Annotated in this window: 60 protein-coding genes and 3 pseudogenes; 33 read left to right on the top strand and 30 right to left on the bottom strand. The window is 56.2% G+C overall.

Annotated features, from left to right (window positions below; genetic code table 11):
* Positions 1-123 precede the first annotated feature (123 nt).
* From WX88_RS06590 to WX88_RS28605, 4 genes and pseudogenes are all read right to left on the bottom strand, one after another.
* Positions 124-1,371, bottom strand: a complete 1,248-nt coding sequence (locus WX88_RS06590) for a glycoside hydrolase family 5 protein (protein WP_046243496.1) — start codon at positions 1,369-1,371, stop codon at positions 124-126.
* A 387-nt stretch (positions 1,372-1,758) separates the two neighbouring features.
* Positions 1,759-3,045: a 3-keto-disaccharide hydrolase gene (locus WX88_RS06585; protein WP_316932311.1), complete on the bottom strand. Its 1,287-nt coding sequence runs from the start codon at positions 3,043-3,045 to the stop codon at positions 1,759-1,761.
* 241 nt (positions 3,046-3,286) lie between these two features.
* Positions 3,287-5,360 (bottom strand): annotated as a pseudogene (locus WX88_RS31330) (outer membrane protein assembly factor BamB family protein).
* Positions 5,361-5,556: 196 nt separating this feature from the next.
* Positions 5,557-6,891, bottom strand: coding sequence for an SDR family NAD(P)-dependent oxidoreductase (locus WX88_RS28605; protein WP_046243495.1), 1,335 nt, complete (start codon positions 6,889-6,891; stop codon positions 5,557-5,559).
* Between the two features lie 448 nt (positions 6,892-7,339).
* Between WX88_RS28605 and WX88_RS06570 the strand changes: the two are divergent.
* Both WX88_RS06570 and WX88_RS06565 read left to right on the top strand, forming a co-directional pair.
* Positions 7,340-8,373: pseudogene (locus tag WX88_RS06570) on the top strand (LacI family DNA-binding transcriptional regulator).
* 87 nt (positions 8,374-8,460) lie between these two features.
* Entirely contained in the window at positions 8,461-9,882 is a 1,422-nt protein-coding gene (locus tag WX88_RS06565; protein WP_046243494.1) for an FAD-binding oxidoreductase, read from the top strand.
* A 419-nt stretch (positions 9,883-10,301) separates the two neighbouring features.
* Here WX88_RS06565 and WX88_RS06560 read toward each other — a convergent pair whose 3' ends face one another.
* From WX88_RS06560 to WX88_RS06540, 4 genes and pseudogenes are all read right to left on the bottom strand, one after another.
* Positions 10,302-10,805 carry a hypothetical protein gene (locus tag WX88_RS06560; RefSeq protein ID WP_046243493.1) on the bottom strand — a complete coding sequence of 168 codons (504 nt, stop codon included), beginning with the start codon at positions 10,803-10,805 and terminating at the stop codon, positions 10,302-10,304.
* 58 nt (positions 10,806-10,863) lie between these two features.
* Complete coding sequence (locus WX88_RS06555; protein WP_046243492.1) at positions 10,864-11,346, bottom strand: DUF7738 domain-containing protein; 483 nt, start codon at positions 11,344-11,346, stop codon at positions 10,864-10,866.
* Between the two features lie 48 nt (positions 11,347-11,394).
* The gene (locus WX88_RS06550; protein WP_046243491.1) at positions 11,395-13,203 is read right to left on the bottom strand and encodes a polymorphic toxin-type HINT domain-containing protein; all 1,809 of its coding nucleotides are present in this window, start codon (positions 13,201-13,203) and stop codon (positions 11,395-11,397) included.
* 674 nt (positions 13,204-13,877) lie between these two features.
* Positions 13,878-14,973: pseudogene (locus WX88_RS06540) on the bottom strand (IS3 family transposase).
* Positions 14,974-15,165: 192 nt separating this feature from the next.
* Here WX88_RS06540 and WX88_RS06530 point away from each other — a divergent pair.
* Positions 15,166-15,822: a RagB/SusD family nutrient uptake outer membrane protein gene (locus tag WX88_RS06530; protein WP_082115877.1), complete on the top strand. Its 657-nt coding sequence runs from the start codon at positions 15,166-15,168 to the stop codon at positions 15,820-15,822.
* 255 nt (positions 15,823-16,077) lie between these two features.
* Here the strand turns inward: WX88_RS06530 and WX88_RS06525 are convergent, their stop codons facing one another.
* From WX88_RS06525 to WX88_RS06500, 6 genes are all read right to left on the bottom strand, one after another.
* The gene (locus WX88_RS06525) at positions 16,078-16,947 is read right to left on the bottom strand and encodes an AraC family transcriptional regulator (RefSeq protein WP_046243488.1); all 870 of its coding nucleotides are present in this window, start codon (positions 16,945-16,947) and stop codon (positions 16,078-16,080) included.
* 131 nt (positions 16,948-17,078) lie between these two features.
* Positions 17,079-18,491: a sugar porter family MFS transporter gene (locus tag WX88_RS06520; protein WP_046243487.1), complete on the bottom strand. Its 1,413-nt coding sequence runs from the start codon at positions 18,489-18,491 to the stop codon at positions 17,079-17,081.
* Positions 18,492-18,554: 63 nt separating this feature from the next.
* Positions 18,555-19,379: a phytanoyl-CoA dioxygenase family protein gene (locus WX88_RS06515; RefSeq protein WP_046243486.1), complete on the bottom strand. Its 825-nt coding sequence runs from the start codon at positions 19,377-19,379 to the stop codon at positions 18,555-18,557.
* Positions 19,380-19,718: 339 nt separating this feature from the next.
* Entirely contained in the window at positions 19,719-22,277 is a 2,559-nt protein-coding gene (locus WX88_RS06510; RefSeq protein WP_082115876.1) for an FG-GAP-like repeat-containing protein, read from the bottom strand.
* Positions 22,278-22,392: 115 nt separating this feature from the next.
* Positions 22,393-24,060: a T9SS type A sorting domain-containing protein gene (locus WX88_RS06505; RefSeq protein WP_046243484.1), complete on the bottom strand. Its 1,668-nt coding sequence runs from the start codon at positions 24,058-24,060 to the stop codon at positions 22,393-22,395.
* 220 nt (positions 24,061-24,280) lie between these two features.
* Positions 24,281-25,462: a helix-turn-helix transcriptional regulator gene (locus tag WX88_RS06500; RefSeq protein WP_231590650.1), complete on the bottom strand. Its 1,182-nt coding sequence runs from the start codon at positions 25,460-25,462 to the stop codon at positions 24,281-24,283.
* Positions 25,463-25,983: 521 nt separating this feature from the next.
* Between WX88_RS06500 and WX88_RS06495 the strand changes: the two genes are divergently transcribed.
* Complete coding sequence (locus WX88_RS06495; protein WP_046243482.1) at positions 25,984-26,580, top strand: helix-turn-helix domain-containing protein; 597 nt, start codon at positions 25,984-25,986, stop codon at positions 26,578-26,580.
* A gap of 163 nt (positions 26,581-26,743) precedes the next feature.
* On the opposite strand, the gene WX88_RS06490 is transcribed toward WX88_RS06495, so the two are convergent.
* Together WX88_RS06490 and WX88_RS06485 are read right to left on the bottom strand one after the other, a co-directional pair.
* Positions 26,744-27,292 carry a hypothetical protein gene (locus tag WX88_RS06490; RefSeq protein ID WP_046243481.1) on the bottom strand — a complete coding sequence of 183 codons (549 nt, stop codon included), beginning with the start codon at positions 27,290-27,292 and terminating at the stop codon, positions 26,744-26,746.
* A gap of 11 nt (positions 27,293-27,303) precedes the next feature.
* Positions 27,304-27,747, bottom strand: a complete 444-nt coding sequence (locus tag WX88_RS06485) for a hypothetical protein (RefSeq protein WP_046243480.1) — start codon at positions 27,745-27,747, stop codon at positions 27,304-27,306.
* Between the two features lie 294 nt (positions 27,748-28,041).
* Here WX88_RS06485 and WX88_RS06480 point away from each other — a divergent pair, with 294 nt between their 5' ends.
* The 4 genes from WX88_RS06480 to WX88_RS06465 all read left to right on the top strand — a co-directional run bounded on the left by WX88_RS06480 (position 28,042) and on the right by WX88_RS06465 (position 35,404).
* Positions 28,042-28,467: a hypothetical protein gene (locus tag WX88_RS06480; RefSeq protein WP_046243479.1), complete on the top strand. Its 426-nt coding sequence runs from the start codon at positions 28,042-28,044 to the stop codon at positions 28,465-28,467.
* A 1,804-nt stretch (positions 28,468-30,271) separates the two neighbouring features.
* A complete protein-coding gene (locus tag WX88_RS06475) occupies positions 30,272-31,903 on the top strand; it encodes a right-handed parallel beta-helix repeat-containing protein (RefSeq protein WP_052732412.1) in 1,632 nt (543 codons plus the stop codon).
* Between the two features lie 31 nt (positions 31,904-31,934).
* Positions 31,935-32,246, top strand: coding sequence for a transposase (locus WX88_RS06470; RefSeq protein WP_046243478.1), 312 nt, complete (start codon positions 31,935-31,937; stop codon positions 32,244-32,246).
* A gap of 302 nt (positions 32,247-32,548) precedes the next feature.
* On the top strand, positions 32,549-35,404 hold the full coding sequence (locus tag WX88_RS06465) for a hybrid sensor histidine kinase/response regulator transcription factor (protein WP_046243477.1): 2,856 nt from the start codon (positions 32,549-32,551) through the stop codon (positions 35,402-35,404).
* Positions 35,405-35,512: 108 nt separating this feature from the next.
* Here the strand turns inward: WX88_RS06465 and WX88_RS06460 are convergent, their stop codons facing one another.
* Positions 35,513-36,271 (bottom strand): DUF1565 domain-containing protein, encoded by a 759-nt coding sequence (locus WX88_RS06460; protein WP_052732410.1) that lies wholly within the window; start codon positions 36,269-36,271, stop codon positions 35,513-35,515.
* Positions 36,272-36,608: 337 nt separating this feature from the next.
* Here WX88_RS06460 and WX88_RS06455 point away from each other — a divergent pair, with 337 nt between their 5' ends.
* From WX88_RS06455 to WX88_RS06420, 8 genes are all read left to right on the top strand, one after another.
* Positions 36,609-37,796: a PfkB family carbohydrate kinase gene (locus tag WX88_RS06455; RefSeq protein WP_046243476.1), complete on the top strand. Its 1,188-nt coding sequence runs from the start codon at positions 36,609-36,611 to the stop codon at positions 37,794-37,796.
* A 77-nt stretch (positions 37,797-37,873) separates the two neighbouring features.
* Positions 37,874-39,064 (top strand): glycoside hydrolase family 88 protein, encoded by a 1,191-nt coding sequence (locus WX88_RS06450; RefSeq protein WP_046243568.1) that lies wholly within the window; start codon positions 37,874-37,876, stop codon positions 39,062-39,064.
* A gap of 122 nt (positions 39,065-39,186) precedes the next feature.
* Positions 39,187-42,456 (top strand): SusC/RagA family TonB-linked outer membrane protein, encoded by a 3,270-nt coding sequence (locus WX88_RS06445; protein WP_046243475.1) that lies wholly within the window; start codon positions 39,187-39,189, stop codon positions 42,454-42,456.
* A gap of 26 nt (positions 42,457-42,482) precedes the next feature.
* A complete protein-coding gene (locus WX88_RS06440) occupies positions 42,483-43,925 on the top strand; it encodes a RagB/SusD family nutrient uptake outer membrane protein (protein WP_046243474.1) in 1,443 nt (480 codons plus the stop codon).
* Between the two features lie 295 nt (positions 43,926-44,220).
* Positions 44,221-46,128 (top strand): heparinase II/III domain-containing protein, encoded by a 1,908-nt coding sequence (locus WX88_RS06435; RefSeq protein WP_046243473.1) that lies wholly within the window; start codon positions 44,221-44,223, stop codon positions 46,126-46,128.
* A gap of 146 nt (positions 46,129-46,274) precedes the next feature.
* On the top strand, positions 46,275-47,747 hold the full coding sequence (locus tag WX88_RS06430; protein WP_052732408.1) for a glycoside hydrolase family protein: 1,473 nt from the start codon (positions 46,275-46,277) through the stop codon (positions 47,745-47,747).
* A 10-nt stretch (positions 47,748-47,757) separates the two neighbouring features.
* Entirely contained in the window at positions 47,758-48,111 is a 354-nt protein-coding gene (locus WX88_RS06425; protein ID WP_046243472.1) for a hypothetical protein, read from the top strand.
* A 1,498-nt stretch (positions 48,112-49,609) separates the two neighbouring features.
* Positions 49,610-51,718 carry a PA14 domain-containing protein gene (locus WX88_RS06420; RefSeq protein ID WP_197076695.1) on the top strand — a complete coding sequence of 703 codons (2,109 nt, stop codon included), beginning with the start codon at positions 49,610-49,612 and terminating at the stop codon, positions 51,716-51,718.
* A gap of 77 nt (positions 51,719-51,795) precedes the next feature.
* Here the strand turns inward: WX88_RS06420 and WX88_RS06415 are convergent, their stop codons facing one another.
* Positions 51,796-52,551, bottom strand: coding sequence for a DUF4184 family protein (locus tag WX88_RS06415; protein WP_072052947.1), 756 nt, complete (start codon positions 52,549-52,551; stop codon positions 51,796-51,798).
* A gap of 298 nt (positions 52,552-52,849) precedes the next feature.
* Between WX88_RS06415 and WX88_RS27270 the strand changes: the two genes are divergently transcribed.
* The 15 genes from WX88_RS27270 (at position 52,850) to WX88_RS06340 (ending at position 72,484) form a co-directional block, all read left to right on the top strand.
* Positions 52,850-54,973 (top strand): ATP-binding protein, encoded by a 2,124-nt coding sequence (locus WX88_RS27270; RefSeq protein WP_052732407.1) that lies wholly within the window; start codon positions 52,850-52,852, stop codon positions 54,971-54,973.
* A 631-nt stretch (positions 54,974-55,604) separates the two neighbouring features.
* Positions 55,605-55,982 carry a response regulator transcription factor gene (locus WX88_RS06405; protein ID WP_046243565.1) on the top strand — a complete coding sequence of 126 codons (378 nt, stop codon included), beginning with the start codon at positions 55,605-55,607 and terminating at the stop codon, positions 55,980-55,982.
* Positions 55,979-57,169, top strand: coding sequence for a sugar transferase (locus WX88_RS31735; RefSeq protein WP_046243469.1), 1,191 nt, complete (start codon positions 55,979-55,981; stop codon positions 57,167-57,169). Before WX88_RS06405 ends, WX88_RS31735 begins: the two co-directional genes overlap by 4 nt.
* On the top strand, positions 57,166-57,912 hold the full coding sequence (locus WX88_RS06395; RefSeq protein WP_046243468.1) for a TolC family protein: 747 nt from the start codon (positions 57,166-57,168) through the stop codon (positions 57,910-57,912). The genes WX88_RS31735 and WX88_RS06395 overlap by 4 nt, the downstream gene beginning before the upstream one ends.
* On the top strand, positions 57,909-60,053 hold the full coding sequence (locus WX88_RS06390) for a GumC family protein (protein ID WP_046243467.1): 2,145 nt from the start codon (positions 57,909-57,911) through the stop codon (positions 60,051-60,053). Before WX88_RS06395 ends, WX88_RS06390 begins: the two co-directional genes overlap by 4 nt.
* A gap of 71 nt (positions 60,054-60,124) precedes the next feature.
* Positions 60,125-61,540 (top strand): O-antigen ligase family protein, encoded by a 1,416-nt coding sequence (locus tag WX88_RS06385; protein ID WP_197076693.1) that lies wholly within the window; start codon positions 60,125-60,127, stop codon positions 61,538-61,540.
* Complete coding sequence (locus tag WX88_RS06380) at positions 61,533-62,444, top strand: glycosyltransferase family 2 protein (protein ID WP_046243465.1); 912 nt, start codon at positions 61,533-61,535, stop codon at positions 62,442-62,444. The genes WX88_RS06385 and WX88_RS06380 overlap by 8 nt, the downstream gene beginning before the upstream one ends.
* A 137-nt stretch (positions 62,445-62,581) precedes the next feature.
* On the top strand, positions 62,582-63,619 hold the full coding sequence (locus WX88_RS06375) for an acyltransferase family protein (protein WP_046243464.1): 1,038 nt from the start codon (positions 62,582-62,584) through the stop codon (positions 63,617-63,619).
* Positions 63,620-63,758: 139 nt separating this feature from the next.
* The gene (locus WX88_RS06370; RefSeq protein ID WP_197076692.1) at positions 63,759-64,895 is read left to right on the top strand and encodes a glycosyltransferase; all 1,137 of its coding nucleotides are present in this window, start codon (positions 63,759-63,761) and stop codon (positions 64,893-64,895) included.
* A 530-nt stretch (positions 64,896-65,425) separates the two neighbouring features.
* Entirely contained in the window at positions 65,426-66,529 is a 1,104-nt protein-coding gene (locus WX88_RS06365) for a glycosyltransferase family 4 protein (protein WP_231590644.1), read from the top strand.
* Positions 66,530-67,113: 584 nt separating this feature from the next.
* Positions 67,114-68,325: a glycosyltransferase gene (locus WX88_RS06360; RefSeq protein ID WP_046243462.1), complete on the top strand. Its 1,212-nt coding sequence runs from the start codon at positions 67,114-67,116 to the stop codon at positions 68,323-68,325.
* A gap of 65 nt (positions 68,326-68,390) precedes the next feature.
* A complete protein-coding gene (locus WX88_RS06355) occupies positions 68,391-69,008 on the top strand; it encodes an acyltransferase (RefSeq protein ID WP_046243461.1) in 618 nt (205 codons plus the stop codon).
* Positions 69,009-69,095: 87 nt separating this feature from the next.
* Positions 69,096-70,256 (top strand): glycosyltransferase family 2 protein, encoded by a 1,161-nt coding sequence (locus WX88_RS06350; RefSeq protein WP_046243460.1) that lies wholly within the window; start codon positions 69,096-69,098, stop codon positions 70,254-70,256.
* A gap of 68 nt (positions 70,257-70,324) precedes the next feature.
* The gene (locus WX88_RS06345) at positions 70,325-71,728 is read left to right on the top strand and encodes a lipopolysaccharide biosynthesis protein (RefSeq protein WP_052732404.1); all 1,404 of its coding nucleotides are present in this window, start codon (positions 70,325-70,327) and stop codon (positions 71,726-71,728) included.
* 213 nt (positions 71,729-71,941) lie between these two features.
* Complete coding sequence (locus WX88_RS06340) at positions 71,942-72,484, top strand: 2'-5' RNA ligase family protein (RefSeq protein WP_052732403.1); 543 nt, start codon at positions 71,942-71,944, stop codon at positions 72,482-72,484.
* Positions 72,485-72,664: 180 nt separating this feature from the next.
* On the opposite strand, the gene WX88_RS06335 is transcribed toward WX88_RS06340, so the two are convergent.
* Positions 72,665-72,856, bottom strand: coding sequence for a hypothetical protein (locus WX88_RS06335; protein WP_046243459.1), 192 nt, complete (start codon positions 72,854-72,856; stop codon positions 72,665-72,667).
* Between the two features lie 831 nt (positions 72,857-73,687).
* Here WX88_RS06335 and WX88_RS06330 point away from each other — a divergent pair.
* Positions 73,688-74,887, top strand: coding sequence for a hypothetical protein (locus WX88_RS06330; protein ID WP_052732402.1), 1,200 nt, complete (start codon positions 73,688-73,690; stop codon positions 74,885-74,887).
* A 101-nt stretch (positions 74,888-74,988) separates the two neighbouring features.
* On the opposite strand, the gene WX88_RS06325 is transcribed toward WX88_RS06330, so the two are convergent.
* Both WX88_RS06325 and WX88_RS06320 read right to left on the bottom strand, forming a co-directional pair.
* On the bottom strand, positions 74,989-76,419 hold the full coding sequence (locus tag WX88_RS06325) for a TIGR04222 domain-containing membrane protein (protein ID WP_082115872.1): 1,431 nt from the start codon (positions 76,417-76,419) through the stop codon (positions 74,989-74,991).
* 242 nt (positions 76,420-76,661) lie between these two features.
* Positions 76,662-79,388, bottom strand: coding sequence for an MGH1-like glycoside hydrolase domain-containing protein (locus tag WX88_RS06320; protein WP_046243456.1), 2,727 nt, complete (start codon positions 79,386-79,388; stop codon positions 76,662-76,664).
* A gap of 121 nt (positions 79,389-79,509) precedes the next feature.
* Between WX88_RS06320 and WX88_RS06315 the strand changes: the two genes are divergently transcribed.
* Positions 79,510-79,995, top strand: a complete 486-nt coding sequence (locus WX88_RS06315; protein WP_046243455.1) for a DUF4174 domain-containing protein — start codon at positions 79,510-79,512, stop codon at positions 79,993-79,995.
* Positions 79,996-80,041: 46 nt separating this feature from the next.
* Here WX88_RS06315 and WX88_RS06310 read toward each other — a convergent pair whose 3' ends face one another.
* From WX88_RS06310 to WX88_RS06270, 9 genes are all read right to left on the bottom strand, one after another.
* Positions 80,042-81,952, bottom strand: a complete 1,911-nt coding sequence (locus WX88_RS06310; protein ID WP_046243454.1) for a DUF294 nucleotidyltransferase-like domain-containing protein — start codon at positions 81,950-81,952, stop codon at positions 80,042-80,044.
* 75 nt (positions 81,953-82,027) lie between these two features.
* Positions 82,028-82,750, bottom strand: a complete 723-nt coding sequence (locus WX88_RS06305) for a 3'-5' exonuclease (RefSeq protein ID WP_046243561.1) — start codon at positions 82,748-82,750, stop codon at positions 82,028-82,030.
* A 275-nt stretch (positions 82,751-83,025) separates the two neighbouring features.
* A complete protein-coding gene (locus WX88_RS06300) occupies positions 83,026-84,075 on the bottom strand; it encodes a UDP-glucose--hexose-1-phosphate uridylyltransferase (RefSeq protein ID WP_046243453.1) in 1,050 nt (349 codons plus the stop codon).
* 142 nt (positions 84,076-84,217) lie between these two features.
* Entirely contained in the window at positions 84,218-85,399 is a 1,182-nt protein-coding gene (gene galK, locus WX88_RS06295) for a galactokinase (RefSeq protein WP_046243452.1), read from the bottom strand.
* A 484-nt stretch (positions 85,400-85,883) separates the two neighbouring features.
* Entirely contained in the window at positions 85,884-86,099 is a 216-nt protein-coding gene (locus WX88_RS06290; protein WP_046243451.1) for a heavy-metal-associated domain-containing protein, read from the bottom strand.
* Between the two features lie 164 nt (positions 86,100-86,263).
* Positions 86,264-86,509 carry a heavy metal-binding domain-containing protein gene (locus WX88_RS06285; protein WP_046243450.1) on the bottom strand — a complete coding sequence of 82 codons (246 nt, stop codon included), beginning with the start codon at positions 86,507-86,509 and terminating at the stop codon, positions 86,264-86,266.
* Between the two features lie 184 nt (positions 86,510-86,693).
* The gene (locus WX88_RS06280) at positions 86,694-87,803 is read right to left on the bottom strand and encodes a cytochrome-c peroxidase (RefSeq protein WP_197076691.1); all 1,110 of its coding nucleotides are present in this window, start codon (positions 87,801-87,803) and stop codon (positions 86,694-86,696) included.
* A gap of 464 nt (positions 87,804-88,267) precedes the next feature.
* On the bottom strand, positions 88,268-91,009 hold the full coding sequence (locus WX88_RS06275; RefSeq protein WP_046243448.1) for a PAS domain S-box protein: 2,742 nt from the start codon (positions 91,007-91,009) through the stop codon (positions 88,268-88,270).
* A gap of 39 nt (positions 91,010-91,048) precedes the next feature.
* Entirely contained in the window at positions 91,049-91,408 is a 360-nt protein-coding gene (locus tag WX88_RS06270; RefSeq protein ID WP_046243447.1) for a hypothetical protein, read from the bottom strand.
* Positions 91,409-91,490: the final 82 nt, after the last annotated feature.

Genomic DNA, 91,490 nt, shown 5'->3' with positions numbered 1-91,490 from the left:
AATACGCTTCTCTCTACTTCTGACTGGCTCTCTGTTTAGGGAAGCATACACAGGAGCCAGGAGTCCAGATTGAGTTTTATTGTGTTAGCTTGTGTGTAGAAAAATTCTTGTTGATTATTTTCACTACGGCTTCATTCCTAATGCCTTAATGTAGCCAGCATTTATACCGCAATTTCTTTGCTGCATATTGCTGATTAACTCATCCATGGCTTCCTTTACCAATTGCTGCTTGGGCCTTTTCTCTTGTATGAACTTAAAAGACCTTCTGTCTGATTCAGTATAATCAAGGATTAACTTCCAGTTTTTAGGCTCTTTGATGTTGAGCATACTGGTTGGGTTTCCCATCTTTTTGTACGGCCAGTAAGTCCAGCCAATATTAACCCGCTCCAACATCCGGCAAAAACCAGCAATCCATTGGTCGGGCTCGTGGCCCGTTTCCCCCATGTAGAAAGGCCGGTTGAACTTGGTGCGATAATTTAGAAAATCCTTAATTCCGGTTTCCGTTGTATCACTATGATAACGATGGCAGGTGAACATCAGCTTATCATCGTAATTCCAATCTTTAAAAATAGAGTAATCCTGCCCCCAAAAAGAACCGCTTAGCATCACAATATGGTTGTTGTCTACCTCCCGGATTGCCTTGGTTCCCCGCCGCAATAGCGTATCCAGACGCGTATTGAGCATGGCGGTGTCTTGTGGGAAAGCAGAGGATGCAATAGGCTCGTTGAGTAAATCGTAGGCCAGTACAGTGGTGTTTTTGGCATACCGCTTGGCAACGTCCCGCCAGATTTGACAAAATTGCTGCTTATGCTTTTCGGTAACGAATAACCATGGATAGCCATAGCTGTCATCAATATTTGTCCCGGTTTGGCCGCCGGGGGCGTCGTGCATATCGAGTATTACATAAAGCCCCTCTTGTTGGCACCAGGCAACCACCGAGTCTAATACGGCATAGCCATGTTTTTTAGAAGAGTAGCCCATGTACGGCTCGTCGGTAAGTAGCTTATAATGAAAGGGCAATCGGACGGTGTTCATCCCCGTTTTGCGGATATATCGTATGTCCTGCCGGGTCACGTAGTTTTTTTGGAATGCCCGCCAAAAATCATCTGTGACGGCTTCCCCAACCATTTCTTTGAAAGCCTCATCAATTAACCGGTAAGAATTTGCTGAATTCTTGAGGAGAAGTAGATATCCTTCGGGATTAAGCCAGTTACCTAAATTTATTCCCTTTATAAAAAGCTTTTCGCCATTGGGTTTGATTAAGTCCTGACCGCTTACGCGAACAAATCCTTTCTTAGGCTTAACTGATTGAGCGTGAGAAATACAAGTGGATAACAAAAGGAGCATTGTGCATAGTATGGCCTTTTTCATTGACTGTCGAATTAAGGAAAAGTGTAGTTGAAGAAAGTTTGGACTGGCCGGGCATTATTGCGGCCGCGCCGAAAATTACTTCTAGTACACTGATTCTGGGAGCCGGGCCCGCGTGTATTGGTGCGGTGGTCAACTAAACCCATCACCCCAACGCGGGCATAATTGCTGGCTTGCAGAACCCTTTCGCGGCTACTGGGCCTACCAGTAGGCCGGCCCTTGACAAGTCCTATGGACTGAAAAAAGCACGACATGCGTTTGCTATCGAAGTAGACTGCAGCGTGGTAAGAGAGACTACTTTAACTCCTTAATTTTGAGGCTGCGGAAAGAAACCTGGTTGCCGTGGTCCTGCAACAGAATGTGCCCGGTTGGCGCCTCGCCGAAGCTTAGTCATATCTTATATTTACTAAGGGCTACCAGGTCTTTAAATTCTTGAGAGCCCCGTATGTATTCCAGTACCTTGGTCCCGTTCAGGTAGTGCTCCACCCGGTTGTCGGGGTACACAATTACGCGTCCGATGTTCCATTCCCCGATTTTGTGCACGAAGCGTGGGTCCTTTCCCGCCTTCTTCAAGTCATACAGCGAGGCCAGGGTGCGGTTGCCGTCGCGGCCGAGCTTGGCATCCGGGTGCAGTTCATCGTCGAGTATCTGATATTCCAGGCCGATGGCCGAACCTTCGCTCTTTTCAGCCAGGGTCACAAAATATTTCACGCCGCTGTTGGCGCCTGCCGACAGCTTGAACTCGAAAGACAAATCGAAGGCTTTGTACTTGTCTTTCGTAACAATGTCGCCGCCGTTGGCCGATTCTTTGCCCTCCGACGGCAGCACGCTCAGCATGCCATCGGCCACCTGCCAGCCTGCGGTGGGGAAGGCTGTGCCCTTTGCGCTGCGCCAGCCCGCCGTCGATTCCCCATCAAATAGCAGCTTCCACTTATACTGTTTCTCATGAGCGGTCAGTGCGTTGGGTGTAAGGTTGACCACGTAAACATCCGCAGAGAAAGCACTCGGCTTGAGGTCGGTTGTTTTAATCCGGATATTTTTGAAGTAGACCTTATGGCCCTCTTCCTCTTTGGTGCTGATGGCGTGCACCTGCAAGCCGATGAAGCCCTGGGCATCCATTGGGTCGACCACGTAAGCCACGGGCGTACCGTTCAGCCAAGTCTTCATTTCGTTGCCAATGCATTCAACTTTCAGGTGGTTGTACTGCCCTAGTTTGAAGAGTGGTTTGGCCTTCGGATTTAAATCGAGGGGGTAGAGCCACAGCCGGCGGGCTTCGTCGTACACGCCCCCCGACCAACTGCGGTCCGAAGGGTCAAGGTCTACTTGTCGGCCGTAGACTTTATTCTCGAAGCCCGGGGTGCCGAAATGGCTACGCGTCTGCACTCCCGAGTTGCTACCGCCTTTTTCCAGCATGACGTCCAGCTCCAGCTGAAAGTCGCCGTATTCCTTCTCTGTCACCAGAAAGGTGTTGTTCGTCCCCAACACCGTGGTCCCAACGATGGCGCCATTTTCCACTTTGTATTCGGCCGTGCCGGCCACGCGTTTCCAGCCCGTCAGCGTTTTGCCGTCAAACAGGTTCTGCCAGGCATCGGTCGTTTTTGCGGTGGCAGGTCGGGGTTGGAGGAGAGTCAGTGCGCCCAGGGCAGCACAGGCAGCTAAAGATGTAATCTTTTTCATTAGTGGAGATGCAAGGAGTTGCTAGCTAGCGTCTGTCAACGAGTGCTGATTACCAGGGAGTAATTGCGAGTAGGGGCGTAGTGAAGGTGAAATTTGGCATCTGCTTTTTATCCGATAACACGCGCAATTGGGGTGCACAGGAAAAGGGCAGATGACAACTGCTGGCTTCCAATCGGCTGCTGACGCCAGTTTGCTACTTCCCAACGCCATCAGCTGCGGCGAATCCAGGTGATGACGCGCCCTACTTTTCTAGACAGTAAGCCACATACTTGTCGCCGGATTTGGACTTGAGCTTGCCGCCCCCGCAAGCAATGACCACGTACTGTTTGCCTTTGATGTATACGAACTGGGCGAAGCATACCCGGCGGCGGGCAACTCGGTTTGCTACAATATTTTGCCGTTGACCTTGTCAAAAGCCCGGAATTTGGCATCGCGGCTGGCCGCAATAAAAATGAGCCCGCTGGAGGTCACCAAAGGCCCGCCGTAATTATCCGTGCCTGTGGGGGGAATCCCTTTTTTGGTCAGGCTTTCGTACTCGCCCAGCGGCACCTGCCACTTTTGTTCCCCCGAATTCAGGTCGATGGCCGTCAGCGTGCCCCACGGCGGGCTGCTCACCGGAAAGCCGTTGCGGTCGTACCAGCGGTTGTACCCCGTGTGCTGATAAGGTGATTTGTCCGGGTTTTCCTCTTGGGGTTCAGTGTTGTTGACCTGCGTGCTGGCACCAGTTTTATTCAGCACGTAGTTGACGATGGCCGTTTTTTCTTCGAGCGACACGTGCGAGAAAGAACGCATCATGCCCCGGCCTTTTTCGAGCAGTTGCAGCACCTGCGCTTGCGAATATTTTTTATCGATATTAGCCAACGAAGGGTACGAGCCGTCGTGGTTTCCCTTGCCATCAGCCCCGTGGCAAGGAGCGCAGCGGCTGATAAATAAGGCAGTGCTGGTCACGGGGGCATTGGTTGTTCTTTTTTCCACATCTACCAGCGTCGTGTACACCGGAATCTGTTTGGCCGGTACGTAAAGCGTGCCTTCTTCGTCGGTTGCCGCGCCACCCCACTGGGCGCCGCCGTCCGTGCCAGGGAAGAAAATAGTCATCTCCCGGCCCAGCGGGATGTAGGCGCTGCCGTGCCGCGCGGCGCGCAGCAGCTTAACCATAGAGTCCCGGTCGGCCACAAAGGGGTTGAAATCCTTTTCCGTAAAGGACTGACGCGTGAATGGCGTGGGCTTCGACGGTACTGGTTGAGTAGGACTCGGGTATTCGCCTTTTATGGCATCTTGACGCGTCTTTGTCTCAAGAATTTCGAATAACGGTTTACCGATAACTCTATCAAATACGAATACATACCCCTGTTTGGTGATTTGCGCCACGGCATCGGTTTTAACCCCTTTATTAATTACGGTCACCAGGTTGGGCGGCGCCGAAGGGTCGCGGTCCCAGATGTCGTGGTGCACCAATTGGTAATGCCACAACAGCTTGCCTGAGCTAGCATCCAGCGCCAGCAAGCAGTTTGCGTAGAGGTTGTCACCCTTGCGATTACCACCAAAAAAGTCATACGCGGCCGAGCCAGTGGGCACGTAAACGATGCCCCGTTTCCTATCAATGGCCATGCCGGCCCAGGAGTTCGCCCCTCCGATTCGCTCCCGAGGATTAGCGGGCGACCAGGTTTCGTAGCCCGGCTGGTTGGGCTCGGGTATCGTTTTAAAGGTCCATGCTAAATTGCCAGTGTACACATTAAATGCTCGTATATCTCCTAACAGCGCATTTTCTTCTTCTGCCACCCGCGTGCCGACAATAATGAGATTTTAAAAATCGTATTGGGCGTGTTGGACACGACGTAATCATCGGCATGGGGCCGGTTGATGCCGGCTTTTAAATCAATCTTACCCAGGTTGCCAAATGTCTGACTAAGTTCGCCCGTTTCGGCATTGATGGCGTACAGCCATTGGCCCGCGCCAAAAAAAATAATTTTTGCCTTGCCATCGGTGTAGTAAGTTACTCCCCGGCTGGTAGTGCCCCCGTTATCCACAATCTCGGTTTTCCACAGCTCTTTTCCGGTGGCGGCATCCAGCGCGAAAACCTGCGTTTTAGCCGATACCCCGTATAATATGCCGTCGACTATTATCGGGTTGCACTGCATTTGCGTGCCCTCCAGCACCGAATCCGCGCCAACGGATGAGTACGTCCAGGCCACCTTTAGCCGGCCCACATTTTCCCTGGTGATTTGACCCAACTTTGTGAAATGACTTCTCGCGCCATCGCCATTGTACTTGTCCCAATTCGTTGATGGCGTATTCCTGGTAATAGCTTCCTGAATTTTAGATGCTTTCCCGGCATTACAGCCCGTCAAATGAGCCGACAGAATAAGGGGGAATGACAGGGCAACAAAACCTTTCACAATAGCGAGAATTGCCCGATTTGAAGCTTTCATGGATGGCATGGTTGAAAATCTTACGGCTTGCTGGTTCCGAGCCCCATTTCTAAATGGCACCGCTTTGTAGTGCCAGCTGGCCCTACTCGCTGCTGATGCCCAGCGCGTCCATGAGGCCTTTCATGTAGCCGATGCCGAATAGGTGGCCCTTGGCTTCGTAGCCCGGTTGGGCGTTGCTTTCGCCGGCCATGGTGGGGGCGTGGTCCGAACGAATGGGCCCGGCGAAGCCCACTGCTTGGTAGGCCCGAAACACGGCGGCCATGTCGGTGGGGCCATTGTCGGGAAAAGTTTCGCGGAAGCTGTCGGCGTGGCCGACCACGTCGCGCACGTGCACGAAGTGGATGCGGCCCTGCGCCCCAAATTCCTGCACCAGGGCCGGCACGTCCTCGCCCATGGTGGTGTAGGTGCCCTGGCAAAAGGTGAGGCCGTGAGCCGCGCTATCGGCTAGGCTCAAGGCGCGCCGTATGGCCGCCGTCGAGGTGAAGATGCGCCCAATGCCGAGCAGGCTGGGCACGGGTGGGTCGTCGGGGTGCAGGGCCAGCCGCACGCCGGCCCGCTCGGCGTGCGGCAGCACCCGCGCCAGGAAGTAGGCATAGTTCGCCCAAATAGCTTCGGCCGGAATCACGCCGTGTTCGGTGAGCGGCAGGCGGTCGGCCACGGCCGTATCGAAACCACTGACCAGGGCGCCACGCTCCGGCACGGTGGTGGAAGTGCGGTACCAGCCCGTCGCCATGAAATTGTAGCACAGCAACCGGATGCCGAGCTGGCCCAGGCGGCCGAGCGGAATGCCTCCGCTCACGGTTTGCAGCCGTTCTGGGTCCTGCCAGACTTCGCGGGTCATGTCGGTTTCGATGGCACCCAGGGCCACCGTGTTTACGCGGATGCCGTGGGGGGCAAGGTCCAGGGCCACGCCCTTCATGAGCGTTTCCAGCGCGCTCTTGGTGGCGCCGTACAGGCTCAGGCCCAGCCCGGGCCGCAGGGCATTTACCGACGTGATGGTGTAGATGCTGCCGGCCGTGTTCGCCGCCACCATCCGGCGGGCCACGGCTTGCGTCAGAAACGTGGTGCCCCGGAAGTTGACGTCGGTGAAGATGTCATAGTCAGCTTCAGTGAGGTCGAGGAAATGCCGCTTGTACGACACCCCCGCGTTGTTAATCAGAATGCTGAGGCCACCGGTGAGCTCCCAGGCCTGCTGGCCGAGCTGCTGGCATTGGGCCAAGTCTTGCAAGTCAGCCTGTAGCACATGGGCCGTGCCACCGCCGGTGCGGATGGTGTCGGCCACGGCCTCGGCTTCGGGCTGGTTGAGGTGGTAGTGCACCACCACAGCGCAGCCCTCTTGGGCCAGCCGCAGGGCCAGAGCTTTGCCGAGGCCCCGGCTGGCGCCGGTAACGAGGGCGGATTGATTGAGAAAACGCAAAGAAGAAAACGTGGGTGGGAAAAACGTTTGGAAGCGGGAAGGGTGGCGGCGGGCTGCTTAATGAAAAAGGGGCGATAGGAATGGCCCATACCCGGCACCGTAGCAAGCGAGTATTGTTATCGAAAGCTCACCGTCTTGGTAGTGGTCTGTCGTGGGGGCTTTGTTAAAATAGTTCAACTCATGCCAAGGCTGACCGAGATGCTTGCCTGGCTTTAACGATGACCAATGTAGGCGAAATATTTAGCGGAAATCAATATTTGTAGCCAGTTTTTTTGTGCAATCGTTACCGGAAAGGTTTGCAAAGAGAAAAAAGGCAGCTAGCGTTTCTTAAAAAGATATAATTCGTGATGCGGTTGCCCGGAAAGAATCCCGATTTTTAGACGGCGGACACAGTAACCAGCCCCGTGGCAGTACCTATTATTGGTCAATTGGGCTTACTTTGTTGTGCATGAAAAATACCCCCGTCACCATCAAGGCCATTGCCGCGACGCTGAACGTTTCCATCTCTACTGTGTCGCGCGCCCTGCGCGATATGCCCGAGGTGCGGGCTGAGACGCGCGCGGCGGTGCAGCGGCTGGCTGCCGAGCTTGACTATCAGCCCAACCAGTTAGCCAAAAATCTGCTGTACAGCCGCACCCGCACCATTGGCGTGCTCATGCCCAATCTGAGCTACCACTTCTACACGGCCATGCTCGCCAGTATTGAAGAGGCCGCCCTTGCAGCTGGTTACAGCCTGCTCGTGTGCCAATCCAACGAGTCACACGAGCGCGAAATCATCAATATTCAGAACCTGTTGCGGGGGCAGGTGGAAGGCTTCCTGCTGTCGGTAGCCCGCGACTCCACCGACTATGAACACATTGCCCGCCTGACCCGCCGCAATTTTCCGCTGGTGCTCTTCGACCGCTATGCCGATGAAATCAACGCCTCGAAGGTAATTATCGACGATAAAGGCGCCGCTTATCGGGCTACCGAGCACCTGATTGAGCAAGGGTGTCGGCGCATTGGTTTTTTGGCGGGGCCTCCGAATCTACTCATCAGCAATCAGCGCCTGCTCGGCTACCGCGCCGCACTGGTCCAGTACGGACTGCCGCTAAATGATGCCTACATGTTGCACTGCGACCTGACCCCGGAAGACGCCCGCACCCAAACCAACCGCCTGATGAATTTGCCGGCTCCCCCGATGGCCTGCTTATGGCTAGCAACCGCATTGCCTACCCCGCCATGCTCACGTTGAAGCAGCAGGGCATTCGTATGCCTGAAGAGCTGGCTCTGGTCAGCTTCAACAATGAGCCCTCGGCTGCCTTGTTCTCACCCACGCTGACCAGCATGGCGCATCCTATTCCGGCGATGGCCCAGGAAACCGTTCGCTTGCTGCTCGCGCAGCTCGAAGGCGATTCGCCTACCGAGCCGGAAACCCGGATTTTTGACGCGGAGCTTATTGTTCGGGAGTCTTCTATGAAAAAGCAGCCGTCGGCAGTTTAGTTAAACAACTCCTAACTCAAGCACCTGAAGTCGGCTTAACTTGGTGCCCAATTACCAAAGTAAACTATTGTACTTGTTTTCCCGCTGATGAATTTCAACGCCCTTACCCCCGAATTACTTGTTGCGTTTGAAGCCATTGTAGGCCCGGCGCACGTGCTCACGGCGCAGCGCGCCGAAGCCGCGGCTATTGCTGACGCCTATGCCGACTACGGCCGCGACCACACCGAAGACCTGCACTTCGCGCCCGATGTGGTACTGCGCCCGGCCGATGCCGAAGAAATCAGCCAGATTATGCGCCTGTGTCACGAACACCACATTCCGGTGACGCCTCGCGGAGCCGGGACGGGGCTCAGCGGCGGAGCCCTTCCCCTGCACCACGGCGTGGTACTGAGCACCGAGCGGCTCAACCGCATTCTGGAGATTGACGAGCGCAACCTGCAAGCTACCGTGGAGCCGGGTGTGGTGAACGAAGCTTTTCAGAACGCTGTGAAGGAAGTGGGCCTGTTTTACCCGCCCGACCCAGCCAGCAAGGGCAGCTGCTCGCTGGGTGGCAACCTGGCCCACAGCAGTGGCGGCCCCAAAGCCGTGAAATATGGTACAACCCGCGACTACGTGCTGAACCTGCAAGTGGTGTTGCCCACCGGCGACATCATCTGGACGGCCGCCAATACACTGAAAAATTCCACTGGCTATAACCTGACCCAGCTGCTGGTGGGCTCGGAGGGCACGCTGGGCATTATTACGAAGGTGGTATTCCGCCTCTTACCCTTTCCCCAACAGAATATTCTGATGCTGGTGCCCTTCCGGCAGATAGAGCAGGCCGCCGAGGCGGTTTCGGCCGTGTTCCGGGCCGGCATCATTCCTTCGGGCATGGAATTTATGGAGCGCGAGGCCATTGCCTGGTCTTCGGACTACCTGAAAATCCCGCTCACGCTGCCCGAGGACATTCATGCCCACCTGCTCATTGAGCTCGACGGCCAGGATTTGGACCAGCTATACAAGGAAGCCGAGCAGGTGTACGGCGTGCTGGAGCGCTACGACGTGGGCGAAATCCTGCTGGCCGACACTGCGGGCCAGAAAGACGAGCTCTGGCGCATCCGCCGCAACATCGGCAATTCGGTGCGCTACAATTCCGTCTACAAGGAGGAGGATACCGTGGTGCCGCGGGCCGAACTGCCCACACTCTTGAAAGGCGTGAAGGAAATAGGTGCCCGCTACGGCTTCAAAAGCGTGTGCTACGGCCACGCCGGCGATGGCAACCTGCACGTCAACATCATCCGCGGCGACCTGGATAACGAGATGTGGAACGTGGGCCTGCGCCAGCCCATCACCGAAATATTCGAGCTGTGCGTGAAACTCGGCGGCACTATTTCCGGTGAGCACGGCATCGGGCTAGTGCAAAAAGGCTACATCGGCATTGCGCTGGCCGAAGCCAACCTGGAGTTGATGCGCGGCATCAAACAGGTATTTGACCCCCACGGTATCCTCAACCCTGGCAAGATTTTTTAAGATGTGGAGAAAGTGGTGCTGGCACGTATCTGCGCCGCGCTACGCCTTTATTAAGCCCCGTTGCGACCTAGCTGCAACGGGGCTTATTTGTTGGTTGAAGTAAGCTTGATGAGGATATTATTTGAGCTTTCTTCATCTAATATCGCATCTTATACCAGGGTCGGAAAACTGGGAGAAATTGCGCCGCACCTGAATTGCTTCCGGGAGCGGCAAATACACTAGCGTGCGCCGTCGAGGGCTGCCCACTGATACCGTGATGCCGAAAACAGCAGTGCAGCGCGGAGCGCGCGAGGCTAGCAGTGGGTGATAAGTAGTCATGCCACCGGGCTACGTTTGGGGTTGGCTGAATTGATTTTATTCCCGCTGCTGGCAGGAAGGCCAACCTTCGACCACTGTAGCAGCTTTATGAACCTTGCGTCCTATTCCGGTTCCTGATGGGATTCCGTTAGCGACTCTGGTTCATAGTAGGGAAGTTGATGGCGCTCTACAATTGTGCGCAGCCACTCCGGCGTGCTTGCTTCAGTACGCGAAAATTGCTGGAAATCGCGTACATATTCTTCTTCTGACGGTGCCGGATTTAGTGCAGGCGGATAATCATAATCGCACTGGAACTGGTATGCACCGTCCTTGTCAACCGTTATGAGAGCCGTATACCACGGGCTTTGAAAAGGAGCCTGCTCAGCGGTAAGAATCCGCAGCTGCGCAAATAGGTAGGCGAGCGTCTGCTCATAAGGCTTGTCCTCGTTATTAATGTGGAAAGGCTGCGGAATAGTACTGTGGGCCTCGTAAAACTTCGCACTCAGCATGTTTCTGTCTCCAACTGTATTGCACTCAAGTACAATCGATTGCCAGGCATTAGTAGGGGCACTCTTTGCTAGCAAGGTGCTGATATCCTCCAAGATGTCTTCAATATCGTCTGTCATGGCATGAGTATTTAAAATCGAGTTTGGCTAAAGCAGCAAACTGCTGAAAATTAAATTGTCATGACAACGATGGCATAAAGCTGGCGATGGAAATTGTTGTTACCTCGCCGGAGCTTTTATCCAAAGTAAATGTATAAACTACCTCGTCAGCAATGTGTTTATACATTAAAATCCCATATTGTAAACTATCCTCGTCTTGCACAAATTCATATTTATCAAGTAAATCTTTAAAATAAACTGGCAAAATAAATTTGCTGTCCATAAATGTAAAATCGCCTTTGAACGCGGCATTAGGGAAAACAGGTTTTCTTTCCTTATCCTCTACTTTAAAAAGAACCTGTATTTCCACGGGCTGGCCTTCATTAGCCCAAAACCGCACACCTAATTGGTCATGCACAAAAATATCGACCTCCTCGTCCAATGAAATTCTTCTAAAATTTTCAATTTCCTCCTTTATAACTAAAGAGAAGATGGACTCGGTAATTGTGATAGTACCGTCTTTGAGTGTAAAAGAACCAGGGTTAAGGCTGAGAGAGAGCATGCGATAGGATTTATAATTCTTACGGTGAAGAGAGGAGTAGCAGGAAGATTATCTGCTTATGATTTTTTCAAAACTACTGGTGGCCGGATTATATCGATATCCGTACCGTCGGGCCAAGCCAGGAACACTTTTGCCCGCCTTATCCACATAGCCTTCAATTTCACGTAACTCGCGGGCATAGAAACCAGTACGAGCAGCAACTGGGTCAGAAAGCAGCCGGATATCGTGGCCTCCTTTAAAAGCATTCTCAAGAAATGGTTTATTATAGCCTTGCCAGAATTTCTCCTGTCCAAGAGTTGGACCATACGTATCCAGCAGCTTTTGGTATTTATCGCCTGGAATATCCAGAATATTAATTCCTCCCGGATTCTTTCCTATCCTGGTGAAACTTCCTTCAGGAAGCTGAAGAATTACCTGTGTCCCCATTCCTTTTTTAATGGGGTCATCAAACTTGCCAATAACCGTGGTCGTGACCCCAGCTCGGGTGCGAATATTTCCTCCAAACCCTTTATAACGGATTACCTTCGCCACCCCGCTCGTGGCACCTACTCGCGTAGCGTCAATAATCCGGCCTGAGGCATCCGTCCGGAATTTGACACCATTCCGCACATAGGTGTGGTTTGGTTTCAGTGGCTTCTTCAATACCCCGCCTACATTAAGGGCATTGCACTCATTATGCACGAGCAGGCCAGTACTTCCCACAAAATAGGTGTGATAGTCGGCCACTTCCAAATTATAAACTGGGCTGGTAGCGGCTTGTAGCGTCACCTGGAGTACTGCTGTGACGGCACCATCAGCGCGGGAAAGTAAGTCGCCGGGCTGTAGGTCCTGCGCGGCCTTCCAGGCATTGTTTACAAAAAAAGCATGAGTTGGCGTGGCCTGCACCACATCGCCTACCACTGCTATCTCAACCAGTGCCAGGCTTTGCGTTTGATGCGTTTGCAGGACTTTCTTCCACGCAGTTTGCTCAGTATCTTCGTCATAAGCCCACACTTCGTCCCCGATTTTTAACGATTCGATGGGCTGGTTACCCAGGCGAGTGTGAACGGGAGTACCCGCTGGAAAACACGCTCGTACCGTTAAACCAGCCGCTTCTTTACGAATGGTAGCCAAGCCCTTGCGGAAGCTGGTTTTGATAGCTACTGACCGGGCCATAAGTGTTGTTAGCTTCTTTTTGGCCGCACCTATAACCACCTTCTTGCCGGCGCCCATTGCCGCACGCACGCCTGCTTTGCCAGCCATGCCTGCCGCTGTAGCACTACCAAAGCTTACCACACCGGCGGCCACAGAAACAATATCCCAGATTAGAAATCCCCCGTTAACGACTGCCTCGCCTGGTTTGAGAGTCTGAACGCTGTGTGCTAAGTCGCGCCCACTGCCCCATATCGGCACTAGGCTTTCCAGCAAGCCAGCTTCTCCCACCGACTTGCGCTCCCGGTCGGCCTGCAATAGGGCTTCCATCCCCTGTTTCCGTTCGGCCTGTAGATCCATCAGCATTTGTGCCGATAGTGGAATCTGCCCGGATGATAGAAATTCAACTAAGCCCTGGCCCGCGGAGCAACGGAGGCACGACATCATGACTAAGGCTTTGGCACCTCCCACTTTGGCCGGGTAGGTTTTCTGCCAGGGTTGTGGGGCTGGTACACACGGCACGGGGTTACCGCCGGCCTGTTGTGTCAGCTTTTTACATATTATGAAGGAGGGAACATTCTTGATAGACCCTCGATCAAGTTCGTTGCCCGCAACCTTACCCGAAATCTTAGTTTTTCGGGGCGTAGCCGTAAAAGCAGCTGGTACAAGGCCTTCGCTACAGGTCATCAAGGCTCCCGACACTATATACTCCAGACTGTCACTCATACTAACAGGGTTCTATTGAAAATTTCAACGCATGGCAAAGTTCAACACTAAAAGTGAAGTTCGTAAGCAAACGGCCATTATCCTGGGATGTTCCATAACTTCTGCCCTGTGTTAAGGCGGATTTAATAATTTTAAGGGTAACTTATAAGAATAAATGGTATTTACAGGAGCAGAAACATAATGTGTTAAGAACAGCAACTGAAGAAAAAAGCCCATCAACCGGTTGAGAGGCAACTCCCCTATTATAGCAAAATAACTGGCTGATGGCCAGCAAAAACCAGGCTCAAGAGCGTTTCTCCAAAGCAGATTATAGCCGCCGAAGTCATTGGTGATGGCGTGGAAAGATAAATTCTTATTGCTACACGGCTTACTTTTTAAGCAGTGGGCTAGGAAGGGGGCAGTTAGCTTATTCAATCTGACACTGGGTGGCATCATCACCGCCCTAGGCAACGTTCAAAATCACTCCTCGAAAAAAGGCCCCGAAAATGTGCGTTTTCGGGGCCTTTTGGCGGGTAACAAAAAGTGTTCAAAAAAGGAATCTAATTTGAACGAAGAGACATTACGAAAAACTTTTGCCAAAAGGCCTCACAAATGACCCTGAATTGAGTAGGTATCCGGTAGCTTTAAGTGGGTGTGTACGCTTCCCCATTTGTTAAGTCATTAGTAATCACAGATTAATCGGCTTGTTTAAATTCGATGGGGGTCATAAAATTCAAGGCCTGGTGGGGCCGTTGGGTATTGTAGTCAAGCATCCACTCGTCCACGAGTTGGCGCACATGGGACAGCGAGCGAAACAGGTGCGCGTCGAGCAGTTCGCGGCGAAACGAGCCATTGAAGCGTTCGATGTACGCGTTTTGCGTTGGTTTGCCGGGCTGAATCCAGCGCAGCATAATGCCTTGCTGTTCACCCCACTCGCTTAACCGAGCACTGATGAACTCGGGCCCATTATCGGTGCGTAGCTGCGCAGGCAGGCCATGGCACTCGACTAAGCGCGTCAGCACCTGCACCACACGGCTGGCGGGCAGCGAAAAATCGATTTCGACGCCCAGCAGCTGGCGGTTGTACTCGTCGAGCACGTTCAGGGTCCGGAAGCGTCGGCCATCGGTCAAGACGTCACTCGTGAAGTCGAGCGACCAGCATAGGTTGGCCGCCACGGGCACGACTAAAGGCTGCTTGACGCGAGCAGGTACGCGCTTTTTGAGCCGCCGAGGCAGGTTGAGTGCCAGCGCCCGATAAAGGCGTAACGTGCGCTTGTGGTTGATTACCAAGCCGTTTTTGCGCAAGCGGTGGTACAGCTTCCAGAAGCCCAACGTGCCGCCGCGGCACCAAAGCCGGGATGCCGACTGCTTAACACACGCAAGGCGTCCTGTAGCGGCTCGTCGTTGCGCCCTCGTACCACCGGGTGGTAGCGGCCACGTGCGAGCCCGAGCAAGGCACACGCCCGCCGCTGACTCCAGCCCTTACACACGAAGCCCTGCGCTGCCTGGTGCCGCGCCGCAGGGCGACTCACTTTTTTCGCAGTATCTCCTTGATAGCCTGATTCTCCAAGCTCAGGTCGGCAAACATCTGCTTTAGCTTTCGATTTTCTTCTTCCAGGTGTTTGAGCCGGGTGAGCTCGGCCACGCTCCCCCCAGCATATTTGCTTTTCCAGGCATAAAACGTGGCCTCGCTCAGGCCGTGCTCGCGCACGATTTGCCCGACGCTCTGGCCGCTAGCTTGCTGTTGTAAGATGGCCACAATCTGGGCCTCGCTGAATCGTTCCTTTTTCATTTCGCGGTTGTCAGGTAGTGAAAATACGTTTTTCTCTGCTCACAACTGGCTCCCTATTTAGGGAAGCGTACAAACTTGCCCGATGTGGCCCGGCAGGCGGGCCGGCCCACCAAATGGTCGGCCAAAACGGTGCTGGCCCAGGTGCTGATGCAGCGCGCCCGCTGGGCCGAGGCCCGGGACAAAGCCAACTAGGTGATTCGTTCCGGCAAGCATTCCCTGGTGCCGGTGGCCACCTCCGAGGACTTTCTCAAGCTGTACGGCGCCGATGTGAACCGCACCCCGGAGGAAATCTTTTACTTCAAGTTCACCCGAGTAGTCAACCAAGGGTTCAATTTTGTGACATTTTTGCACCACCCGGGCTCTCCTTACCTCAACGGTCGCGGCTTTTTTGCCCTTTACACCGACCCGACCCGCAACGCTACCATTCGGGGCTGGGACAACAACGACCTGCGCAAAACCTACAACCTTTACAACTGGAACATCGGCCTGGGCGCCACTTCCTTCTTAGACCGCAAGTTCCGCGACCTGGCTTCGGTCGACAACGCGGGCAACGCGAACGATTATCCGCTGTACCGCTACGCCGATGTGCTGCTCCTGTATGCCGAGGCCGAAAGCCGCGCGGCCGGGGCGCCAACCGCCGCCGCCGTGGAGGCCCTGAACCAGGTGCACCGCCGCGCCTACGGCCTGCCCGCCGCCACGCCCGCCCCGGCCGTGGACTTCCGCCTAGCCGACTACACCGCCCAGACGTTCCTGGACCTAGTGGTTCGGGAGCGCGGCTTCGAAACCTTGTGCGAGGGCAAGCGCTGGCTCGACCTCAAGCGCCTGGGGCAGACCACCCGCTACGTTTAAGCCGCCGAAGGCAGGACCGTGGCTGCCAACTTTCTGCTGTGGCCCATTCCCGCCTCCGAGATGAACAACAACTCGGCCCTGGACCCCACGCGCGACCAAAACCGGGCTATTAAACGGCGGCAGACTAAATCGCAGCGGCCGGAGTGCCAATGGTTCATTCTCACACCCCGGTACGGGGATGCGGAAATGAGCCATTGGCACTCCGGCCTTTTCCTTCTATTTGCTCGCCATTATTAATTATTATTTCCTACCTGACTATGCTACGGCTCGGTATATTTTGCGGTATTCCCGAGGATTCAGGTTAAATTTTTCCCGGAACTGCCGGTTAAAATTAGATAGGTTGCTGTAGCCACTATCGTACGCGGCCTGCATAACAGTCATATCCTTACTGATAAGCACATTGGAAGCATGATTGAGGCGCATTTCAATAAGGAAGCTATAGAAAGTACGCTTGGTGCATTCCAGAAAAAACCGACAGAATGAAGTACGGGTCATACATACCAAATCGGCCATTTCCTGAATGGTTATTTCCTTACGAAAATTTTCGGCGATGTAGCTGAATACTTTATCGAGCCGTTCAGCACCCAGCTTATTATTACCAACTATTAACGCATCAGAAATAAGCTGGTATTCTGAAGTTTCGGATAATATCTCTAGAATGTCCAGCAATAAAATCAATCTTCGCAAACTACTGACTGCCAACAGTCCGTGCATCTTATCAATTATAACCTCTCTGGTTTTACCGAAAAAATCTAGGCCGTGTCCGGACTTTTTTAAAAGGACTCTGACTTTTTTAAACTGCGGCAGCTGCAATAATCCTGGACCCAGAGATACATCGTTGAAATGAACGATTATCGACCTAGCACGAAGCGGAGAATCTTCGGTATAATATTCAATTGGGTTCTTATAAAGATGAGGCAGCCCCGAACCTAAGAGAGATAAGTCGCCATCCTGAAAATCGGAAACCGTATTACCAATAAACCGCTTACCATGACTCTGCTTTACCAGCACGAGTTCGTACTCGGGATGGTAGTGCCAGGGAGTGCCAAAATTTGGCAAATCAAAGGCTTTGGCGAAAAATGATTCGTCACCTTCCGGCAACAAATGCTCAAGCATCGGATTCATACCCGAATGTAGTGATGGTTAGCACTCGGGGACAACAATTCAGGCACTCTCGCCCGAGGCCGGAAATACGGCTCCGCCATCATTCCATCCACTGCCGAATCGGCGAGTATTTGTCTATAAATCAATGCTATTCAGGCGGATTTCCGAGCTTGTGGCACCACCTGAGCGGTAGTCAGCAGAGCTTCTATTTCTTCCAGCGACTTGCCTTTGGTTTCCGGGACCTTAGCTTTCACAAACAGGAAATACAGCAGGCAAATGGCGGCATGAATGGCAAAGGTGCCTGGCAGGCCCAGCCGCACCTGCATCACCGGGAACGATGCCGTGGCGACGAAGTTGGCCAACCACAGCGTGAGCGTGGCCGCGGCCATGGCGTTGCCGCGCACCCGGTTAGGGAATATCTCCGACAGGGCCACCCAGGTTACGGGGCCCAGCGTGGCCGCGTAGATGGCAATGAATCCCAACACAAAACTCAGCACCCAGCCGCCGGGCAGCCGGAAATAAAACGCCAGCGCCAGCGCCGCCGCATCGGCGCACAGCAGCGCAGAACCGTAGAGCAGCAGCTTGCGGCGGCCGATACGGTCGACGGTGCCGATGGCGACGAAGGTGAACACAAAGTTGATGAGTCCTAGAATCACCGATTGCAGAAAGGCGGTATCCTGGGGCATGCCGGCCTGCTGAAAAATCTCGGGAGCGTAGGAAAACAGCGAGTTCTGACCGTCGGCCTGCGAAAAAATGGCAATGGCCGCCCCGATGAGCAGGATGGGCACCATGTCCTTGCGGAACAAATCCCGGACGTGCTCCTTCACCTCGTGCGCAAAGCTTTGGGTGATGCTATCGGCCTCGGCCTGCGCGTAGTTGGGCCCCCCGATGCGCGTGAGCACGGCCAGCGCCGCAGCCCGCTGCCCTTTGCGAATAAGCCAGCGAGGGCTTTCGGCCACCGCGAAAAGTCCTCCGAAAAACAGCAGCGCCGGCACGGCCTGCGACGAAAACATCCAGCGCCAGTTGTCGGGGCCAATGTCCAGCAGGAAATAATTCGATACGTAAGCCAGCAGGATGCCCAGCGTGATGGCCAGCTGATAGCACGCCACCAGCCGGCCCCGCAGCGCCGGCACGGCCACCTCGGCAATGTACATGGGGCACACCAGCGCGGCCGTGCCCACGGCCACGCCACTCAGCATCCGGAACAGCACGAACCACGTGAAACTACTGGCCCAACCCGTGCCCACGCCTGATACCGCAAACAGCAGCGCACAAATCAGGAGGAGCTTCTTGCGGCCCAGACTATCGCTCAGCTTGCCCGCCAGCAGCGCCCCCACTGCCGAGCCAATATTGATGCAGCCCACTGCCCAACCCGTGCCGTACTCATCCAGCTGAAAATGCTGGCTGAAAAACCGGACGGTGCCGGAAATAATCGACAAATCGAAGCCAAACAACAAGCCTCCCAGGGCCACAACGGCGCTGACCAGGTAGATGTAGCCGAAATTGTAGTCGTAAGTAATACGTGGCTGGGAGGACGTGTTCGGCGATGGAACGAGGATGGGCATTGCGGGTGGGATGGGGTGGAGAAGAGCGAAAGTTGTACTGAGCGGAGCGGTCGGATGCGGCGCTTATTTCAGGCTGACATCCGTTTCCTTGCTCAGGAAATCGGCACCGGCCGCGATACCAGCGGCCTCCGCTTGCAACAGCCCCTCATCGGGAACTACTTCCAGGGGGGTAATGCAAGCGGTCGACTTCTCGTTGTAGGGCACGTTGGACTGGCGGTTATAGGCCGAAATCAGCGACCAGCGTGACTGTTCCGACTCGTTGGCTGCCGAGCGGTGCAGGAGGTTGCTGTGGAAAAACAGGGTGTCGCCGGGCTCTAGCTCGACGTACACCAGCTCCATGGTTTTCAGTGCTAAATCAACATAGCGCTGCGAGGCCCCGACCTGCTCGCCCGCCGTGCCGTGCTCGACCCGGCCCAAGCGGTGGGAGCCTTTAATCACCTGCAGACAGCCATTTTCCTGGGTAGCCTGCGTGATGGCTACCATCACAGAAATCATTTGGTCGGGCAGCAGAAATTCGTTTTTGTACCAGTAGCCGTAGTCCTGATGCCATTCCCAGGCCCCGCCCACGCGTGGTTCCTTTTGCATCAGTTTGGAGTGAAAATGACAGACCGGCGCGGTGCCATCGAGCAGCTGATTTACAGAGTTTACCATGCGCTCGCTGCGGGTTAGCAAGCCGTAGATATCGTCGCCGGGTGTAAACCACAGGGCCAGCTTGGTACGCTTGCCGGACTGGTCGTTCAAGTCGTAGGAATTCTTGCTGATGGCTGAGTCCTCCGTTGCGACGCTGTGTAAGCGGGTTATCTCCTCTTCATTGAAAAGGCTGCGGATAATGAGGTACCCGTCGCGGTGGTACGTGGCAATTTGCTCGGCTGATAGGGTTGGGAACATGATGATAGGGAAAGCGAGGTTGGAGGAGCCCAAATGTAGCGGCCTTGCTTTCCGACAATTGACAGCAAATTGCCGGGTATTGATACTATATTTCCCTATTAGTCGTCTGGCCTATTTATCAGCTTACCTCACCTTGGCCATCCTCCAATCGAGTAGCCAAGCATAAGTAAGTGCGTCAAAAGCCCGTCATGCTGAACGGACCACAATGAGCCGTACTATTAGGGTATAAGCGAACGAAAAACCCCATCGGAGCCCCCAGCTGATTGGGGTACTCCGATGGGGTTTTGCTTCGCAATTCTGGCCACCACCAGCTACGCTAGGGCATAAACCCTGCGGCTGTTAGTCCACCACAATTTTTCGGCGGATACGCTCTTTCGCATTGCGTAATTCGATGATGTAGAGGCCCGTGCTCAGGCCGTGTATTTCCGTTTTGCCGCTGATTGGCAACGTCCGGACTACCCCACCCAACAGGTTGTACAGCACCGCCGTGCCGGGTTCTTCGGTTTCGACGAAGAACCGACCCTCCTGGGCTGGGTTTGGATACAGCTTGAAGCCGGTGGCCAGACGGCCCGGGCCAGCGGTGGACGACACCAGGGGTTGCACGACCACGCCGGTGAACACCGCCGGAGCCGAATTGTAGCTCGCGTTGCCCGCCTGGTTAGCCGTGATACCCACGGAGCCCGGCGCAAGGAAAGTAATGACGTTGCCGCTGATGCTGGCTATTGTGGGGTCGGAGCTAGTAAAGAATACTGGGTTGCCCGACGCCCCACCCGTTACGCCCGTGATGGTATAGGTTGTGCCAACGGTTTGGTCTGGAATATAGCCCAGGCCGAGAATATTCTGGTAAGCCTTGGCTGGGTCAAAAGTTACCCGAAAGGTTCGGGTAACGGGGAGGGCATCCTGGAACGTGCTATTCCCCGCCTGGGTGGCCGTGATGGTTACGGACCCCGGGGCCAGGATCGTGACATCGCGGCCACTCACCGTGGCCACGGCCGGATTGGAGCTGGTGAACACTATCGGGTTGCCCGACGCCCCGCCCGTTGCGGCCGCGAAGGAGTAGGTGCGGCCCACCCGCTGCGTGGGAATGGGCAACGGAATTCCGGTGATGACCTGGGGCGTTTTGGCGGGGTCGGCTACGACCCGCAAAACAGCCGTTTCCGCGGTGGCCGCATCGTAATCATCATTACCCTCCTGTTCGGCCGTCACGATAACAACACCGGGGGCGAGGCCCGTTATCACGTTGCCGCTCACCGTAGCCCGCGTAAGGGCGCCAGTGTTGTTTACACTATACGTAATGGGTTTGCCCGATGCCCCGCCCGTCACCCCGGCAATGGTGTAGGTGCTGCCCACTACTAAGTTGGGGAACGGTCCCAGGCCGGTAATGACCTGGGGCAGGCGGGGCAGTCCGATGTCAAAGGTTTGGCTGACCGGGCCGGCCTCCGCATAGAACCGCGTGCCGGCCTGCGAGGCGGTGATGGTGACGGCCCCCCGTGATACCATCGTGACGACGTTACCGCTGACGGTGGCAAAGCCAGGGTTGGAACTAGTGAAGACCACCGGGTTGCCCGATGCCCCGCCTGTCACGCCCGTGATGGTATACGTGCCGCCGACAGCTGGTTGCAGGGGAATGGGGCCAAAGCCGGTAATCGTTTGGGCCGTTTTGCTGGGGTTATCGACTATGGTTAGCGGCTGGCTCACGTTGGTGGCCGAGGTATAAGCCGCGTTACCCGCCTGCGTGGCGATGATGGTGGCCGTACCCGGCGCCACGGGGATGAGCACCGTGCCACTCACCGTGGCTACGGCCGGGTTGGAGCTACTAAAAACTACTGGGTTGCCCGAGCTACCGCCGGTAACCCCCGTGATATCATAGCTCAGCGTGGCGGTCGTCAGCACCGGGAGGGACGTGAAGCCGGTGATGCTTTGCGGAAGCCGACCGGTAGGAGCAGGCACGGCCTCGTTCTCGTAATAAAAGAGTTTCTGATAATTTTCGGATATAAACGCGTCGACATCGCCATCGTGGTCAAAGTCGGTGAACCGGACCAAAGAGCGGATGACGACATTGCTCAACCCGAAAGGGCTGGTACCGGTGGCCGTGAAAGCGGGCGCGGTGGCCGAACCCGTATTCCGGTAATACCGCACTTCCCCAGCGAGGTTGCCGATAAACGCGTCGAGGTCACCGTCCCGGTCCAGGTCTGCGAAAGTGGGTGTGCTTTGCCGACCTACGTTTCCCAGACCAAAGGGATTGATGACAACGTTCGCAAAGGAAGGGGCCGTAGCCGTACCAATGTTTTGGAAGTAGTAGGTATCACCGTAGAACGCGCCCACGAACAAGTCGAGGTCACCATCCCGGTCGATGTCGGCAAATGCTGGATTGGCGCCGCTCTCATATTGGTCGACATCAAAAATAGAACTGTAGCCTTGGATGATGCGCGGAAACGCAAGCCGAAACGGACTGGCAACGCCAGCACCAAAGGCAGGAGCGGTAGCACTGCCCGTATTCTCATAAAAAATCAATCCGTTGCTGAGGTCGGTACTCAGCAGAATATCCTGGTCGCCGTCTCCATCCAAATCGGCAATAGCCATCCCCCCGTAGTCATCCGAGGCTCGTCCCAGTCCAAAGGGATTGTCTATAGAAGCCGCAAAAACGGCATTCGTAGGCGTCCCAATGTTTTCGGTGTAAGTCACCTTCTCAAGCTGGACACGAAAATTGTCCAAATCGCCGTCGTTATCCATGTCAGCGAAATAGGCGTTGTGTCCACTCGATTCGAGACTACTACTTGGAATCCCGAAGGGGTTAAGCACTGCGGGCTTAAAAGCAGTTGGTTGAGCCTGGGCCTGCATCCCGAAGGTCGAGCAGACAAGCAGGCTGAAGAGGAACCCGGAGCGGGTGGCTTTCATGAGAATGAGAAAAACTAGGTATGACTTCGCCGATGGGTAAAACGCGTTTGCTTATGCCACAGCCAGCTACTGAAAAGCTGTGGCTGCGGCATAAGTAAACGTCTGCGCTACTTCCTTATTCTACTACCAGCTTGTGGGTGGCCCAACGCTCGCCGGCTTGCACCCGCAGCGTGTATAGGGCCGGGGGCAGGTTGAGCAGCGACACGCTGGTGCTGGCCGGCAAGGCCACTACCTGGGTACGCAGCACCCGGCCCAGGGCATCGGTCAGCGTGAGGGTCGCGGCCGAGGTACCGGACACGGCCGGGATACGTACCAATGCTTGCTCCCGCGCCGGATTGGGCCACAGGCTGCTGCCGCTCAGCTCGGTGGCCGTCGCTGAGGACAGGGCCGCCCCATCCTGGATGGAGGCCAGAAAGCCGCCACCACTCCCACCCACACCACTGATGGGAGGGAGGCTTCCGAAGCTAACGGAACCATTGGTGAAGGTCCCGGCTACGTACACATTTGAGCCATTCACCGCCACGCCAAAGGCGCTGTCACTGCCATTGTTACCGGCACTTTGCGCCCAGGCAAAGCTCGCACTTGGCCCCGCGTCCGTGAGCTTGGTTACGTACAGGTCTATGTTACTGCCAGGGCCAGTAGTAGTCAGGGTGGTAGTGCCGAAGTTGGCCGTACCAGTAAACTGCCCAGCCACATACACGTTCGACCCGCTCACCGCCACGGCATTAGCCCCACCACCGCTACTCTGGGTCCAGGTATAGCTACCGGTGCCGCCGAGGTCCACCAACTTACTCACAAACGTGCCGCCAACGCTGGTGAGGGTGGTAGTGCCAAAAGTGGCCGGGCCAGTAAAGGAACCAACCACATAAACATTACCACCACTGATAGCCAACCCACTGGGTCTATCAAAGCTGGGGCTACCAGCGCGTTGGGCCCAGGTGAAGCTGCCACTTGCGCCGGCATCCGTGAGCTTGGCCACAAAGATGTCTTCAGGAATGGAGCCGTCGGTAGGCGAAGGCGACCCACCATTGGCCAGGAGGGTAGTGCCGAAGCTCACTGTGGGGCTGGAGAAAGCCCCCGTGATATAGATATTATTACCATTCACCGCCATGCTGTTGGCAACTCTAGCATTAGTGGAGATGGTACTCTGCTGACTCCAGACGGGAGTCGCACTGGTGCCTGAATCCGTGAATTTGGACACCGATACATTATTGCCGCCGCTTGCTACGTATACGTTTGCTCCATTCGCGGCTACAGCGTTGAACTCATCGCCGCCACTGACGCCACTGCTTCTGGCCCAGACAATGCTGCCGGCATCGGTTAGCTTAACCACAAATCCATCTGTGCTGCCAACGCTGGCCAGAGTCGTGCCGCCGAAGCTGGCTGTACCACTAAAATAACCGACCAAGTAGATATTACTTCCGCTACTGGTTAATCCAATAGCCGCGTCAAAACCTGAACCACCAACATTTCGAGCCCACACAAAAGAACTGGTGGCCGGGCTCCACTTGGCTAGGAAGGCGTCGCCGCTGCCCGCGCTGGTCAGGGTGATGCTGCCGAAGGTAGCCGTGCTGGCCGCAAAATAACCGGTCACATACACGTTGCCCAGCGCGTCGGTCGCCGTCGCCGTGACATTGGTGATGTTAGGGCTGGGGGCGAAAGACACCGCGGCTTGCCAGGCCTGGGCGCGGGCTAATGGCTGGACCAATAAGCTGGTTAATAAGACAACCAACAGGCTCGCGGCTTGCCGGAAACTGAAGGAGAAAGTAAGAAGTGGGGGCATGAATGGGATATTGAATGATTAGGAAAAAAAGTAAGTAAGGAACAGCTTGCGGGCAATGACAACTGCCGGCAGTGGCGGCAGAAGACCAACAGTTAGGCTCCCCGCTAGCTTCGAGAAAGCTGGTAGCGGGGCCAGCGCTTGCGCACATCGGAGAATGGCGCAAAAGTAGACCGCCACCCCAGCCATCGCCATAGCTGTCAGTGCCCAAACAAGTCTGAAATCATGATTCCGGACTTGTTTCCTCGACTAGTGCTGCCGCATCGGGTAGAGCATTCTTCTTAAACTGACTGGGAGTAATACTGGTTAACTTTCTGAATACCTGATAGAAAGTAGAGGTAGCGCGGAACCCCGACGCCTGGCCAATGCCGTTATGACTCAAATGGTGGTACGCGGCATCGAGCAGCAGCCTTTTGGCTTCCGCCACCCGGTACTGGTTTACAAAATTGCTGAAGTTCAGGCCGGATTTTTCGTTGATGAGTAGCGACACACGCTTGTAGGACATGGCCACTTGGTCGGCCAGTGTCATTAGGGTGAGGTCAGGGTTTTTGTAGGCGCCTTGCGCCATGTATTCCGTGATTGTGGCGTAGTCCCGTTCCAGGCTCAAGTTCTCATCGGCAGTAGGGCCGTCGGTACTGGTTGGATGCAGGTTACTGGTCGCGGAAGTCGACTCACTGGCTGTAGCAACCAGTACAGCCTCCGCGCGCGGTTCAACGGCTGGTTCTTCGGTTTCCTCTACGGGGAGCACAACTGATGTGCTGCTTTGCCGTAGCCCAGAAATGGCTACCCAATAAATGCACCCAATGGACATTATCATATCCGCTAACATCAAGGTATCGTACTGGATTTGTCGGTTTATAAAATAACCCAACACCATTTCGACCGAATACAGAACCAACAATAGCCAAGCGGTGACTTTTATCCAGCCCAGCAGGCGCTGGTGCAGGTCGGCGTAAAAATTAGGCACCTTTTGTTGGTGCTGCTGAACCAAACGGATAAGCCGTAAGGCGTAAACAATATTGAAAACCTCGGCACTCAGGTTATATACCAGCACGAACCATCGCAGATAATACTTCTGCTTCAGGAATACAGGCTCTGGTAGACTAACGACAACCGCAAATAATAATAGATCTATTAAGGCTGGGGCCAGGTTCCGCCACACCGTACGAGGTGAGAGGGGGCCAATAAGACTGCGAGCATGGAGGTAAAATAGCGGTAGGACGGCAAAAAAGAATCCTATCGGTAGGTATGGCATACGTGGATACTGTTTCGATATCCCCGCATAATCCAGTAGCCAAGTGATAAAAGGTAGGCTGTAGTTAATCAAAAACAAGCCCAGCCACTTAAGGGGCCGGGCTTTACGATGTAGCGCCAGAAATACGACTCCCATCATCATTCCCTGCACTAAGCCCAAGCCAAATAGGAAGTTAGTTACTGTCGTAATAGAATACATGCGCGGCTTTGCTTTTTCACAAACTTACCCCCTGATAGGCAGAAGTGTTGTACTTATCACTCATTAGGTAAACCGCCGCGTCGGAGCCCACAAGGGTTTCCCGCAAACACCGGGCGCACAGCTACGTAACGGCGGACCCGATGGACTCTTAGGCCGCGTAAAATGGCGCGCATCTCCTGCCTAATTGCAGCGTATGTAGGACGCGGAAACTAGCGAAAAATTGCGTGCTGCTCCTATTACCATTGTATTTCCAAGGTCCGGCATAAGTCCTTCCGCCATCCCAATCCGCGCCAGGTATAAAACCTTTTCATTTCTCAATCATTTTTTACCTAACAGGTATAGAATGTTTTTATTTTCCAACTGTTTTATACCTACTAGGTAAAAAACTATTTTATTTGTCAATCATTTTATACCTACGCAGTAAAATGACTGGTTATACCCTTCAATTATTTTTCACCTCCTGATTTTTCCCTATGGCCCGCCCCTCCCGCCCTGCTACCAGCTATGAGGCCATTATACGGGCCCATTTTGGCTTGAGCATCCAGCAGCTGGCCCGTTGGCTGGGCGTATCGGTGGGGTTCATCGGGCACCTGGAGGCGGGCCGCAAATCGTTGTCCTTGCCGCTGGCCGAGCGCCTGCTGCCCCTGGGCCAACTGCTGCCGCCCTTGGGCCCCGCCCCGCCCGCGTCGCCCCCCCTCCCCGCCCCTCTGGTCGAGCTGCCGCCGACCACCACCGCCGCCATCCCGGCTTCTCTCGACCCTGAGCCCCTGCGCCGCCGGGTGCGCGCCTGCCGCCTGCAAGCCTTGGTGCTGGGCCAGCGCCTGGCCAAGCTGCATGCCACCGCCGCCGCACTGGCCCGCCGCCGCTGGGGCCTGGCCCAGCTCACGGCGGCCCCGCCACCCCCCGACCCCGCCGAAGCTGCCCGCTACGCCCGCTGGCTGACCGAGCTGGCCGAAGACCTCGCCCTGGCCGACCCGCAGCCCGTTGCCGCCGCCACCCAGCGGGTGCTGCTAGCCGTGCGCGTGGGCGCCCTGCAAGCCGAGGCCGCCGCCCTGGCCGGGCTGGGGTAATGCGGGGTATTCCATTATTGGGCTTTATGTTTGGCAATTGAGTTAGGTGGGCATACCACAACAAAAGGCCCCGAACAATCGTCCGGGGCCTCTTTCTTCAAGGTTGGCGTCCTGTTTCACTGCCGCCTAGTCGAGCGGCAATTGCCGGGGCAGGCGGGCAGCACTACTTAGTTCGCTGCACACTCGACGAGCCAAAAATGAACCCGGTCGCGGTTAGGCGCAGTTCTGGGGCGTGGGAGCGGGCATTGAGCCGGCCATGGATGCGCCCGTGCAGGGTGACGCGCTCGTCGGGGTACTGCTTGCCCATCTCGTAGCTCCCGTCCGCGCCCACTTTGGCGACCTTGGCGTCTACTTCCACGTTGCCCCCGAACTTGCCCGTGCGGCTGAGCACCGTTTCAGCATTAAAAATCACGTCCATCTCCAGGTCAAACTCATACACGTCTTTCCCGGGCGGGTAGTGAGAAGAAGCTAAGGAGCTGTGGGGAAAATTAAGCTGACAATTGCTGGGGCCGTTGGGCTGAAACTTGAGCTGCACGTCCTTGACCAGTTTTCCGGTTTTGGGGTCCAGACGATAAAGGGCCGTGAGCAGCAAATCCGGCACGCGCAGCACGTCGTTGAACGTGCCCAGGCTGTTAATGCCGGTTATGGTTTTGTGGTTGTAATACGGTTCCCCATCAGGGCGGTCGTACCAGGGGAGAAGTTCAACATTCATGTCGGAAAGGGTTAATGAGGGGTAACGTGAAGGTGCTCCAGCACTTTGAGGGAATCAATTTTGCGATAGATGTCGGCCCGCCAGGCGTCTTCGCTGGGGTAGCCTTTCAACGGGCCGTCGCTAGGTTTTTCCCAAGTCGAATCCTCGCCGGGGTAAATCACCGTCCCGGTGGACGGACGCTTGGCCAATCTAAGACGGGTTAGCTGCTGGCCGATGGCCATTTCGCGCCGGGTGCGGGCACTCCAGGAAGCTTTCGGTTCCGTGTCCACGGAGTCCAGGTAGCGCAGGTCGAAGTAGAGCGCCCCATCATGGTCCGGGGATAGGTTGGCACCCGGCGGACGTCCCGCCAGCGCGGCGGCCCGGTCAGCATCCGGGGTCGGCGCGGTTTCCGGCGCGGATTGGTGGCAGGCGGTGGCTAGGAGCAGGCCGGTGGCCCAGACCAAGTAGTGTCGCATAATGCAAGGGGAAAGGATGAGAAAGGAGCGCGGCGAAGGTAAGTAGCATATAGTGTTACTGCTTCTTTTCACGCGGCATGCCAGTCAGCCGGGGGCGGTGTGAGGGGTGAGCGAATGGGAGGGAGCGCGCATTGTGGCAAGTAGCTAGGGCATCTACGGCCGCCTATTCAGTACAAGTCAGCCATTTTGAGAAAATTCTGATAAAAAATATAATTACCTAAGCGCGACTACCAATTTTACTACCTACATTTAAACCGGCAATAATGCCATATCCTTTTCTTTTTTTACTCATTTATGCCGTTCCCCGTCAATCTACTCCAAACCTGGGCGCACTGCGACGCCGTGCTCACCGCGCTCAATCTAGAATTGCGCGTATTTAACGTCCGTGACTCCGTTCTGGACCTGCGCTCGGAGCAGGCCACCGGCCGGGCCAGCAACACGGCGACCGAGCGGCAGACCCTCACCGATACCATTGGACGGCTCACGCCGCTGGTGGCGGGCCTGGCTCCTGGTACCCCGGAGCGCCACACCAACGAGCGGCTGCTGAAAGCGGCGACTCGCCGGCTCGAAGACCTGAATGTGGTGCCGCCTACCGGCACGGCAGCCGCCGTGACGGCCTTCCTGCAAGCTGTTGATGTGCGCCAAGTGGAAGTACAGGTGCCGGAGCTGACCACGGCCATCGCCGAGGTTACTGCCCACCGGGCCACACTCTCGGCCTAACACCACCAGCCACCCCATCGCCAACAACCGGCCGGTAGCCTGCGCTACCGGCCGTTTTTGTGGGAGCCAGCTCGGTGGTAGGCGCTCCTGGGCAGAAGAGAATGGCGGACTCAGCGGATCTAAGTGGGAACGCGGTAAGCTATTGCAGCAGGCCTACGGCGGGTGGCTGTAGGTCTGGAACGGCATAGCGGCGCGACGTTCCCCTGGATTCAGCATCCCGCCCCGGTTTCCGGGGGTGCCCTCGTGCTGCCAGGGCAGGAAAGCAGCCAAGTGGCACAGGACTGAACCAACGTATTGCGTCGTTGACCCAAGCAGAGTTGTTGTTGACGTAGACAAGGGGCCGTCGGGGCCAACACAATGCGGGCCTCTTGCAAAAGCTAAGCGGCTAGTTTTGCACGGCGACTATGCCTTTTCTCATTTTTCTTTTTCTACGTATTGAAAACACGCGCGACGTATCCCCTCTTTGTAGCCTTGCTGGGCCTCGCTTCCTGCGACAAACGGGCCGAGCCGCAACCAGCCACCCTACTCTAAACCCAAGCCACGGCCAATGCAATTGGTCAGGCCTACCTTGCCAGCAACGAAACCTTAACCGGAAAGCAGTACCTGGAGTCGACGAACAAGCAGTATCGCTTACTCATACAGGCCGACGGCAACCTGGTGCTCACCCGCTGGCCTGCTTATCAAGTCTTGTGGAGCTCGGGTACCCAAGGCAACCCAGGGGCGCGGCTGACTCTGGAGGGCGATGGTACGCTGGTGGTGTACAGTACCACCAATGTACCCCTGTGGACCGTTAACGGAGCTACCGGCGTCGGTGGCTACGGCAAATACACCTACTTAAAGGCATCCACGATATCACCACAGGCTCCAGGTTACGGCTTGGGTCTTGGCGAAGCAGGCACGCTAATCCTTTTCGATGCGAGGGATACCGCCAAGTTGTCGGTTGGCCTTCTTAGTATCTTCCTTCCCTGGGTACGTTAGCCGAGATGAGCACAAGGCCATAAAGCACTGCGCATCCTACCACCTGAGGTTGTCAGCATCAACGCGCCCCTTCACCGGCTCAGCCTGGGGAGGGGGCGTTTTGTTTGAGATGCCCAGCCAGCAGCGGGCCATGTCGCATGTTGCCTACGCGAATCACCCGGCCCGATTCCCTCTTTCGATAGCTTCCCAAGAGCAGTTTAGGCATCCGTGTACAGCGAGCAGTAGCGCGAACTCCAAAACCACTCTAATACTACCTGTAGCCACAAGCACGCGGGCGGTGGGAAACCAGGATGACTATGCTCGGGAAGGTTGTGGCTATGCAGACGATAGTGTTGATTGAGTTTCAGCAGCTTGCCCGCTGCAAATGCCCGCATGATGCCAGTTCTTCAGCGGACGTTCCTATACACATTATTGCACCGGGCGCTAGAAAAATGAAAGCCTGGCGGCTGAAAACGCGCTGCGACTCAGTTAACTCCCTGTAAACAAAAAGCTTCCTTGAGGGGGACCAGGGATGAAGGAATAGTGGATGCTTTTGTGAGAAATTAGCAAGCCTCCGCCCGGCCAGAGGCAGAAATTTGTCCTACCAATCACGGCTTCCTGAGCTGGCCAGCCCCGCGGCCCCAATCGTTTGCTAAAGCAAGCGCTTTGGCAAATGCCGGCTGTGATTGAAAAGCTAAACACTATCTGGCTGCAACGCATCCTGACGCCCCCACCCTACTGGCCAATGGAGGCCGCGCAGCGGCGGACCAGCTGCATTTGGATGTGGCTGACCAGGCTGGCACCGCGTACCCCACGGCCTCTTCTGCTTTCCTAACATTTCTATTTCATGAAAAAACTTCTCCTGACTTTGTTGCTGGGCAGCGGTAGTCTCGGCGCCGCATATGCCACCAATTACTATGTGGCCCCCACGGGCACCAACACCACAACCAACAGCACGGGGCTGAGCGCGGGCCGGCCCTTCCAGACCATTCAGTACGCCGCTAACCTGACTAATCCTGGGGATACGGTGTTCGTGCGCTCGGGCACCTACTCCAATACCTCACCCGGCGGCACGGTGTTCACTGTGCGGCGCTCGGGCACTCCTACCGCCTGGATAGTGTACCGCAACTACCCCGGCGAGCGGCCCCTGCTGCAATTCAACAGCTGGAATAGTATTTCCCTGCTGGATGGCGTATCCTACATTGAAATCAACGGCTTTCGCATTCAGGGCAACAACCGCAACGTCGTTCTCGCCAATGCCACGGCCCAGCCCGGTGGCTGCGCGACCAACGGCGTGGGCACGCCCGACCCGCAATTCAACGGCAACGGCATCAACATCGATGGGCGTACCGGCAACAGTACCGGTCACCCACACCATCTGCGCATCGTCAACAACGAGGTATTTGAGTGCGGCGGCTCGGGCATCAGCGCCATTCAGTCTGATTACGTGACCATTGAGAACAACCTGGTCTACAACAACAGCTGGTACACCATTTATGGAACCAGCGGCATCTCCATCCTCAGCAGCTGGAATTTTGATGCCAGCACTGGCTACCGCACCATCGTCCGCAACAACCGCTGTTTTGGCAACCGCTTGTTCGTGCCCTGGTACAACCGGTTTGCCACCACGCCTTGCCAGGGCATTACGGATGGCAACGGCATCATTGTAGATACTAATACTGACCTGCTGTACACAGGGCGCACATTAGTAGCCAACAACTTGGTCGTTAATAACGGTGGCGCTGGTGTTCAATGCTTTCAAAGCAACCATATTGATGTCATTAATAACACAGCCTACCACAACTCGCAGAGTGTAGAAATAACGGGCGGCGAGATTTACGCGAACCGGACAGACGACGCGGTGTTCCAAAACAACATTCTCGTGGCCGACGCTACCAACGTGCTCACCACCGCCAACAGGAATACCAACGTCACCCGCACCAACAACTTGTACTTCGGCGGCAATGGCTCGGCCAATGCCATCGCCGTGCCGGGGACCAATGCCGTGCGGGCCGATCCGCAGTTCGTAAACCCAACCACCGACTGGGCCACGGCCGACTTCCGCCTGCGCAGCACCAGCGCCGCCATCAATGCCGGGCTGCTCAACACCCTGGTTCCACCGGTCGACCTAACTGGTAGTCCCCGGGTAGTAAGTTCGGCGCCAGACTTGGGCGCCTACGAGTACAACTCGACCCTCACGGCTACTGCGGCGGCGAAACGTTTGGTGGCGCTCGAAGCTTACCCCAACCCTTTTGGCAGCCGCGCCACCCTGCGCTATGTCACCACGCGGGCAGGCAAGGTCCGGCTGGAAGTCCTCGACAACCTGGGCCGCCGCGTGGCCCTGCTCGTTGATGGGGAACAGCCGGCCGGCCCGCACGAAGTGGCATTTGACGCCCCCAGCCACGCCACCGGCCTGTACTACGCACGGCTGACCACACCCACGAGTAGCGAAATCCGGACGCTTTCCCGCGGCCAATAGGGCGCTGATTGACTTAAATCAAGTGCAGGTCATGGAAGATACAGCCCTCCGCAAGCAATATAGTTCTGATATGTCGGTCCATGACTGGCAACGGTTGGAGCCCCTGTTGGGCGTACGTCGGCGTAGTAAGTGGCCGCTGGTGGAAGTAGTGAACGCCGTGCTGTATGTGCTGAAAAACGGCTGTCTCTGGCGCGACCTCCCCGGTGATTTCCCGCCCTGGGGTACGGTATACTGGTACTTCATCAAGTGGCAGCGGGAGGGCCTTTTGGACGAATTGAATGCCTGCCTAAACGCGGACTGCCGAGAAACCGCCCCAAAAAAGCGCCGCCTATCTGCGTACTAATCGACGCGTGAAGCGTACGAGCACTACGGCTTGCGGTTCATGAAACGCAGGCTGAGCCCCGAAGCTTACTAGCACCAGCACATATTTCCCGTCGCTACCGCCGTAGCGGCGGGATTCCTGGTTATCAAGCACCCGTCTGACCATGCCATACGCACGGATTTCCCTTTTATAAATAATGGCGCTCTCATAATTTGACACTACCTTTCTCTACCTAATAAACCGCTCTTTTTTATTCAGGCCTGGCCTTGCTTTTCTCAGTCTGCGACAAATTTGCCAAGTGGGCAGGATGCCGGTTTTACCTCATGGTATTGTCCGTTGGGTTGGTGGTGAGCTGTGCTCCGCAGGAGCCGAAGCGGCCGGCTTACCGCATTGTGTTTGCGCAGTGCAACGTGGGGGGAAATTGGCGCGATGCCGTGGTGGAAGGCATGCGACGCGAGCTGACCTTTCACCCCGAGGTGCAGTTTCGGACGTTGAACGCCGAAAGCAACATCGAGCGGCAGCAGGCCCAGCTCCGGGCACTAGCTCCCGGAGAAATAGACTTGCTGATTGTTTCACCCTGCGAAACCAAGCGGATAACCCTGACCGCGGCCTTGGAGGAAACGTACGAACGTGGAGTGCCCGTGATAGTGCTGGAACAGCGGGTGAACTCGCGCCGCTATACGGCTTATGTGGGCAGCTCCAACGTGGAAGTAGGCCGGGCCGCGGCCCGCTACGCCGCAAGCCTGCCACGGCAGCAGGGGCATATCATCGAAATAATGGGGCTACCGGGGACGTCACCCGCAACCCAGCGGCACCAGGGTTTCACCGAAGCGCTGGCTACTTTCCCCGGCTTGCGGGTGGTGGGCCAGCTATCCAGCAAATGGGCGGGGCTAAGCGACAAGCCCGGCCTGGTGGCGCTGTTGCAGGCTCACCCCGAGGTAGACCTGATTTTTGCCCACAGCGACGTGCTGGCCCTGGCGGCCTACCGCGTGTGTCAGGAGCTGGGGCGGGCCGGGAAGGTTCGCATCATTGGCGTGGATGGCCTACCGGGCCGGCAAGGTGGGATTGAGCTGGTACAGGATGGTGTGTTGGCGGCCTCCATTCTCCATGCCCCAGGGGGAGAGGAAGCAATTCGCCTGGCAATGCGCGTTTTGACCGGACAGTCTTACGAGCGCGAAAACAGGCTCGGGGTCACGGTCATTGACTCGACCAACGTACTGATGATGCGCCAGCAGACCGACCGCCTGGCGAGCCAGCAACGGGACATCGAACGCCAGCGCGCCTTAATGGAAGCCCTCCAGAATACCTATGCCAGCCAGCACACCCTGCTTTATGGCTTGCTGGGCGCCTTGGTGGCCGTGGCCGGCTTTGGCATTGTGGCGTGGCGGGCCAACCGCCAGCAGCGCCACCTCAACGGCCAGTTGGCCCTGCGCAACGAGGAGAATGACCGTATCAATACTCAGCTCACGGCCCGCAATGAGGAAATCAGCCGCATCAACGCGCAGCTGACGGCCCAGAACGAGGAAATCAGCCGGCAGCGCAACCAGCTCGAAGCCCTGGCCGAACAGTCTCGCGCCGACACTGAGGCCAAGCTGCGCTTCTTCACCAACTTCTCACACGAGCTGCGCACGCCCCTCACCCTCATCTTGGGGCCCGTGGAAGAGCTGCTGACCCGCAAGGCCAGCCTGACGGCGGCGCAGCGGCACGACCTGGGCCTGGTGCGCCGCAACACGCAACGCTTGCTCCAGCTGGTGAACCAGCTGATGGACTTCCGCAAGATGGAAGTGGGCAAAATGCCTGTGCAGGCCAGCGAGGGCAACTTAGTCACCTTCATGCGCGAAATCGTGGATGTGTTTGAGCAGCCCGCCCGCCTGCGCGGCATCGACCTGCGCTGGCTGCCCGCCGTGCCCGCGCTCAAAGCCTGGTTTGATACCAATATCCTTGACAAGGTCTTATTCAATCTGCTCTCCAACGCGCTCAAATTCACGCCTGAGAAAGGCCAAATCACGGTGCGCCTACAACCCGGTGACGCTGATTGCCGCACCGTACGCATCAGCGTGGAGGATACGGGCCGGGGAATCAGCGACGCGGACCGGGCCCATATTTTCGAATGGTTTTACCAGGGAGGCGCCAGCGGAGCGGCCGTTCCGGGCTCGGGCATTGGCTTGGCGCTGGCGCTGGGCCTGGCGCGGCTACACCTAGGTGAGCTGACCGTGCATAGCCAGCCCGGTCAGGGCAGCACCTTCGAGCTGACGCTGCCTACCGAGCTTCCCACCGAACTACGCTCCTCTCCCATTCCAGCTCCGGAGGCGGACGAGCTGGTTTTTACCAGGCCGCGCCTGCTCGCGCCACCGTCCGGGACGGACGAAGATGCCGATGGCACCGCTCTAACTCCGGAAACCACCACGAGCGAAACGTTGGTTCTGGTGATTGAAGACAACCCGGAGGTCAACAATTTCCTGGTACGGAAGCTGCAACCTGACTTCCAGGTGCAAGCCGCTACCGATGGCACATCGGGCCTGCAAATGGCCATCGAGCTTATTCCCGACCTGATAGTGTGCGATGTGATGATGCCCGGCCTGAGTGGGTTGGAAGTAGTAGCGCAACTCCGGGAAGACTGGCGCACGAGCCACATTCCGGTGGTGCTGCTCACGGCCCGCAACGCGCCCGAACAGCAGGTAGAAGGCGTGCAGGCGGGGGCCGACCTTTACCTCACCAAGCCCTTCAACCCCACTTTCCTGCTGGAGAGCGTGCGCACGCTGCTGGCCAACCGCGCCCGCCAGCGCGAGCATTTCCGCCGCGAGCTGAGCCTGGACACGGCCACCGTGGCCCCCACCCGCGGCGACCAGCAGTTCCTGGCCGACCTCACGGCCATCATCGAAGCCAACCTGAGCCGCACCGAGCTGAGCGTGGACGACGTGGGCCGCAGCATGAACCTCTCGCGGATGCAGCTCTACCGCAAGGTGAAAGCCGTGCTGGGCACTGGGTTAACGGAGCACATTCAAAGCATCCGCCTGACTAAAGCCCGCCTGTTATTGCTCGATGATGCGCTCACCATCGCGGAAGTTGGGTACGAGTTGGGGTTTTCCTCGCCCTCGTATTTCTCCACCAGCTTCAAGAGCAAGTATCAGATGTCACCTTCTGAATTCCGGGCGCTGCACACCACGCCAGAAGGTTGAATGCCGCACCCAAAAGCGAAGTGACAAGGGCAAGAGTTTTGAGCATAGAGGCCTGAGAAAGGGTAACTCCAAAGGTAAAGTTTAACCCGCACTACACCGTTAGCCCGGCTAAAAGCTGAGCCAACAGTTATAATCCGTCCCTGCCTGGCAGCACAGTCTTCCCAGGTGGAAGCTTCTTACTGTTCGAATGCTCCCCGGTCCCGACCGGTCGCTGGCCGGGGTTTGCCGGTAAGGTCGGTGGGCTGGGCTACCTCGGCACCGCCCGAATTGCGGCCAGCACTTACCCTTAGCAAGCCGGAAATCGCCTCTGGTGGGGTCGGGCTGGGAATTGATGAAGCAGGGGTCGCACTTGCGAATGATGACGTGGTGCGGCTTTTCGTTGGGCTGGCGGGGCCGGCCATTGATGAAGATGCCGTTGGTGTTGAAGCGCGGGTCGGGCGTGGTTTTCTTGGCGTCTTCCTGCACATGCAGCAGTACCAGCGCATAGTTGTTGCCGAGCACGGTCAGGCCTTCCAGCAACTGGTAAGAACCGGTAATTGAGATACCGGTCCAGCCCACCGGCCGAATCTCGGGGTGGTGCCCGGGGCGAGCCTTCCAGGTAACCCAGGCATCGGGCCGGCCGGAGCTGCGGATGGCCAGCACGGCGCTTCCTTCCCCAGTACTGGTACTGGTGTACGTGCCGTTGCTCACGAGCACGACGTCGCCGGGCTGTACCAGGTCGGCGGCGTGTTGGAGGCTGCGGAAAGCGGTGGCTTCGGTTTTACCGTCGTTAGCATCGTTGCCGGTTCCGGCCACGTGCCACACACTCGCGCAGGCCAGGCGGCTGACTAAAGCAAATAGAAGCGCACAAGAAAAAATGCCTTTCATAAAGGATAAAAACTGGTGGTTGATGGCGCAATTTTAGTCCTCAGCGCGGACTCTAAAACCGCCTCACGAACCACTAACGGCCTTTACCCCTCTTCTTACCGATAATATGATTCTTCGCAGAGCCGCCATTAGGAAGTTGGCTTTGAACATTCTTGCAATTAGCGCTAGAAAATTGCAAGAAAAGAACTCACTGGAGCGACATTTTTCAGCTAATTATTTACTATAAAGCTGATTATGCAAGGAATTTTGACACCGGAGGAATAGTGCATGTTTTTGTAAGAAATTAGCAAGCTCCGGTTTAGGCACTGGCGGACATTTGTTCTAATCCGTTCCGACTATGTATTCGCCTAGCCCAATTATTTGTTATGGAGAAGCTCTCTGGGATGTGTTGCCCACGGGCCGGCAACCCGGTGGGGCTCCGTGCAACGTGGCCCTACACCTGCACCAACTCGGGCAGGCCGTGCGGCTCATCAGCCGGGTGGGTGATGATGAGTTGGGCCGCGAGCTGCTAACCTTTTTATCGGCTCGCGGCCTCAATCCGGAACTGGTGCAGCTCAGCGCCACTCACCTCACCGGAGTGGCCAAAGCCAACATCCGGGCCGGCAGCGAGCAGGTAGTTTATAAGATTGCCCAGCCTCTGGCCTGGGATTACATTCAGCACACCGACGCCCTGCGCACGGCCACCAGCGAGGCTCAAATGCTGGTGTATGGCTCGCTGGCCGCCCGTAGCGCAGTAAGTCGCGAAACCTTGTATCGCCTGCTGCAGCACGCCGGCTTTAAGGTCTTCGACCTGAATCTGCGGGCCCCGCATTACTCCCGGGAAGTGGTGAAGTACCTGCTTCGGCAGGCCGATTTGTTCAAGCTCAACGAGACGGAACTGGCGGAGGTAATGACCTGGCTGGGCCGGCCCGCTGTGGTTAAATACCCGGCAGCCGATAGCTTCCGGGCCACGGACCAACGCCCGGCCTGGCAGCACACGCACCTAGCTTGGGGCGTGGTGGGCATTTTCGCCTACGTAGGGGCCGAGGTAGCCATTGGCTCGCACTTGGTGAACTACCTGCAACAGACCGACGCCTGGGAGCTCTCGGCTCAGGATGCCAGCTTTCAAGTAAAGTATTACTGGGGCGCGGCCCTGGTGGGCCGTTTCCTCGGCGCCTATCTGTTGGGCCATATCCGGCCGCGCCAGCTGCTCTCTATCAATGCGCTGGGAGCGGTAGCGCTGGTGGGGCTGAGCATCAGCACGCACGAAACTGTGGCACAGTACAGTCTGCTGGCCGTGGGACTAATGAATTCGCTCATGTTCTCGGCCATTTTCTCGCTGGTCCTGGTCGGGCTGGGGCGGCGCACCGAGGAGGCCTCGGAGCTGCTGTGCGCGGCCATTGTGGGCAGGGCCGTTATCCCGACGCTATTAGGCTACGTGGCCGATGTGAGCAGCCTGCGCTGGGCATTTGCCCTGCCGCTGCTCTGCTATTTATACATCGTCTGGTACGGCGGGCTGTGCGGCAACTGCCCGGCGCGGGCCTGAGCCCACTAGCCATTAGCTACTACCCTTTCCTCACTGCTACTCAACTCCAAACTCCACCCATTTTGCTGGTTCATTCCATGGTTAAGAAAGTTGGCCTCTTGTTTCAACTACTGCTCACAGCCGGAACCATTCTGGCGCAGACGCCCACGCTTGATGTCGCCAAGGAGTTTGCCTTGGCCGGGCAGCAGTACGAGCGGCTGCTGCAAACCCACCCCGACCTGAAACAGACGCCGCACTCCATCAACCCCGATGGCTCGCTGAAGGACATGCCTCCCTCGTGGTGGTGCAGCGGCTTTTTCGGCGGCTCACTCTGGTACCTGTTTGAGCAGACGAAGGACCCGAAATGGAAAGCCGCCGCCAACAAATGGAGCTTGGCCCTGAGCTCGGAGCAACAGAACACGAGCACGCACGACCTGGGCTTCATGCTCTACTGCTCGCTGGGCAACGGCTACCGGCTGACCAAGAACGCCGCCTACCGGCCTATTTTGCTCACCGGCGCCCAGTCGCTGGCCACGCGCTTCCACCCCGAGGTCGGCGTCATCAAGAGCTGGAACGAGCACGCCGGCTACCGCTACCCCGTCATCATCGACAACATGATGAACCTGGAGTATCTCTTCTGGGCGGCCAAGGAATCAGGTGACAAAAAGCTCTACAACCTCTGTCTCTCGCACGCCGACAGCACGCTCAAGAACCACTTTCGGCCCGACTACAGCTCCTACCACGTGGTCTGCTACGGGCCGGGTGGGCAGGTGCTCCAGCGCAAAACCCACCAGGGCTACGCCGACGAGTCGGCCTGGGCGCGGGGCCAGACCTGGGGCCTGTACGGCTACACGGTCATGTACCGCGAAACCAAGAACCCGAAATACCTGGCCCAGGCCCGCCGCATTGCCGACTTCTACCTCCAGCACCCCAAGCTGCCCGCCGACAAGATTCCCTACTGGGACTTCAACGCCCCGGGCATCCCCACCGAGGAGCGTGACGCTTCGGCTGGCGCCATTGCCGCTTCGGCCTTGCTGGAGCTGTGCACCTACTCGGGCAAGGAGGGCAAGGCTTACTACCAGGCCGCCGTGCAGATGCTCCAAAGCCTGGCTAGCCCCGCCTACCGCGCCAAGCTCGGCGAGAACAACCACTTCCTGCTCAAGCACTCCGTGGGCTCCAAGCCCCACAAGTCGGAAATCGACGTGCCGCTGGTGTACGCCGACTACTACTATCTCGAAGCCCTGCTCCGCTACGAGGCCCTGCGCAAACTGCCCGCCTACCAATTCTAGCTAAGCCAATTCTGCTGCCCAACAGTAGCATTTCCCCACCGCTAAGAGGCGAGGGCTGGGTCGCTGTTCCCTTTCCTTTTCTCGGGTTCAAATACGTTTCTCTCATCTTTTCCCAAATTCCCATGACTCCTCAATTACTCTCCCCGCAGTGGCTGGTGGTGTCGGCGTTGCTCGGGGGCTTGTCGCTGTCGCCGACAGTGCAAGCCTTGCCCACCACCCCAAGGCCCGGCGGCATTGCGACCCAGACTGCCACCTCTAAGCCCGCGGCTCAGGTTAGCGGCCGGGTGATTGATGAGAAAGGCAACGGCATCCCCGGCGTAACCGTGCTGGTGAAAGGCACCACGCTGGGCACGACTACAGGGGCCGATGGTAGCTTTACTCTGGATGTGCCTGCCACCGTCACCGACCCAGTGCTCCGCTTCAGCTTTATTGGCTATCAACCGCAGGACGTAGCGGTGGCCGGCCAAACCGAGTTCAAGGTGACGCTGAAGGAGGACACCGAGAAACTCAAGGAAGTGGTGGTGATTGGCTACGGCACACAGTCGCGTAAGGTGGTCTCGACGGCCATCAGCAGCATTGGCGGCGAGGACATTGGCCGGCAGCCGGTGGGCACGCCGGGGGAGGCACTGGCGGCGCTGGCACCCGGCGTGGTGGTGCAGTCGGACCGCGGTGGCACGCCGGGCGCGGCTCCCAGCATCGTCATCCGGGGTGGTACCTCGCTGGGCACCAGCGCCGACCCACTGTACGTGGTGGATGGCTACCCGCTGCAAGATGCCACACAGTTCAACGCCCTCAACCCGACGGACATTGCCTCGATTGAAGTGCTGAAGGATGCGGCTTCGGCGGCCATCTACGGCTCGCGGGCGGCCAACGGCGTGGTCATCGTGACCACCAAGCGCGGCAAGGCCGGCAAAACGGTGTTCAGCTTCACGGCCTACACGGGCTTGCAACAGATTAACAAGAAACTGGACGTGCTCAATCGCGACGAGTACGTGAAGCTAGTGCGCTTCGCGGCCCGCGTCAGCCGCTACCCCAACCCGCCCGCCCAAACGGCGTTCGACGTGCCTAGCCTGGATATTTCCACGCTTCCGGACACCGACTGGCAGGACCAGATTTACCGCACAGCCCGCATCAGCGATTACCAGCTGTCGGCTTCGGGTGGTTCGGACAAGGCGCGGTTCTCGGTTTCGGGGGGCTACTTCCAACAGGATGGCGTGCTTAAGGGCACGGCTTACGACCGCTACAATCTGCGCTTCAACCTCGACGCGACTCTGGTGCCCAAGCTGAAAATCGGGGTTTCGATAGCCCCGAGCTACACCGTGCAGGACCGGCAGTCGGCCGCCGGCGGTTACAACGGCTCCAATGGCAGCGAAACTGGCGGCACCCGTGGGGTGCCCAACGTGACGGGCGCGGCCCCGCTACTACCACCCACCATCCCGCTGTTTCTGCCCAACGGCGACTACGGTCAGGGCTACAACGTGCCCGAGCGTAACCCCAACGGCACGGTGTTTTACACGAGCAACTTGTTCAATCCGCTCTCGGTGGTTGAGCTGAATCAGAACCGACTGCGCAACTACCGCCTGTTCGGCAACAGCTACCTGGAGTGGGAGCCGCTGGAAGGCCTGCGGTTGAAAACCAGCGTGGGCTCCACGGTCAACATCGACCAGCAGCACGCCTACATTCCAGCCACGCTGGCCACCGAGGCGGCGCCCCAGGCCAACTTGTCCACGCCGGTGCTTTCGTCGGTATTCGGGCGCGAGTCGCAGGCGGTGTCAGTTGATTACCTCTGGGAAAATACGGCGACGTATTCAAAGAGCATCGGCGACCATGAATTCACGGTGCTCGGGCTGTATTCGCTGCAAAAATTCCAGCTGCGCTCCACGGCCACGGCCGGCCGCAACGGCTCGTTTGCCAACACGCTGCTGGAGAACCCACTGGCCTCACCCGACCGGATAGGCGAGTTGGGATTCGATAAGAATGCGTTTTTATCGTATGCCGGCCGTCTCACCTACAACTACAAGAAGCGCTACATCGCCTCAGCGGCGCTGCGCAGTGATGCATCCTCGCGCTTCGGCTCAAACAACCGTTTTGGCACATTTCCGTCGGCTTCGGTGGCCTGGCGCGTGAGCGAAGAGCCCTTCTGGGAGGGCATCCGGAACGCCATGAGTGAGCTGAAGGTGCGGGCCAGCTACGGCGAAACGGGCAACGCCAACATCGGCAGCTTCACCTACCTCAACAATGTCGCCAACGTCAACTACAGCTTCAACGGGGTGCGGGCCATTGGCTACAACCAAAGCGGCCTAGCCAATCCCAACCTGACCTGGGAAAAGAACCAGCAAACCGATTTGGGCCTGGAAATGGGCTTCCTGGCCGATAAGTTCGTGGTGACACTGGACTTCTATAACCGGACGACCACGGGCATGCTGCAAAACCGCGACTTGCCCGGCCTGGTGGGCTACGCCACTAGCTACCGCACCAATGTGGGCAAACTGCAAAACCGCGGCCTGGAGCTGGCTACCATGGCTAACCTGCAACTAGGCGCCGTGAAGTGGACCATCAACGGGAACATCTCGGGCAACCGCTCGAAGGTGCTCGACCTGGGCGGCCCCGCCGCCTTCCCAGCGGAGGCTGCCAACTTTGGCTGGAACAACGTGTACCAGGTGCAGGTAGGCCAGCCCCTGGGCAACATGTACGGCTTTAAAGTACTGGGCGTATTTCAGAACACTGAAGACTTGGCCAGGTATGCCCAAACCGGCACGCTCACCAACAAAGGCGACAAAATCGGCAACTGGGTTATTCAGGACACCAACGGCGACGGCGTCATCAATGAAGGCGACCGTACCCTGCTGGGCAAGGGTGTGCCGGACTTTACCTACGGCCTCTCACAAACTGTGCAGTACAAGAATTTCGACCTCGGGCTGATTCTGCAAGGGGTGCAGGGCATCGACATCATCAATGGCAACCTGCGCCACCTGACCTCTATCGGCGGCGGTTTCAACACCATCAGGCAGGTAGCCGACAACATGTTTGACCCAGAGAACCCAAGTGATGCTTACTACCCGCAGCCGGGCGCCGGCGGTATCACCCCGGGCAGCCAGCTCACCAACCGGGTGATGTTCAATGGCTCGTTTCTGCGCGTGCGCAACGCTACGCTGGGCTACACTTTCCAGTCGGCTCTGCTGCAACGGGCCAAGCTGCAATCGGTGCGCCTCTACGTGACCGGCCAGAACCTGTACACCTTCACCGACTACCCCGGTCTCAATCCCGAAGTCAACGTCAACAGCGGCGTATTCACCGGCGGCACCAACGGCGGGCTCACCCGGCCGGGCCTCGACCAGAGCAGTTACCCCGCCTCCCGCACCTACACCGTGGGCCTCAACATCGGCTTTTAATTCTTTACTATTCTACTATTCTTGGTATGAAACGGTATTTCCTCTCTTTGCGCGTCGTGCTGCTGGCCAGCCTGTTGGTGGGCAGCAGCTGCAACAAATTCGTTGACATCAAGCCCGATGACAATATTCCCGTTGCGAACTACTATAAAACTGAAGCCGATTTCCGGGCCGCCCTCACTGGTAGTTATGCCAACCTTCGCGGCATCTACAACAACTACTACCTCTACTCGGAGCTGCCAGCCGACAACGCCCGGACCTTCGGCGAAAGCGAAGGCAGCCAGGGGCCGTTCGACAAGCTCACCTGGACACCCATCACCCCCCAGATTTCCGGCGCCTGGAACGACGCCTACCGCACAACAGCGCTGGCCAATATCATTCTGGCCCGAATCGAGCCAGTGCCCTTCGCCAACCCGGCTACCAAGACCCAGTACATCGGCGAGGCTAAGTTTCTGCGGGCGCTGATGTACTTCAACCTCGTGCGCTACTTCGGCGATGTGCCGCTCGTGCTCACGGAAGTTACCTCGGAGCAGGACGCCTACAAGTACAACCGCAGCCCAGCGGCCGACGTGTATGCCCAGATTGAGAAGGACCTGCTCGACGCCGAAGCCGCCCTGCCCGTGACCTACGCGGCCGCCGCCGACAAAGGCCGGGCCACCAAAGGTGCGGCTCAGGCTCTGCTGGGCAAAGTGTATTTGCAGCAGAAAAAGTGGCCCGAAGCTGAAGCCCAACTGGCTCAGGTAGTGACGGCCAACACCTACCAGATTCTGCCCGACATCGCGAACGTATTTGGCTTGGGCAAGGATAATAACGCCGAGATTGTGTTTGCCGCGCAGTATGTGGCCACCGGCTTTGGCGAGGGTAACTCCTTTGTGCACAACTTCGTGCCGCAGCCCTCAGGCACGAGCATCACCTCCGTAACTAGCAACAGCACCTGCGTAGGCACCCAGGACTTGTACAATGCTTTCGAGCCGGGCGACGTGCGGCGCGATGCCTTTCTGGGCATCTACATTGGCACCGAAACCTACTACTGGGCCAAGAAATTTATCTACCGCGTGACGCTGCAAAACGAGGGCGAAAATGATTGGCCCATTCTGCGCTACGCCGACGTGCTGCTTATGTATGCCGAGGCGCTGAACAACAACGGTAAAACAGCTCTCGCCATCCCGCAACTCAATCGCATCCGCACCCGCGCCGGGCTGGCCGCCAAGCCCCTCACCCTATCGAGCGCCGATACGCAGCTGGCCATCGAGCAGGAGCGGCGCGTGGAGCTGTGCTTTGAAGGCCAACGCTGGTACGACCTGATTCGCTGGGACAAGGAGGTGAGTACCATGCAAGCCTTCAAAACCAAATACTTGCCCCTGGACCGCGCCACCGTCAACCTCAATCCGCGTCCGGAGGCCCGCCTGCTACCGATTCCGAGCCGCGAAGTCGCCCTCAACCCCAACCTGAAGCAAAATCCCGGTTATTAGGTCCGTTAGTGGAGTCCGCACGATGCTGATGGTGTAATCTACAGTATCGCACCCCTGATATCGTGTTAGCCACTTAGCAAAACGTGACATGCGCAGCCGGTGGGTCTGCCCGCTTTAGCCTAGCTTTCTCCACGCTTTACTAGGTCGACCAAAGGTGACGAGGTGCTGCTCATGCTACGCAAAAAATAACCACATGAGCAGTCAGGATATTCTTCGCAACTGCTGGTCTGCAGCCTGCCAGGCAGTGCTACATTAGCACCGAAACAGACCTTCTAACTAGCAATCAATCTAGCCGATGAATCCAAGCACGCTCTTTAGTCTTCTGCTAATCTCGCTTATTTTCAGCCAGTTGATAGCCATAGCCCAGCCAGAGCCTATTGCGGCTACGACTACCGTGCCCGTCCATCCACGGCTACTACTGCTGCAAGGACAGGAAGCGGCCATCAAGCAGACCATTGGCAAGGATGCTGCGTGGGAACAAATACACCAAGCTATTCTGACCGAATGCGATGAGATGTTAACCCTGCCCCTGCTGCAACGAACGATGATTGGCCGACGACTGCTGGACGTCTCGCGTGAATCCATCCGTCGGGAGTTTTTCCTGGCCTACGCCTGGCGCATGACGCGGCAGGGAAAGTACCGCCAGCGGGCCGAGCAGGAGCTACTGGCCATCGCGGCCTTCAGCGATTGGAACCCCTCGCACTTCTTGGACGTGGCTGAAATGACCACCGGCGTGGCCCTAGGCTACGACTGGCTCTACCAGGATCTGTCCAAAGCATCCCGCGCCACCATTCGGGAGGCCATCCTACATAAAGGCCTAGAACCTTCCCTGGATCCAAAGAGTAATGACTGGCTGACGAGTACCAACAACTGGAACCAGGTCTGCAACACGGGCATGGCTTTTGGTGCCCTGGCTATTTACGAGGACCAGCCAGAGCTAGCTCGAAAGCTGCTTAACCGCGCCGTGACGACGGTTGTCACCTCAATGCGCCACGCCTACAGCCCCGACGGCGCCTATCCGGAAGGCTCCATGTACTGGGGCTACGGCACCAGCTTCAACATACTGCTCATCAGCGCTCTGGACAGGGCCTTTGGTCAGAACTTTGGTTTGGTTCAACAGCCTGGTTTTCTAAAGACTGCCTCTTATCAACAAAATATGGTGGGCCCCACCGGCAAGGCCTTTAATTTCTCTGACTCGGTCGAGAACAGTGAAATGTCCCTTTCCCCTCCCATGTTCTGGTTTGCCGACCAGTTGCGCATGCCTTCGCTGCTGTGGGGCGCACGTGCCCAGTTGCAAGCTCCCGACCGTGACCTCCTAGTGAAAAACCGCCTGCTACCGGCTCTGCTGCTGTGGAGCGGCGGCATTGCCATTAAAGACATTCCGGCACCCGCTCCTACGCCCTGGGTGGGCACCGGCGCCACCCCTGTGGCCCTGATGCGCACCTCCTGGACCGACCCAGCCGCTATCTATGTAGGGTTCAAGGGGGGTTCCCCATCGACCAGCCACGGGCACATGGACGTCGGCTCATTCGTGCTCGATGCCGACGGCGTGCGCTGGGCCATGGACTTCGGTATGCAGCAATATGAGTCGCTGGAATCGAAGGGTGTGGACCTGTGGGGCAAGCAGCGCTGGGACGTGTACCGCTACACCAACCACGTACACAATACCCTCACCATCAATGATGCGCTGCAAGAGGCAACCGCCTTCGCGCCACTAACCGGCACGTCGGCCGAGTCCGATTTTTTGAGCGCCACGGCGGACCTAAGCAAGCTCTACACCGGCCCACTGACGGCCGCTCGGCGCGGCATCGCCATCGTGGACCGTCGCTACGTGGTGGTGCGCGATGAGCTCACGGCCGGCAGCACCCAAAGCACGGTGCGCTGGACCATGCTCACGCCTGCTACTGTGAAACTGCTCAACGCTACCACTGCCGAGTTGACGCAGGGCGGCAAAAAGCTCCGGTTACAAGTAGCCGAGCCCGCCGCCATCACCCTCAAAACCTGGCCGACCACTCCGCCCCACGAGTATGACGCGCCCAACCCTGGCACCACCTTGCTCGGCTTCGAGGTGACGCTGCCGGCTAATGCGAAGCACGCGCTCACGGTAGTGCTGCTGCCCGCCAGTGCGGGGCCCAAACCAGCACACAAAGTGCAGCCGCTGGCCCAGTGGCCCCAGCAGGCAGTGGGTGCTGCCGGGCAATAGCAGGAACAATTGTTGAACTACTTGTGAACCAAACACTTCGCTGGCACGGGCGATTTCCGCATTTCGCCTTTTCCTACCTACTGCTTTTCATGCCCATACCCAGCTGCTTTCGCCAAGATGCATAACAAGCAGTAATTAACAGTCAAATGAGAACAACACTTCTATTCACGATTAATTTTTACTTATTTTTTGCAATAAATACTGCAATAGCTCAGAAGACGCATTCTAAAAGTTCTGCCATATCAGCATCCAAAGAAGGTGGCTTTACTGACGCATCTTCTTTTGGGTTTTCGCCCAATGAAACAGGTATAAATAACGTCAAGGCTCTGCAAGTGGCCCTCGACAAGGAGGGAACTATTGTTATCAGTAAGCCTGGCACTTACAAAATAGCAGGCACTGCGTTCATCGGCAATAATACTTCGCTTATTTTTGGCAGTGGGGTATTCATCCAAAAATCCGCCGAAAATAGCCGCTTCACGCACGTGCTCCTAAATAAAGGCGCCCTAACCAGAACTTATAACTACAACATTACCGTAACGGGGCTTGACCTTGATATCAATGGTGTCGACTTACCCATGAATGAAATTTATGGTTTGCGCGGGCATCTCGCATTCTTCTATGTAAAAGATTTGAAGATTGAGCGATTGAGGTGTAAAGGTCTCATTAATGGCCAATTCTGCCTGCACATTTGTACTTTCGAAGACTTATTGATTAACGATGTAATTATTAAAGGAAAGAAAGACGGTATTCACCTGGGAAAAGGCAAGCGCTTTAGAATAAGTAATGCGCTTTTTGAAACCGGTGATGACGCCATCGCGCTAGTGCCTGGAGATTGGGTGAGCGCCAATCCAGAATACGGCACGCTGGAAGACGGCCTGATTGAAAACTGCACGGACCTTCAGGATGATTACCTGGAAGGTGCTTTTGCTAAAATTGTTGCCTCGGCCTGGGTTGACTGGAAACCGGGCATTGAAGTCAAACACGGTGATGCGGTAGTGTCTAATGGCAGGATTTACAGGGTGGTTGCAAAGCTGAATAACAGAGTATATAAATCACTTACTCAGCCAACTTTTGAGAAATCAATGATGATACTAGATAGTATCAATTGGTTGATGTTTCAAAAAGACACTATTCATACAGCTTATGTACGAAATGTAACTTTCCGCAATATAAATCTGCATAGCATTCGCACCCCGTTTCAATTGATGAGCTACAGTAATAAATGGGCTCATTCATATTATCCTGGTGCTCGTATTCCTCTTCAGGGTGAAATTACGCTTGATAATATCAAGGTACTAAGTGACGAAAAAAGAGCGTTGATTTCTATTACTACTCCCTGCGATATTATCCATATCATCAATACTACTCTAAGGAATAATGGTATAAACTTTGGCCATGCAAAAGATTATACTGCCTACCCAACTACCCACGTCAATATATCAAATTGCGTTTTTAAAAATACTGGTAACCTAATGTTGATAACCAATACCAGTCCAGGAAAGGAAATCATTCTAAAAACAAGTGGCAGCATGCAGACTGCCAAAGACTTTTCAGCAAAAGTGGAACCTGGCCCGGGGAAAATCTCAGTAGACTCAGATTTGACTGGCTTGAAGAAATAAAGGCTAAACCGTGCCAGGCCAGCCCCTGCTGGTTGTGCTGGCCCTGGCCGACCTAAAGCCCGACAATCCGCTGCCGTTGTTCGGAGCAGGGCAGTTGACCACCGTGGAGGAATACCTCTTGCCGCTGGTTCCGCTCGCCGTGCGGGTGAAAATTCTTAGTTACGAGCAGATAGAGATACGGGCTACTATAGCTTTTGCGCCACCCATCGCCCCATGCTCCCCGCTACGAGCAGTTATTACAACAGAAACCGAAGCTTTTTTTATCATCCTGGCAGTTGGACGACCCGCAACGTGGCAGCTTTTACCACTACCTCACGCTGGCGTCGATATACGCTTTGAGCTAGCTTCCCTACATAGCGGGTAGCCCGGGCTTTTCCGTACTGCAAAGGGCTTTGCTTGGGAGCACCACCGGTTCTATAACTCAGCCACTGTGAAGCACTCGGCAACCGATGAAATATATCCTACCGTACTGCCGGCAGCATAGCATTGCTTTAACATACGCAGCCGCCCGCTGGCTTCTGAACGGCCCACGCCTACCGGTGTTGGCAGCCTACGGTTGGGAACGGACTTTAGCGCAGCCTACGAATTTGAGCCAAGACAATCAGCAGCTATCGCGCACAACGGTTGACCATCATGTTATCGTCAATATTATATTATTATCTGACACTCGATGGAGCCAAAAATATAATCATTCCAATAAACAGGGGTGTTAGGGAAACTTCATAGCACATCAGTTTGAGTGCTTGCACAGATAAGCGGCAAGTCCACTCCAGTCAAATCGGGCAGCAAGAAGGGAAATGGGCTGCGTAATGCCCGCCAAGCCAACCATAACTTACCGGAAAAAAGGACGAACAACATTACGCTGGGACTTAGCAGAACTGACAGCAAGACTCAGGCTACAAACACTATAGTACCCAGTGTGAGTGGAAGACGCATGAAACCGCCTGCTAGGCAAATAACCAAGTATTCAGAAGCTAACACGAGGACAAACTACGACTGGCTGCGTTCACTGCGATGCGGGGTTCTATTCACAACGCCGTGACTTTTAAGCCACCAACATTAGAGCCACCAGAATTTGGTTACTACATCCTGCTTTAGAATTGAGCTTACGCGGCCATTATTCAGGCGAGTTAGGCTGAATCTCAAGCATACGCTATCCCGTGCATACAAATGACCTGATCAAAATAAAAAAACGTACAAAATTTTGTCATACGATTTTTAGCAAAAAAAGTTACTGTCCAAATAAAATTTACTTATATTAATTAACAACATGAAGATGTTGCCAGCTTGGATTATCACTCTAACTATCAGATAATATCATTTGCATTTCGGGCTATCCACAGCGCATGATGCAAGGCTGTTTTCAAGCTTGGAATACTTAGCGGCTACCTGTTCACCTTCCCGATTAATTCTATATTGAAGCGTTGGACTCAGATCGTTGTGCAGGGAAAAAGTTTTGTTTCTAAAACTGGGCGATTACATTTGCTGAAACAAAACTCAATTGGACGTTACCAATATGCAAGCCCATTAGATAGTAAACCTTTTTTATAAATAAAACACAATTAAAAATGAAACGTACTACCCTACTTCTTATCTTATTAATCGTTCAATCTGTTTGTTATGTTTGCGCACAGCCTCCAACTAAGACCGCAAAAGACTATGTGCGGCCTTATTCAGAACCTTTTCAATATGGAATAAATCTTGGATATTACGGCTCAGCATGGAATGATGAAAGCTTGGCTGGACTTGCACAGGACCTAGGTGCACACTCGGTACGGCCGACTCTACCTGAGTCCTTTGTAGTACAGTATGGCTACTCCATCCGGGCCAGCACCTTCGGCGAATATATCAACTCTCTTGGCATGAAGGAAATTACATGCTTCGTAGAAGGTCCATCGGCTGCACACCGCGATATGACGACGTATCCGGGCGCTACGAAACCGTCGAAACTGTTTGCCAACCTGTATGAGCCCATCTGGAACAACGACGGTAGCGTCAATCAAAATAACTATTATGCCTACTATCTCTACCAACTGCTGGCTATCTATGGCGATAAGGTGCGCTTCTGGGAAGTGGTGAATGAGCCTGACTTCACCTCCAACCCTGCCACCCCAGACCAATGGCTGACCCGCGCACCATTACCCGGCGAAATGAATAATATGCAGGCGCCCATCTTCCACTACATCCGGATGCTGCGCATTAGCTACGAAGTGGTAAAAAAGTACCGCCCCGAAGCGTACGTGACCACCGGTGGCATAGGTTACCCACAGTTTCTAGATGCCTTGCTGCGCTATACCGATAACCCCAATGGCGGCGCCGTAACGGCTCAGTACCCTAACACTGCTGGGGCCTACCTCGATGCGTTGAGCTTCCACAGCTACCCGAGCTTTTCGTTGCACTACTGGGACAATGCTATCAGTGGGTTTCGCTACAACCGCACGTCGGACTACGCAGCTAACCAGATGATCAAAGATAAGCAGAACATGGAGGAGGTGCTGATTCGCTACGGCTACGATGGCGTCACCCACCCAGCTAAAGACCTGCTGATGACGGAAACTAACGTTGCCCGGCGCACTTGCGAGAACCGCACAGGCAACGATGAGATGCAACGCAATTTTGGCATCAAAGCCCTGGTGTTGGCTCAGAAGAACAACATCAAGCAACTCTACTTCTACTGCCTGGGCGAATGGGTGAACGCCCCAGTGGCCAGCCAATCGGTACCGCGCGCTGATGAGACCGGGCTGATGGGGCTATACGAAAACTTAAAACGTGATGCCCCAGGCTCGCAGAAAGTCACCCAATTGGGACAGGGCTTTGCTACCGCATCTGGATTGCTCTACGGATTCGACTATGATGCGGCTCGCACAGCTAGCATGGCCTTGCCCAGTGGGGTGGATGGTGCGGCATTCAGCAAAAATGGCGTTCGGACATATGTATTGTGGGCTAAAGCTCTGACCGATAACTCAGAAAACGCCAGCGCCACGTATTCTTTCCCTGCATCCTGGAATATCACCTCATTGCAGCGTTGCACCTGGAACTACTCTGTTACGGGTTCAAAAACCACTCTCTCTGCTCAAAACATTGCTCTGACTGGCGCACCTTCGTTCTTCATCGAAAACGCAGCTAGCCCAACCACCGGATGCACGGGCACAGGCAGCCTGCTACGCGAGCAGTGGGACAACATAACCGGCAACACGGTGGCCGCCGTGCCTACCAGCACCACCCCGAGCAGCAGCGCCACTATCAGTAAGTTTGAGTCTCCTGCCCAGACAGCCCATAACTATGCTGCCCGCCTACGTGGCTATGTTTGCCCCCCCCAAACCGGAGCCTACACCTTCTGGATAGTTGCCGACGACGCAGCCGAACTCTTCCTCAGCACCGACTCCAACCCAACTAAGAAAGTGCGCATTGCGACGAGTTTGGGCTGGGTAGCTTCAGACCGTGACTTCTCCCGCTCCCCAGCTCAGCAATCTAACCCAATTCAGCTACAGGCCGGCCAGCGCTATTATATTGAGGCTTTGCACAAGCAGGGATGGGGCGCGGGCTTCCTGGCCGTAGCTTGGCGTCTGCCCAACGGCACCGTTCAAGAGCCTGTGCCTGGTTCGGCTCTCATTCCCTTTGACCCCAGCACTGGCGCCAAGAAAAGCGCTGTGGTTAGCGGTTCCACAGGCAGCAAGCTGGCCAACGGAGTTGCCCAACGCAGTGAGATAACGGTTTACCCTAACCCAGTTGATACCCGGAATGGCCAGGCCACCGTACAATTTACCCTGACGAAAAGCGGGCCCGTCACACTCTCGCTCCACAATACGAAAGGCCAGGTCGTTCGCCGGTTGTTTGCTGGGACGGCAGAGGCAGGAGTACCACAAACAGTGTCGCTAGAAGCCGCGGGTCTGAATGATGGAGTGAACGTAGTGCGCCTGATAACCCCGACGGAAGTGATTAACCAAAAAATAATATACACCCGTGATTGAACACCATTTGGGCTGGCTTTAAAATAGCTGGTCTATGAGATTCGAGCACCTAATTAGCCCGGCCTGCGGATACGGCTTCAACGAAGCCGCCCGTGGGTCGGGCTTTGCTGTTGGGCATATGCCGAAGCTATGACGAGGCCCACCATGGCGGCAGAGATAGCCGCGATGCCCACGTTCAGCAGGCGCGGCTTGAACGCTAGTGCCCACCCAGCTACCAGCATCACGGTCACCAAGGTAGCAAGGCCCCAGTAGCGCCACATGGCCGTAGCGACGGGTGCTGGGACAGTACGAAGGGTTGGCATTTGCCAGACGGACCTGGTGATGAAAAGCCCTCCCAACAAAGAATTTCCCAGGGCAACAAACAGGTAGAGTGGTATTGACCGTCCCGCCATCCGCACCGAAACGCATAACCCTGGTAGAAAACTCATCATCAATGCACTAGGATGCGTAAAACTGTCCCAAACAAGATGCGAAGCTGCTCCCAGCACGATGCTGAGCAATACTCCACCAGGATGCAGACGGAGGTGGCCGAGCCAGTCGAAATTGGTATACTTACCCAGCCGCTGATGTAGTGAAACCGGCAAATGCGCCAGTAGCGGCCGCCGCACCAGTCCGTGAAAGAGGAAAGCCAACCCCAACGACACCGGGCAACTGAAATAAAAAATACTCGCTATGGTATGGCTGTGGCTACTGGCCAAATGGAGCTTAAAAAACTTTTCAAAATCCGGGGCGATGCTCCCAATTATGAGTCCTGTGGCGGATAACCAAACGTGGCGCCGCCGGGCGTGCAAAAAAGGAATAATCAGCGCTGGATGCGAAAAAGTAAAGGGCATGGGGCTACGAGTAAACGTGCGCAGTTCGGTGACTCACCGAACTGCGCAGCTTGCAGATACTTACTGCTTCAGGCTGCTATCTGTTGCGCTACCATCCGCCGCGCTACTACCTAAGCCCTGTACATATTGTTGCGAATATTCAACCCTGGCATATTTTCTGATGATAAAACTCGAAGTACCTTAGGCGATAGGAAGTATCTTAGGCGGTAGACTACGTTGGTAGCCGCGCTTTTCCCATCCGCCCCATCACCAGGCAGTCCGCTATATATACTTCGCTTTCTCTACCTTACAGATAGTTATGAGCATTGAGCTTCCCGCATCATTAGCTACCGAGCGCAGCCTTCGGGAGGCCGCCGAAGCAGAGGTTATCCGGCTGCGAGCACAGCTGGAAGCCATTGCTACCGATGTGGCCAAGGCCCCGGCACCATCACCCGTGGTGGCACACGACCTGGCACAGGTGGTCAGCCAGCTCAAGCAAACTCAGCAACTGCTAGAAGACCAGCAAGACTTGGTACGCCAGGTTATCGATAACAGCCCCAACCTCGTTTATGTAGAAGACGCGGACGGGCGGTGCATCCTGGCCAACAGAAGCTACGTTCGGCTTTTGAGCCAGCAGGCTCCCCCCGCGCAACGCCCCGAAGCCGAGCCCCCGACGCGGGCGCCCCAAGGCGGGCAGGCGCTCGATACGGTTACCGCGTTTGAGGAGTGCTACCACCTTGAGGATGGCCAAACGGTATGGTACTACACCACCAAAAGCCCCCTGCTGCGAGCTGACGGCTCCCGCTACCTGCTCACCTTCTCTTCCGACATCACCGACCTGAAGCGGGCCCAGCGAGTGGCCGAGGAGTCGGTGCAGGCCAAGCATTTTTTCATGGCCAACATGAGCCACGAAATCCGCACGCCGCTGCACGGAGTGATGGGGCTTGCGGACCTGCTGAAGAAAGGGCCGCTGGTGGGTGAACAGGCCGACTACGTGGAGATGATTCAGTCTACCACTGAAAGCTTGCTAGTTATCATCAACGACATTCTGGACTTTGCCAAAATTGAGTCGGGCAAGTTCAGCTTCGAAACCATCACGTTTGACATCCTCAAGACCGTGCAGGACGTCGTTCGCTCATTTGCCGTGCAGGCAGACGAAAAAGGCTTGGTGCTGCGCCTTGTGGGGCTGAAAGAGTACCTTCCCCTAGCCCAAGGCGACCCTCATCGTCTACGCCAAGTCTTGGTCAACCTTATTGGCAACGCCATTAAATTCACGGAACAGGGCGCCATCACAGTCACCATCGACGCTAGCAAGCGGGTGGGCATGAACCTTCCGGTCACGTTCAGCGTGGCCGATACTGGTATCGGCATCGACCCGAATAATCTCGACCAGGTTTTCACCAGCTTTCGGCAGGCCGACAGCAGCACCGCACGCTTGTACGGTGGCACGGGCCTAGGACTCACCATTTCCAAGAATCTGGTGGAACTGCAAGGCGGTCAGATTGGAGTGCACAGCGAGCCTGGCCAGGGCAGCATCTTCTATTTTACCATTCCGTACCTCGTCAGCCAGGACCCGCTGCGGAAGGAGACGACCGTTATTCCGCAACCTGACCTGCTGCGAGGGCTTTCTCTGTTACTAGCCGAAGACAATGCCGTCAACCGGCTGATTGCCGTGTCCATGCTTGGGCAGTGGCACGTAAAAGTAGACATGGCTCAGAACGGTGAAGAAGCCTTGGCCAAAGCCGCTTGCACCAAGTATGACCTTATCCTGATGGACATTCAGATGCCACAACTTAATGGTATTGAAGCTACTGCTCGTTTGCGAACGCAGGCCGGCATCAACCAGGATACGCCCATTATTGCCCTCACGGCCGATGCCATCCGGGTCAATGCTAACACATACAAGGGCATGGGATTCACGAATTTTCTCACCAAGCCCTACACCGAGCTGTCGCTCTATAAAATTATTGCGCACGTAAGCCAGCGTACGGAGGCCGTCTCAGCACCCACCGCCGTGGAGATACCCGTCAAGACGCTGGACCTGGGACTGCACTACGACTTTTCGATGCTAGGCAAGCTTGCCGACGACCCAGGATTCATCCGCAAAATGCTGGAGCTGTTCGTGACCACGGTACCAAGCCAGGTGAAGACCCTGCAAGAAGCCGTCGAGGACGCTAACTGGACGGTGGTTGTGCAAGAAGCACATCGTCTGAAGTCGACCTTCGGGAGCCTAAACATCCAACCCGAGACTGAGTATCTGCGGCGAGTGGAAGAGCTAGCCGAACTACAGGTTCCTCACTCGGAGCTGCAACAATTAGTAGGCGGGGTTGCAAAAGCCACGCAGTTGTTTACCGCCCTCTTTTTAGAGGAACTGGCCCAAATGCCCGTATCATCGGTAACTAACCAAGTTTTAATGAGCGAAAAGGCATCTGTCAATCAATAGATAGAAAAGATGCCTGCATGCGGCTCTAACCACCGATATCAAGCTTTCAACCAGTAGTAGCAACCTCTTTGCCCTACTGCGTACGACCTCCATATGGGATTAACACCCAGCTATAGCAGGCCTTTGACAGAGCATCTTACTAGGGCCGCTAATGGGGTACTACAGCACGTTAAGAAGCCGACAATCATATCAGATGACTCTGTCAATCTTCTTGAATTTATACAAATGCAATCTGACAAATTCAACGGGCTGGCACACTCCGGATGGAAAACCCGACTACCATAAAAGCAGTTTAAGTCTCGCGCTAATAATAAGGTATGTTAAGTTAATAAGTACAACTTAATTATTAAAATCAATACGAAAAGTTCCATGTAATAACCTGATTTAAAAAAAGTTGCAGCCGTATTCAAAATTTAATTCGTAATTTTTAATTGTTGATTTACAATTGGTTATAAAATCAAAAGGATAGGGTATTGAATTCCGAAAAGCTGATATACACCCAAGCCAAACTAACTTAGGCAGGGGTTTAGGAGTATGTTTGCTGATATTTACTCGCTCTACTCATGAAAATAAACCTGGCTATACCGAAATCTTTGCACTACTAAAATCATACTAGCATATGTTACCAACTATGAAAAAAACCCTACTTGTAATCGATGACGAGCCGTCGATTCGCTTGATTCTAGAGCATTATTTCAGCACGGACTTTCAGGTAGTACTAAAGTCTAACGGCCTCGAAGCAATGGAGTGGCTAGAGCAGGGCAATACCCCTGACGCCATCGTGGCAGATTATGACATGCCCGTGATGGATGGGCCTGATTTTATCAAACAGGTACGGGCCAGCAGCCTGCACCGCGACGTGAGCCTGATTATCCTGTCGGGCAAAGACACGACGAGCACCAAAATTGAGTGCTTGAAACTTGGCGCTGACGACTACTTAGTCAAACCCTTTAATCCTGAAGAGCTGAGTTTGCGCATTAATAACATGCTTAACCGAATAAGAGTATGAACTCGGCCAACAATAAAATAGCAGTTCTGTATATCGGCGCCGATGCGTACGACGGTCAGCGCTTCGCGCAAGAATTTGCACGGGAACTGGAAGTTAAGGTTGCCACGACACCAACCCAAGTGCTAACGCTCTGCTCCCAGACGCCGGCGGGGTTTGCGGCGGTAGTCAATGCTGCTGACCCGGCTTCAGTATTGGGCCTCAGCCTCATGCGAGTACTTAAGCACGAGCGGCACATTGAGCAGCCTATCTTTTGGCTCTTAAAGAAGGCCCCCTCGCCTTCGCTCCGGGCTGTACTGCTGGAAACTCGGGGCAGTGAGCTTTTTTCACGCGCTACCGACCATGGGCATCTGCTTACGCGGCTGTACTTCTTGGCGCGTACCCGGCAAGAGCCGATAGATTCGACCAGCCCCTACGCCCTGCGCATGCCAGTGGGCAAGCGCATTGTAGACATACTGTGCGCGGGTACGGCCCTGGTGCTGCTTTCGCCCTTGTTTTTGGTATTAGCGGTTCTCATCAAGCTCGAATCGCGGGGACCTATTTTCTATTACTCGTACCGGGTGGGTGCCGGCTACCGGGTGTTCAAGTTCTGGAAGCTACGCTCGATGCGTACGAATGCCGACAAAATGTTGGCTTCTATGAAAAACCTAAATCAATATCAGCCCGCGGAAGCAGCGGTGCTGAACGAGACCAGCGTTTCATCGGGCGTATGCCCGGTTTGCGCAGCGAATGGAACCACTTGCCAGACGCAATTGGTGGACCAGCGTGGGCAACTGATATGCGAAGAGCTATACCGCTCGCAACAGAAAGCTGCGGAAGCGCCAGCTTTCCTGAAGATTGTGAACGACCCGCGGGTGACCCGCGTTGGACGGTTTTTGCGCAACACCAGCATTGATGAATTGCCACAACTCTACAACGTACTGCGGGGCGATATGTCGCTGGTAGGCAATCGGCCCCTACCACTATACGAGGCTGAGAAACTGCTCACCGACAAGCATTCGCAGCGCTTCATTGCGCCTGCAGGCCTCACGGGGCTATGGCAAGTTAGCCGGCGAGGTAAAGGCGGTAATATGTCGGAAGAAGAACGCAAAGCACTCGACAACGAGTACGCGCGAAACTACTCCATCAGGACGGATTTAAAAATCATATTAAAGACCATTCCTGCGTTGTTTCAGAAAGAAAATGTATGATTAGAAAGCTCTTGGGTGGCCTGGTACTGGTATTGCATACATCGCTTGCCCAGGCCCAGGCCCAACCCACACCTAACAGTAGCTGGCAAACTATTTTTTTCGACTCTCCAGCTACCGCTCTACCACTCCTCACTGCTGCTGCCGTCCAACACTCGGCGCAACTGAAGGGGATGGAAACAGAAAAAGCTATCAGTCAGCAAGACCTTAAAATCGCAAAAAAAAGCATTCTCGGGAGCCTTGCTTTGGCTGGCACTTTTAACTATGGCAACCTTGCAGGCGGTGCCGTACCAGACCCGGACAGTCCGGGTCAGTTTGCAACAGTCAACTCCGTTCGTTACTCTACCGGTGTAAGCCTTTCCCTCCCCCTCGACCGAATTGTTAATCGGAACCACCTCATTAAGAAGCAGGAACTGTTTTATGAGCGCAACGAGTCCTTTCGACAGGAGCGTGAAAACGTGGTGCGCCAACAACTGATTCCTCTTTACCAGAACGTGTTGCTGGCTAAAAAGTTGCTAACACTGCGACAGGAAGCATCGGTAGCTTCGCAAACCAACTACAAGCTGGCGGAAAGACAATTTCGTCAAGGGCAACTGTCGTTAACGGCCTTTTCGGAGGCTAACGGGCAGTATACTGATGCGACCATAGCCGAGGTAACGGCCCGCAACCAATACGACACGGCGTTCATGCTGCTGGAAGAAGTTGTGGGCACCAAAATTTCATCTTTAATGACTACCCGCCAATGAGCTTATCTGACGTACTCCGGCTGCTGGCGCGAAAATGGCTGCTGCTGGTATTAGTACCCGTAGTGCTCGGTGTTTCCACTTATTTTTTCGCTCGCCACCTTCCTAAGTCTTACGGTTCCGACACCACCATTTATACTGGTATTGCATCAGGCTATTCCCTGACTGGTAACGTGGAGGCAGATCTCAACGCAACCAATAATGCATTTGACAACCTGATTAATCTGGCGACGGCGCGCTCTACGAAGGAAGAAGTGATTTATCAGTTGCTGGCTACCCACTTGTGGCAAACCAACCAGCAGCCGGCCCTGCTCAATACCCTTCCTTACGAGGACCTGCGGGAAGGGTTGCCGGCCGACGTACGCCGGCAACTTACGGGTCCCTCTTTATTAGCCACTCAGCAATTGGTGCGGCACTACGCACAGGCTAATAATTCTAATGCTGTTTACGAACTGCTAAACTCTTACAACCCAACGTATTCCCTATCAGCGCTCTCCAACCTAAGGGCCACGCGTGTCGGGCTAAGCGACCTGCTTCGGCTGGATTATGAGAGCTACAACCCAGAAATCTGCCGCTATACGCTGGAGTTGGTGACCCAGACTTTTCTGGGCCAATCGAAAGGCTTGCGCGAACGGCAAACCACGTCGGTCATTCAGTATTATGAAGCAGAACTAAAGCGAGCCAAGGCCCGGCTGGAGAAGGCCGAGAGTGAGAATCTGGCCTTCAACCGCGACAATAACATTGTTGACTACGAAGCACAGGTGAGCAACATCGCCGCTGAGAAAGAAGCCTTGGCCACGGCCCTCAACCAAGTGAGCCAAGAATATGCCGGTTCGTTAGCCGCGCTGAAGGCCATCAACAAGCGACTTGGTGGGCAAGAGGTGGCGCTACTTAACAGCCGTCAGATTGTGGAGCAGCGGCAGAAGCTCAGCCGTCTCAACGCTGCTATTGCTGACGAACAGCTCTTCAACCAGCAGCAAGAAGCCGGCACGGGCGCTAAACCCCGGCAGTTGCAGCAACTCCAGGCTGAAGCTGACAAAGCTGCGCGGGCCATTCAAAATAACGTCGATATCTACTTTGCCCACAGCACCTCCCCCGAGGGGGTTCCCAGTCAAGACCTGCTCACCGCCTGGGTGCAAGATATGGTACTGGTAGAATCGAACAGGGCCAAGCTGGATGTGATGAGGAAGCGTGAGGCCGAGTTTGAGCGCGAGTATGGACGCATGGCGCCGCTTGGGGCTACGCTTAAGCGCATTGAACGCGAAATTGCCTTGGCCGAGAAAGCTTATCTTGATATACTTAGCAGCCTGAATACCAGCAAAGCATCTGAACAGAATACGCAGATTAGCGCCAATCTTAAAATTATTGACCCGCCAAACCTGCCCTTGAAGCCCCGAACCAGCAAGGTGCTGATGCTGGTGTTACTGAGCTTCGTGAGCGGTTTCGTCTTTATGCTGGGCTCGGTACTAACTATGGGTTTGCTGGATAAATCCTTGAAGAAGCCGCAGATAGCTGCTCGTCAGATTGGGTTGCCAGTGGCCGGAATGATGCTCGATACAAATACCGCGCCTACCGAGCAGTTCCAGACTTCGCAGCAGCGCCAGATAGACCGGCTAGTGCGGCACGTGCTACTCAAAGCCAACACCCCTCCGGCCGCCTCGCCTTTTGTGCTAGGCGTATTCAGCGTGCAGCATCAGGAAGGCAAAACCACACTCTGCCAAGCCCTGACTCAGCGCTGTCAGGAGATGGGCATTCAGACCCTGACGCTGTACCCAAACAGCAATCAAATCGAAAAACCCAACGCTGCCCCGGCCTTGTTTTATGCGCCCGAAACGGCCGCAGTTCATGGATGGCAGCTCGATGAGCTGATCCGGCAAGCGGCTCCCAAGCAAACGGCGAAAAACAACCCCTCCGACGCCAGCCCACGAATCGTGCTGATTGAGTTCCCAGCCCTCCGCGAAGAAGCGCTGCCTGTTGGCGTATTGCAGCAGCTGAGTTTGATTTTCCTTACTGTACCGGCTACTCGCCCCTGGCACCTCACCGACCGCCAAGCCCTCGAACAACTCAAGACTGCTACGCCGGCCCCGATTGAAGTTGTGTTAGCAGGTGTGGCCCCATATTATAGCGAAGAGGCGCTCAGCTAACTGCTGCTGTTCATCTTCTTCTGCGCAGCGTTGCCTTTCTCATGAAATTTTCGCCGCCCCTTTCCCAAACCATGCTTAGTTCGCGCTGGCTGTTGCTGGCAGCGGTAGTCGGCGCCTTGGTAGTTGGCTGGCTGGTCAGCATGGCAGGCCTAGTGGTGCCGGCTTTGCTGGTAGCAACTCCCCTATTAGGCTTTTTTCTGGTGCTGGTATTCAGCAACCCGCGCGCAGGCTTTGTAGCCTACATTGTCTATTGCTTCCTTATTATGACGATGGTGCGGCACATTCCCGGCATTCCCTTCGGGCTGGGGATGGAGGCCCTGCTGCTCCTTACCTGGATATCGGCAGCATTCCACCAGTCAGGCGAATTTAGTTGGGGCCGCCTGCAAAATAGCTTGTGCCTGCTGGCGTTGGCGTGGTTTGGCATCAATGTTCTCGAACTGCTCAATCCGGCTGGGGCCAGCCCGGTGGGGTGGTTTTATGAAATGCGAGGCACCACGCTCTTTCTTCTTCTGACGGCTCCGCTGACTTTCCTGGTGTTTTACAGAGCACGTGACTTACGTCTTTTTCTATGTCTGATTATCCTATTTTCGGTATTGGGCACGCTCTATGGCATTAAGCAAGACGTATTTGGGGTAGACTTCATGGAGCAGCAATGGCTCAACCAAGGTGCTTACACTACCCATATTATCTGGGGCAAGCTGCGGATATTCTCCTTTTTCAGCGAAGCGGCTCAGTTTGGAGCATCCCAGGCGCACGTCGGGGTGATTTGCTTGATTTTAGCCTTGGGGCCGTTTGTCTGGTGGAAAAGACTATTGTTTGCCGCGGCCGCACTGCTACTCTTCTACGGCATGCTTATTTCGGGCACGCGGGGCGCCATGTTCGTACTACTAGCGGGGGTATTCACCTACCTGATACTCAGCAAGCAGACTAAAATATTACTCTTAGGATCAGTGATTGCTCTGGGCGCGCTGGGCGTTTTGAAGTATACCACCATCGGCAACGGCAACGCCAACATTGTACGGCTCCGAACCTCCATCAACCCACAGGATGCTTCCTTCCAGCTGCGACTCAAGAACCAGGCTACGCTGCGCCAGTACTTGGCCAGCCGGCCTTTTGGCGGCGGCGTGGGCACCATCGGTATGTGGGGAGTCAAGTATAACAATGACAAGTTTCTGGCCTCGATTGCCCCCGATAGCTACTATGTAAAAGTATGGGCCGAGTATGGCATTGTTGGCTTCCTTATCTGGATTGGGATGATGTTCTACATCCAAGGCAGGTGTTGTGGCATTGTCTGGAACACGCGCGATGCCAGGCTGCGCCAGAAGCTACTGGCCCTCACGGCGGGCTCGGTGGGCATTCTGGTGAGTAGCTACGGCAACGAGGTAATCAATCAGATGCCGTCCTCCATGATTGTATACATTTCCTGGGCATTTATCTTTTTGGGGCCTGACTTAGACACCCCTGTAGCTCCCTCTGCTCATGCATAAGCCACTGGTTTCTATCATTTCCATTAATTACAACCAGGCTGAAGTAACGTGCGCCATGCTGGCCTCGCTGCGAGAGCTGACTTACCCCAACTACGAAGTAATCGTGGTCGACAACGCCTCCCCTACCGAAGACCCGGGTAGTATCGCGGAGCGATTCCCGGAAGTACAGCTCATCCGCTCGCCCCAAAATCTGGGATTTGCGGGTGGTAACAACCTTGGCATTCGGTCCGCGAAGGGCACCTATTGCCTGTTTCTAAATAACGACACCGAAGTAACCCCGAACCTGCTGGACGCCCTGGTAGACGTGTTCGAGCGCGACCCGCGCGTTGGGGTTGTGTCGCCGAAAATCATTTTTTACGGCACCAACAACCTGATTCAGTACGCTGGCTGCGATGGCATCAGCCCCTGGACCGGCCGGGGCCACGTTACCGGTTACCTGGAGCCCGACAACGGGCAGCACGACAACTCCCGCTCCACCGACCTGATTCACGGGGCGGCCATGATGGTGCCGACCGAGGTTATCCGGCGGGCAGGCCTCATGCCCGAGTTGTACTTTCTATACTACGAAGAGCTTGATTGGTGCGAAATGATTAAGCGCATGGGATACCTGAGTTACTACGAGTCACAAGGGGTAATTTACCACAAAGAGTCAGTATCAGTAGGCCAGGGCTCGGTGCTGCGGACCTACTATATGAACCGCAATCGCCTGCTCTATATCCGGCGCAATTCTCAGGGCTGGCGTTTTTGGAGCGGCTGTCTTTTTTTCCTGTCCATAGCGCTGCCCAAAAACAGCCTGATGTACGCCTACCGGCGCCAATGGTCGCACTTGCGCGCGCTCTGGCGCGGCGTTGGGTGGCACCTGCAAGGCAACAATATACATGTAAATCATTTCCTATCCAACTGACTCCTACTGCCCGGTACTTAATGTTTGTGGCCCGGAGTTCTGCTTTTCAACTGTCGGATGCCAATGGCATCTTTTCAAACAAGCAGTAATTCAGCAATCGACCCTGCGCCAGTAGAATCTTATATCCACTTTCGCTTATGCGGCTAGTCAATTCACCTGCCCCCGAAAAGCAGACCTTCATAAGCTTCGCCCGGGGACTATCGATGTTCACCATCGTCATCTACCATTTTCTGAAATACGCACCGTTGCCTCCGCTATTGGCCAAAGCCAATTTACTCGGTGGGTCGGGCATCTACATTTTCCTGTTGGCTTCGAGTTATGGTCTGTATTTTTCGAAGACGACTAGCTGGTTCAACTTCTATTTGAAGCGGTTTAGGAAGGTGCTACTACCGTACTACATCGGCCTGACGCTGATTGTGCTCATCAACCATTTCGTCACCATATATCCCGAAAGCTGGCAAGCTTATGTAAGTCACTTGCTGCTGTACAAAATGTTCTACGAGCCCTACATGGGCAGCTACGGGCCGCATTTCTGGTTTATTTCTACCATTGTGCAGTTCTATCTCGTGTGGCCGTTGCTGCTCAAATTATCTGAAAGCCTCAAGACCATTCCGCTATTAAGCCTCGCCTTCGGCATATCTATACTCTATAGTGTTTTGATCTTCAAGCTGGGCGTGCAGGACGACCGCATCTGGCATAGCTCTGCTATTCAGTATTTCTGGGTATTTGCCCTAGGTTTGGCGATGGCGAAAGAGCAATGGCTACCTCAGCTTTTGCGGCTTGGCTTGTTCCGATACGCGCTACTATTTGTCTTTGGGGCTGGTATTTCTCTTGCTATCAACAAATTTGCCGGCGCGCAAGGAGGTATCTTCAACGATTACTTCATGTTTATCGCCTATTTCTCAGCCTGCGTTATACTCTACCTAATTAGCCAGAAAATTCAGCTCATCAGCCGATTCGTACTGTGGATAGAATCCTTCTCCTATTCGCTTTACATCGTCCATTTGTTCGTTTTTTCGTGCTATATGAAGTCAATGTCGGAAACGAGGATTAGTCTGTACGAGGTGCCAATAGTGCTGGCCCTCGCCATCGGGATAGCACTGGTATTCGACAAGGCTGTTAATTTACTGCTCAACCTCAAGCTTCGGCGAGCCAGGCCGGCGCTGGGCATATAGCAGACTCTTTTTAGCACGTCCTGTCCACCCCTCAACGCCGGAACTGAGCCGCGCTGTTCTATCTTTTTTTCTATTGAGTATGCTCGTTTTTTTGTCAACGTTGTTGCTTTCCCTATTGGGTGGCTATCTACTATTCAATGTGCTGTACCTTTTATTCTTCGCGTTGGCCGGGCATCGGCAATCGCCGGCTTTGCCAGCGACTTCGGCTGGGCTACCACGCCGCATCTGCGTGCTCATGCCGGCCTACCGGGCCGATGCTGTGATTCAGGAGACGGGTGTGGAGGCCGTGCGCCATCAGTACGACGGGCAGGCCGACGTCCAGGTCATCGCCGATGGGTTGCAGCCGGCTACGGTGCAGGCCCTCCGTCAGCAGGGAGCCGGCGTGGTGGAAGTCACCTTCGCCAAAAGCACCAAGGGAAAGGCCTTGCTCGCGGCACTGGATTTGCTGCCCAAGCAAGCATATGACGTGGCCGTGATTCTGGACGTTGACAATGTGATGGCGCCAGGCTTTCTGACGCAGGTAAACGAGGCCTTCGCAGCCGGCTACCGAGTGGTGCAGGGCCACCGCACTGCCAAAAACCTCGACTCGCCTTTCGCCGTGCTCGACGCTTGCAACGAAGAAATCAACAACCATATTTTCCGCCAGGGCCACGCTAACCTGGGTATGTCTTCGGCCCTTATCGGCTCTGGTATGGCGTTCGACTACGATTACCTACACCAGTTGCTGCAAGATATTGGCGACACCCCTGGCGAGGACAAAGAGCTTGATTTCAGAGTTTTGCGAGACAAATTCAAAATTGCCTACCTGCCTAAAGCTTACGTATACGACGAAAAAATCCCTAATTCCAAAGTCTTTGCCACACAGCGCACCCGCTGGTTGGCCACCCAACAGGAATTTCTTGTCAAGTACTTCGGTGAAGGCTTACGGCAGTTGGGCCAAGGCAACTGGGATTTTTTCGATAAAATCGTTCAGTCCATGTTGCTGCCTCGTATTTTGCTATTGGGGGTGTTAGGATTGCTAGTGGTGCTTTCCATACTGTGGCCGATAGGCCCCGGGACCAACTTCTGGCTGGGGCTGTTAGTCGGCGCCGGCTCAGCGCTGTTGCTGGCGCTGCCAGCGAACCTGTATACCCGCCAAGTGGGGCGGGCCGTGCTACACCTGCCGGTTGCCTTGGGGGCTATGCTTTTGGCCTTGTTGCAAATCAGAAAGGCTAAAACCTCTTTCATGCACACGCCCCACGCGGCTCGCCCAGCAAGTAGTTCTTCCCAATCCTAAAAGATAATCGACGCTCATGCCTTGGGAAATCATTGCTTTACCTACTCTTATTTGTTTTATTATTGGAGTGCGCAGCGGATTGCGGGCCAAGTCGAAGCAATCCGCTCCCAACTAGCCAATCCGCATAGCTGATTCACACAGATGCGCTATATTGAAAACTGCCTGGTGCTGAGCAATACGGCGAAGGCAAGCGTCGCCTGCGCAATGACAATATTTGTGGATTATGTTCAGACTGACTAATGGCGCGCAGGAGTAGCTGCACAGACGGGAAGTCGTGTTAAATATCCATGGTCAAGGCTAGCGTAGAGCTCAAATTGCCTTACTCAAAGCTGTGGCTGAGTGGCCCGCTACGGGCTACTGCGGGTCATTCCCTCCCTCACGCCTTCCTTAATCGGAACTTAGCTTTACTCGCTGATGACTTTTCCTTTATCCAACCTTTGCTGATGAACTCAAGCCCAACGCCCCACACCCCACGCCCTTTGAGGATTGGTATAGAAGCTCAACGTCTTTTCCGGCCCCATAAGCACGGCATGGATATCGTGGCTCTGGAGCTCATTAAGCATCTTCAGCAAATTGACCATACCAATGAGTATTTCATTTTCGTAAAGCCAGACGAAGACCGCGCTGTACTACAGGAAACCGCTAACTTTCATATTGTGGAAGTAGCTGGTGGCCCTTATCCCTTGTGGGAGCAGGTGCTGCTGCCTCGCGCAGCACAGCGAGCGGGCGTACAACTATTACACTGCACCAGCAACACGGCGCCGTTGCAAGCAGGCATGCCTTTGGTGCTCACGCTGCACGACATTATTTATTTGGAGCCATTGGATTTACGCCGGGGCAGCTGGTACCAACGCGCTGGCAACCTATACCGACGTTGGAACGTGCCCCGCGTGATGCCCAAGTGTCAGCGCGTGCTCACTGTTTCAGCCTTCGAGCGCGCCCGCATTGTGCAACGGCTACCTGGCCCGCCCGACCAAGTGCAGGTAGTGTACAACAGCGTCGGCGAACAGTTTCGGCCTATCACCGACGACATGCTCTTGACCACGGCCAAGGCACGCTATGGCTTGCCGGATAATTTTCTGTTCTTTTTGGCCAACACCGACCCTAAAAAAAATCTGCGGGGCGTGTTACAAGCCTTAGCCCTACTCAAACAGCAGGGTCAGCTTAATTTCAAATTGGTTATGTTGGACTATAAAGAGAGTTCGCTGATGGGTATATTACAAGAGTTGAACGCTCCCGACTTGCGAAACGACATTCTGCTCTGCGGCTATGTGCCCAACCCCGAACTGCCGCTCATTTATAATCTGGCGCAGGCATTTCTCTACCCTTCCCTGCGCGAGAGCTTTGGCATTCCCATTCTGGAGGCAATGGCTTGCGGCACTCCGGTCATTACCAGCGACACCTCGTCTATGCCCGAAGTGGCTGGCGGAGCCGCCTTGCTAATTGACCCTTTCCAGCCCGAAACCATTGCCGCTGCTATTGTGCGCCTACAAAATGACCCGGTTGAGCGCAATACACTCGTGTCCCGGGGCCTTGAGCGCGTGCAAAAGTTCTCTTGGCGCGAAACCGCGCGGCAAGTACGTGGTGTGTATGAGGAAGTAGCCGGAATGGCCCTTGCCGAACCCGTGCGCTAAGTAGTGGGCATTAGCTGTTTCAATCGAACCGATTTTCCTAATCAGTTTTTCGCCTCCATCCGACACTTTCGGCATGCGGCGCACCAACCACAGTAACTGGTAGCGGCGCGGCCTGGCTCGCTGGGGCAGCGGCCCGATAGCCGCGCAATAGCCCTTTAACATTGAAATAATACCTGGGAAGTTGAGTCGCTTGACCAACAGATAACGCGAAAGGTGCTTTAACGCTAACAAAGCATAACAATTTGATTATGCGCCTTATAACCAGCAAATCTACTATAGAAAAGTCCGATAAATGCGTCTGCTAACGCGAGAAAAACGTACTCTGAACACCGCCAAGCTATCCAGTAAATGAGAAAATCTGTGAGCGGGCTCCCCTTCAGGTAACAGCTTCCTCCAGCTAAGCTTACTTTTGCTACTTAAAGCGGTTCTTAAGGTGATATACAGTCCACCAGGCTCCCTTCTCTATTGGAGAGAAGCCTGCTCAGGAGGGGTGACGTGAGGTTACCAGACTGCGGTCCTGTGTACAACTTAGAACTGCTCTAAGCCTCTCTTTGCTTGCCCTATAAGCATCAGCTTTTTGGAATATGAATTTTGTCTTTGTCAGCCTACAGCGTATCAATACCAACCGGGAGTCGACTTCCACGAGTCTGGCCCGGGAGTTGGCCCGACAGAAGCACAACGTCCTCTTCGTTAATTCTCCAATTGACCGCAAGGACTTTCTGTTTCCGCCGCAGGACCCTGTGGTGGCCGCGCACGTGAAGGCTATCAAAACCAAAGCCGCGCCGGTGCAGCAGCTCGCGCCTCACTTGTGGGTGCTGCATCCCACCCGGCTGCTCGACTCTTTCAACTGGGTTCCTTCCACTCCTTTGTTTTCCTGGCTGATCCGGCTCAATAATAACCGGCTGGCTGAGGACATTAAACCGGCGCTGAAGGAGTTGAATTTCGACGAGTTTGTCCTAGTCAACGACAAAGACATTTTTCGGGGGTTCTACTTGAAAGAACTGTTGCAGCCCCGCAAAGCATTCTACCTCGACAGGGATTATACGCTGGGCATGCCCTACTGGCGGCGGCACGGCGAAAAACTGGAACCGGCGTTGATGCGCAAGTCCGACGCTGTTTTTTGTAACTCGCTTGACTTCACGGCCCGCGCCCAGCAATACAACCCCAACAGCTTTTATATTGGCAACGGCTTCGATGCGGCCCAGTTCGACGAAGGCCTGGACACGCCCATTCCCGACGATTTGGCCGCCATTTCCGGCCTGCGCATCGGCTATGTGGGTGCCCTGATTACCGAGCGTCTGGATTTGAACCTGCTAACGGAACTAGCGCGCGCCCGCCCAGCCTGGAACTTTGTGCTGCTAGGCTGGGAAGACCAGGCGTTTGCCAGCAGCGCCCTACATACTCTCCCCAACGTGTTTTTTCTGGGGCGCAAGCACACGCGCGACGTACCAGCCTACCTACGGCATTTCGACGTTTGCCTCAACCCTCAGGTGCTCAACGATATTACCCGTAGTAATTTCCCACTCAAGATTCTGGAGTACCTGGCCATGGGCAAGCCGGTCGTGGCGACGGCGACCAATACCATGATAGAGGTTTTCAGCGAGCATACCTACCTGGCCTCCAACGTGGAGGAGTATTTAACTCAAATTGAAAGGGCTCTGGCTGAAGACACGCCGCAACGGACGCAGGAGCGAATAAAATTCGCCGGGCAGTTTAGCTGGGAAAAAGTGGCCAAGCTGTTTATTAGTTTCTACGAGCAGCTAACCAATGTGGCCCGGCCTCCGCTGACCCGCTAGTCGGAGCTGTACTCCTACCAAATTTGTCTTGCCTTTTCCTTTCCGCAAGCTACCAACCTTCTCTTATGGCGTTAGCCGATAAAATCAAGAACAATCCACGGCTGAAACAGCTGGCTTTGGGGCTAATACTGGTGCCCCGCGAGGCCCGACCCCGGCTCTGGGTCCGTTGGCTGGTCAATCCATTTCTGCACCGGCGCGGACGGCGGTCGCTGGTGCGCTGGCGCACACGCCTCGATGTGGTACCCTTTAACCCTTTCGTGCTCGGGGCAGAGTCCATTATTGAAGATTTCGCAACCGTTAATAATGGCATGGGCGGCGTTTTCATCGGCGACCGCACGCTGGTGGGCCTGGGCAATGTGCTTATTGGCCCCTTACGCATTGGTAACGACGTTATTATCGCCCAGAATGTGGTATTTTCCGGCCTCAATCACGGCTACGTGGATGTGCAACGGCCCATCAAAGACCAACCCTGTTCGACGGCCGAAATCGTGGTTGAGGACGAGGTCTGGATTGGGGCCAATTCTGTCATTACGGCCGGCGTCCGCATCGGTCGGCACGCCGTGGTAGCGGGCGGCAGCGTCGTCACCAAAGACGTGCCTGCCTACACCATTGTGGGTGGCAATCCGGCCCGGCCGCTGAAGCAATACCGCCCCGAAACGGAGCAGTGGGAGCGAATCCGCTAGGCCACTTCACAAAATCCTTCCCTACTTTACAGCACCAAATTCATTGCCTTGCAATGAGTTGTTTCACCATGTTTTAACTTTTCTCCTATGATATTGTCCTTATTCTGGTCGTCGCTGGCCGTGGTGCTTTATACCTACGTGGGCTATGCGCTCGTAGTGGGAGTATGGGCCCGGCTGGTTCGGCGGGCCTCGCCGCCGTCGTCTGCTGCTTTCGAGCCCGAGGTGACGCTGGTAGTTCCAGCCTACAACGAAGCCGACATTCTGGCGGCCAAGGTCGACAATTGCCGGACCCTGGATTACCCGGCCAGGAAGTTGCGCCTGATGTTCATCACCGACGGTTCGACCGACCACTCGGACCAAGTGCTGGCCGCTTACCCCGACGTGCAGCACCTGCACACACCCGAACGGGCCGGCAAGTCGATGGCCGAAAACCGGGCCATCCGATACGTGACCACGCCCTACGTTATCTTCACTGATTGCAACACCATGCTCAACCGCGAGGCCGTGCGCCAGATGGTGCGCCACTATGCCAACCCGCGGGTGGGAGCGGTATCGGGCGAAAAGCGGGTGCTCAGCGACGGCAGCACCTCCGGCGCCGGCGAGGGCATGTACTGGAAATATGAGTCGTTTCTGAAGCGCTGCGACTCCGACATCTACAGCCTGATGGGCGCAGCCGGGGAGCTGGTCTCCTTCCGCACCGACCTATTCAAGCCCTTGGAGGCCGACACCATTCTGGATGACTTCGTGCAGTCGATGCGCATTGTCGACGCGGGCTATCAGGTCATCTACGAGCCCGAAGCCTATGCGATGGAGCCGCCGTCCTTTTCACTGAAGGAGGAGATGAAGCGCAAGGTTCGTATTTGCGCCGGTGGCTGGCAAGCCATGGCCCGGCTGCTGCCACTGCTCAACCCCTTCCGCCAGCCGGTGGTCGCGTTTCTGTACTTCTCGCACCGGGTACTGCGATGGAGCCTGACCCCGGCCCTACTTCTGCTTCTGCTTCCGCTCAACGCCGTGCTGGCCCTTAGCTACGGGGGGATTTATACCCTGCTGCTGGCCGCGCAGGTGTTGTTTTATGGCGCCGCCGCCCTGGGCTGGCAGCGGGCGGCGCAGGGCCAGGCCGCCGGGCCGCTGCTGGTGCCGCTCTACTTCACGATGATGAACCTAGCAGTTTTTCGGGGAGCCGGGCGGTTTTTGCGCAACGCCCAGCCCGCAGCCTGGGATAAGGCCCAGCGGGCTACTGCTCCCTGACCCTGCCCACCCCTGAAACTACTCATATTCTACCCATTCCTACTACCTCACATGCTCACGCCCGCTGCATGAAAAAGCTATTTTTCACGAAACTGTACCCCTACCTCAGGAGCAATCAGTTTCTTTCGCTGGCTGGTAACCTGACCGTATCGGCGATGAGCATCGTGTCGGTTTCGCTGCTTTTTCGGGCACTACCGGTGCAGGATATTGGCATGTGGGTTATTTTCAATACTACCATCGGCCTAGCCGATTCGTTCCGGGCAGGCTTTCTCACCACCGCCTTCATTCGGGCATGTTCCGGGGCTACGGTTCAGCGGGCCACCGAGGTGATTGGGTCAGCTTGGGCCATTGCCCTGGCCATTACGGGGGCACTAGGACTTCTTAGTCTGGGCAGCTGGATAACACTGAACTACACCCCTGACGGGGGGGCTATGCTCCTGACGCGCTGGTTTGGGGTAGTGCTAGTGGCTACGCTGCCCTACTTTATGGCGGCGTGCGTGCTACAGGCCGAAATGCGGTTCGACCGCATCCTGTACATCCGGCTGCTATCGCAGGGCCTGTTTGTGCTTGGCATTATTGGGCTGATGGCTACCGGCACCGCCAGTCTAGAAAGGGTGATGTACTGCTACTTGCTGGCCTCGGCCATTACCAGCCTGCTGACGCTGGCGCTGGGCTGGGCACGACCCAGCAGCCTGGCATACCGCACCAGCGCCTGCATTCGGGAGCTCGCCCACTTTGGCAAATACAGTGTGGGCAGCTACGTGGGGTCGAGCCTGCTCCGCAGCTCCGATACGTTTCTCATCAACTTCCTACTGGGCCCGGCTCCGGTGGCGGTGTACAACCTGGCCAGCCGCTTCATGGAGCTTATTGATATTCCATTGCGCAGCTTCATGGCCACGGCTATTCCCACGCTCTCGGCGGCCTTCAACCAGAAGCGACTGCCCGAAGTAGCCCGCTTGCTGCGCAAACACGCCGGCATGCTCACATGGATTTTCGTGCCGGTTATTCTAGGTACTATCATCCTAGCCGACATACCCGTATACCTCATCGGCGGCGCCAAGTACCGGGGCACCGAAGCAGCCAACCTGCTGCGCATCAGCATGGCCATCGCTATTCTATATCCCATCGACCGGTTTGTGGGCGTCACGCTCGATGTAGTGAATCAGCCCCGGCTAAACCTGTTCAAGGTATTTCTGATGCTGACGGTGAACGTAGTGGGTGACGTGACAGCTATTTTACTGTTCCACAGCATTTATGGCGTGGCCGTAGCCAGCCTGCCGACGGCCATCACGGGCTTCGTTTTCGGCTATTTCCAACTCAGAAAATTCCTACCTCTCTCCATTAAAGATATTTTGAGCACTGGCTTTGAGGAGCTACGGACCTTGGTTAGGGTATTTTTCGGCAAGGATTCTCTCAAGTCCAGCACTGCTATAGGAACTCAACCGGACTTTTACTCCCGCATACAAGAATAGGAAATAGACCCTGACTATCACATCCTAGTATCCTAGCGAGGGCGTACCTAAAGAGCCGATATTCACGAAGTATAATCACTTGATTAACAGAAAATTTTGGATCAATACTTCACACTCCGTCTCCGTGGTAGTAGGGCCGGGTCTACTTTCCGCTCACGGGCTTCTCACCACCAATTTTCGTAGAAGGCGGGGCTACATTTATCCCTGTAACTTATGACGACGCTCTACTTGATAGCGCTGCTACCCCCGGAGCCCGTGTTTTCACAAACCTGGGCTCTGAAACAGGAAGTGCACCAGCTCACGGGCAGCCGCAATGCCGTGCGGCTGCCCCCGCATATCACCCTCCTGCCCCCGCAGCGGCAGACCGACGAGTTTGAAGCCGCCTGCACCACCGCGCTCGCCGCCTTCGCCGCAACCCAGCCACGCTTTAGAGTCGGCTTAGAGGGCTTTGCCTGGTTTGGCGATAGAACACTCTTCATACACGTGAGCGAGCACGCGGCTCTGCAAGTCTTTCAGGCGGCGCTTATGGCTTGGTGTGTTGCGCATTTATCATTGGTGCCAGTCGAAAGCCGCCCGTTCACCCCGCACCTCACCATGGCCACCCGCGACCTGCCACCTGCTCAGGTGCCGGCATTACGCCAACTCTTCGCGGCCCGGCCATACGAGGCATCTTTCCTGGTGCGCAACTTCACGCTTTTCCGCCACGATGGTCACCAGTGGCAGGCTCGCGCAACCTTTGAGTTAAGTGCTGTTTAGAGCCACTTTGGGATTAGTGTACCCTAGCGTGAGCTTTGCAATTCACGTCCCCAAACAATAGCTGAACGAGTCGAGCAGCGCGAGGACGCGAACTGCAAAATTCGCCGCCCTGCGGCTTAGCCATACACCGCTCTGATACCGCTCTAAGTTTGGCTTATAAGCGTCTATATAAGCCGTTTCTTAGTGAAACTTTACGGCCCTTAGAAGAATCAACACGTGCTCATCCGTTAGTTCGCCGCGCACAAACTGGTCCAGCAGTACCTGTTCGTATAGTTGGGGCTCTAAAGCCGTGCCCTTGGTAATATTCAGGATGACATCGAGTATGCGACGGCGGCCCTGTTCGGTATTCAGTAGTGAAGGTTCGTCTATCATCTGGAAGTTAGTGGAAAGTTTAATTTCAAAATTCCACTAAGTTTTTGACAATAAAAAGTCGTTAAACACAATTTTAACTATTATTATTCATATAAATAAACTACCACATAAGCCCCTCCATTGGAATACAGATGCCTGCTGAGATTTCTAGCAGTATAGGTTATCGCTCCTTATTCAGTCTGCTAAATAGGCCACTAGTGTCTCTTACATGCTCTCGGGGCGATAGAGCTTAGATTTTGAGCAAGGTTGTTCTAAGGCAATCTTACGGCTTGCGGTGTCTAAGCGGCTGCTCTACTTCTACAGAAGACTAAACGCCCCAGTAATCCGAAGATTCCGGCACGAAACCCAGTTTTGAGTATAAACTAGTGAAGTATCACACTTTTCCACGGCTACCACTTCGTGAGATGGCCCAGTTCTGAGGGCAGGAAGAGCTAACTGTTCAAGAGGGGAGCTTGTTCGCAGATGTTTTCTCAGAAATAGAATTTGATGTAGAGGCATGCCCCAAGCATACCAATACTATTAGAACTGAACCTGACAAATCAGACAGGAAATGTTATATTTGTGGTCTTCACAATATAGCGTAGATTTGCGTGCCCATATAGCGGTTTGAGTGCGATTTTCTTTAAACTAAGCTGTTCTATCTCTTCTATCTGATTTCGATACTTATTACTAAAGTTAAATTTTTTAAACAGCATGAATATTTTCTACTTTTTTCATCGTTTATTGCACTGTGCTTGGGTTATAATTTTGTTACTCTTCCCAATCGGAGACACGCTGGCTCAGGACCTGCCAAGTCCCGCACCCGCGCCAATGGCCGATACTGTGCGGAGTATGCCAGATATAGCCCTCGATAATGTATTGGTAGCTCCGGGGGCGGTCGACACGAAAGAGTGGCTGCTACTCAACCAGGACATTCGCCTAGAGTTGGATGGCGCGGTGCACAACTTATACAATTTCAAATTCGATCAGGCGGAACGGCAATTTCGCTCCTTGCGGCGGCGGTACCCCAATCACCCTATGGCTTACTTCCTTCTGGGGCTGAATACCTGGTGGAAAATCATGCCCAGCAATACGTATAACCAGCAGTACGACGAGTTATTCTTCGCCTACATGGATACGGCCATCACCAAGGCTGACACCCAGTACCAGGCCGATGGCCATAATTACGAAGCAGCTTTCTTTCTCTCGGCAGCCTATGGGTTCAAGGCTCGCCTGCATGCCGAGCGCCACGACTGGCGCAAGGCTACACTGAGCAGCAAGCGGGCGCTCGCCTACCTGCAAAAAAGCAAGGAAGCCAACGGCTTGAGCCCAGAATTTGTGTTCGGTGAAGGCTTGTTCAACTACTATTCTGTTTGGATTGCTGAAGAATACCCCTGGCTGCGCCCGGTGCTGTGGTTTTTTCCAAAGGGCGACCGGGCCGTGGGCCTTGCTCAACTGGAGCAAGTAGCGCAGAAGGGCTTTTATACGGCAGCGGAAGCGCGGTTTTTCCGCATGCGCATCCTCGGCAGCGCCCGCGAAGGCAACACTGCTGCGGCGCTGACAGCCGCACGCACTCTGACCAAAGACTTCCCCGACAACAGCTGCTTTGAGCGAGCCTACGCCCAAAACTCATTCGCAGAAGGCGAGTTTTTTGACTGCGAAAAGGCCAGCCGTGACATCCTGGCCAAAATCAACCAAGGCATGCCGGGCTACGAAGGATTCAGCGGGCGCCAGGCGGCCTACTTCCTGGGCTACATGCAGCAGTACCAATACCGCAACTTCACGGCAGCACAGGACTACTACCGCCGCTGCGTGGTTTTCTCCGAGTCGGTTGGACAAACGGAGGGCGGCTATTACCTATTCGCGGTGGCTAACCTGGGCCGCATTGCCGCCTCGGCCCGTGACATTCCAGTAGCCCGAAATTATTTCCAACTGGTGGTCAACCAGGCTGAACATAAATCGGACCTCTACCGGGAGGCCCGCGCCTACCTCAAAAAACACCCTCTAACAGCGATGGATAGAGCTCCGTCGAACTTGGCTTTAGGCAAATAAACACGTCTTTACAGCGCCATCCCAACTCAGAAATTACGCATGCAGCGTTATTCGGATGGTATGATTCAGCCTAACGCTTATATTAAATAGTGCCTTGGTACTCAGTCGCCACCGCAGCCTCCACAACCAGAACCACCGCAACCAGAGCTACCGCAGCCAGAGCTACCGTCGCCGCTAGTTTGCGAAGGCGGCGATAGGTAGGTGGCCATTGTACTCATGCCCAGAGCATTCAACTCAGTCACCCCGAAGAAGGCCACAGAGAGAGCTACAATGGCACCGGAAAGTGCCTCCGTCTTCCGCTGCTGTCGCACGATGGGCACGAGGTGGCGCAGCAAGCGGCCCCCGCGGCCGGTAGCCCATGTGCTAGTAGCCTTGAAACAAGCCCCTATCAGAAACAGCCCCAGCAACGATGCCAACAGGAAGCCCACTGGCCGGTCCCGAGCTATGCCCACCGCTACTTTCGCCAAACCAAACAGGCCTAAGGCCAGCGTAGTCAGGAACGGATACCGATCGAGGCGCTGTCGTTCGGCGGGCGGTAGCAGCAGGCCCTTGGCTTCGAGGGAAGCATCCAGTACCTGCAAAGCCCCAATATTCGCGCCCACAGCCTGGGCACTGATTTTATCGAGGTTGGACCCACCATCCGGAGTAATCAGGTTCCAGACGGCGCGCTCGTAGGGGTCGGTGGGCGGGTCGGCATCAGTACGGCAAATGCGACGCTCAGGTGCCAGCTCGGCCTTGCCGGTGTAGACCAGGGCAGCCAGAGCGCTATGGGCTAAGCGCTGGCCAGGACCGACAAGGCGGGCTAGTTCGTAAGTACCAGGCAGGGGGCCCTGGTGCTCATCGGCGGCACCCTGGCCACGGCGGCGCGCCCAGGCAGCCAGCGGCAGTAGCGTGAAGCACAGCCCCCAGAATAGCCAGAGAAACTCGGTGCCGTACCAGTCGAGAGGATTCAGAGGCGTCCGGGCGGTGCAACTGGCCAGCACCAACGCGCCGGCCAGCCCAAGCCAGCTGCGCCAGCCGAGGCGCAGATTCCAGCGGGGCCGGGGCAGCAGCCACTGCCGCCGCAGGTTGACCCGCCGGAAATAGGGTGCTTCACCAAAGCGTACGGCTGCTGGTGGCCAAATATCGGCCGGCGGAACCGTGCCGAACGCCGCCGTATAAGCTTGCAGGGTGCGGGCGTACCAGTCCTGAAACTTATGGCCCTCAGCTACTCCACCCTGAGTAGGACCGTGGTGCAACGGGAAGCCCAGCACCCGCCCGCAGAGCTCATCCCAGTACGAGTGGGTGTACACTAGGTGCAGATGCCAGGCTTGGTCCACCTCGTCGGAGGGCGTGACGGGATGGCCACAGGTGGCGGCCAGAAACACAAACCGCTTGTATTCAAGCACCACTCGCTGGGCAAAAGCTACCGACCAGCCGTTGTCGCGCGCCAGGCGCTTCGAGAATGAGAGCGTGGCCCCACCATCAAGGTCTAAGGCAACGAGCCTGTCCCATAAATCGGCTGGCACCACGCGGGATGGGAGAAGACTCATAGCAGCAGACGCAAAGTATAATCCTGTGTGACAATAGCGCAAGATATATACAACGCAGAGGCCATGCTTCCCAAACGCTCCCTCTGCTCTTTCGGAGTATCACTCTGAAAGTGAAGCCTGCTGGGAGTTTGCAGCCCCTACTCGTTGAACGATGGTAGCCGGCCGGATAAGCGGATATGTGCGGAATATGACTTCAAAACAGCAACATAATAGCCGTTATAATGGGCTACAACTGCTGGAAATTACTCCACTCTCTTCACCCGTAGGTAATCCAGCATTGCCTGGTTCACCTCTCCATTCATGTTCTCGTTCGCGGGCTCGTAGGCGAGCGTGAGCGGGTGAGTGCCTTTTTCTAAGCGGACCAGGATGGGGTTTGAGAAGCCCCAATTCGACCATTCTTCCACCCCACGCTGGGGCAGCACGACGGTACCGAGCAGCTCGCGGCCATTGCGCAGCGTGCGCACTGCACAGCGGTTGTTGGTGCTGATGGGACCATTGCCGTTGGCGTAGCGGAAATCCAGGGCGTAGACGCCCGCGACGGGCACGGTGACGGGAATGGTGAGGGCCGTGTTCCGGGTTTTGCTGATTTCAACGAAGCCCTGACCGGTGAAACCTCGGTAGGCCAGCGCAGCTTTGGGGGCCACAGTTTCGAGTTGCACCTGCCGAACGGGCGCGTCGTGACCAGTTTCTACGGGTTCGCTGGCGAAGGACTCGCGGCCGGCATCGTCCACGGCAATAACTTGGTAGGCGGCGAAAGGGCTGGCCGGCACCACGTACTCGGTGGCGGCGATGGTGGTGACCAACGCTCCGTTGCGCAGCACCTGGAACTCTTCGGCTTCCTCGGGCTTATTCCAGGTAAGGTGCTGATTGGCGTAGGCAACGGTGGGAGTTTCGGGAGTAAACCGGTTCCGCACCCGGTTTACGGGAGCAGGCGTAGGCGATTCGTTGCTCAGGACAATGCGTACGGCGTGCCGGCCCGTGAGCCGGGCCGGAATGGCGGCATCGATCAAGGGCTTGCCGTCGAGTGTAATTGTGCTGATAGTATTACCAAAACCTTCCATCTCAATGTCGAGCATGGCCCGGCGGTAGGGAAAGCCCGTGAGGCGGCGCTGGCCTTGGAAGGCCTGCGGCACAAAGGGCCGGAACACGAGCCGGTCGCTCTGGTACTGCATACCAAACAGCACCTTATACACCAGGCTCAGGCTGCCCGAGAGGCTCCAGAGCATGTTACTGGAGTTGATTCGGGTGCCGGCGAAGTCCCCGTTGCCGGCCACGAAATTTTCCTTGTTGGTGAGAAACAGGGCGGCGGGGCGGTAGATGGCCGCCATGCTTTCGGTGAGCGACTGCTCGTTGCCGACCTTGGCGGCGGCCAGGGCCCAGAAGCTCTGCACGAAGGGCCACACGGCGTTATTGTGATAGGGCCGAATGCCGGGAATCTGGGGGTAGATACAGGGAATCCCATAAGACGTGGTGGGGGTTTTGGCCACCACCTGCTGGGCCCGCTCGCCCTCGGCCACTCCGAAGAACACACACAGGGCCTCACCTAACGCTTCGGCTTTGGGCGACAGAACCAAGTTGGTACGACCGTAGAGGTATTGGCCATAGTAGCCCTTATCGGCCTGCCAGAGATGGAGGTTGATGGCGAATTTGATAGACTCGGCCTGGCGCTTGTGCTGGGCGGCCGCGCCAGGGTCACCAAGCTTGACCGCCATTTGGGCCAGCACGAGGTTGGCCTGGTAATGTACGGCGTTAGTGCCCAGGCTTTCACTTTGATAGATGTCGACGGGCTGCATCCAGCGCGGGTAGGTCTGCTCGCGCCAGTCAAGGAAAGAAGATTCGCCGCGCACCAAGCCGGTAGAGGTATCGTAGGCATTCTGACGGTCGTCGGCGAGGCTTTGCTTGATAATGGGGTACACCTTGCGTAGCCAGGCTTCGTCGCCGGTGGCCTGGTAGACTTCCCAGGCCGCCGTGGCCCAGATGATGCGGTCGGTAGAGCACGGATAGGCCCCACCAGTGCCCGTATCCTGAATAATACGCCCCCCTTTCGACACCTTGCGCAGGAGGCTGTTCATGGCCACTTTGGGCTGCAAGGTGGCCTGCGCCAGAATGATGCTATAGCTGACATCGCGAGTCCAAACACCGGCCCACTGCTTGCCGGTACGGAAGGTGCTATCGGGCTCCACGGCACCACGGGCTTCTTCCAAAGCCAGGTTATAGAGGGCGTCGGCGAGGGGATAATCGGAGCTGTACTGAGGAAAATCGGCAGTGTTAATACTCTTGCTCCAGCGGCCCGCGGTGGCTTTGGTGGTAGCAGGCTGGTTCAGCGTTAGCGTCACTTCGTAGATGCCGTCGCCGTCGGAGTCTTTTAATTCCAACTCGGGCTTGTTCACCAAGTTGTCAAAATCCCAGCTCAGCGGGGCCACGCCGCCGGCCACGTACACGTGCTTGAAATCCTGCTGGTACAGCTTATCGCCCTTGAAAGTGGTGTAGAAACCATCCTTCTGGAAGGCCGCTAGCACTGGCCGTAAATCCAGCCGGATTTTTACGGGCGTGTTTGGTGCTAGGAAGGTGCTAGCCGAAGCGGGCGTTGCATCGGTATAGCGCTGGCCAAACACGATGGGCGGCGTCTCGATGGCCGCGCCTCCTGGCCGGGGCACGGCGATAAGCAAGTGGTTTAGCCCAGTGGCCATCTCATTGTCCTTGCCATTGAGACTGAATTTGAACTCGACCTGTGGGCTCTGCGACTCATTGGCCGGGCTTACGTAGTTCGAAACCAGCTCGGTGGCCGAAAGAGCGCGGGCCTCGTACGGTCCCTGCACCACCCGGTCGCGATAGATGGTATAAGCGTCGGATTGCCAGATGGGAGTCATAACGGCAGGAATGGTAGTGGTGGCTGCGGGCTTCTGAATCTGGCAGGCGCCGAGCAGACCAAGGGTTAGCAGAAAGGCGGTAGAAAGGCGGTAGTTCATCAAAAGAAAGAGCAACTAACTATGGCTGAGAAATGCAATTTACGGCGTTTTTTACGGGCACAGTTAATCCGCAGAAACGCAACGCCACGGCCCGTCGTTGAACCCATTTCAGCACTACTGCATGCACTTGTCGTACTTCCTGTTTCTAGCCGCGCACCTATTACTGGGCCCGCCCGTTTTTCTCGCCGCCCAGGCACCACACCCCTCAAGCCTGGAGCAAACCCTGCGCGCCAGCCGCTGGAAGAAACGGGTGTTGCTCGTAGCCGCGCCCACCACCGACCATCCCGACTTCCGGCAACAAAAGGCACTGCTAGCCAGCAATAAGGCCGAGCTTGCTGCCCGCGATTTTCTGATTCTGGACGTTCTGTACGATAAGCTCTCCCCCGCCGACAAGGAATTTCTGGTGCAGAAAATTGGCATCCGCCTCCCAAGCTTTGCCGCCGTACTCATCGGCAAAGACGGTGGAGTGAAAGAGAAAAGCCTCCGACCTATTGCACCGCAAGCGTTATTTAATACGGTAGATAAGATGCCGATGCGGCGTGAGGAAATGCGGCGGCCGGCTCACCCCGCTCCCCGGCCTCCTCTCCTGCGGAAAGGGGGAGCCTGACACCAGCGCCGAACCGGTGCCCCAGGGGGCCAGGGGTGAAATCCCGCTACCCCAACGACTTCGTGAACCCTACTTTAATCTTCAGCTGGAAGTCTGAAATCACCTTGAAAATCTCCTTCAGGGTCACCTGTTCCACCTTAGTCAGGGTTTTGGGGTCCAGGTAATTATCCGGTACCACTTTATCGCTGATAATCTGCACGGCCTGCTTTTTCAGGCGTACGCCCATGAGGTAGTAATAGGATTGCAGCAGCTCCTGGGCCTCACGCTCCGTGAATATGCCCTGGGCCTTGAGCGCCTCCAGGCGCTCACCGGTATTGGTGGCAAAAATGCGGTGCTTGAGGGCGTACATCCGCACCAGGTCCACGATGGGCGACATGGTTTTTTTCAGGTTGAACACCTGCTGGCTGCCCATGGTGAAGGTGCGGATATTGCGGAAAAACGTGAGCGGTGGCTCGTATTGCAAGGCATTCACGGCCATGTAGTGGAAAAAGCGGTCGACCGGCTTTTGCAGCTCCACGTCCAGAAAGGCGTGTAGCTCGTCCATAATGGTAGGGTCGCCGTAGAGGTAACGGCAGTCGAATGAAGCAGCGAACTGCATGCCGGTTTCGGGGTTCGAATCGGTCATCCACTGCACGTAGTTGCGCTTCCAGTGCGAGAGCGAGTGCGTCCACTGATGGTTTTTAGCCATGAAACCGCCTTCGCAGTAGCTGAACCCAATTTCGTTGAGACGGTCCGACACGATTTCGGCGAAGTGCAGGAAATAGGCGCGCACCAGCTCGCGCTGCTCGTTGGCTTTGTCTTCGTAGATAATGGCGTTGTCCTGATCGGTGAGTAGAGTTTGCTCCTTGCGGCCCTCGCTGCCCAGCACCATGTATACGAACTTGGCCGGCGGCGGCCCCAGCTCGCCAATTGTATCCTCAATCACTTTCAGGGCGATGGTGTCGGAAACGGTGGTGATGACTTGGTTCACGATTTCGGGCTTCACGCCGCGGTTCAGCAGCTGGTACACCATCTCGGGCACCTGCTCCCAGCGACGCTTCAGCTCGGGCACGGCCTGGGCTTGCTTCACCGACTGAATGAAGATGAACGGTGACTGGGCCTGGTCGTCGGTGAGCAGCTTGTTGCGGCTGAGAGAGCCCACATATACGCCATCGGCTTCTACCAGCAAGTAGCGGGTTTTAGTCCGAAACATCAGCAAAATAGCCTCATGCACAAACGCCTTGGTGCTGATGCTCACCACCGGCGCATCCATAATCGTCCCGACCGGCTGCTGAACATCGGCAAGGTTGGCCACCACCTTGTCGCGCAGGGTAATATCCGTCACGAAGCCGGTGATGAGGCCGTGACTATCGTCGTTGATGAAGTAGCAGCTGGTGCGGGCGGCCGCCATGCGGCGGGCCACTTCGTAAATGGGCGTGCTGGCGGGGCAGGCCATCACGGGGCGCAGTTCCAGAGTTTCGATGCGGCGCGAAAAGAGCTGGTCAGAAGCCAGGTAGTTTTCGCCGGCGCTGCTGGCCGGGCGCACAAAGTGGGCGTATTCCTCATTCAGCATGCGCTGGCCGTAGCGCATCGTGAAGAAGTGAAAGAACGTCTCATACGCCTGACACAGCGACCGAAACTCGCGCCGATGCAGGAAATAAACCCGGGTATCGCGCTTGGTCAGCACCGTACGGAGCGACCTTTTCTTATTGAGCAGCACTGAGATACCGCCGTAGCACTCGCCTCGGCGGCTGTGCTCAATCACGCGCCGGTTCTGCTGGCTGTCGTAAAAAAACGTTTCGTACTCCCCCTCCACGATGATGTCGATTCCCCGCAGCTTGGTCACGTCCTGGTAGTAAATAATAGCCTCGCGGGGGTGGTGCACCTCCACCAGGCCCTCAGCCACCTCGGCCAGCACCTCCTCGGGCAGCAGGTCGAAGGGTTTCACGGTGCGCAGAAAGTCGAGTCGTTCGTTCATTGGTTCGTTGTTAGTTGCCTGTTATTTGGTTAACAGGCATTCGTGCCGGAGGAGAACAGGCATGGAGAAAGCTCGTCATGCAATCAGGAAAAAAGCCAACAGCACCAGCGCCAGACCAGCAAACCAAAGCCACCCTGACACGCCCACCTTCAGCCAAGGCCGGCGCACCCCGACCGGCGCGGGGCCAGACAAGCGCACCACATCCTGCTGAGTCACGGTTTCATCAGTAATCGTGCCTTGCTGGCGCAGCTCGAAGTAGCAGCGGGCCGTGGCGCGGGCATCAATCAAGGCGTCGTGCTCCTTTTGCAGGGGCTCACGAAACAGGCGCTGGTACAGCTCACCGAGGCGCAAGAAGCCCTGCGTGGGGCGCCGCACCAGCTGGCCCGTGGCGCGCATGGTGCAGAAAGTGGGCAGCTGCTCCAGCGGATTCGCCAGTCCGGCGCGGTGGAAGCCCACGCCCACCATGTGGAAATCGAGCTGCATGAAGTGCGCTACTACCAACGGCTGGTAGTGCAGCAGGTCGCTTTGCAGGCGCTGCATCACGGCGTGACGGGGCTGGCCGTGTGCCCGCAAAAAATCCAGCGTCAGGCCGTGGATGCTGCCCGAAACCGGGTCCATGTCGTAGTCGCTAGGCTGGATGTAGTGGTTTTCGGCTTTCACCTCCTGCCCATTGGCCGTACACACCACCCAGGCCAGCTGCGCGATGTGGGGCCAGTTGCCCCGGCTGGAATACGGCTGGCTCCAGTCGCGCGGAATGCCCGATGTTTCGGTATCGACGAATAGCAAATACTCTCTCACAGTGCGGGCAGCCGGGGTCAATGGGCAAATAACTCAGACTACGAAGAATCTCACAAAGCAAGACACCGCTGCCCCGCCAGCACGATGTAGAGACGCCACCCTTGGCGTCTCCTCGTTGAAAGATGACGCACCAACAGTATAGTTTCTCTTGCCAACTGCAGCGCGTTGAATGATGCGTAACTTAATCGTTTCAGTATCGTGCAACGATTCAACCACCCCCGTTCGCGCTGAATAAACGAAAACTCCCCTCCTCGGCTGAGGAGGGGAGTTTTCGTTTATTCAGCGCTCTTGTAATGTACCTCCGACAGTCCGCGTAGGCGGTCAGCGCTGAATTCGGGGGTCACGTCTCGCTGCGGGTCGCCGAGCATTTCGTAGCCCACCATAAATTTCCGTACCGTGGCCGAGCGCAGCAGCGGGGGGAAGAAGTGCATGTGCAAATGCCATTCGGGGTGCTCCTGCCCATCGGTCGGGCGCTGGTGCAGGCCCGCGGAGTAGGGGAACGAGATGTTGAACAGGTTATCGTAGCGGATGGTGAGGCGACGTAGGGCATCGGCCAAAGCGTCGCGCTCGTCGGCGGTGAGCTGGGTGATGTCCTGCACCGGGCGGCGCGCTACTACCAGTGTCTCGAAGGGCCACACGGCCCAAAATGGCACCAGCACCACGAAGTGCTCGTTTTCGAGCACGACCCGGTCCTTCTTTTCCAGCTCAATTTTCAGGTAATCGGTCAGTAGCGTGCGGCCGTGTTCCTGGAAATAAGCCAGCTGTTGTACGCCTTCCTTGGCCGGCTCGCCGGGAACGGTGCGCTGGGCCCATATCTGTCCGTGCGGGTGTGGGTTCGAGCAGCCCATCATCGGGCCCTTATTCTCGAAAATCTGCACGTAATTGATGTCGGGCCGGGCACCCAGCGTTTGGAATTCCTCCACCCACAAATCCACTACGTTGCGGATGGCGGGCACGGTCATCTGGGGCAGGGTGAGGTCGTGGCGCGGCGAGAAGCAGATGACGCGACAGATGCCTGACTCCGCTTCGGCCCGCAGCAACCCACCTTCGTTGATGCCACCGGTGGGTACATCGGCTTGCAGGGCGCCGAAGTCGTTGTTGAATACAAACGTGGACTCGTACTTGGGGTTTACTTCACCGCCCACGCGGCTGTTGCCGGGGCAGAGGTAGCAACTGGGGTCGTAAGCGGGGCGCTGGTCGGTTTCAGGCTCTTCCTGCTGGCCCTGCCAGGGCCGCTTGGAGCGGTGCGGCGACACCAGCACCCACTCCCCGGCAAGGGCATTGAAGCGGCGGTGCGGGTGTTCGGTGGAATCGAAAGAAGACATGGAATTCGAGTATTTAGGCGGTGTAGAGACGCGACCCTTCGCGTCTCAATCGTTGCTACTATTTGGCCAGCTGGCACAGCCTTGGTCGCTCTAGCAGGAGACGCCAAATGCGACGTCTCTACAACCTTTCGGGCCGAAGAAATCAGCCTTGCGTAACGGTTGCGCCCACGGCGCCCACCCCGGCCACGATGGTCGTCTGGTAGGTTTCGAGCGTCAGGCCAAACCGCTCCTGGTAGGCCGCACTAACGCTGGCAATAAACCCTTCTACCTGCTCAGGCGCCACCAGGTTGATGGTGCACCCCCCGAAACCACCGCCCATCATGCGGGCGCCGAACACGCCGGGTGCCGCCTGGGCCGCTTCTACCAGCACATCAAGCTCTTCGCAGCTCACCTCGTAGTCATCGCGCAGGCCGGCGTGGGAGGCGTACATGTCCTGGCCGAAAGCCGTCAGGTCGCCGGCCTCGAGGTGACGGCAGGCCGAGTCGACGCGGGCGTTTTCCTGCACCACGTAAGTGCAGCGGCGGAACACGGTATCGCCCAGCTCAGCGCGGTGGGCTGCGAGCTGCTCCAGGGTGGCGTCGCGCAGGCTGGCCACTTCGGGGTAATGCTGCTGGAGCACCGCTACGCCGCGCTCACATTCCTGGCGGCGGGTATTGTACTCGGAGCTGGCCAGGCTATGCTTCACACCCGAGTTGCACAGCACGATGCGGGCAGCCTGGGTGTCGAAGGGGAAGTAGGTATAGTCGAGCGACCGGCAATCGAGACGCACCACTTGGCCATCGCGCCCAAACAGGCTGGCAAACTGGTCCATGATGCCGCATTGCACGCCGGCGTAGGTGTGCTCGGCCTTTTGGGCAATGCGGGCCAGCTCCATCTTATCAAATTCGGTGTGGAGCAGCTGGTTCAGCGCAAAAGCCAGCCCGCACTCCACGGCGGCCGACGACGACATGCCCGCCCCCTGCGGAATGGTGCCGCCAAACACGCAGTCGAACCCCGGAATAGCTACCCCGCGCTGCTGAAACTGGGCCGCCACTCCCAGCAGGTAATTGGCCCAATGGGTTTCGCTGGGGCTAATTTCGGCCGCATTGGCTAACTCCAGACTTTCGCCTAAGTCGTGGGCCCGCAGCCGGATTTGCGCTCCCCCATTCAACCCCACGGCAAACACCGCCTCCTTATCGACGGCCGCTGGCAGCACGAAGCCGCCGTTATAATCGGTGTGCTCGCCAATCAGGTTGACGCGGCCGGGAGCGCGCACGAGCAGCGGCTCGTAGCCAAAAAGCTGTTGAAACTCGGAGTGAACGGCTTTACTAAGTGTTGTAGACATCAATGAAAGAATACTTAGAGGCGAAGGAAAATGATGGCAAACAGGCTCCCAGAATACGCAGCCGGGGGCCACAACGGCTGATAATGGCTATTGGCACCGGAAAAGTAGTACGTAATGGCATCATCTGTGCGAACGTTTGCATTTAAATCCAAGGACCTACTTTCCAGTCTGCGCTTTGCTGTTTTTCATACGGATGTCCGTAAGCTTTGGCAGTCAATTGCCGGTCCGGCCACCAAAGGCGGCATTTAGCTGGACCCGTTTCCCCTCCACTAGCGCAGTTTTGGGGCCGGTGTAGCGGTAGCGTGAGCTTCGTAAATCCGCACGTGTTACCGCGCCTCCTGAAGCGTGGACTTTGTATAATCTACGCTTCACCCAGTCCAAAAACACTCTAAAAACAAGTTACGGAGTAGTTTCAACGGGGGTCATCCCTATTAAAACTACTCCGCAACGTGGGTTAAAAAGGAGCGAGTCTACCACCCTGAAGCTACGTTGCAAGGGGCTGAATCTCGAATCCGGCTTCCGTCACGGCGAGCACAATTTGTGCTGCCGTGGCAGAGGGCGCCGTAATGGTCAGCACTTTATCGGTGCTGGCGGTATCGACCTGCCAATTGCTGGCGCCTACCTCCTGGTTTAGAGAAGGAGTGACGGCCCGCACGCAGTTAGCGCAGTTGATGGTGGTTTTGAAACGGAGGGTTGACATGGCTGATTTTTGGGAGAAACGCACAAGCTATAGCGCAACGGCTGTAGCACGGGCACTAGTGAATAGTGGAATAAAATTACGGCCCGGTGCGCCGCAGGTTCACACAGAATTCCTCCTCAAATAACCAATATTCTGGCGTGGGCTTGGCGTTTCAGCCCGTTCGGTCAGGACTTTTTCTCCAGTTCCATGCCGCAGGTGGGGCACTTGCCCGGCTTAGCACTCTGGCTGCCCGCGCAACCCATTGGGCACTCGTAGCTTGCCTCTATGGCGGGCACAGTGCCGGGCTTGGTAGTGGCGGCCGGAGCAGATTCGGCCGTGGTGGCCGCCGGCTTCTCGCTTTCACAGCCGCTCAGGCACAAAGCGCTAGCCCCGAGGGCAGAAAGAAAGAACAGACGAAACTTCAGAAGCATGATTGGGTGGTATGGGAAAGCCAGCCGAAGGCCAGCCCGGACAATTGTCAGTTACACAAATTTAGCGCGGTTTTGAGGCTTGCGTTTCCGGCGGCGTAGACTCTGGTTCGAAAGCCGGTCCCCTTATAAAACGTTCCTTCCTTACACCTATCGCCCTGGCTTGCCTTCACGGGGCGGGGCAGCGTTACGGCGTTGGCTTAGAAAAACGCGGGTCCTTAATAAACGTGTCATCGGTGAGGGTCCGCATGAAGGCCACGATTTTCGCCTTTTCGTCGGTCGTAAGGTCCAGGGTGAAGCTCGTCTGGCGTGGGTCGTTGGTCGTGTTGAGCATCAGCGGGTCGATATTGGGGCTGTTTAGCACCACGTGCTCGTTGTAGTGGCTCACTACTTCCTCCAGGGTCGAGAAGCGGCCGTCGTGCATGTAGGGCGCCGTGAGGGCGATGTTGCGAAGCGTGGGCACCCGAAACTTGCCGTTGTCGGTGGGCTGGCCGGTGAGGGCGCCCAGGCCCAGGTCGAGAAAGGCCCGGTCGAGACCGTTGTTGCTGAAGGTATGGTTGGTTTGCAGGTCGCCGCTGTGGCAGTCGCTGCAGTTGCCACCGCGCAGCGTGCCGGTGGGGTGCGTGCTGAACAGCACCAGCCCCTGCTGCTCGTAGCTCGACAGGGCCGTACGGTCGCCGCGCCGGAACTGGTCGTAGCGCGAATTACCCGAAATCAGCGTGCGTTCGAACTGAGCTAGGGCTTTGAGGATATTCTCTTCGGTGATGGTGCTGCTGCCAAAGGCTTTGTTGAACAGCGGCGGGTATTTGGGCAGCAGTTGCAAGCGGGCCACGCCCACTGCCAGCGACTGGTGCATTTCTACGGGCTTTTCGATGGGAATGCGGGCTTGGCTTTCCAGCGTGGTGACGGCGCCGTCCCAGGTCAGCTTGGGCTCCCAAAGCAGGTTGGCCAGCGACATGCTGCTGCGAGGCGACACGGCACCATTCACGCCCACGGCGCGAGCCAACCCATCGGTGAAGGCCAGCTCCTGACGATGGCACGAGGAACAAGCCACCTCGCTGTTGACCGACAATGCCGTTTCGTAAAACAGCTGGCGGCCCAGCGCCACGCCTTCCTCCGTGAGCGGGTTGTTGGCCGGAACTGGGAGTGGATTCGGAAAATTATCCGGAATTTTTAGGTTATAGGCCGTGGGCCCGGGCCCGGAGCCGTTGGGGTCAGTGGGCGCTACTGCGGTATCCGAATCCTGCTTGCAGCCCACTAGGCTCAGCAGCAGCGCGCCAAACAATACTAGTTTCATACCCATTTAATTGCCGTAAACGTGTTTGATGGTTAACATAGCTGCTGCATAGTTTTCGGCCCCAATGGTGCCCAGGAGTTGCCGCTTTCCACTGGGTAGATAGTGGCAAAGTTAATGCGGTTGGCGGAGTAACGCTGTAGAACAAGGCTTTCATATAACTACCTAATTTTAGGAGGCAGTCTGCATCAGCCAGAAAGCTGCAAGAAGGGTGTAGAGACGCGGCACTTCGCGTCTCGTTGTTGAACGATAACGCCCAGACGATATCCGAACGGCGCGGACGACGAGACGCCAAGTGTGGCGTCTCTACACCGGGCGGGCTAACGCAAACAGTCTCTAAATGAGTACTGTAATACCTGTTAGTACCGGAGCACTCCCGGCTCACTTCCGAGCATGCTTTCCCTCGCTCCTACCAACATTACCACTGAGGGTAGCCCTCAACTTTTCCACACCGAATATTCCTGCCCTCAGTCACTCAGCAAGCTCAGCTCGAAGCTGATGATGGTGCCGCGGCTCAGCTGCGAGTTTATTGACAGCTCGCCGCCCAGCAGGGCTACGCGGTTGCGCACCCCGGCCAGGCCGATGCCGGCCAGGGGCTGGGCCGTCAGGGCGGCGGGGTCGAAGCCGCGCCCATTGTCTTCTACGCTCACTTCGAGATGGCTGCCTTCGCGGGCCACGTGCACTTCTACTTCGGTGGCACGGGCGTGCTTCATCACGTTGTTGAGCAGCTCCTGCACAATGCGGTACACCGCGATTTCAACCGGCGGCGGCAGGCGCTTTTCCAGGTTGGTCAGGTGCAGGCGCACGGGCAGCTTGGCACGGGCAATGCGTTTCACCAGTTCTTCCAGGGCGGTGCGCAGGCCGAAGTCTTCGAGAATACTTGGCGTGAGCTCGAAGGAGAGAGTCCGCGTGGTGCGGATGGCTTCGTCCAGCAGCTTGAGGGCCTGACGGGGCAGCGTGGCGGGCGTAGCGCGGGTTTCGAGGCTGAGCTTGGTGGCGTAGAGAAGCTGGCCCAGGCCGTTGTGCAGGGCCTCGGCAATGCGGCGGCGCTCCATCTCCTGGGTGGTGAGAATGGCGGCCAGCACCTCCTGCTGGCGGCGCAGACGCAGCTGGGTGGCTTCTTCAGCCAGGCGGTTGCGCTCAGTCACGTCGCGGAACAAGACGAGAATGCCTGTTATCTCACCCTCGCCCTGGGAGCGCAGGGGCACGTGGTACACGTCGTACTGCCCCGCGCGGTGCTCGAAGGCCTGCCCTTCGAGCAGCACGTGCTCCCCGGTCAGCACCCGGCCCACTACCTCTTTGGCCTCGTCGCAGTCGAGGCTCGGGATGGCCTCGAAAATAGACCGGCCCAGGGCGGCGGCAGGCTCGTGGCCGAAATAGCGGGAGGCCTGGCTGTTCCAGGCCGTGATGGTGCCCTCGCGGTCGAAGGCCACGATGCCATCCACGCTGTTTTCGAGCAGGCTTTGGGTGAAGTCGCGCTCGGCTTGCAGCTGCTTTTTCTGCTGCTCTACTTCGGTCACGTCCACCGACAGCACCACGGCCTGCTGGCGCTGCGCGTCGAAAAACCCGTAGTTCTGGAGCGCCACCAACTGACCGGCTACTTCTAGCTCGGCCAAAAACCGGCTCTGCTCGCCGCTGAGCACCTTCAGTAGGGGGTCGCGCAGCGCTGGGAATTCCTCCAGGCTGTTGCGGTCCACCAGCGCGTCGTTTTCCAGGCCCAGCGCCTGAAGCCCCGCCCCTACTGCCTCCAGGTAGGTGCCATCGGGCTGGATGCGGGCCAGTATCATGGGCATATTGGTGAGCAAGCGTTCCAGCACCAGGGTTTTGTAGTGCAGCTCGTCCTGGGCGGCGTACAGGGCGGTTACGTTGCGCAGCACGCCCACGAAGCGCCGCGCCGGCCCGTGCGCATCGGTCAGAACCCGGCCCGCCACCGATACGTGGTGCTCCGACCCATCGGGCCACACCACCCGGAAATCGAGCACGAATGGTTTCAACGTGTTCAGAGCATGCCGCATAGCCACGGCCACCCGGGCTGCATCGTCGGGATGCACCCGCTGGCCCGGCACTTTCACCGGCACGGGGGCCGGGTTGTAAACGTAGCCAAAGGCCGCCTGGGCGCGCTCGTCCCACTGCACTTCCTGCCGGAGAATGTCCCAGGTGAAGATGCCGGTTTCCGATGCCTCCAGGGCCATGGTCAAGCGCGCTTCGCTCTGGCGGAGCTGCTCGGCGGCCAAGCGGGCGGCCGTGATGTCGCGCCAAAGCATGTGCACTAGGGGCGAGCGGCCTTCCTCCTCGATGGGGGTGAGCACGGCTTCCACCCAGATTTCCTCGCCCGTCAGCTTGTGCATCAGGGCTTCGCAGCGCATGGAGCCCGTTTGCAGGGCTTGCTCAATCGACTTGCGGAATAAATCGACGGTGCGGTAGCCGTCGGGCTGTAACTCCGGGGCCGACGCCCAGGCGTACTGCCCCACCAGCTGTTCCCTGCGGTAGCCGCCCATCATGCGCAGAGCAGCGGCATTGCAGTCTACATAAGTGTGCCCTTGCAGGAGCACCACGGCGTCGTGGCTTTCGGCGAAGAGCTTGCGAAAGCGGGTTTCGCTGGCAGCCAGGGCATCAGTCACTTGGCGCCGCACGGTACTATCAATCACGGCCAGGCGGCAGTGCTGGATTCCGGCGGGGCCAGCGGTGGTGGCGTCCACGCGCAGGCCTTCGAGCTGGGCGTAGAAGGGGCTGCCATCCTGGCGCTGGAGCATCAGCTCGCAGCTCTGGGTGATGTCGGTGCTGAATACGCGGGCCAGAAACTGTCCAAACTCCATCCGGTTGGTCGGGGCCACGAACAGGGCAAACCGCCGCCCCATCAGGAGCTGCCGAACGCTGCCCAGCTGCCGGCTGCCGCAAAGGTTGAGCTGCGCTATCAGGCCGATTTCGGTGAGGGTGAAGTAGCCTACCGGGGCAAAATCGTAGAGGTCGATGTACTGGTCGCGGGCCAGCTGGGCTTCGGCCTGGGCCAGCAACAGCTCTTCGTACTGCATCTCCAGCTCAATCTGGTGTACCTGCAACTCCTGTATCAGGCGCTGGGTTTCTTCCGGCGACTGGTGCTCGGTGGCATGCGTCACCAGGAGGCGGCGCTTTTCGGCGCGGGCACGCAGTTCCAGCATGGCCTCGTGCAGGTCAGCCCGAGAGCCTGGGATAAAATCGTCGGATGGCATATTGAGTAGAAGGCAAGCAGAGAGTAGCAGTACGGCAAGTTACCGCTTGCGACCAGGTAAATCTAACCTTACCAGCGAATTACCTTTGGAAACACTATAGGAAGCAGAGCCTCCAAAGTGCCACCATGGCAAACCAAGACGGCACTTTGGAGGCTCTGCTTCTTGGGGGTTAGCGCTGTTAATCCTGAGCTTGCAGCCTAGGCCCGTCAGGGTGCCGCGGTGGGCCGTGACCTGGGCAACGAAATCTTGCACGATGGGAATTTGCGGGTCGAGCAGGGCCTGCTCCAGCTCGCGGCCCACCAGCTTCTCGGGGCCCACTTTGCCCTGACGGGCCACCAGCTCATCGCGCCGGTCAGTTTTCTGGCGCAGCTCATTGGCCAGGTTATCGGGTTGGGACATGGTGAAGCTGCTTAGCAAGAAGCCGGGTACCCTAATAATTTAATATACTCTCTGACAAGGCCGGGCCTATCTTCGCGGCCTA

The organism is Hymenobacter terrenus, from assembly GCF_000972495.1.
In the GTDB taxonomy this organism is placed as follows: domain Bacteria; phylum Bacteroidota; class Bacteroidia; order Cytophagales; family Hymenobacteraceae; genus Hymenobacter; species Hymenobacter terrenus.
Note: the sequence above shows the minus strand (reverse complement) of the source record. Positions and strands in the feature narration are given on the sequence as shown.

What these genes read in the sequence shown, in the direction of transcription:
- WX88_RS06590 (WP_046243496.1), bottom strand. Translation starts at nt 1,371, where the DNA reads ATGAAAAAGGCCATACTATGCACAATGCTCCTTTTGTTATCCACTTGT.
- WX88_RS06585 (WP_316932311.1), bottom strand. Translation starts at nt 3,045, where the DNA reads ATGAAAAAGATTACATCTTTAGCTGCCTGTGCTGCCCTGGGCGCACTG.
- WX88_RS06565 (WP_046243494.1), top strand. Translation starts at nt 8,461, where the DNA reads ATGAATTTCAACGCCCTTACCCCCGAATTACTTGTTGCGTTTGAAGCC.
- WX88_RS06560 (WP_046243493.1), bottom strand. Translation starts at nt 10,805, where the DNA reads ATGACAGACGATATTGAAGACATCTTGGAGGATATCAGCACCTTGCTA.
- WX88_RS06555 (WP_046243492.1), bottom strand. Translation starts at nt 11,346, where the DNA reads ATGCTCTCTCTCAGCCTTAACCCTGGTTCTTTTACACTCAAAGACGGT.
- WX88_RS06550 (WP_046243491.1), bottom strand. Translation starts at nt 13,203, where the DNA reads ATGAGTGACAGTCTGGAGTATATAGTGTCGGGAGCCTTGATGACCTGT.
- WX88_RS06525 (WP_046243488.1), bottom strand. Translation starts at nt 16,947, where the DNA reads ATGAATCCGATGCTTGAGCATTTGTTGCCGGAAGGTGACGAATCATTT.
- WX88_RS06520 (WP_046243487.1), bottom strand. Translation starts at nt 18,491, where the DNA reads ATGCCCATCCTCGTTCCATCGCCGAACACGTCCTCCCAGCCACGTATT.
- WX88_RS06515 (WP_046243486.1), bottom strand. Translation starts at nt 19,379, where the DNA reads ATGTTCCCAACCCTATCAGCCGAGCAAATTGCCACGTACCACCGCGAC.
- WX88_RS06510 (WP_082115876.1), bottom strand. Translation starts at nt 22,277, where the DNA reads ATGAAAGCCACCCGCTCCGGGTTCCTCTTCAGCCTGCTTGTCTGCTCG.
- WX88_RS06505 (WP_046243484.1), bottom strand. Translation starts at nt 24,060, where the DNA reads ATGCCCCCACTTCTTACTTTCTCCTTCAGTTTCCGGCAAGCCGCGAGC.
- WX88_RS06495 (WP_046243482.1), top strand. Translation starts at nt 25,984, where the DNA reads ATGGCCCGCCCCTCCCGCCCTGCTACCAGCTATGAGGCCATTATACGG.
- WX88_RS06490 (WP_046243481.1), bottom strand. Translation starts at nt 27,292, where the DNA reads ATGAATGTTGAACTTCTCCCCTGGTACGACCGCCCTGATGGGGAACCG.
- WX88_RS06485 (WP_046243480.1), bottom strand. Translation starts at nt 27,747, where the DNA reads ATGCGACACTACTTGGTCTGGGCCACCGGCCTGCTCCTAGCCACCGCC.
- WX88_RS06480 (WP_046243479.1), top strand. Translation starts at nt 28,042, where the DNA reads ATGCCGTTCCCCGTCAATCTACTCCAAACCTGGGCGCACTGCGACGCC.
- WX88_RS06475 (WP_052732412.1), top strand. Translation starts at nt 30,272, where the DNA reads ATGAAAAAACTTCTCCTGACTTTGTTGCTGGGCAGCGGTAGTCTCGGC.
- WX88_RS06470 (WP_046243478.1), top strand. Translation starts at nt 31,935, where the DNA reads ATGGAAGATACAGCCCTCCGCAAGCAATATAGTTCTGATATGTCGGTC.
- WX88_RS06465 (WP_046243477.1), top strand. Translation starts at nt 32,549, where the DNA reads ATGGTATTGTCCGTTGGGTTGGTGGTGAGCTGTGCTCCGCAGGAGCCG.
- WX88_RS06460 (WP_052732410.1), bottom strand. Translation starts at nt 36,271, where the DNA reads ATGAAAGGCATTTTTTCTTGTGCGCTTCTATTTGCTTTAGTCAGCCGC.
- WX88_RS06455 (WP_046243476.1), top strand. Translation starts at nt 36,609, where the DNA reads ATGTATTCGCCTAGCCCAATTATTTGTTATGGAGAAGCTCTCTGGGAT.
- WX88_RS06450 (WP_046243568.1), top strand. Translation starts at nt 37,874, where the DNA reads ATGGTTAAGAAAGTTGGCCTCTTGTTTCAACTACTGCTCACAGCCGGA.
- WX88_RS06445 (WP_046243475.1), top strand. Translation starts at nt 39,187, where the DNA reads ATGACTCCTCAATTACTCTCCCCGCAGTGGCTGGTGGTGTCGGCGTTG.
- WX88_RS06440 (WP_046243474.1), top strand. Translation starts at nt 42,483, where the DNA reads ATGAAACGGTATTTCCTCTCTTTGCGCGTCGTGCTGCTGGCCAGCCTG.
- WX88_RS06435 (WP_046243473.1), top strand. Translation starts at nt 44,221, where the DNA reads ATGAATCCAAGCACGCTCTTTAGTCTTCTGCTAATCTCGCTTATTTTC.
- WX88_RS06430 (WP_052732408.1), top strand. Translation starts at nt 46,275, where the DNA reads ATGAGAACAACACTTCTATTCACGATTAATTTTTACTTATTTTTTGCA.
- WX88_RS06420 (WP_197076695.1), top strand. Translation starts at nt 49,610, where the DNA reads ATGAAGGAAATTACATGCTTCGTAGAAGGTCCATCGGCTGCACACCGC.
- WX88_RS06415 (WP_072052947.1), bottom strand. Translation starts at nt 52,551, where the DNA reads ATGCCCTTTACTTTTTCGCATCCAGCGCTGATTATTCCTTTTTTGCAC.
- WX88_RS27270 (WP_052732407.1), top strand. Translation starts at nt 52,850, where the DNA reads ATGAGCATTGAGCTTCCCGCATCATTAGCTACCGAGCGCAGCCTTCGG.
- WX88_RS06405 (WP_046243565.1), top strand. Translation starts at nt 55,605, where the DNA reads ATGAAAAAAACCCTACTTGTAATCGATGACGAGCCGTCGATTCGCTTG.
- WX88_RS31735 (WP_046243469.1), top strand. Translation starts at nt 55,979, where the DNA reads ATGAACTCGGCCAACAATAAAATAGCAGTTCTGTATATCGGCGCCGAT.
- WX88_RS06395 (WP_046243468.1), top strand. Translation starts at nt 57,166, where the DNA reads ATGATTAGAAAGCTCTTGGGTGGCCTGGTACTGGTATTGCATACATCG.
- WX88_RS06390 (WP_046243467.1), top strand. Translation starts at nt 57,909, where the DNA reads ATGAGCTTATCTGACGTACTCCGGCTGCTGGCGCGAAAATGGCTGCTG.
- WX88_RS06385 (WP_197076693.1), top strand. Translation starts at nt 60,125, where the DNA reads ATGCTTAGTTCGCGCTGGCTGTTGCTGGCAGCGGTAGTCGGCGCCTTG.
- WX88_RS06380 (WP_046243465.1), top strand. Translation starts at nt 61,533, where the DNA reads ATGCATAAGCCACTGGTTTCTATCATTTCCATTAATTACAACCAGGCT.
- WX88_RS06375 (WP_046243464.1), top strand. Translation starts at nt 62,582, where the DNA reads ATGCGGCTAGTCAATTCACCTGCCCCCGAAAAGCAGACCTTCATAAGC.
- WX88_RS06365 (WP_231590644.1), top strand. Translation starts at nt 65,426, where the DNA reads ATGGATATCGTGGCTCTGGAGCTCATTAAGCATCTTCAGCAAATTGAC.
- WX88_RS06360 (WP_046243462.1), top strand. Translation starts at nt 67,114, where the DNA reads ATGAATTTTGTCTTTGTCAGCCTACAGCGTATCAATACCAACCGGGAG.
- WX88_RS06355 (WP_046243461.1), top strand. Translation starts at nt 68,391, where the DNA reads ATGGCGTTAGCCGATAAAATCAAGAACAATCCACGGCTGAAACAGCTG.
- WX88_RS06350 (WP_046243460.1), top strand. Translation starts at nt 69,096, where the DNA reads ATGATATTGTCCTTATTCTGGTCGTCGCTGGCCGTGGTGCTTTATACC.
- WX88_RS06345 (WP_052732404.1), top strand. Translation starts at nt 70,325, where the DNA reads ATGAAAAAGCTATTTTTCACGAAACTGTACCCCTACCTCAGGAGCAAT.
- WX88_RS06340 (WP_052732403.1), top strand. Translation starts at nt 71,942, where the DNA reads ATGACGACGCTCTACTTGATAGCGCTGCTACCCCCGGAGCCCGTGTTT.
- WX88_RS06335 (WP_046243459.1), bottom strand. Translation starts at nt 72,856, where the DNA reads ATGATAGACGAACCTTCACTACTGAATACCGAACAGGGCCGCCGTCGC.
- WX88_RS06330 (WP_052732402.1), top strand. Translation starts at nt 73,688, where the DNA reads ATGCCAGATATAGCCCTCGATAATGTATTGGTAGCTCCGGGGGCGGTC.
- WX88_RS06325 (WP_082115872.1), bottom strand. Translation starts at nt 76,419, where the DNA reads ATGAGTCTTCTCCCATCCCGCGTGGTGCCAGCCGATTTATGGGACAGG.
- WX88_RS06320 (WP_046243456.1), bottom strand. Translation starts at nt 79,388, where the DNA reads ATGAACTACCGCCTTTCTACCGCCTTTCTGCTAACCCTTGGTCTGCTC.
- WX88_RS06315 (WP_046243455.1), top strand. Translation starts at nt 79,510, where the DNA reads ATGCACTTGTCGTACTTCCTGTTTCTAGCCGCGCACCTATTACTGGGC.
- WX88_RS06310 (WP_046243454.1), bottom strand. Translation starts at nt 81,952, where the DNA reads ATGAACGAACGACTCGACTTTCTGCGCACCGTGAAACCCTTCGACCTG.
- WX88_RS06300 (WP_046243453.1), bottom strand. Translation starts at nt 84,075, where the DNA reads ATGTCTTCTTTCGATTCCACCGAACACCCGCACCGCCGCTTCAATGCC.
- galK (WP_046243452.1), bottom strand. Translation starts at nt 85,399, where the DNA reads ATGTCTACAACACTTAGTAAAGCCGTTCACTCCGAGTTTCAACAGCTT.
- WX88_RS06290 (WP_046243451.1), bottom strand. Translation starts at nt 86,099, where the DNA reads ATGTCAACCCTCCGTTTCAAAACCACCATCAACTGCGCTAACTGCGTG.
- WX88_RS06285 (WP_046243450.1), bottom strand. Translation starts at nt 86,509, where the DNA reads ATGCTTCTGAAGTTTCGTCTGTTCTTTCTTTCTGCCCTCGGGGCTAGC.
- WX88_RS06280 (WP_197076691.1), bottom strand. Translation starts at nt 87,803, where the DNA reads ATGAAACTAGTATTGTTTGGCGCGCTGCTGCTGAGCCTAGTGGGCTGC.
- WX88_RS06275 (WP_046243448.1), bottom strand. Translation starts at nt 91,009, where the DNA reads ATGCCATCCGACGATTTTATCCCAGGCTCTCGGGCTGACCTGCACGAG.
- WX88_RS06270 (WP_046243447.1), bottom strand. Translation starts at nt 91,408, where the DNA reads ATGTCCCAACCCGATAACCTGGCCAATGAGCTGCGCCAGAAAACTGAC.